Genomic DNA, 115,343 nt, shown 5'->3' on the forward strand with positions numbered 1-115,343 from the left:
TCACAGGGAACGAAAGTGCATGTGCCAAAGGAACTCAGTTCCGCCTCAGCCTTGGCGCCGGCCTCCTCGTCGACGTCGGCGAGTGCCACTGCATAACCACGCCGTGCGAACGCCTCGGCGGCGGCGCGTCCGATCCCCGAACCCGCGCCGGTGACGAAGACGACCTTTTGATACTGCGCTGTGGGCACTGTTCCTCATTCCTGGAGGTGACGCGTCGCTGCTATCGGCTCAGCACGCTGCTGAGTTCGGCATGCTGTCTCTCGACCGTGTTGTCGCCCAACCGATCGATCACCAGCACCCCGTCTCGGACGACGGCCCGCAGAGCTTCGCCGGGACGCGCGAGCAATGAGAGGTCCGCTACCGGATCGCCGTCGACGATGATCAGATCCGCCAGGGCACCGGGTTCGACCACCCCGACCCGTGCGGGCGGATCCACCAGCAGTTCACCGGCATTGGCGGTGCCCCAACTGAGCACCTCTACCGGCGAGAGACCGTCGATCTGGCCGTAGTAAGCGAATTCGCGTCCGTAGTTCCCGACCTGATGGTCCAGCGGGTCGTCGTCCAAGATGTCGCGAAACACCCCGCTGTAATCGTCGCCGATCAGGATGCGCACCCCGGCGGCCTGCGCCGCCGGAAGCATGGTGCGGACGTGTTCGTACTGCTCCCGTCGCACACCCATGCTCTCGCCATAGCCGAGCTCGAGCACGCTCCGGAGGAAGATGAGGCTCGGCACCCAGAAGGTTCCGGCCTCAACCATGGCGGCAATGACTTCGTCGTCGACCTCATCACCATGGTCGACGACATCGAGACCGAGTTCGATGCACTCCATGATCATCGCCTTGTCCGCAACGTGGGCGCGGACCTTAGCGCCCCGCTCGTGTGCGGTGCTGATGATCGCGGCGATCTCGGCGCGAGACATGTTGCGCGTCGTCCGATTCGGCTGACCGTGGCCGGCACTGGCGAAGATCTTGATGGTGTCGGCGCCGCGGTTGATCTCCTGACGGACTAGCGCGCGCAGGGCATCCGGCCCGTCAGCGCAGACATCGGTTCCCGGGGTCTCATACGCCTTCCACCAGCGACCGCCGTTGTTCATGTCGCCGGTGGTGCCGAGGTGATGCCCGCACGCACGGATACGGGGTCCCGGGATGATGTCCTCCTCGATGGCCATCTTCAGTTGCGCATCAATGTCATTGGAGCACGACGCGCCCGAGAAGCCGGTGAACCCGCTCTCCAGCAGCACCCGGCAGGTGCGGACGCCGATCGCCATCAGGACACCCGGTGGGCGTTCCTTGCCCAGCCGGTCGCTGTCGGCGATGTTGAACTTGTAGAAGTCCGAATGCAGATGACTACTTATCAGCCCGGGCATGAGCGTCATACCGCCGGCGTCGATGACCTCGCTCGGTAGCGCCGGCGATGTGTCGTCGACCGCCGCGATCGTGTTCCCGTCGAGCGTGACGCTGTGTCTGCCGGGCAACAGTTGTCGGCCGTCGAAGACCTTGGCGTTGGTGATCACCAGCATCGTCATGACCTCCGACTAGTTCGCGGCCCGTCCCCGCCGGCTCAGTCGCCAGTCGGGGGGAAATTGCCCGTCGTTGTCCTTGACGGTGTCGGTCAGGTTGTCCAGGGTGTCCTCGTCAAGTTCCATGCCCCGGGCATCGGGGTCGGGTCGAAGCTGGTCGAGGGTTGACTCCAGCAGTCCCGCGACGATGCTGCCCATGTACTCACCTTGATGCTGTTTGTAGATCTCGAAGAAGGTCTTCTGGGCGAACACGGTGTCAGTGGGCCGACTTCGTGAACAGGCCAGCGCGTACTTGTCCGTCATCGCCTCGAGTTCATCGAAGGGCACCACGGCGTTGACGAAGTTGCACTCATACATCTCCTTGGCGGTGAACGGCCGGCCGGTGAACACCATCTCCATGAACTTGCGCGCGCCCATCGTGTTGCACCACTGCCATTGCCGCGCAGCGAAACCCGCGTAGCGCCACGCCGCGTGACCGAACAGCGAGTCCTCGGAGGCCACGACGATGTCGGCATCGGCGGCCTGATAGAAGTGCCAGCCATAGCAGTAGCCGCGCACCTCCAGAATGCTGATCTTCTTGAAATCCTGCAGGCTGCGCATCCCGGCGCTCGGGTCGGTGTAGAACTGCACAGTAGACGCGCGACGGCGGTACGTGCCCACCGGCGGGTAGGTGACGTCGGCGTCATCGGGCACGCGCACAGCATGATTCATGCTGCCCTCACCGCGACCCGCCATGGTGTCGAGGAGTTCGGCCAGATCGGCGCCGCTGCCCAAGTTCGGACCGTTGGCCCGGATCACCAGCACCTTCACGTCGTCGTCGATGCTGGCGTAGTGCACCAGATCGGCGTAGCGGTGTTGGGCATCTATGGTCATCGCATTGAGCTCGTCGGCGCGATCGAGTGTGATCGTCGCGATCTTGGTCTTGGGGTCCTTCTCGTAGAGCACGATCTCCTCCGCCGAGGGGCGGTGGTCGTGCTCTGCGCGCTGCGCCTGTTCGGTCATGTGCCGAGCTCCTTGTCGGTGTTGCTCAACGTGTGCCAATGCCAATCGGTTTCAGCTCCGGCGTCAGGTGTGCCGTGACCATCTCGGTCAGTTCGAACAGTCGGACCTTGCCGGTCGGCGTCCTCGGAATGTGGTCATGGGTGATGAAGACGATCCGGCGGGGCACCTTAAAGCTGGACAGTGTCTCGCGCAGCGCCGTCCGCAGGCCGGCCTCGGTGGGGTTGCGCCCCGGCGCAGGTACGACGGCGGCCGCGACGAGTTCACCCATCTCGGCGTCCGGCAGGCCGGTGACGAGCGCGAGTTCCACCTCGGGAAGTGCGTTGAGTGCTGCCTCAACCTCCAGGCGAGACACGTTGGCGGAGTTGGTCTTGATCATGTCGCTGATCCGGCCGACGAAGAACGCGTAGCCATCCGAATCGATGCGCACCAGATCCTTGGTTGGCAAGAAGCCGTCCGCGGTGAACACCTCGTGCCGGCGCACCTTGTAGAGGCCTGTCATCAACGCCCCACCCCGCAGTTGCAGCTCGCCGAGCTCACCGGCGGCCACCTCGATGCCGGTCTCCGGATCGACCACCCGGCGCTCGATGCCGTTCACGGCACGACCGGCGGCGCCTGCCTTCGACTCGGGTAGCCGCCGGGTCACCGGCTCGGCGCTGTGTGGTGCGAAGCTCTCCGACATCCCGAGCATCCGGGTCTGCAGGTGCCGCGGGATGGACTCGCCGTTCTCGTCGCGCGTCGGGCCGGTGGTGATCTTGATGTCCTCGAGGCTGACGCCGCGAGCCTCGGCGGCCGCCTGCAGCCTTGCCAGCATGTGCCAGATGACGATGTTGGTGATGCCGTGCCGCTCGATGGTATCGAGCACGACTTCGACGTCGGGACTGGTCGGATACACCAATGTGCTTCCGGTGCTGAGCACCTGCAGCGCCGCCGATATGCCGCCCATCCAGAAGGCCGGTAGCAGGGACAGGGTCCGATCACCCGGCTGCACGTCGAAGTAGGTCGCCAGCACCGGGGGCTGGCGGGCGACCGCCCACTGGCCGTGCACGACGGCCTTGGGTGCGGCCGTGCTGCCCGAGGTGTACACCACGAACGCGTCGTCACCGGGCACCACCTCGTCCTCGACGGCGGCCAGCAGCGCGGTATCCGGTGCGTCGGGGTCGTCGGCGCGCGCCAGCAGGTCCACTGTCGAGCGCGCCCAGGGCAGACCGGAGCAGTCGTCGAGCCACACCGACCGCAGATGGGGCGCCGCGGGCAGGCGCAACGCCGCCGGGTTGGCGCTGCCAAGGCCCGGCAGTGCTGCCTCGATGTTCCGTCCGAAATCACGGCCCAGGAAGCGACGCTGACCGATCAGGATCTGCGCATCACTGTTGCGCACGATGTGCGTCAATTCGGCAGGCGTGGTCAGGGTGCTGATCGGGGTGACAAGCGCACCGATGCGCAGCGCTGCGTAGAACGTGGCGAGCAGCAGCGCGCTGTCCGGAGCCAGAATGGCGATCCGGCTACCCTTTCCCGCACCGATCGCCAGGAGAGCGCGCGCCGTTCGGGCCGAGTGCTGGTCGAGTTCCCGGTAGGTGAGTGTCTCACCGGCGTGGACGAGCGCGTCGTGGTCGGGGCGAGCGGCGACGATCTCGGCCAGGAGCCTCGGAAACGTCGAAGCCGGTTTAGTGTCGTCCATGTCGTCCATCAAGACGGCTTCCCCTCAGAACCGCGTGATGGACTCGGCGCCGTCCCACGACGCTGCGGCGGCGTGCATAGCGGCGAATCCCGCCTCGCGCGCCGGGCTCGGTTCGAGCAACTCGACCATGAAACCGAGCGTGGGCGTGGTGTCGACCCAACAGGTGCGACTGTTGCCGATGCGACCCTCGAACGCGAGATCCGCTCCCCCATCGACGTAGGCGTCGCGCTCGGACTCGTAGTCGGCACAGACCAGCGCCATGTGGTGCAGGCCCGACTGTCCCGTGTCGAAGACGTCGCGGAACACGCCCGGCTGGTCGTTGTCCTGGCAGACCAGCTCGATCTGCAGATCTCCCGCATAGGCGATGGCGGCCGCGACCGCCGGGAACTCGGCGGGCACCCCTCGATGTCGGCCGTCCACGCAGTCCACGCCGTCGAACCAGAAGAAGGGCCCGACACCCGCGCTGCGGGACCAGGACTCGATGGCGATACGAAGGTCGGGAACCACCCAGCACACCTGCATGAAGTTCCGGTTGGGGAATCGCAACCCTTTCGTCAAGGAAGTGGCCCCGCGCCGATCAGGGGGAAGCGCTCGTCGTTAAGCGCCGCCCACGGCGCCATCTCGGTGGTGTCGAAGTTCGGGCACGGCGATCCGTTCCAGCAGACGTCTTCGGGCTGAACGACCAGCAGATAACCCCAGCGCGGTCGGTCCATCATGTTCGCACCGGCGCCGTGGATGGTGAGATGCGTGTGCACCGTGACGTCACCCAGCTCGTAGGTCATCTGCTCGCTGGTCTGCAGCTCACGCAGCTCCGGAAACACGCCGAGAGCATCGCTGCCACCGTAGGTGGTGTAGTCGCCGAGGACACCGAGGCGGTGCGACCCGCTGACGAACGACATCGTCCCGGCCTCTGGACCGTACGGCTCCAACGGTATCCAGAACGTCATACCGCCAGTCCGGTCGACCGCGAACGTTATGTAGTCCTGGTGGAACGCGGTGGCACCGTTGCCGCCGTGCCGAGAGGACTTGTTGGACGGCAGTTTTGGTACGAAGAAGTCGTTGTAGTACCTGGTTCCGACAGGTGTTCCACCATTGGTGCGCCGGTTGAGCAGCTTCGTCGCACTCTTGCCGATCTCGTCGATCAGCGGCCGCAGCACCGGACTGGACAGGCCACCACTTCGCTCGGCATTGAAGTACGCGAGCGCTCCCTTGGCCTCACCGCCGGCTGCGGCAGTCATGCCTGCCTTCAATGGATTGCTGTCCGCGTCCTCACCCATCTTGGCCTGGGCCACTTCCAGCATTCTGTCCAGCACATCGGGGTCGACGAAGCGCCGCAACTTGACCCAGCCGTGCTCGTGGAGATGTTCGACCTCCTCGGCGGTGACCAGGCGACATGGCGTCTTCAGACCGGTGGCATCATCCATGGTGGACGGTGATCTCCTCGCAGACAGGGTGTTTCACAGATTGTTCCGATCCGAGCCGGCGTTGGGTCAGACGAAGATGCCGGGCCCGGTACGGAAGGCGTAGAGACCGACCACGGCGTCCTCGGGCAGTGCGTAGGGCGTGGCGACCTCGGCGACGGTGGGGCCGATCCGATCGGCGATAGTGGTCAACTTGTCGCGGTCGAGGCCATACAGGTCGATGGCGGTCTCGCCAAGGAACTTCTGGGTGTACTTCGTGTCGATGTCGGAGAAGGTGAACCGCATCGCCTCGCGCGTGTCCGGGAAGGTTCCCTCGGCATGCGGGTAGTCATCGCCCCACATGACATTGTCGATCAGATCGTGTTCGACGGACACTTTGGCCTCACTGTTGGACATGAAACTCGCCCCGATGTAACAGTTCTGACGGAAGTACTCCGACGGCGGCTTGGGCAGCTTGGCGCGAATGGCGGCACCCGTGGGACCGTGATAGAGCCCGTCCATATCGGCCATGGCGGCCGGCGCCCAGTCCACCCACTGCTCGGTGAGTACCAGCTTGAGGTTCGGATAGCGCTCGAAGACGCCGCTGAAGATCATCACCCATAGTCCGCGGCGGGTGCGGAACGGCGTCTCCATCATGTACATCATCTGTGCGCCCTGCCCCTCGTAGGGGTAGTGCTCACCGCCGCCACCATGCGTGTTGACAGACATTCCAGTCTCGTTGCAGGCCGCCCAAAGCGGCTCCCACGCAGGGTCGTTGAGCATTGGGAAGTCACCACGCGGCGCGGGCAGATTGATCCCCTTCAGGCCAGCCTCAGCCGCCCACTCGACCTCCTCGGCGCACGCGCTCAAGTCGGAGATCGGGATGTGCGCGATACCGGCGTGCCGCTCCGGGGCCAGCGACACGAAGTCCGCCAGCCACCGGTTGTAGATGCGGACCCCGACCCGTTCGAGATAGTCATATGCGGTGTCGCCCCAGCTGATCAGCCCGGTGGTCGAGAACGGGATCGACTGGCCGTTGAGGCCACCGTGGAAGATGACGTCCGCTGCCACACCCTGCTCGTCCATATCGGCGATACGGGCGTCATGGTCCTGCAGTCCCGGCGCCAGGCTGTGCTCGTAACTGCGTTGCAGGAACCGCGCACCGACCTGATCCGCATTGCGAATACCTGCCTGCTTGCCGAACTTCTCCGCCTCGGCCTCTCCGAGCTTCTTGGCTTGGGCCTTACCCCGCTCAGCTTGGGACTTGCCCAGTGACCAGCTCTGTCTCTCACCGGATTTGGCCTCCGATGACCGCCAGCTCAACAGCCCCTGGCTTTCCATTTCCGCCACGAAGCGATCGAAGTCGTCGAGGTATTTGGCGTCGCAGTACGGGCGCAGCTGGTCCTTCACGGACGGGCCGACGTGGCTGTCGATCGACATCACAACGTAGCGCTGATCATCGGCTTCCCTGCCGACGGAGCCGGACTGGACTTGCGACATCTCTTCCCCTTGATCTCACGCTTCGGGAGGTTCGTTGCAGAAATGTTAAACACGTTCAACCCATTTTTGCAACAGTGTTGTACTTTTGCTCCGATGTGGCAAAACCAGCCCGAAGGCAACGCAGTAAGCCCATTGACTAGGGTTTTCGCCATGGGATCTCGGGTCCAGGAGCGGACGAGTCGACATGTGCTCGACGCTGCGCGGACCTTCATCGAGGCTCACGGCGTGGAGCAGCTCTCCATGCGTCGACTAGCCAGCGAGGCGGGAGTCAGCGTCCGCACGCTCTACAACCACTTCGGCGACAAGGACGGCCTGCTCACCGCGCTGGTCCAACGTTCACTGGACTCCATCGACGTGGCCGTTCACCACCTGACCGCCACCGATCCGATCGAACGGATCTGGGAGGCAATCGCCGTCTCGATCGACAAGACCGTGGCCGAGGTACCCAAGGCCGTGGTGCGAGCCGTCGTCATGGACGACCGCCTGGTCGACCTGGTGAATGTCCGCTGGACGGGGTGGGACCTGATCGTCGCCGAGATCGGCGCCGCAACCAAGGCGGGCGCGCTCCGCGCCGACATCGAACCGGCTCTACTGGCCGAACATGCGGCGATGGTGTTGTTTCACCTGCAGCGTCGGTGGACAGGCGGCGATCTCGACGACGCCGAACTACGCGCCGGCGCGTTGCACGCCTTCGACATCTGCCTGCTCGCCGTGGCGAAACCGAAGGCGCGGGCGCGGATCCTCGAGCACGCCCAATCGCTCAGCGCCGAACGCCCGCGGCTCGCCGGGCCATAATCGCCTGCGCTGAATCACCTTTACCGGCCGTCACTTTGAGCGCAGCGCACTGAACTTGTCGTCAGTCGAGGGAACCTCGGACCCATCGATGTCGAGCACTGCCTCGATGTTCTCCGCAATGCTCTCCGCCGTGAGCGAGGCCTGACGCAGACCCCTCGCCGCGACGAAGGCCAGTCGCGCTACCCCACCCATCCCGACCTGCAGCACCTCGCCGTTCAGTCGGCACGCCTCATGGGCCAGGTACGCGACAGCCGGGGCACACAACTCGGGCGGCATACTGGCGTTGACCTGCGCGATCCTCTCTTCCGACATCCCGTACAGGGTCGAGAGGTTGTCGCAGTGGTCGGCGGACAAGCGCGTGTAGGCGCGGGGTGCGACGGCATTGACCCGGATTCCCTTGCTCAGACCTTCGGTGGCGAGGTTTCGGGTCAGTCCGTATACGGCGCCCTTGGCCGATGCGTAGCTGGTCAGACCGGATACCCCGCCCAGCATGGCCTCGGAGACGGTGTTGACGATCCGGCCGTACCCAGCCGACCGGAAGTGCGGCCAGGCCGCCCTGATCACGAAGAGCGTTCCGAAGAAGTGCACGTCCAGCATGCTGCGGAACTGGCCGAGCGACAGTGCCTCGAAGTCCGCAGGGTCGTGAATACCCGCATTATTGACCACGATGTCGAGTCGGCCGAATGCGTCGAGTGCCGTGTCGACGATGGACGTCGCCTCCCGCTCGTCGGCCACCGACGTGCAGCACGCGATGGCGTCGCCGCCGAGATCCCTGATCTCCCGCGCCACTTCGTCCGCAGGGAGCGACGACGTACCGTTGCCATCGGGGTCGACGCCGTAGTCTGCGACGACGATGCGCGCACCTTTCTGCGCCAACAACAGGGCGTGGCCGCGGCCGATACCGCGTCCGGCGCCGGTGACAATCGCAACCCTGCCGTCAAAACGTAACTCAGACACGCCTTTTCCCTTCGACACATAGCAGACTGGTTCGCGACCATACTCCCTCTGAGACCTCGAGATTCTGGTGATGCGCGAACACCGCACGGAATACGTTGTGCACCAGTCGGATTTGTGGCTCATTTCGTCAACGTCCTTGACCGGGCATCCGCTGGTCTGCTAAGCAGATGCCCAGCCGCGTCAAATCCCCTCAGGAGATCATCCGTGCCCACATCCAGTCCCGCCGCGTCCGGTTTCACCACCGGCCCGACGCATCGCGCACAGCAAACACACACTCCGGCGGGGTCCCCATGACCGCGCCGACCGAAGCCGAGCTGTACTACGACCCCTACGACATCGACCTCAACATGAACCCCTACCCGGCGTTCGCCCGGTTCCGGGAAGAGGCCCCGCTCTACTACAACGAGCAGCACGACTTCTATGCACTGAGCCGCTACGACGATGTCAACAAGGCGACCATTGACCACGACACGTTCATCTCCGGGCGTGGAGCACTCCTGGAGATCATCAAGTCCGGCATGGAGATCCCGCCAGGGACCCTGATCTTCGAGGATCCGCCGATCCACAACATCCACCGCAATCTGCTGTCGCGGGTGTTCACGCCGCGCAAGGTGCTGGCGCTGGAACCCCAGATCCGGGAGTTCACGACACGCTGCCTGGATCCACTGGTCGGGTCCGATCGATTCGACTTCGTCAACGATCTCGGTGAGCAGATGCCTATGCGCGTCATCGGCATGCTGCTGGGTATCCCCGAAGATCGGCAGCAGCAGATCACCGACCACGGCGAGGAGACCCTCAACAAGGACAAAGTCGACTCGCTGGCCACCGGTGAGGTGTTCGCGGAGTTCGTCGACTGGCGGACCGAGCACCCGTCCGACGACATCATGACCGACCTGCTCAACGCCGAGTTCGAAGACGAGACCGGCACAGTGCGCAAGCTGCGCCGCGACGAGTTGCTGCTGTACTTGACGGTAATCGCGACGGCCGGTTCCGAGACCACCACCCGGATGCTCGGCTGGGCAGGCAAGACCCTGGCCGAAGTTCCGGATCAGCGGCGCGACCTGGTGGCCGACCACAGCCTGATCCCCCAGGCGATCGAGGAGATCCTGCGCTGGGAGCCGCCGGCGCTGCAACTCGCCCGCTATGTCGCCCGCGATGTCGAGTACTACGGCAAAACCGTGCCGGAAGGTTCGGCGATGCTCCTGCTGGTTGGTGCAGCCAACCGCGATCGCCGCCGGTTCGCGCCGGACGGTGACGTCTTCGATATTCACCGGGAGCACCGTTCGCACCTCACTTTCGGCGCGGGCACCCATTTCTGCATGGGCAACGCCTTGGCCCGGCTGGAACTTCGCATCGCGCTGGAGGAGATCCTGAAACGCTTCCCCGAGTGGGAGGTCGATTGGCCCAATGCCGTGCCGTCGGAGACCGCCGCGGTCCGCGGCTGGGCCGCCATGCCCACCTTGCTACCCTGACCCGGAATATCCTGGCGCCATTGAGGACTCGCAGTGCATCGAATATTGCTCAACACGTTGATCATCGACGCCCCGGCGGACGTCCACGAAGAGACAGCTCGATTCTGGGCGGGCGCACTCGATGCTGACGTGTTGCGTCCTAGAGGCGGCCGCGACTACCGCATCCTCGAAGGCGCTTCCGACGATTTCCGAGTAGTGGTTCAGAATGTGCACTCCGACCGGCCGGGAGTGCACATCGACATCCACACCGATGATCTCCCGGCCGAGATCGAAAGGCTGGTGGGGCTCGGCGCGACGGTGGTCGACGATTCGTTCCTCACCCACCCCGGGCAGTGGGTCATCATGGCGGACCCGACAGGCAAGCAGTTCTGCGTGGTCTACGCCCTCAACCCGTTGCGTCCGCAGGCGGACCGCGACGCGTTCGAACGAAAGGCAAAGCCGGTCAACTGATCTTGTTTGTCAGTCACCGCGACGCCGGGGCGTCGTCCGCGCGTGATTCTCCATCGTTGCCAGACCGCTCGGGGTGGGGCTGACCAGGGAGAGGATGCCACCAGCGAGGGCATCATGCTCGCCGGTGAACTCGATGACGCCGACCTATTTCAGACCGCCCTGAGGATGTACACGTCGGTCTTCACGCCGACTCCGTAGGCGAAACCGTCGGCAGGCTATTCCTTGAGGTCCAGCGTGGGTGTCGGGCGGGAGAATCCGCGCGTCACACCCAGCAGCCAGATGAAACCGACTGCCAGCCAGCATAACCCGACGATCAACGTCTCCGACGACAAGCTGGTCCACAACCAGACCGTCAACGCGAAACCGATGAACGGCAACACCAGACTGTTCAAGATCTGGCCACCCGAGCGCTGCCGCAGGTCCACGAAGTAGTGCTTGATCACCGACAGATTGACCACCGAGAATGCCACCAGCGCACCGAAACTTATCAGTGATGCCAACGTCGCCAGGTCGATGACCACAGCCAGCAGCGACACCGCCGACACCACCAGGATCGCGTACACCGGGGTGGCGAATCTGGCTGACAACCGACCGAACACCTGCCGCGGCAGAATCCCGTCGCGACCCATGGCGAAGAGGATGCGGGCCACCGAGGCCTGCGAGGTGATGGCCGACCCGAGCGCGCCGGCAACGTAGGCGGCAGTGAAGAACGTCTTGGCGAAATCCCCGCCGACGGCGGCCATCACGTCCAGCGCACCCGAGTCGACATCGGCGAACTCGTTCGACGGGAACACCACCTGCGACAGGTAGGACAGCCCGATGAAGATCAATCCGGCCACCAGCGTGGCGATCATGATTGCCTGCGGCACCGTCCGTTTCGGGTCCTTCGCCTCCTCAGACAGGGTGGACACCGCGTCGAAGCCCAGGAATGACAGACACAGGATCGCCGCGCCGGCGAACACCGGGGCCAAGCCCGACGTCGTACCGTCACCGCTGAATGGAGCTGCCGGATCCACCGAGCCGCCGCCGAACAACGTCACGCACGAGAGCACCACGAACATCACAATGAAGATGGCCTGGATCGCGATGATGAGGAAGTTGGCGCGGGCCACCGACACGATGCCGATGATGTTGAGCACGGTGACGATGGCGATCGTCACCACGATGATGATCCAGGCCGGGATCGCCGGGAAGGCGGCCTCCAGGTAGATTCCGATGACCAAGTAATTGATCATCGGCAGGAACAGGTAGTCCAGCAGCAGCGACCATCCGGCCAGGAAGCCGATCGGGGCACCGAAGGTCTTCTGCGTGTAGGTATAGGCCGACCCCGCCACCGGGAACGCCCCGGCCATCCGGGCGTAGGACCGGGCGGTGAAAACCATGGCGACCAACGTCACCACATACGCGAACGGCAGTCTCCCACCGGTCACTTCGGTGACGATGCCGTAGGTGGTGAACACCGTGAGCGGCACCATGTAGACCAGGCCGAACAGCACCAGGGACGGGAGACCGAGAACGCGGCGCAGGCGGCCTTCCGTGTCGGGGGAGGTAACGGTCATGGCATCGCCTTTCACTGTTCGGCCGAGTACAGCGGCTGACCCTGCAGATACGTTGTGCGGACCCGCAGCGCCGGAAGGTCCAGCGCGGCAGTCCGAGTGGGATCACCCTCGAGCCAGACCAGGTCGGCACTGGCGCCGGGCACCAGGCGGCCCCAGCCGGATTCGGCGAACGCCTGGTATGCCACACCGGCCGTGTACGAGGACAGCGCCTGCTCGATCGGGATGATCTCCTCGGGTGTCCAGCCACCCTCCGGGGCACCCTCGGCGGTCTGCCGGGACACCGCGACTGCGATTCCGTCCAGCGGCGCGCCCGATGACACCGGCCAGTCCGAGCCGAATGCCACTGTCGCCCCGGAGGATTCCAGTGAACGTATCCGGTACTGCTTGTCGGCGCGTTCGGCACCGAGCCGCGGAATGGTCAGCACCGTCATCAACGCGTCCATCTGAGCCCACAGCGGCTGCACGTTCGGGATGACGCCGAGTTCGGCGAACCGGCCGATGTCGGCGTCGTCGACGAGCTGAGCGTGGGCGATCACCGGGCGCCGGTCACGGGGTCCGTTCCGCCGAACGACGTACTCGATGGCGTCGAGGGCCTGGCGCACCGCGGCGTCGCCGATGGCGTGGATGTGGATCTGGAGGCCGAGGTCATCGACGCGGCGGGCGGCCTCGGCCAGCGAGTCGCCCTCCCACAGCGTCATTCCGTGGCTGTGCAGACCCGAGCAATACGGCGCCAGCAGTGCTCCGGTCTCATTCTCCACCACCCCGTCGGCGAAGAACTTCACGGTGTTCGCCGTCAGAAGGGGTGACTTCGCCGCCTCGACACGATCGTGGGCCGAGGCGAACTGCGTAATCTGAGTGTCGAAATGGCGCGGGTCGGCGTAGAACGCGAGGTTGAAGCGCATCCGCAACGCACCCTGCGCAGCGGCCGCTAGGTAGGTGTCGACATCGGCCGGCTCAACCCAGGCGTCCTGCACCCACGTGACGCCGCGGGCCAGGAAGTAGTCGGCGGCGGCCGATAGCGCCGCGATGCGCACTGACTCGTCACGCGGGGGCATGACGGCGGAAACCAGGTCGGTGGCACCCCATTCCCGCAGCGTGCCGAGCGCCGATCCGTCCGACCGCCGCGGGATCTCGCCCAGCACCGGGTCAGGAGTGTCGTCGGTGATCCCCGCTCGTTGCAGCGCAACGGAATTGACCCAGAAGGTGTGGTAGTCCCACGCCCGCAGCACCACGGGCCGGTCTGGTACGGCAGCATCGAGCCAGCGTGCGTCGAACAGGCCGTCGGGAACCAGGCTGCCGTCGTAGGACGCGCCGACGATCCAGTCCTCGTGAGGATTGGCGGCCGCGAATTCCCCAACTGTCGACACGATTTCGTCCACCGAGGAACATGCCCGCACCGCCGGCCCGGCGGATTCCAGCCCGCCGTAGAGCGGGTGGGCATGGCCGTCACCGAAGGACGGCATCAGAAAACCACCGGCTAGGTCGACCTGCGCATCGCAGGGTTGCGCACGGGCCTGCTCCCCCACGGCGAGCACCACGCCGTCAGCAATCAGCAGCGCATCGGTGGTCTCGGTGCCGGTCCAGATCACGCCGCCGTGAAACAACGTCGCCACGGTCGGGACATTACGCGCGGTCACACGCGCTCCGCGGGGTTTATCGGCGATGGTTGCTGCTGCGTGATGCAGTGGATTCCGCCGCCACGTTCGAACAGCGGCCGGGCGTCGACCGATACCACGGTGCGGCCCGGGTACTGCTCGGCGAGGATCGCCGCGGCATCGGCGTCCCGCGGGTCATCGAAGCTGCAGGCGATCACCCCGCCGTTGACCACCAGGTGGTTGATGTAGCTGTAGTCGACGTATCCGTCGCCGTCGGCGAGGATGGTCGGGGCCGGCATCTCCACAATTTCGAAATCGTACGCACCATCCAGAGCTGAACGAATCTCCTTGCACACCAGGGTGTCCGGGTGTGCGTCGGCGGTTTGGGTGTGCAGTAGCAGCCGCCCGGGAGCGGTGATCGCCGCGACGATGTCGACGTGGCCGCGGGTGCCGAAGCGCTGCGAGTCGCGGGTCAGCCCGCGCGGCAACCAGACCACCTTTGTGGCGCCAATGGTGCGGGCGAGTTCGGCCTCGACATCGGCTCTGGACAGACCGGGGTTGCGGCCGGGGTCCAGTTGGACGGTCTCGGTGACCAGCACGGTACCCTCTCCGTCGACCTGAATACCACCGCCCTCGTTGACAAGTGGCGACGCCACCACTGGCACGCCGGCGAGCTCGGCCACCGTTACGCCTACCTTGGCATCGCGGTCCCAGCGCGCCCAGTCCTGGGCGCCCCAACCGTTGAACACCCAGTCGACCGCGGCCACCGACCCGTCGTCAGCGTGCACGAACGTCGGCCCGATATCCCGCATCCAGGCGTCGTTCAGCGGTGTCTCCACTATCTCGATGTCCTGGGACACATAGCGTTTCGCGGCCCCGATCTCGTCCGGATCGACGAGCATGGTGACCGGCTCGAACTGCGCGATGGCGTGGGCCACCGCCGCCCAGGTGGACCGCGCCTGATGTCGGGCTTCTTCGGTATCTCCGAGCGAGTAGCCCGCACTGGGAAAGGCCATCCACACCCGATCCTGCGGGGCGCCCTCGGCGGGCATGAGGTACCGGGTCACTTGACGACCGCCGTGGCGTCATGGCCTTCGCCGTAGGGCCTGGCCGCGTCCACCGGTGCGTGCAGCGCACCATAACTGTCGGGCCGGCGGGTCAGCAGGAACGGGAACAACTCCAGCCAGTCGCGGCGCTGGTCCAGGTCGAGGTCGGCGACCAGCACGGCCTCCTCGTCGCGCGGCGCCTGCACTAGCACCCGGCCGTACGGGTCGGAGATGAACGACGAACCGTAGAACGACAGCGCGCCCTCGTCGCCGGTGCGGTTAGGCACGACCATGAACAATCCGCTGTTGATGCCGTTGGCGACGATCACCTGCTGCCACAGCGGCTGGGTGTCGAAGGCGGGGAACACCGGCTCGGACCCGATCGCCGTCGGATAGACCACGATCTCGGCGCCGCCCAGCGAGTAGTTGCGGGCCACCTCGGGGAACCATTCGTCCCAGCAGGTCGGCATGCCGATCCGGGCGTCCAGGCCGTCCGGTTTGTACACCGGGTAGGGATCGCCGTCCGCGGGACCGGCCCGGAAGTAGGTGTCCTCGTAATAGCCGGCCGAGATCGGGATGTGCATCTTGCGGGTTCGGGCCACCAGGTCGCCGGCCGGGGACACCAGGATCGCGGTGTTGTAGCCCAGGCCGTCGGCTGCCTGCGCCTTCTCGTACAGCGATGCGTGCACGAAGACCCCGTTGGCCCTGGCCGCCTCGGCCGCGAGCGCGAACGTCGGGCCACCGGTCAGGTCCTCGGCGTGATCCCCCGGGTTCGGCGCGGCTGGAGTGTCCGCCGGATAGCGCAGCAGGGTGATCTCCGGCAGGAACACCGCGCGCGCACCTGCACCGGCGGCCCGGTCGATGCCTTCGCGCAGGACCCTGGCCAGCTCGGCGGCATCGTCGCGCCAGCGGTGCTGCACCAGCCCGACCCGCAGCGGTGGCCGCTCAGACGCGGTCGAGCGGGACAGCGGTTCGGCGGCCGCGGCAGACAACATGAGCATGTCGGTACTCCTAAAACGAATCAATTTCGTTTATTGTGTGATGGAGGACACGCTGTTGTAAAGAGCTTGGGGAGAACTCATATGGGACGCCCATCGGTGCCGATCCTGTCCACGGACAGGATTACTTGCGCGGCAATGGATCTCGTGAATTCCGGCGGCGGGTTCACGATTCCGGAGCTGGCCCGCAAGCTCAACGTCAGCCCGTCGTCGCTGTACAACCACGTTTCCGGACGCGAGCAGATCATCGAACTGCTGCGCGAGAAGGCCATGAGCGATGTCGCGCTGCCCGACAGCGAACCCGACCTGCCCTGGGCCGATGTCGTCGCCGAGGTCATGCGCTGTTACCGGCGCAGCTACGCCCGTTTTCCGCGGCTGATTCCGCTGCTCACGGCTTATCCGGTCAACAGCCACCAAGCCGTCACCATGTACAACCTGCTGGCTGTCACGCTGGCCCGGGCCGGGTTCGGCGCCGACGACACGCTGCGCATCATCACCATGATCGACTGCTTCGTGCTCGGCTCGGCGCTCGACGTGGCCGCCCCGGAGGCCCCCTGGACGTCCGGACCCGACGTGGGGCCTGAGCTCACCGCCGCGCTGGCCACCGGATCCGCCAGAGCCGACCGCGCCGACGACGCCTTCGAGTTCGGTCTCGCCGTGCTGCTGCGGGGGTTGACGCCCTACACCGCCGCAGCCAGTCGGGAACCGGCGTAAACGTCCTTCCACATGCGGGTGGTCGGGTCCGACGCATCCAGCGCGTGTCGGCTGCTCCCCAGGAGCCGATCGGCCGCGTCACACGCTCGGGCAACAGCTTGCCGATGGGCCCACAACGCGGCATCGCCCAGCATGTGCAGGGACGTGGTGACCTGAATTTTGGCGGCATCGATGTCGGACGCCGCCCGGGCCACCTGCGTGGCAGCCTCATTGGTCATCTCGTCACCGCTGTACGAGGCGGCGAGTCGCGCGCGCACCTGGTCGACGTGCTGGCGCCACACGCCATCGGCCGATCCCACGACGGCGGCCGCCGCACCTGCTCCCGCGACCACCGACACCACGTCGCGAGGACTTCTGAAGATGTGTCGATCGTCAACCGGCAAATCGGTGACCGTCACGTCACAGACACCCGCCGCGTTCAGACCCGTCTGGCTGATCACCGGATCGATTCCGACCGCGTCACGCGGCACCAGCACCCGATAGTTCTCTGCGGTCAGCAACAGCCAATCAGCCTGTTCGGCACCGATGACCGACGTCCACCGACCGGTCAGCCTTCGATCGTGAAGACAACCCTCCGCGGCTCGATGGCTGGTGGTGATCAGCGCATGAGGGTCCGAGTTCCACACCTCGTCGGCCACATGCGCCGGCAGATCCGCCACCTCGTGGGCGGCAACGTTGAACACAGAGGCAAGCCAGCCGAGCGATCCGTCGAGTGCTGCGCACTCGAGAACCACCGCGACGAACTCATCGGTGCCCAGCGCAAATCCGCCGTACCGAGCCGGTTGCAGTACCCTACCTACCGCCGAACCATGGAGTGCCCCAATAGATTCAGCTGTCACCGAGTCGAGAATCTCGCGTACCGCGCCATTCGACTCGGCCATAAACGCCTCCTCGGGCCGGCAACGGATGATATGCATGATCGTGACACGGGATAGACAGCTATGACGGAGACTACGTCGCAATCCGTGCTGGCCGCGGTTCGCTCACTACTGCCCTCGATCGCCGCCGCCGCGGCCGATGTCGATCGCCGCGGCGCAGTCGATCCGCAGGTTATCGCGAGCCTGCACGACGCGGGTTACTTCGCTATGCTGCAGCCCAAGCCGTTCGGCGGCCTGGAGGCTGAGCCCGAGGACTACTTGACTGCTACCCGCGAACTGTCGGCAGCCTGCATGTCCACCGGCTGGTTGGCCGGATGGCTCGGGGTGAACAGTTGGGGCCTGTCCGTGCGTGATCAGCGCGCACTACAGGAGATCTGGGGTGCAGACCCCCGGGCTCTGCTGTGTTCGTCCTACGCGCCGACCGGACGACTCGAGCGCACGGACGGTGGTTACTGGCTGTCCGGTCGGTGGAGTCGCTGCACAGGCGCCAACCACGCCTCGTGGATGAGCGCGGCAGCATTGCGCGTCGGACCGGACGGCGCCGCCCAGGACTTCATGGCGGTCCTCGTGCCGCGCACCGACTATGTCGTCGAACCGATCTGGAATGGGCTGGGACTGCGCGGAATCGGTGCCGACGACGTCGTCGTCTCCGGAGCCTTTGTGCCCGAACACCGCACGTTCAGCTGGCTCAACCTGACCCTGGACGCCCACGTACCTGCACTGGACCGACTTCCGCAACCGACGCTGTACACGCTGGCCGGGACCATGCCGCTGCTCGGCGCGGCGCAACGGATGCTGGCCTCGCGGCTGCCTGCAGCATCGACGCCGCTGAGCGCGCTGGCCATGGCCCACACCGACGTCGAACTGTCGCTGCAACAGATCCGGCGCAACGTGGGTGATCTCATGGACTGCGTTCGCGGAGGTGGCTATCCGGACGCCGAGCTGATGCTGCGAACTCGTCGGGACCAGGTGATGGCCTCTGAACGCGCCGTGCGGGCCATCAGCGTGGTCATGCAGAGCCTGGGCCAGGAGGCCGACGAGGTGCTGATGGAACGTGTGTGGCGCGATGTGGCGACGGCCCGCATGCACGTCTCCAGCAATGTTGAGCAGGTGCTGTCAGTGGTGGGCCGGTTCGCGTTCGGCCTCACTGTCGACGATCTCATCTGGTGAGCGTCCGGCTACACCCAGTCGTCGGAGGACAACGTGCGAAGCACCCGGGACAACATGTCGTCGGTGACTGTCACGGAGTCGGTTTGATTGCGCGCCAAGGCGAATTCGGTGCTGCCGATGCGCTCCGATATGCCCCTCGCTGCGCGCGTGAGGAAGGGCGCCATTCGTTGTAGACGGTGGATGGGTACCGCGCCGGTGAGCGAGAGGCCCGCCAACTCGCCGTCCGCCATTGCGATCGGGGCCGCGACGCTGGACAGGCCGACGGCGAGTTCCTGGTCGTCGTATGCGAGTCCGTGGCGGGATCTGATCCGGGCCAGCTCCTGATGCAATGTGGGGAGGTCGGCGATCGTTGCCGGAGTGCACTTGCGAAGCGGGTCACCGACTATCGAGTCCACCTCCTCGGCGGCAAGCAGCGCCAGCATCGCCTTGCCCAACGCGCTGGCGTGCGCCGGTGTGTGCCCGGCGACGCGTGTCGGCACCACGGTGCCACTGCCCCCCGACACCTTGTCGAGGTAGACGACATCGGCCCCGAGTAGCACGCCGAGGTGAACCACGAGCCCGGTGTCGGCCTGGAGCCGGTCGAGCACGCGGGATGCCACGCCACGCAACTGGGAATGGTCCACCATGCGGGTCACCGGCAGGGACGGGGCCGCGAGGCGGTATCCGTCCGCGCGGTGCTGCAGCAGCCCGGACGCATGCAACTGGGTGAGGATGCGATGGACCGACGAGCGGGGCAGCCCGGTGCGGATGACGACCTGGTCCAGTCGGAGCAGCTGACCGGGATCGTCGAACGAATTCATGATCAGTGCGACCCGAGCCACCATCGACGTCGCCGCGTCTGATGCGCTGCCGTTCGCGGACCGCTGCAAGACCGCCTCCAGGTAGATGTCGACTCCACCGAAACGATCTCATCACGCGAGCGGCAACACAATCGGCCCCTTCCATCTGATGGAAGGGGCCGACTGTGCTCACGCGGCTAGCAGCGTGTCGCTACATCACGCGGCGTCGCTCTGGCTGCCGCTATCCGCTCCGCCGGTGGCGTCAGACGTCCCCGCGCCGCCCGAAGTGCCGGTGTTGCCGGCCTTGGCCTTGGCGACGAACTTCTTGGCCGCCTCCTGGAGCTTCTTGACCGAGGTCGCGACCGGGTCGCTGACATCCGTCACGCCGTCCTGCGCACCCTGGACGGGGGTATCGGAGCCGGTTACGGGCACACCCGGTACGACCTTGTTGCCGTTGGTCAGATCGGTCTTGCCGTTGGACACCACATCTTTCGTCTCGACAACCTCAGTCTCGACAACCTCGGTGTTGACGTCCTGCGTCTCGACCTTGGCCGGCGTTGCCTCAGGCTCGGCGACTGCGTTCGACTTCCGAGCGGTGCTCGGTTCGGGGTCCGCCACGACCTTCAGCGACGCCGCGGACTCGGCGGTCGACTTGGCCGTCAGAGCCTCGACTGCTGCCGGCGCGGGTGCGGGAGCCGGTGCGGGGAAGACCCGCTTGATCACCTGGTCCACCTCGTGGATGACTTTGGCGGTCACCGCGCGCTGGAACTTGATCATCGAGAACTTCGCCTCGGCGACGCCCCGGTTGATCGCCGTCGCAATCGTTGCGAAATCCCTCGTGGCGAACGCGGCGGAGATCTTCTGCGCGGTCGCGGCGAGCTGTCGGGTCAGCGTGCGCACCTGAAGCTGCACCTCGTTGCCGAGTGTGGGCTCGGGGGCGAACTCCTTGCCGTTCCAGTTCACCAGGGTCCAACCGTCCTCGTTGTTGCCCTCGATGACGACGTAATCGGTGTTGCCCAACTGAGCCGTCTGCAGCAGCTGGAGCTTCTCCATCACGGTGAGGTTCTTAACGTTCATCATGGTCCAGAACATGATGGTCCCGCCGTGCGCGAAGACGACGGCGTTCCGGTCGCCGTTGTCGTAGATGGTCTGCAGCGCACCGTCGACCCTGGCGTCGAACGAGTACCCGTTCTCGGTGGTGCCGGGCATGAACGTGCCCTTGTTGAACATGTCGACCGGGATCTGGGGGATGACGCCCGGGAACGTCCATCCGATCGGGTACAGGCCGTACCCGCCCTGGGCGTTGGCCTCCGGGGTGCCCTCGAAGACACCGGCCGGGATCTCCTGCAGGCCGTCGAGCACATTGATGGGCAGGCCCAGGTACTGCGACATCGGCGTGGCCGTGAGCTGCGTCCGCACCATTGTCGACGCGTAGATGCCGTCGTAGTTGTTATCGCCCAGCTTGGCGGCGATATCCCGTGCCTGCTGCTGGCCCAGCGCGGTCAGCACCGGACCGGGTGTCGTCGTGTCGATCAGGCCCGAGGCGTTGCCGGCTGACTCGCCGTGCCGCACGAACGTCACCCTCATCAGCTCGGCTGCGGTGGCGGGGATGGCGGCCCCGAAGAGGAGCGCGAACGAGGCCAGGGCGATACCGAAGACTTTCCACACCGCGGATCGACGCCGGCGGGCGACGTCGAGGCCTCTCGATCGAGCCGGCGGACCCGCTGTTGCGTCGGGATGAGAAGGATCGTTCATTGAAGACTTCCTGTTCGTTCGTGCGGACTGTGTGACGGTGGTCTCACAGGGGGTCCGCAGACAAGCCGTAGTCCCGTTCACTGAGACTTGTGTTTGCTGGCGACACCGAATCCAGTGCGCGGAAATAGCGCGGCGCCGCGCGCTGTTGCGGGGTAGATGACTGAGCCAACCGAACTGAGCCCCACCGACTGGGTCCGCGAGCAGACCGAACGCATCCTGGCCCAAGGCACCACCGACGGGGTCGAGGTTCTAGACCGCCCCATCGTCCTATTCACCACGACCGGCGCGAAGTCCGGGAAGAAGCGCTACGTACCCCTTATGCGCGTCGAGGAGAACGGCCGCTACGCCATGGTCGCGTCCAAGGGTGGCGATCCGGCGCATCCGTCCTGGTACCACAACGTGCAGGCCCATCCCTCGGTGACGGTGCAGGACGGCGACAAGGTGGCCACGCTCACCGCCCGTGAACTCGAGGGCGCCGAGCGCGAGCACTGGTGGGAGCTGGCGGTCGCGGCCTATCCGCCATACGCCGACTATCAGGTGAAGACCACGCGGTTGATTCCGGTGTTCGTCCTGGAGTGATCAGCCGGTTTCCCACCCGGGTTCACTGCGGGGCTCCTCGAGGACGGTGAGCGCGGGGTCAATGGCCGTACGCGTCTGATTGCCACCGGCGCGACGCGCTTCGAACATGGCCGTCTGCGCAATGGTGAGGAGTTCCTCCATGACGTCATGGGAGGGCAGGGCGGCCAGCGGAGCCAGTGGCGTACACACCACCCCGACGCTGGCCGTGACACCCGTGTGCGCGCCGGCGACTCCCCCACGAATCCGCTCTGCCAGTGGGTGCGGATCGGCCTGGGTGAACAGATCGGCGACCCAGAACTCGGAATCGCTGGGATGGGCTATGACAGCGCCGCGGCGAGCCGTCTCGCGCAGGGACCGGGCGATCGCCACCCGCACATGGATAGCTCGGGCAGCACCGTGCATATCGGCCAACAGCGCGTGGTTGTCGAGGTTGACGACGACCACGACGAGGCGCCGGTCATCGTTGCGACTGCGGGCACCGATGAGAGTGGCGACCTGCTCGTAGAAGCCGTCGCGAGTGAACAGTCCGGTGACCGTTTCCAGGTCGCCGTGGATGGTGTCGTTGGCGATGAGGCGGATGACCAACCGGCTCGCGAACACGGCAAAACCGTTGACGAGCACGACCAGCAGAGCCGTGGCCAGTGCCACCGACACGTCGTCCTCGGCCAACTGCACCGCCAGGTACACGATGACACCGGCGCCGACGGCCCAGATGAACGCCAGCAGCCTCATCGAATGGAGGAGGGCGACGAGCGACCCGAGCGCCGCGTACGCCGTGGCCCCCAATATCCCCACCAAAGGCGACGACACCATGACGCATGACACCGCGATACACACGGTCCCCACAACCGCGGTTGCCTGTGAGACGCGACGACTCGGCCAACTGGGTCGCAGCCACACCCATGCCATCACGACACAGCAGCCCGCCACGACGACCTGGGCGACGCGGCCACCCACACTGTGCGGCCCCAAGACTCCGAACGACAGAATCACGCTGATCACGCCGAGTCCGAAGATGCTGCCGGCAATCGCCCGACTAGTGCGGCGCTGCAGATCGTGTGACGCCAGGTAGGCGGTTAGCCAGTAGTAGTGATCGCCCCCGCGCCGCCAATCCCGCGCGCCCATCACGCGCCGCTACCTCCAGACATTGGTGAAACAGTACAAGTCAACCGCCGCCTGCCACGGCCGACTGGCCGATGTCCGGCTGTCTCTGGCATTTGTCGTTTCAGAACAACGTGCAGGCGATGCCCGCGCTAGGAGACGCTTTCGATCATCCCGCCGTCGATACGTAGGATTGCGCCGTTGATATAGGCGGCGCGATCGCTGGCGAGAAACGCCACTGCGTCGCCGTATTCACGCGGGGTGCCATAGCGTCGCGCGGGTATCCGGCCCAGGTAGTCCTGCTGGACATCGTCGACGGTCCGGTGCTGCTGTTCGGCACGAAGCACGTCACGGTCGAGTGCAGCCTGGCTGGCGATACGACCGGGCACGACGACATTCGAGGTGACACCGTCGGGCCCCACCTCCCGCGCAACGGTTTTCGACCATCCCAGTAAGGCAGACCGCAGCGTGTTCGATATGCCGAGCATCGGAATCGGCACCACCACGCCCGACGACGAGCTGGTGACCACCCGGCCCCAGCCGCGTTCCCGCATCCCCGGCAGCACCAGGTCGGCGAGGTTGATGACCGAGGCCACCATCGATTCGAAGTAGTTGCTCCAGGTGTCCATCGGCACTGCGGTGGCCGTGGTGCTAGGCGGTCCTCCGGTGTTGTTGACGAGGATGTCGACCGACCCGAGGCTCTCCTGCACCTGACCAACCAGATCCCGTTCAGCCTGCCGATCCCCGAGTTCCACGGCGAACGCACGGACCAAGGCGCTATCGCCGCCGACGGCTTCGACGGTGGCTTGGGCGGCTTCCAGCCTGCGGTCCGCACACGCGACGTGTGCGCCCTCGGCGGCCAACGCCTCCGCGATTCCGCGGCCAATCCCACCCCCTGCGCCCAACACCAGCGCGGTACGTCTGGTCAGGCCGAGATCCATTGGGCCATATCCTCTCCGCCGAGTCGGCAGGGTCTGCGCACCAGCCTCACGACGGAGGCGCAGGTTGGTGGTGTCGACGCAGCACGGTCCCGGATCGGGCGTCGGTCTGGACTCCGGCACGGACAGCCGGCGTACCCGCGACGAATACCTCGTCGACGCCGGCTGCGAACTGATGCGGGTCGACAAACGTCGCCCGCTCGGTGACCCGATCCGGGTCCAGCACCACAAGGTCGGCCACCGCACCGGGTGCGATGCGGCCCCGATCGCGCAGGCCGAGGCGGTCGGCGGGCAGCGACGTCATCCGGCGCACCGCCTCCGGCAGTGACAGCAGGTGCTGTTCGCGCACATAGCGTTGCAGCACTCTGGCGAAGGTGCCGTAACTGCGGGGGTGCGGGGTACCGCCTTCGTCGGGATGCATGGTCCATCCGTCGCTGGCGACCGCCACTTGTGGGTGTCGCATCACCCGTTCGATGTCCTCGTCACCGATGGCGAAGATGACCACCTCCACCGCGCCGTCGCGCCGCAGTAGGTCGAGCATGAGGTCGACGGGTTCGCGGTGCGCTTCGCGTGCGATCTCGTCAAGCCGACGGCCGACGAACGCTGCGTGCTCGTCGAGGCCCACTGAGGAGATCATGACGGTGTCGGGTTCGAAGTCGCGTTTGGGCCGTCCGTCGGTCGGTCCGTCGAGTACCTCGGTGCGGATCGTCGCCCTCGTCTCGGGATCCCGCAGTCGCGCTGCCAACGCGTCCGCACCACCCTCAGCAGCCCAGCCCGGCACCAGCGCCAGCATGGTTGTCGACGACGCGGGATACGGATACTGATCCAGCGCGATGTCGGCACCCGCCGCGATTGCCGCATCCACCCGCTGCAGCGAGGTCTCGGTGAGGCCCCAGTTACGCCGCCCCAGCACCTTGTGGTGGCTCAGTTGCAGACGGACGCCGGAGCGTCGTGCGATCTCGAGCGCCTCGTCGAGCGCGACGAGCAACTGCTCGCCCTCGTTGCGCATGTGGGTGCTGTACACCCCACCGTGGGCGGCGACGACCCGGCACAGCGCCACCAGCTCATCGCGGCCCGCGAAACTGCCGGGCGGATAGATCAGACCGGACGACATTCCGAATGCGCCTGCGGCCAGGGCCTCCTCGGCCAGGCGGCACATGTCGGCGAGTTCGCGGTGGGTGGCGTCGCGCCGCTCGTAGCCCATCACGGCGATCCGCAGCGAGCCGTGTCCCACCAACGGTGCGACGTTGACCGCGGTGCCCACCTGGCGGAGGTGGGCCGCATAACCGGGCAGGTCGGTCCACTGCCAGTTCAGATTTCGACCGAATATCGCCGTTGCCTGATGGAGTTGTGCTGCGTACTCGCCGGGGCCCACCGGGAAGGGCGAGAACCCACAGTTGCCGACAACCAGCGTGGTGACACCCTGGCGGATCATGGATGCCGCGGACGGATGGGTGGGCAGAGAGAAGTCGGCGTGGGTGTGGATGTCGACGAAACCGGGCAGGATCGCCCGCCCGGCCGCGTCGACGATCTCCTCGCCACCGTCGGTGGCGAGGGAGTTCGGATGTGCGACCTCGGCGATGCGTCCGTCACGCAGCCGGATGTCGGCGGCCACGGCTGGCCCGCCGGTGCCGTCGATCACCACACCGCCGGTCAGGACGTAGCCGACCGGCTGCGTCACACCGTTTCCCGCTTGGCAACAGTCATCTTCAGGTTCCACTGAACGTTGCGCATGAACTGAACCGACAGCATGGGATGGATGCCACGCGCGACCAGACCGTCGTAGTCGAACGTCGTCATCAGCTTTCGCGCCTCCTCGTCCAGCGCGTAGCCTCCGACGAACTCCTCTGGGTTCGCCATGAAGTCGGTGAAGAGTTGGTCACTCTCCTGGATGTCGTGGATCAACCTGGCCAGCTCATAGTCCTCGGGTCGCGGCCGGGGATAGTAGAGTCCGTCTAACATTTGGTTTCCTCTCCGCTGCAGTATGTTTCAGAACTCGATGACGGCGTATCCGCAGTGATCATTGGGCACGTAGGTAACGTGCTGGGCCTTCGGCGCGCTGCCGCGAGCGCCGATGGCAACCACCCAGTTGCGCAGCTCGGTCATACCGTGGGTATCCAGCGCCTTGGCGCTCATCGAAGCGAGCTTGTTGACCTCGCCGTTCCTCAGCCAGCCCAGGATCTCCTGGTCGTACTCCAGGTCGGGGTCGTGGTAGCGCGAGGTACCCGGAAAATGCGACATCCCACCGGTTCCCAGAGTCCCGATGCGGAGGCCGGCATTGTCAGCCCAACGGGCAATCTCGCGTCCGAGTTTGAAGCACCGCGAGATCTCCGGCTGCGGAGGTACGTAGGTGTTCAGGATGATTGGGATGACGGGTAGGTCCAGCCCGCCCTGCATGCCGAAGTGCAACGGCACCATGAACGAGTGGTCGAGCACCTGCTTCTGGCTCCACGCCGGGTCGAAGTCATTGGTCAGCAGGTGATCCAGCAATGCGTTGGCCAGATCTGGGCGTGCCGGGAGTTCGACGGTCTCTTGGTTGAGCGCCGCGACGACCGGCGAGCCGGTGTAGACGGTCATTGCCGGGACCAGGTTGAAGAAGTGATTGTGGATGTGATCCAGGGCAATCACGACAAGTGCGTCCAGGTTTGACTCCTGGATGCGCTCGCCCATCCGCCGCATCCCGGCTTGGGTCTCGGCCAGCACCTCCGGAGAATCCTGGCGCTCGAGGAAGATCTGGGGGGCATGCGAGCTGACGAACGCGATCTCGACACCCGGTTCTTCACTTGTTGACATCAGCTACTCCTCTCGGTGACAAAGTCACAACATCGTTGTCGTGGTTAGTTGTTGTTGCGCCGGACCTGTGTCTCCGACGTCGTCAGCGAGGAGGTCCTGGAGGAACTCCAGCTGGGCCTCGGCCATGGACACCGGCGCTCGCAGACCGCCGAGGCCACGCACCCAGTTCACGTCGAGGCCCATACCGACAAGCGCCTGATGATCCATACCGCCTGGGGGCGAGGCGATATCGAAGATCCGCGCGGTGATGCGACTACCCGCCACCGACAGCGGAACGGCGTCAACTGCCGGCACGGTGTTGATGACGATATCGGCGGTCTCCATCACATCGACGCGGTCGACATAGGCGACGGGACGAGCCCCCAGTTGGCGGGCGCGTTCTCGATCACGCCGTGATCGAGCCGCGACCACGACCTCACATCGCATGGCCAGCAGCAGCTGTGTGATGGCCAGACCGGTCGAGCCGAATCCCAGTACGACGAAGAGGTGTTCGCGCAGCAGCCGGTAGGTGCTCTCGACGAGAACCGAGACGAGGGCCTCCGAAACGGCCGTTGCGGTCTTGACGACCAGCCCCGAGTCCGCCTTTGTCTCGTGAACGGCGATTCCGAGGTCAGCGCACAGCGCTCGCACCCTCTCGCTCGCCCGGCCGAGCACCAGGCCGCCTCGTTGCGCCGCCGATGCGCCCAGCAGTTCACGATCCAGTCGGATCGGCACATCACCTGCCGGAGAATAGACTTCGTCGTTGACGGTCAAGCCCGGATAGGGGCACAGCACCCAGTTGGAACCAGTCACCGCGTCGGCCGCGCTTCTGGCCCTGCGGTACCTGGCAAGTGGATCGTGGACGGCGCCACCGAACACTCGTACGTCGAATTCGTTCTCGCCGAGTGCGTTGGCGATGTGGTGCTCGCGCTCGTCACCACCCAGCACGGCCACGGCCAGGAGCCCGGTCATGTGCCGACCGCCGCGAGCAGATCATCGGTCTCGGCGAGCGCGGACGCCAACTGCCCGGTCTCGGCCTCGTCGAGGGGAATGTAGGGCGCGCGTACCCGCGCGGTGCCGGCGTAGCCCCGCAGCACCATCGCCGCCTTGACGACACGCGGCTGCCCGAGGGAGCGCACCAGGGTGGCGTAAGGCCGCAAGGCCGCCACGACCGCTGCCTTCGATGCCGGCGGGACCGCCGGATCGGCAAGTGTGATGAAGGCCTCGGGAAACACCCAGACATTCGTCGAGGTCACTCCCCCGACCCCGGCACCGACCGCTGCGGCGCACACCAGGTCCGCCGCAGCCAGAACCTGTCCCTGCCCTGTCGACTGCACCCTGGTGATGGTGTCGACCATCGCCGCCAGCGCCTTGGTGCCCTGTTTGACGCCCGTGTAGGCGGGCATTCGAGTGACTCGCTCGAGGAGCGCCGGCGACACATCGGTCCCGAAAACCGGGTTGTTGTACACGATCAGGTCGTGCTTCAATGCATCGCCGATGCGCTCGAAGTGCACGAGGAGGTCGGCGTCGGTGAGTTCAGCGGCGAAGGGTGCCGACACCATTACCTGGTGCGCACCGACCTCGAGAAGCCTTACGCCGATGCCGATCGCGTCGTCACCGTTGAGTGCCGCCGCCCCCGACATCACCACCGCGGCGGGATTGGCACGCACCACCGCGTCGGTCACGCTGATGCGCTCCTCGGGTCGTAGCACCTGGAACTCACCGTAGGAGCCGGTCAGCAGGACCCCGGTCACGCCGTGAGCGACGATCCGAGCGACATTGTCGGCGACCGCGGCACCATCTACGCCGCCCGCGCCGTCGAAGGTCGTTGGGGCGATCGCATAGAAGTGTGTGACTCGCATCGACTCCCTCTCACAGCGGCAACTTTAGCGCTTTTGCTAAAGCGCTTTAGAAGCATAAGGTCTGACGAGCGGGACTGACAAGTCCCTTGGAGATGTTGGGGGTTAACGCGTATGCCACAGGGGCGCCAGACTCCGGCACGTCTGATTGACGTCGCCGAGAAAGCCGGTGTGTCGCTGACGACGGCCTCGTTTGCGATGTCCGGGCGTCCCGGCGTCAGCGAGGCGGTCGCAGAGCGTGTTCGCGCCATCGCTGCCGAACTCGGATACGTGCCCAATATGCAGGCCCGTTCGTTGGCCAGCGGTGCGAGTTCGATAGTGGGCCTGCTGGTGCACGACATCGCGGACCCATACTTCGCCGAGTTGGCCTCAGCTGTGGTGGCCTCGGCCGCCGACCTCGGCCTCACCGTGCAGATCTGTCAGAGTTCACGCGACCCCAAGCAGGAGATCACCCAGGTTCGCACCTTGGTGGCCAGCCGGGTACGCGCGCTCATCATGGCCGGATCCGGCCGGACCGGCACCTCCGATGCACGCGCCACCTATGACGAACTCGAACGATTCCAGGCGACGGGCGGTCGCGTCGCGATGATCGGACGTCACCGCACGCCGCTGGATGCCGTCGTGCCCGACAACACGTCCGGTGGCGCACTGGTCGGCGCGCATCTGCGAGAACTCGGCCACACCCGGATCGGCATCGTCGCTGGGCCTGACGACCTTGCCTCAGCCGCGGACCGGTTGCGGGGTGTCACAGAGGCACTCACCGCCGACAGCGAACGGGTGGAACTGTACGTCGAGCACTCAGCGTTCGATCATGCCGGCGGCGAGGCGGCCGCCGAACGTCTGTTGACCGATCATCCGGACATCACTGCGCTTGTCGCGCTTAATGACTCGATGGCGGCGGGCGTGCTGGCCACCACTCGTCGCCGCGGCCTCGACGTACCGGGAGATATGTCTGTCACTGGATTCGATGATGTCCGGGTCGCCGCCGACCTCGGCCCGGGTCTGACGACGGTGCGTCTGCCTCTGCACCAGATGGGAACCTCGGCGGTGGCGTTGGCGATGAAACCGCCAGCCACACGCGCCCGGCGGGTCCAGGTCCCCGTCGAACTCGTGGTGCGGGGTTCCACCGGGCTCAGACGGCGTTGATGTAGCCTCCGTCAATCCTGAACACCGACCCGGTCAGATACGACGCCCTCTCGGAGGCGAGGAACGCCACGACATCTCCGTACTCGCTGGGCCGGCCGTAGCGACCGAGCGGTATCGAGTCAGTACTCTGCTGCACCACGTCCTCGAATGCCAGACCCTCACGCTCGGCGCGCTTCTCGTCGAGGAACCGGATCCGATCGGTCGCGATGCGCCCGGGAAGCACGATGTTGCTCGTCACTCCGGCACGGCCGACCTCCGCGGCAAGTGTCTTCGACCAGCCGACCAGCGCCGAGCGGAGAGTGTTCGACAACCCGAGATTCGGAATCGGCGCGATCACGCCCGATGAGGTCGATGTGATCACGCGGCCCCAACCGCGCTCGGCCATGGCTGGCAACACCAGATCGGTGACACCAATGACGGCCAGCACCATCGAGTTGAAGTGCGACTGCCATGCGTCGGCCGGTTGTCCCGCCACGGGCGATGGCGGCGGTCCGCCGGTGTTGTTGACGAGGATATCCACCTGGCCCAGCGCCGACTGCACACGCGCCAACCGCGCGGCGGCGCCATCGATGTCGCTGAGGTCCCACTCGATCGAGTGCGTCTCGGCTCCCGACTCACGCAGCCGAGCCTCAGTGCGCGCCAACGCGTCACCGTTGATGTCCGCGAGGCCGACGCGCGCGCCCTCTCGTGCCAGTGCCGCCGCGATGGCCCCACCCAGGCCGCCACCCGCGCCGAAGACCAGTGCGGTCCGTCCTGCAATCCCAAGGTCCATTGCGGATGTGCCTCCATCTGAGTTCTGAAATTCGTAGAGCACATTCAGCTTAAGCGCTTTGGTAATCTGAGTTCAAGTGCTCGCCCACTAGAGGACTGAGAGGGGTGTGCCGTGACCGGCGATCGGAAACCCACACCGGCACAAGGGTCGGACAGATGACCGCTCCCAGCAGTCGAGTGCTCACGCTTGGGGTCTCCCATGCGGCGACCGACTTCTATCAGGGCAGTGTCGCCGTGCTGGTGCCAATCCTGGTGCTTCAAGCCGGATTCACCGCGGCGCAGGCCACCACCGTCGTGCTGGCCGCCACGCTGGGCTCGGCCCTCGTCCAGCCCCTGTTCGGCATACTCACGGACAGGTTCCAGACCTTCTGGTTACTGCCGGGCAGCATGCTGCTCGCGGGGGCGGGCATCGGACTGCTCGGACTGACGAGTTCCTTCAGCGCGACGCTGGCCGCGGCCGCGGTGTCTGGCATCGGCGTGGCCGCCTACCACCCGATCGCGGCCAGCCTCGCGCGCGGAGTCGGCAGCACCGCCCGCTCGATGAGCTGGTTCATCGCGGGTGGAAACATCGGGCTCGCACTCGCACCCGCCATCGCGGCGCCGATTCTGCTTGCATGGGGGCCGCAGGCGTCACCGCTTCTTGCCGTTCCCGGCGTTCTCGGCGGCCTGGCCGTCATCGCGGTGCGACGCTGGCTGCTGGCAGGTGCCTCCCGCGGCCAGGACGGCGGATCCCCGGCCGTCGACGGCGCCGACGACTGGCGCACTTTCGGTTGGCTCACCGTGGTCGCGATACTGCGCTCCGGTGTGTACTTCGGCATCTCGACGCTCGTCGGCCTGCTGGTGGTCGAGGAACTCGAACTCAGCGCGGGTGTCGGTGCGACGCTGCTGGGCGCGTTTCTGGCTGTCGGTGTACTCGCCACGCTCGCTGGCGGCGTGATCGCCGACCGGTGGCGCCGTGTCACCTGTGTTCGACTCGGTTTCGCGATCAGCCTGCCGGGCCTGATCACCCTGGCGCTCGCACCCAACGCCGTGGTGGCCACGATTGGAGTCGTCGTCGCGGGTGTCGGTGTGTTCCTTCCGTTCTCGGTGCAGACAACGCTCGGCCATGAGTACCTGCCGCATCACATCGGCACGGCATCCGGTGTCACCATCGGACTGTCGGTCTCGGCGGGCGGCGCATTCGCGCCGATCCTCGGACTGATCGCGGACGGCCACGGACATCGCCATGCGCTGCTGGCGCTGGCGACGCTTCCGGTCCTCGCGCTGCTGATAAGCCTGCGCCTGCGCGAGGGTGGCCGCGGTGTCAGCACGCACCCCAGCCAGATCGATCAGGTGTGCGCCGCCGCACCGCCGAGGTAGAGGTCGGCCAGCTTGGGATCTGCGAGCAGATCAGCTGCGGGCCCGCTGATGTGGACGCATCCGAGGTCGAGCACACATCCGAGGTCGGCGGTCTGCAGCGCCCGGCGTGCGTTCTGCTCGACGAGGAGCACCGCGGTACCGGCATCACGCATGCGCACGATCTGCTCGAACACGGTGGTCGTGGTCTTCGGATCCAAGCCCATCGAGGGTTCGTCGAGGAGGACGACCTTCGGCGTGACCATCAACGAGCGCGCGAACTCCACCTGCTTCTGCTGACCACCAGAAAGCAATCCTGCCAACTGGTTCCAGCGTTCTCCGACGATCGGGAACAGCTCCTGCACGTGCTGAATCCGCTCGGCGATAACCGCGGGATCCTTCACTGTGAACGCCCCAAGCTGGACGTTCTCCTCGACAGTCATCTCGCGGAACACGCTGTGGCCCTGGAGCACATGGGACAGCCCTGAGCACAGCATTGCCTGCGGGCCCTGCCCCGTCACATCGTCCCCGTCCACACGGATGGTGCCTGAGCGAGGTTTGAGCAGCCCGCTGGCCACCTTGAGGACGGTCGACTTGCCTGCGCCATTGGGCCCCACCAGGCACACGATCTTGCCCGCGGGCACCCGCACGGTCAGTCCGCGCAGCACCATGGCCGCTCGGCCGTAACCGGCCTGGATGTCATCGAGTTCGAGCAGATATTCGGATGCTGTTTCAGATGCCAAGGTAAGCCTCCAGGACTCGCGGGTCGGATTGCACCTCTTGCGGGGTACCGGTGGATATCGGACGTCCACGGTCGAACACGATGACGTGATCGCTCAGGCTCATCACGAGATCCATGTTGTGCTCGACGATCAGGAACGTCTTGCCTTCTTTGTTCAGTTCCACGATCAGTGTCATGATGCGCTCTATCAGTGCCGGGTTCACGCCGCCTGCAGGCTCGTCGAGCATGATCGTGTCGGGGTCGCTCATCAGCACACCAGCCAGCTCCAACAACTTCTGCTGGCCGTAGGAGATGTTGCGCGCCTCAGCGCGTTCCAAGTGATCGATGCCGACTCGCCGCAGCAGCGCACGGGCCCGCTCCACCGCCTGCTTGTTCCTCGAGCTACGCATCATGGTCAGCTTCGGTCCGCTGACCCCCACCAGCATGTTCTCCATCACCGTCATCTGCGGGAAGGTGCGGCACAGCTGGAAGCTGCGGCCGATCCCCGCGCTGGCGATCCGGTTGGCGGGCCGACCGGTGATGTCCCTGCCGCGATACGACACCGAGCCGCTGTCCGGCTTGATCATCCCGGTGACGCAGTTGAAGAAGGTGGTCTTCCCGGATCCATTGGGACCGATCAGCGCGTTCACCACACCGTGGCGGAACTCAACAGTCGCCCCGTCAACGGCGGTCACGCCGCCGAACCGTTTGGTCAGATCGACCGTCGAGAGGTTGGCCAGCTCGGTCGTGGTCATCTGCGTGCTCCGTTCACCGTGGGCTCGAGGTCGGACTCGGAGTCCTCAGTCCGCTCGCGCTGAGAGTCCAGCAGGTCCTCGGCCGTCTGTTCGCGGATTGACGTCTCGCCGCGGCGTAGGCGCCGGTTCATTAGGTCACGCACCCCGGGGATCACGCCATCCGGCATGAACAGCACCACCAGCACTAACAGCAGACCTGTCGCGGTGAGGTGAATCTGGGTGTCGCCGTAGTTGAGCTTGAAGTACTCCAGCGCAAACCCCACCAGGACCGCTCCCAGGAGTGGACCGAAGAGACTGCGGATGCCGCCGACCAGTGCCATGAGCACCATGTAGGCGCCCAGCAGGATGGAGAACTGGAACACCGGGTCCAGGTCGCCGAACCACAGCGCATAGAACCCGCCTGCCGCCGCGGTGAAGGCCGCTGACAATACGAACGCCACCAGTTTGTACTCGGTGGTGGGCACACCGAGCGCGCGCGCCTTGTCCTCGTCCTCCCGGATGGCCTTGAGCCGCATGCCGAACTGCGATCGGTCGATCAGCCACCACAGCAGCAGCGCGACGGCCAGCAGACCGAGATACAGATAGTAGAACCGCAGGTGGTGTTCGGGACGTAGGAGTCCTGGGAACGGCCGCGGCGCCTCCATACCCGACGAGCCGCCGGTGAGCGAACTCCAACTCTGGGCCACCAGGAGCACGATCAGTACGAAGGCGATGGTGGCGATCACGAACGACGCCCCGCGTAGTCGCAGCGCGGCGAATCCCACCGGTATGGCGGTCAGCGAGACGATCACCACCGCCGCCGCCACCGCCAGGAAGCTCGCCATCTCCAGCCGGTTGATCAGCAGCGCCGTGCCGTAGGCGCCAAGACCGAAGTAGGCGGCGTGACCGAAGGAGATGTATCCGGTGAATCCGCCCATGAAGTTCCATCCGGTGGCGCACACGGCGTAGTTGAGGATCACCACCGCCGCCGCCAGCAGGTAGGCGTTCCCCAGCGTGGAGGGAATGGTCAGTCCGACGACGACAAGAACGATGACGCCCAGGATCTTCAGCGCCGGAACGAGCTTCGCCGTCCGGAGGGTGACTCCCGGGTCAGAAGCGCTGTGCAAGACGACCTCCAAAGAATCCCTGCGGCCGGAACAGCAGAGTGGCGAAAAGTGCGATGTAGAAGACGGTCTGGGCCCAGGTCGCGCCCATCGGAATCTGCAGCATGCTGGTCGCGATGCCCAGGACCATCGCGGCGATGGCCGCGCCGGGCACCGAGCCCAGCCCGCCCACGACGATGATCGCCATCAGCGGACCGATCCAATACCAGTGCAGGGACGGAAAGATCGTGGCGTCCAACGAGAGTGCCGTCCCACCGACGGCCGCTGTCGCCAGACCGAGGCCGAAGCCGTAACTAGCCACCCGATCGGTGTTGATGCCGACCAGCCGCGCGGCATCCGGGTGCTGGATGGTGGCTCGCAACGAACGGCCGAATGAACTCCTCATCAGCACGAAGTACAGTGCCCCCAGGCCGGCCACGGCGAGCCCGAAGGAGACCAGCTTGACCACGGGGATCGACGCTCCGAAGAAGTCGATCTGCGCCGAGCCGTAGTCGAGTTGGACACGCCGCTGCACGCCGGTGAACGCGAATCCGAGCATGCCCTCGATGATCAAGGCGAAGGCCAGCGTGAGCAGACACGACATCATCGTCAGGGTGGCAGGCCGTAGCCGGGTGAGCAGAGCTCGTTGCAGGACTACACCGAGCCCGAAGAACAGCGGCACCGTCAGCGCCAGGGACAACATGGGGTCAAGCCCGGTCACCGAGGTGAAGAACCAGGCCAGGTAGGCGGCGAGCACCAGGAAGGCCGCATGCGCGAGCATGACGACCCGCATGACCCCGAAGTAGAGGGTGAGCCCCGAAGCCAGCAGCGCGTACTGTCCGCCCAGGAGCACACCAAGGATCAGGGTCTGAAAGACGACTGCCAAATCCATGGTCACCAGCCTGGTTTCGGGACGATGATCTCAGCCTCGGCGACATCCTCGGGCAGCACGATCTTGGTCTCGCCGTCCTGCCACTGCAACACCATGCTCGCGCCCTTGGGGCGGCCGTCCTCATCCCAGGACAACGAGCCGACGACTGTCGGCACCTCGGCAGAACGCAGATAGTCGATCAACTGCTGCTGGCACTCGCCCTGTTCCGCGCAGCCGACGTTCTCCACGGCGGCCTGAACGACCTGACCCGTGGCGAACGCCGCCGCCTCGTCCTCATTGGGCTGGTGGTTGTACTTCGCCTCGTAAGCGGCGACGAACTCGGGGTTGGTCGGTGTGGTCGAATCCGGTGAGTAGGAGGTGGGCGCGAGGATGCCTGCGGTCCGCGGCCCGAGTGCACTGGCGAACTCGGGGTGCGTCGGGGCGGTGGTGAAGCCAGCGATCTTGGGCTCGTAGTTCAGCTGCTGCAACGCGATGATCAGATTCACAGCGTCCTGATAGGCGGCCCCGCCGATGACCACGTCGGCCTTGGTCGGCGCAATCTTGGCGGCCAGCGTCGAGAAATCGGTCTGGTTCGGCGGATAGAGCTCGTCGACGACCACTTTGAGACCGCCCTCCACCAAGCGGTCCCGGACGCCGTGCGCAGTGGCCTTCGGGAACGGATCATCCATGGACGCCACCGCCAGCGTCTTGGGACGCTGGTCCTCCGGCATGGCCAGGATGTAGTCGACGAGGTAGTCGAAGCTGTTGTCTGCCACCGACGGTCCGGAGTAGAAGAGGTTGTCGAAGCCCTGCTCGAACACCTCGGCTGCGTTGCCGGCCGGCTCCACGAACAACATGCCGTACTCCTGGGCGACCCGGGCGGCCGGGACGACCAGGCGGCTCGAGTACGGCCCGAAGATGAGGTTGGCCTCGTCCTGGGCGATGAGCGCCTCATAGTCGGAGACGACCGCCTCGGCCTGCGACTTGTCGTCGAGGATCTTCAGTTCAACCTGGCGCCCCATTAGGCCGCCGTTGGCATTGACAGTTTCAGCCCACAGTCGGTAGCCCCGCTCGACACCCTTCCCCGGCTCGGCGAAGTCACCCGTCAGAGGAATCGAGACTCCGATCAGGATGCGGTCGTCGTCGCCACCGTCACCGCCGCTGCTGCAACTGACAGCACCCAGCACCAACGCCGTTGCCGCCGCTACCGTCAGGCTCTTCCGTACCCACATCCGCGCACTCCTCACAGCTGCCCTGAGCACTCAACTAAAGCGCTTCACTAGGACACCCTGCACTGAACACGAGGCGAGCGCAAGAGGAAATAGTGAATTAACGCACAGTTGACGGAAGCGCTTTAGTATTTACGTCTAGCCGGGGTTCCGGACAGCACCGAACCCCGCGCCTCAGGGCGCTGGATAGGTGTTCCTCGTACGCGGCGGGGCCAGCAAAGAGGTCAGCCCAACGCGCTTCTCCCAGGACGCAAACCGATGAATGAGGACAACTACCACCAGTCGCGCCGTGGGCTAGTAGCCACTGCTCGGCTAGGCGTCAACACTGCGGCAGAACACGCATTTCGCGCGATGGCCGCCGACGCGGGGCACGCGACGCTGCCGGCCCCTGACGCCCCCGCTCAAGGCCGTGCTGAATCGGAAGAGCGCCTTCGGCCTGGCCGGTACCGCGAGGGCGAATCGGCCAGTTGGACCGATCCCTAGGGGGGTGTTAGCCGCAGGCCGGAGAACGTCATTTACAGCTATGCCTCAACCTATCAGCCCGAATACCAATATTTTTCAATGCCAAGCGCTTGCATAGGAGGTGCTAGCACTCTCAATGACGCGCGTGAAGCTTATAGCTCCGATCTGGCCGCATTGCTCAATGCGACGTGTCGCGAGCTGTCTCGACCGGTCGAGCACTTCGAAATCGCGACGGCGGGCGTGTGGTTACGCAGCGAGATGACGACGAGTACGCACGCACGTTCACAGGCTCGACGGCTGGCCGAAACCGCCCTACTGCAGGATCAGATCGCATCGGGTGTGCCCGTAGCATTGCGCTCCGTTCAGGGCGCCAGCGGAATGCCGGTTGTCGTAGTGACCGATCCACACGACAGCCTGGCTTCGGTGCTCAATCAGATGACCACCTTCGACACACTCTGGATTTTCTATGCGGCAGACGATGACCAGCTCAGGTGGGTAGCTCTTTGCGGCCCGAAGCCGACGATGTCCCATTGGCGGCCGCCGCGGTGGACGCAAACAAGGTGGCCGGAATACCGATCGCAACGTTCGCCGCCGAATACTCCACGGCAGGCAATCAGCATGTTCGACTCATCGACTCAGACCGGCGATAACGGGTATTCCCTGCGGAGGCTTCCAAAGAACCTCGCCGCTGCGGCTTCGTGGCAATCGAGGGATGACACACTCCTGGACATTAGTTTCTCTAATGCATCGTGAAAATCATTAGCTGTACTTGTCCAACGACCAGACCTAGCGTCAACGCCATGGACTCGCCCCTGCTCGTTGGCTTCTTTGCGTCGTTCGCGTTGATCGCCGCCATCGGCGCGCAGAACGCGTTCGTGCTGCGTCAGGGCATCCGCCGCGAGCACGTGCTTCCGGTGGTGGCGATGTGCACGGTGTCCGACATCGTGCTGATCGCGGCGGGTATCGCGGGCGTCGGCGCCCTGATCACTGCTCACCCGAACGCGGTCAACGTCGCCAAGTTCGGCGGTGCGGCATTCCTGATCGGCTACGGCCTACTCGCGGCGAAGCGCGCCTGGCGGCCGTCGGCACTCACCCCGTCGGACGCGGCGCCGGCCCGGCTCGGCGCCGTGCTGATCACCTGCGCGGCACTGACGTTCCTCAACCCGCACGTCTACCTCGACACCGTCGTGCTCCTCGGCACGCTGGCCAACGAAAGTGGTGACGGGCGTTGGCTGTTCGGCGTCGGTGCGGTCACCGCCAGCGCCGTCTGGTTCACCAGCCTCGGGCTCGGAGCGCGCCGCCTGGCCGGTTTGTTCGCAACGCCGTCGACGTGGCGCATCCTTGACGGCATCATCGCCGTGATGATGCTCGTCCTTGGTATCTCGCTGGCGGTGTCCTAGATCCCTGAGGCTCGTCGTTGTTCGAGGCTGGATGCATTCTGATCCGGCCTGGGTCTGGCGCCCAGGTAGACCACCACTGCAGCCGCGGCCAAGGACAGTGCCCCGACCACCCACATCGCGGCCTTGGCATCGCCGGTCAGATCGGTCAGCCACCCGGTGATGTAGGGACCTCCGAATCCGCTGAGGTTCCCCAGCGAGTTAATCAGTGCGATTCCGCCGGCCGCGGCGACACCGGTGAGGAATGTCGAGGGCAGCGCCCAGAACACGGGTAGGGCGCACATGATCGCGCAGGTGGACAGGGTAACGGCGATCATCGCCAGATAGGGGTCGGTCATATAGAGCGCGGCTGGTATCGACACTGCCCCGACGATCGCCGGGATCGCGACGTGCCATACCCGTTCGCCGGTTCGGTCGGCGTGGCGCGCCCAGGGCACCATCACGATGGCGGCGATGACGTAGGGGACAGAGGTCACCAGGCCGCGCTCGATAACGCTCAGATGGGTGCCGTACTGCTCCTGGAACCCGGCGACGATGGTCGGGAGAAAGAACCCGACCGCGTAGAGGCCGTAGGCGATTCCGAAGTAGACAAACGCCAGCGCCAGGATCCTCGGATGACTAAGCGCCTTCTTGAGCGGCCAGTGCTGGCCGGTCTGGGCACTCAGTCGTTCGTCGTCCAGTGTTTCCTCCAACCAACGCTTTTCATCAGCCTCGAGCCACGCGGCCTCAGCTGGTCGGTCCGTCAGGTAGAACCAGCAGACGAACGCGAGAACGACGGCGGGCATGCCCTCGACTAAGAACAGAAGGCGCCAGCCGTCGAGGCCGAAAACCCCGTGTCCCCAATCGATGATCAGCGACGACATGGTCGATCCGATGGCTGTGGACACTGGCACCGCCACCATGAACAACGAGATCGCCTTGGAGCGATGCCTTTCCGGGAACCAGAAGGTGAGGTAGAGAATGATCCCGGGGAAGAATCCCGCTTCCGCCACACCGAGCAGGAACCGTAGGACGATAAGGGTTTCGGTGTTGGGCACGAATGCGATCGCACTGCTGATGACGCCCCACGTCAGCATGATGCGTGCAATCCACCGGCGCCCGCCGAACTTGTTGAGCGCGATATTGCTCGGCACTTCCAGCAACAAGTACCCGATGAAGAAGATGCCCGAGGCGAATCCGAACGCCTTGGCGCTCATCCCAAGGTCCTCGTTCATGCCGTTCGGACCGGCGAAGCCGATGTTGACGCGATCGAGGTAGTTGACGAAGTAGAGGAGTACCAGGAACGGGATCAACCGGCGGGTCACCTTGGCCATCGTCTTGATTCCGACGGCCGAATCAGCGAGTTGCGTGCTCACGCTGACATTCTGTATCGCTGGGTGTCAGCCCGAGAGCAAGACGCGAAACCTAGTGACGGGGACCGATTCCGCCGCCACCGCCACCGCCCCCGGGACGCCACGGATGGTCTGGATGCCAGTCGGGCGGGCCCAGTTCGATCGACAGGCCAGCGTCACACAGGTAGTCGTACTCACACGGGTACGGCGTGTAGGGCCCAGGACCCGGCCCGGTTCCGCCGTCCGGCCCACGGACGTCGCCCTGAGCGCAGACGCTGACGCCGTTCGACACGGTGCAGTCCGCGGAGGCCAGCGGCGCAGCGGCCAGGACGAACGGCGCGGCGCCCACTGCCAAAGCCATAAACGGGTACAACCGCCGAACCGGCACGGCCGACTCCAATCGCTGATCGAGGTCTTGTATCGCGTGACCTTAACGCCTGCGGACATCGGGAGCAGCGGTGATTAGGCCGGCGACACGCGGGTAGCCCTACTGCAACACCCACAGCAAACCGAGGAGGTACGACGATGAAGACCACACGCATACGCACCGCGGGCCTGGTCACCGGACTGGTAGCGGCGACCATCGCCGCCCCGATCGCTTCGGCGGCACCCGATCCATGCAGTGCAGACAACATTTCCGGGACGGTGAATACGGTCACCGGCCAGGCCCAGGACTACCTGAACGCACACCCGGGCGCCAATCAGGTGGTGTCGGCTGCGCGCACGCAACCGCGGCCGGAGGCGGAGGCCAACATTCGTGGCTACTTCACCAACAATCCGCAGGAGTACCACGAACTGCGTGGGATCCTGACGCCGATCGGTGACACGCAGCGCCAATGCAACGTCTCGGTGCTCCCACCGGATCTGGCGTCGGCATACGACACGTTCATGGCGGGCTGACACCGGTTCGGAACTTCTCCCGCCGTCCGCCCAGCCGTCACCTCGGTGACGGCTGGGTGACGACCGCGCCCTGTGCAATGGCGGCCATCCGCACTCGACCCGGAAGGACCGTCGTCATGCCAGACACCGACACCACCCTCGAAGGTGACGAAATGATCGTCCGCGACGAACCCGTCGAGGTCACCGCATCGGTGGTGCCCACCGATGACGCGGCACCCACCGAGGATCGGCCGACCCGCAATCTGGTCATCCGCCAGGTTCTCGAACGACAGCTCGTCGCCGGGCAGGGATTGAGCACCGACCTGGTCGAGGCCGCGATCGACGCCACAGTGGCCCTGGCACACTCCCCCGCCATCGTGGTGAATGAAATCCGCAGCGGCGCAGACCTTCCCAGCGCCCTGACCCGCACCGGTGCCGGTGTACGCGAGGCCGTGGCCGAGGCTGGCGGGCGTGTCCGCGCCGTCGTGGGTGGATACGTCGTCTCCCAGGCCACACTGCCGAACGCCGTGATCGCGGGCACCGCCGATGTCGCCGAGACCATCGTGCGGGCCCAGGGCATCGTCACGACCTCGGCTCTGCAAACCGCCTTCACGCTGGCCGCCGTGGCCGCGCAGGGTGGCGACGTCCGAGATGCCTTCGCCCGGGAGCGCACCGGCGTGCAGGACAGTATCGACGTAGGCCGCGATCGCATCACCGCGTCGGTGACGCGGGCCCGCGACGAGATCCGCTCGGCGATCAAGGACTACGACACCATCGCGGACGCCTTCGGCGACCGCTGACGTCCCAGTCAGGCCACCGGGGCCACCGCGACGGGGATGCCGTTGACCGCCGCATTCCCGCTCGGTACGTCCACGAACGCCACCGGCGACAGGATGTTGCTGTTCACGCCCGGGTGCGCGGAGGCGACGGCCGTGCGCAGGCCGGGGCGATCGTGACCCCAGCCGTGTGGCAGGCACACCACGCCGGGACGGATACCGGAATCCAATTCCACTGGCACATCCAGGGATCCGGACTCTGAGGTCACGGTGGCCAACTCGCCCTCGACGAGCCCGAAGCGAGTGGCGTCGTCGGGGTGGATCTGTAGGGTGCACCGATTGGACCCCTTCACCAGAGCCGGGACGTTGTGCATCCACGAGTTGTTGGACCGCAACTGCCTGCGGTTCACCAGAACCAGGTCGTCGGCGGGCCGGTTCAACCGCGTGGCCAGACGCGGCAGATCCGCGGTGATATGCGGTGGCACCAGCACGATCTTCCCGTCGGGAACGTTCAGCACCTCGGCGAGCCGAGGACGGTTGGCGCCCAGGTCAATTCCGTGCGGGTTCTCCAGCAGCAGGTCCAGAGACAGCCCGCCCTCCACCTCGCCGTACCGGTCGCCGAACGGTCCGGTGCGCAAGGTGAGGTCCAGCAGACGCTGCGGCCCACCAGCGCCGAACCGTCCTTCTTGCTCATACCGTGCGCGCAGCGCAGCACCATCGAATCCCTTGATGGAGGCCATGACGTCGAACAGCCCGTCGTCGATGACACTGACGTCGACCTCGTCGGCGGACTGGCCCTGGCACGCACACGCCAGGCGGATCAGGATCTCCCACTCCTCGGGCCGTCCGTCGGCGGGCGGGAAGATGGCGGGTGAGTAGTTCGCGCCGCTGCGCACCGCGAAATTCCAGATGAGGTCGTCGTGGTGAGGCTGCTCAAGCGGTGACAACCCGGGCAGGATGACGTGGGCGTGCCGGGTCGTTTCGTTGAGCCAGTTGTCGACGCTGATCATGCAGTCCAGGCCCGGCAGAGCCTGGTCGAGAAGCTCGCCCCCGGGTGCGGACAGCACGGGATTGCCCGCGACAGTGAACAGCGCCCGGATCTGCCCGTCGCCCGGGGCGGCGATCTCCTCGGCAAGGCAGGACACCGGCACATGGCCAAGGATCTCGGGAGCGCCCCGCACCCGGGTCTTCCATCGCCCGAAGTTCGGGGCGCCCTGTTCCAGCCCGGGCATCGGAAGTTCGGTGAACGACCAGGCCGACGGGACCGGAAACAGCAGTCCGCCTTCGGCGTCCATGTGCCCGGTGATGATGTTGACGATGTCCACCAACCAGGACGCGAGCGTGCCGAACTCCTGGTTGCAGGTGCCGATCCGCCCGTAGACGACGGCGCGCTCGGTGGTGGCCAGTTCGCGGGCCAGGGCACGGATCCGCCCGGCTGGGATGCCGGTGACCGTCTCCACCCGTTCGGGCGTCCAGTCGGCCAGGACCTCACGCAGCTCGTCGAGCCCGTCGACGAGCCCCTCGGCGGCACCGAGACGGACCAGGTTCTCGGAGAAGATCACCTGGCACATGGCAGCAAGGAATGCAGCATCGGTACCAGGTGTGATGGCCAGCCACTCGTCGGCTTTGGCCGCAGTGGCGGTGCGCCGCGGGTCGATCGCGACGACCTTCCCTCCGCGCTTGCGAATCGCGGTGATCTCGCCCATGACGTCCGAGCAGCTCAGTAGCGAACCCTGCGAGACCGCAGGGTTCGCACCCATCACGACAAGCATGTCGGTGCGCGGAATGTCCGGGACCGGGATCTTCCACATCCCGCCGTACATCAGGTGCGAACTGACGTTCTTGGGCCACTGGTCAACGGTTCCTGAGCTGTAAATCATTGGGATACCGGACATTCCGATGAGCACCCCGGCGTAGCGACTGAGGCTGAAGCCGTGTGCCAGCGGGTTGCCCACATAGGCGGTAACGGCCTCGATGCCGTGTTCGGCGATCACCGGGTTCAGCAGCTCCGAACAGCGCCGGAATGCCTCGGGCCAGCTCGCCTCTCGCCAGTCCTCCCCCTCGCGGATCATCGGCACCCGCAGCCGGTCGGGGTCGTGGTGCATCGCGCCCAGCGTGGTGCCCTTCGGACAGATATGGCCCTGACTCCACACGTCGAGCCGGTCGGGTTTGATCTGCATCACCTGATCGCCCTCGACGTGGATGTCGAGCCCGCACATGGCCTCACAGAGCGGACAGGTGCGGTGGTGGACAGTGCGTGCGGCAGGATCTAGCGCCGGAACTTGGTCGGTCATGGGACTCCTATGTCGATCTCAACCAACCGCCGGAATCTAACGCCGATACCTAGATCTGTAAAGAAGGGATGAGGCGGCGATACAGATACGCGCGTAAACCCTCATCGGTCCGGCAACGCGATCCATCGTCGACCATGAGGGAGACCACGAAGCGCATCACCGTCTCAGCGATCTCGTCGAGTTCATCCGCCAGTTGGGGTTCCCAGTTCAGCAGCGGCAGCAACGCAGCACGCGACACCTCGACCGCGGCGGCGTCCAGTATCTCGCCTGGACGGATCAGCCCCAGCAGTGAGGCCGCGGGATCACGGCGGTACCCCATGACCACGGTGACCACCGACTCCACGACGAACTCCGCCCCAGAGCTCGTCCCGGCTTCAGCGACCGACATCAGTTGCTCTGAAATACGCTGCGCCGCAGCGGAAGATACTGCAAATAGCAGGTCATCACGAGAGCTGAAATATGAGTAGACGGTCGGGCGACTCAGCCCCGCGCGTGCAGCGACCTCACTGACGGTGGTCTTCTCCCAACCCACCTCGATGAGGCATTCGACGGCGGCATCGACGATGCGCGCCACTGTCGAGGAACCGCCGGAGGGCACCTGCGCATCCAGTACCCGCTCAACGGCCGGACCAACGCCCTTCGCCGTGCCGTGCGCACCGTTCTCAACCAGGGAGAACTCCAGGTCAAGATCGCATAGCCGAATCAAGCGCAGCACGTCATCGAGTTTCATCGACGAATTGCCGTTCTCCCAGCGGGCAATGGACGGTTGCGCTGTGCCCGCGCGGCCGGCGAGTTCGGCCTGGGTGAGGCCGGCGCGAAGCCGCGCTTCGCGGATCAGAGCCCCTCCGGCGGACTGCACGACCAGAATATATACCAGTTTAGTTATATTTTGGCCGAGCGATTCTGAGGCCCCGTCGGCGACCTCCATTGCCCTCGCGGCCGACACCGGCCCTTTCATGAAGTCGGCTGGTCAGTTAGCCACTACGCTCGGCGACGTGCCATCGAACTGGTCTCGGCGGAGTTTCCTGGCAGCGACCGCCGGCCTCGTGGCGGGCACCGCCGCCGTGTCCGCTGCCTGCAGTTCGGAGCAGTCGGGCGAAGTCGCCAAGGACGGCTCGGTCACCATCAAGCACGCCTTCGGTGAGACCAGGATCCCCGGCCCGCCGCAACGCGTGGTCAGTGCGGGGTTCACCGAGCAGGACGACCTCCTGGCACTCGGCGTGGTCCCCGTCGCGGTGACGGATTGGTTTGGTGGCGAGCCGTTCAGCGTATGGCCATGGGCCCGACCGAAACTCGGCCCGGCACAGCCCGCCGTCCTGAGCCTCGCCGACGGCATACAGGTGGATCAGATCGCCGCCCTGAAACCCGATCTCATCGTCGCCGTCAACGCCGGACTCGACGCCGACACCTATGCCAAGCTGTCGGCGATCGCACCGACCATTGCCCAGTCCGGTCAAGACGCGTTCTTCGAGCCCTGGAAGACACAGGCGACCGTCATCGGTCAGGCCGTGTTCAAGGACGCGGACATGCGTGCCCTCATCACCGCGGTGGACGACCGATTCGTCAACGCAGGCAAGGAGAATGGGTCGTTCAGCGGTAAGCGGGCCTTGGTGGTGGGCGGCACGTTCTTCGAGGACCATGCCGTCGTCACCGCCGCCGGATGGCGCACCGACTACCTCACCCAGATGGGTCTGGTGATTCCCGATTCCATCGCTCAGTACGTGGACGGCGACCGCGCGCTGGTACCGCGCGACCGCATGGCCTCAGTCCTCGACGCCGCCGATGTCCTGATCTGGACCACCGAGAGTGACGACGAACGCAATGCCCTGCTCGCCGATCCCACCTTTGCCACGCTGAGGGCCACCCGCACCAACCACAATGTGCTGACCGACAAGGAACTCGCCGGCGCCATCTCGTTCGGCACGGTGCTGTCCTATCCGCTGGTCGCCGACCGACTGCCACCGCTGCTCGCCACCGCGCTCACCTGAGAGGATGGCCCGGTGCAGCCCCAGACACCCGACGTGACCGACCATCCAGGATTCGCACGGGTCGGATCGGCCTACTACCCGGGCCTGGTCGCGGTCTTCACCGCGCTGGTGATCATCTCCAACGTGACCGCCACCAAGGGCGTCGCCTTCGGCCCCATCATCACTGACGGCGGGTTCATCGTCTTCCCGTTGACCTACGTGATCGGCGACGTGCTGTCCGAGGTGTACGGCTTCAAGGCCGCGCGCAAGGCGATACTCCTGGGATTCGCAATGAATGCGCTGGCCGCCCTCGCGTTCTGGGTGACCATCTATCTACCTGCCGCCGACTTCTATGAGAACCAGGCGGCGTTCGAGACCGTCGTGCACGCCTACACCCAGCTGATCGTCGCGGGCCTGGCCGGTTTCCTCGTCGGGCAGACCATCAACGCCTGGGTGGTGGTCAAGATCAAGGAACGCACCAAGGAGAAGCACCTGTGGGCGCGCCTGATCGGCTCGACGTTCGCCGGCCAGCTCGGCGACACGCTGGTGTTCTGCGCCATCGCCGCCAGCGCCATCGGGATAACCACGTTCAAAGACTTCGCCGTATACACAGCGCTGGGCTGGTTCTACAAGACCGCGGTCGAGGTGGTCATGCTGCCCGTGACCTACCGCGTCATCGCCGTCATCAAGCGCCGCGAACCCACCTACCAACCCGCGTTATGAGCCTTCGCTAAGGCTCCTCTGGCGAGGTCCTAAACCTTGCTGCGAAACGTAGCTACTCGCGGGTAGCTTGAGTCAATGACAGTCACGGCGGAGATGAGCATGATCGGTGCCGTCCACGACTACGGGGATCAGGCGCTGCTCCTCGAGTTCGATGACACCGCCGAGGTACTTGCGTGGACGGACGCGTTGCGCGCGGCCGAGCTGATGGGCGTGCTGGACATCGTCCCCGCATCACGAACGGTGCTGGTGAAACTCGCCGCGCCCCGGCACCGGCAGGCCACCCGGGTGCGCCTGTCCAAAATGCGCATCGATCCGGCAGATGTCCAGATCGCCCCGGCGCCCGATCAGCGGCCCGATGTGGTGCTCGACGTCGTCTACGACGGCGAGGATCTGGATGACGTCGCCCGACTCACCGGCCTGACCCGCGACGAGGTGGTGGCCGCGCACACCGCGACGCCCGTCCGAGTCGGATTCGGCGGATTCGCCCCGGGTTTCGCCTACCTGATCGGCGGCGATCCCCGCCTGCACGTGCCACGACGGGCGGAGCCGCGGACCAGGGTGCCGGCCGGCTCCGTGGCGCTGGCCGGTGAGTTCGGGGGCGTCTACCCCCGCGAGTCTCCCGGCGGATGGCAGCTCATCGGCCACACCGACGCCGACCTGTGGGACATCGAACGCGAGCAACCCGCCCTGCTGATGCCGGGTATGTCCGTTCAATTCCGGGAGGCACGATGAGCGTCACGCTGGAAGTTCTGCGCACCGGCCCGTTGGCACTGATCGAGGACCTCGGGCGTCCCGGCCTTGCACACATGGGTGTCACGCGGTCCGGCGCCGCCGACCGGCGGGCCCACACGCTGGCCAATCGGCTCGTCGCCAATCCGGGTGAACGAGCCACCGTCGAGGTGACGTTCGGCGGGTTCTCCGCCCGCGTGCACGGCGGCGACGTGGCCATCGCGGTGACAGGAGCCGACACCGACCCGGCCGTCAATGGAAAACCCTTTGGCACCAACAGCATTCACTACGCCCACGATGGCCAGGTGATATCGCTCGGCGCGCCACACTCGGGTCTACGGAGCTACCTGGCAGTGCGGGGTGGCATCGACGTCGCCCCGGTCCTGGGGTCACGCAGCCACGACGTGATGTCCTCCATTGGCCCGGCACCTCTGCGAGCCGGTGACGTGCTGCCCGTCGGCGCGCACACCGCCGACTTCCCCGAGATCGACCAGGCCCCGGTGGCGGCCATCGAGTCCGAGGTCCTCGAACTCAAGGTGGTGCCTGGCCCCCGCGACGACTGGTTCATCGATCCCGACATCCTGATCCGCACCAACTGGCTGGTCACCAACCGCAGTGACCGCGTCGGCATGCGCCTGGTCGGGATGCCGCTGGAGTACCGGTGGCCGGACCGACAACTGCCCAGCGAGGGGGCCACTCGCGGCGCAATCCAGATACCGCCGAACGGATTTCCCGTGATCCTCGGCCCGGATCATCCGGTGACCGGCGGCTATCCGGTGATCGGGGTGGTGACCAACGACGACATCGACAAGCTCGGCCAGATCCGGCCCGGCCAGACGGTGCGGTTGCACTGGTCGCGTCCCCGCCATCCGTTCGAATCCGCCTGAGGAAGCCGCACGACAACCGCGGGCTCGCCCTGGTAGGAACGAGGGGTGCGGTCCCCCGATCCGTTTGACCCTCACGTCCGTGCCGAGTCCGGCGCTCCCAGCCTGCGCGGCATTCACACCGCCCGCCTGGTCCACACCGCTGACCTCGACACCGAGACCCGAGAGGGTGCCCGCGAGATGGTCATCGCGGCGTTCGACGACGGCGACTTCTCCGACGCCGACTGGGAACACTGCCTGGGCGGCATGCACGCGCTGGTCTGTCACCACGGCGCCCTGATCGCGCACGGCGCCGTCGTCCAGCGTCGCATGGTCCACCATGGCCACGCCCTGCGCTGCGGGTACCTGGAGGCCGTCGCGGTCCGCCACGATTGGCGCGGCCTGGGGCTGGCCACGGTCGTGTTGGACGCCCTCGAACAGGTCGTGCGTGGCGCCTACGACCTCGGCGCGCTCAGTTCGTCTGCTGCGGGTCGGTACATCTACTCCTCCCGCGGCTGGCAGCCCTGGCGCGGCACCACGTCAGTACTGGCCCCGACCGGCACGGTCCGCACCCCCGAGGATGACGACTCGGTGTTCGTATTGCCGGTCGCAATGCCTGCCGGCGTCGAACTCGACATCAGCGGGGACATCGCCTGCGATTGGCGCAACGGCGACGTGTGGTGAAGTTGTCGTGACTCCTCACCACCGGGCCACCCGGCCGGTGAGGCCGATGTCATGGACGAGTCATCGACATCGAGTCGCGACACTGCACGGCAATGGCCGGGAAACTGATTGGAAACATGAACTGCCTTCACTGGTGTCATGGTTGAGCCGGGCTGGGCGCCCCTAACGGGGTTCCGCATCGCCGTGACCTCGGCGCGTCGGTCCGAGGAGCTGGCGGCTCTGCTGACCCGTCGCGGGGCGACCGTGACCAGCGCCGCCGCCATCACGATGGTGCCGCTGCCCGACGACGATGAACTGCGCGAGTACACCGAGGCGCTCATCACCGCGCCACCCGACATCGTGATTGCGACGACGGGCATCGGGTTGCGGGGCTGGATCGCCGCGGCCGACGGGTGGGGCCTAGCCGCAGACCTGACCGAGGCGCTGGGCGCGGCGCGTGTCGTGTCTCGCGGCCCGAAGGCCACCGGCGCGCTCCGAGCCGCCGGCCTGCCTGAGGAGTGGTCTCCCGAGTCGGAGTCCTCCCGCGAGGTCGTGCAGTACCTCGTCGAGGGCGGTATCGCGGGTCTGCGCATCGCCGTCCAACTACACGGCGCGACCGACGAGTGGGACCCGTTCCCCGAGTTCCTCGACGAGCTTCGCGCCGCAGGCGCCGAGGTGGTGCCGATCCGCGTCTACCGATGGCATCCGCCTGCGCGCGACGGCGCCTTCGACCAGATGGTGCTCGACATCGCCGCCCGCAAGTTCGACGCCGTCAGCTTCACCTCGGCGCCCGCCGTGGCCTCGGTGTTGATGCGTGCCGCCGAACTCGGCGTCGAGGAGCAGTTGCTGTCCGCGCTGCGGACCGACGTCCACGCCATGTGTGTAGGCCCCGTGACGGCGCGGCCGCTGGTGCGTCTCGGCGTCCCGACGTCGGCACCGGAGCGGATGCGCCTCGGCGCGCTGGCTCGGCACATCACCGACGAGCTACCCGTGCTGCTGTCCCGCAGCCTTCGGGTCGCCGGTCACGAGATGGACATCCGTGGCACGTGCGTGCTGGTCGACGGGGTGGTGAAGGATCTGTCACCGGCGGGTATGGCTGCCATACGCGCCCTCGCCCTGCGGCCCGGCACCGTGGTGAGCCGCCACGATCTGCTCCGCGCGCTGCCCGGCGGCGGCACCGACACTCACGCCGTCGAGACAGCGGTACTGCGACTGCGAACTGCATTGGGCGACAAGCGAATGGTGTCGACCGTGGTGAAGCGCGGTTATCGACTCGCCGTCGACGACACTCCGCCAGGGACCGCGTGATCCCGATCCTGGTCGCACACGGCACCCGCAAGGCCGAGGGTGTCGCGATGGTGGGCGACCTCGCCGAGCGTGTCGGTCACACCCTCGGGCGCCACGTGCGCACCGCCTTCGTCGACGTCCTCGGACCGTCACCGGCCGAGGTCCTCGAGTCGGTCGCCGGCACCGCCGTGGTCGTGCCGGCATTTCTGGCGTGCGGCTACCACGTGCGCGTTGACATTCCGTCCTTCGTGACCGCGAGCGGACATACCGACGTCGTCGTCACCGATGCACTCGGACCGTCCCCCCAGATGGTGCGCGTGTTGACCGACCGGCTTGTCGAATGCGGCTGGCGGGTCGGTGATTCCGTCGTCATGGCTGCGGCCGGGACATCAGACCTCGGTGCGCAGCGGGACCTGCGGATCAACGCGGCGATGCTGTCGGCGGCCATCGGTGACCGTGTCGAGCTGGCGTTCGCTGCGACGGGGGAACCCAAGGTCGCCGATGCGGTCGCGGGATTGCGCGCCCGGGGTGCGCGTCGAGTGGTCGTCGCCACGTATCTGTTGGCCGAGGGTCTTTTTCAGGAACGTCTGCGCGCGTCGGGCGCCGACGCCGTGACCGCACCACTCGGCCTGCATCCTGGGGTGGTGCGGCTGGTGGCGAGCCGCTTTCGACGCGCGCGGCTGCCCATCGCGGCCTGATACGAGTCAGGCAGAAGTGCCTGGGGACCCGCTCGTTTGTGAATCTGACGACGCCACAGCCCATTTTCCGTCGTGACGTTCACATTCCGGGTACGACGGATACCCCTAGGCCGCGGCGACCTCGACTACGCCATCATCGGTGATGCGGGTGCGGTACACCGACAGTGCGACGTCGGGGGCGTCCAGACACTGACCGTCATCGAAGGCGAAGGCCTGCTTCTTGATCGGGGTCTGCACGCACGCCCGGCCGGCACGGTCACCGACGATGCCACGCGATATCACCGCCGCACCCGAGAACGGGTCGACGTTGCCGACAGCGTGCAGTGACCCGTCGTCGAGCCGGAACAGCGCCACCTGAGCGCCGTCGGGCAGCAGCACACCCACCCCGCGGCACGGGGTCAGCCACGCGTAGTCACACGCCGTCGTCCACACCGCAACGTCATTGCGGTCATCGATCACGGTCATGAGAACTCCTGTCAGAGGCCGATCTTGGGCATGCCGATGGACACGGTGGAGGGAACCTTGCGACCGGATCGCTGCTCGAACTCGACTGTGGGATCGGCGACGTCGGGTGCGTTGACGAACGAGACGAACCGCGACAGCTTGTTCGGGTCGTCCAACACGCCCTTCCACTCGCAGGCGTAACCGGTGACGTGCCGCTCGATGGCGGCCTCGAATTCCGCCGCCAGACCCAGCGAGTCGTTGCAGACGACATCGCGCAGATGGTCCAGGCCGCCATCGAGCGCCTCGACCCAGGGTGCGGTGCGCTGCAACCGATCTGCCGTGCGGATGTAGAACATCAGGAAGCGGTCGATGTAGCGGATCAGCGTCTCGTTGTCGAGGTCGCCCGCCAGCAGCTCGGCGTGCCGCGGCGTCATGCCGCCGTTGCCGCCCACGTAGAGGTTCCAGCCGTTCTCGGTCGCGATGACACCGACGTCCTTGCCGCGGGCCTCGGCGCACTCGCGGGCGCAGCCCGACACGCCCATCTTGATCTTGTGCGGAGCACGCAACCCTCGGTAGCGCAGTTCGAGGTCGATGGCCATCTGCACCGAGTCCTGCTGCCCGTAGCGGCACCAGTCACTGCCCACACAGCTCTTCACCGTGCGCAGTGACTTGCCGTAAGCATGCCCGGACTCCATGCCGCCCTCGACCAGCCGGCGCCAGATCTCCGGCAGCTGGTCCACCCGAGCCCCGAACATGTCGATGCGCTGACCGCCGGTGATCTTGGTGTACAGGTCGAAATCCCGTGCAATCTCCCCGATCAGGATCAGATGCTCGGGCGTGATGTCGCCTCCGGGCACCCGCGGCACCACCGAGTAGCTGCCGTTGCGCTGAATGTTGGCCAGGAAGTGATCGTTGGAGTCCTGCAGGGATGCCGTCTCATCCTCGAGCACGTGATCAGAACTGGTGGACGCCAGGATCGACGCGACGGTGGGCTTGCAGATGTCGCAGCCCTTGCCGGTGCCGAATCGCTCGATCAGCCCGGAGAAGGTGCGGATCTCGGTGGCGCTGATGATCTCGAACAGCTCGGCGCGCGACTGACCGAAGTGCTCGCACAGCGCCTTGCTCTGCTGGACGCCCTCGGCCTCGAGCAGCTGCTTGAGCAGCGGAACACACGACCCGCACGACGTGCCGGCCAGCGTGCACTTCTTCAGGCCAACGACATCGGTGCAGCCCCCGCAGATGGCCTCTCTCAGATCGCCCTTGGTCACGTTGTTGCACGAGCAGATCTGCGCGATGTCCGGCAGCGCACCGACCCCCAGACCCGGTGCACTTCCGTCCTGGACCGGTGCGATCAGCGACAGGGGGTCACCGGGCAGCTCGCTGGCGACCATCGGGCGCAGCACCCCGTAGGCAGACGCGTCGCCCACCAGAATGCCGCCGAGGAGCGTCTTGGCGTCGTCGGAGAGAACGAGCTTGGCGTAGGTCTGTTTCACCGGATCGTTGACGACGACATCCAGGCAGTTGGGTGTCCGCCCCTGGGCATCGCCGAAGCTGGCCACATCCACACCGAGCAGCTTGAGCTTGGTGGACATATCGGCCTCACCGAACTCGGCCTCACCACCGAGCAACCGGTCGGCGGCCACCTCGGCACTGGTGTAGCCAGGGCCGACCAGGCCGTAGCAACGACCCTCGATGGCCGCTACCTCGCCAATCGCGTAGATATTCGGATCGCTTGTGACACATGCCAAGTCGGTCAGCACACCACCACGCTGCGCGATATCAAGGCCGGCCTCGCGGGCCAGTTCGTCGCGCGGACGCACACCCGCCGCGAAGACCACCACACCGGCGTCGATGCTGGTGCCGTCATTGAGCGACAGCCGCACCGAGTCGTCGTTATCGGATTTCCGCAGCGGCTTGTTCTTCTGGGCCGGCTGGATTCTCTCGGTGCCGACTCCGGTGTGCACCTCGATGCCGAGACCCCGGATCATCCGGTTCAGCAGGGCGCCGCTGGCCCCGTCGAGCTGGGCAGCCATGAGATGCGGTGACATCTCCAGGACGTGGGTGCTCAACCCGAACGTGCGCAACGCGTTGGCGGCTTCCAGGCCGAGCAGACCGCCGCCGATCACCACGCCGACCGGCGTCTTCGAGTCGACCGCGGCCAGCGCGCCGGCGCGGATGGCGTCCAGATCATCGAGCGTGCGATAGACGTGACAGTGCGGCAGGTCGTGTCCCGGGACCGGCGGGACGAAGGCGTACGAGCCGGTGGCCAGCACGAGGGCGTCGTAGGGGATGCGACGGCCAAGTGTCGTCGTGACGTGCTTCGCGGTGCGGTCGATGTGGGTCACGCTGTCGCGAAGGATGAGTTCGACATTGTCGTCGCCGGCGTACTCGTTACCCGCCAGGGCCAACTGCTCGCGGTCCCAGTGCTCGGTGTAGCCGGTCAGCCCCACGCGGTCGTAGGCGGCGTCGGCCTCCTCCCCGAGGACCACCACGTACCAGGAGCCGTCGGCGTCGCGGGAGCGCAGCGCTTCGACGAAGCGGTGGCCGACCATGCCGTGTCCCACAACCACGACACGTTTCTGAGAGGACATGCGACGAAGGCTAGGGAGCCGATATTGCGGCTGTGTCGCGTCGTGTGAAGCGGTCATCACGGTGTTCTCACCGCCTCAGGGCGCGCCGTGTGAGCGCGTCTCCTGTAACAACGGTCACTGCGGAAACGATGACACCGTCAATAACATGAACATCATCTGTCTCTAGGCCACGGAGGACTCATGCGTTGGAGAACCGCTGTCGGGGCGGCGGCACTCGCCTTTGCGATGCTCTTCAGTGACGCCCTGCCGGCCGGCTGGACCTCGGTGGCTCACGCCGAGCCCGCGGTCGTCGGCAAGGACTTCACCAAACCTGCGATCGTGATCCTGGGCTACGGCCTGGAGCCGAGCGGCGCCATGCGTCCCATCCTGCGCCGCCGGGTGCTCACCGGACTCACCGTCGCGCAGTTCTACCCGCAATCCCCGATCATCGTCACCGGCGGCAACCCGCGCAACGGCCGGACCGAGGCCGCCGCGATGCGAAACATGCTGATGCTGCTCGGATTCCCGGCCAACAGGATCATCCTGGAGGACCGCGCCAACAGCACCGTTCAGAACGCCGCGTTCTCCGTGCCGCTGGCCAAGAAGGCCGGCACGACGGGCATCATCCTGGTGACATCCTCAACCCATCAGGACAGGGCCGACGGCAACTTCGCCGACGCCGGTGGCAATGTGCTGGCCACCATCAGCTTCCCCGACGGCGACCCGGCCACCAACATCGCGCAACTGGTGCGCGACGTGATGAGCCCGGTCACCAACATCGGCTAGGCGGCGATCAGCTTGACCGGCAGCGATGCGTGCCGGCGGATGATGTTGTTCAGTGCCCAGACCGGGGTCGCCGTCAGTTCGATGCGGTCCACCCGCTCGACGAGTGCGCGCAGCATCGCCTGCGTCTCCAGGCGCGCGAGCCCCTGCCCGGCACACGCATGGGCACCATTGCCGAAGCCGAGCTGACGGGTCGCGTCATTGCGGATGTCGAACACGTCCGGCTCATCCCATTCGAGCTCGTCGCGGTTCGCAGACGCGTAGATCACCAGCACCCTGGCTCCGCCCGGCACCACGACGCCGCCGACCTCGACGTCGCGGCGTGCCTTTCGTGTGAACGCGCGTAGCGGAGACGAGTACCGGATGATCTCGTTGACCGCGTTCGGGAGCAGCTCGGGCTGACGCTTGAGTAGCTCGAACTGTTCGGGATGGGTGGCAAACAGATGTACGCCGTTGGCGATCGCGCTGATGGTGGTGTCCAGCGACGGGACGATGTAGTCGATCATCAGCGACGCGCAGTCGGCGTCCGACAGTTCACCGTTGTCGGCAGCGAGCAGGACGTCGTGCCCCAGGCTGCCGTCGAGGACCGAGCGGTTCTTGACGACACGGCGAGCGAAGCGAAGCATCCGCGCGGAGTCCGGGAGAGCCCGAGCCGCACGCCGGTTGAAGGGCCCGAGTAGGTCGAAAGTGGCTCCTCCCCATGCCATCAGGTCGGCTCGCTGGGCCCGCGGCCAGCCAACCAGGTCGGGGACGACAGCCAGCGGCAATGCCGACGCGATGTCGTCGATGCCGTCCACCGATCCCTTGGCGACGGCCCGGTCAACGATCTCGTCGGCCAAGCGGTCGACGTCGTCGGCCATCGAGCGCAGGGCGCGTGGGAGCAGACGGTGGGCGACGAGCTTGCGGCGCTCGTCGTGGGCCACCCCGTCGCTGGTGAGGGTGGTGCCCTTCGAGAAGGTGTTCGGGATCGGGTTCAGCGCGACCCCGTCGCCCGAGATGAACGTCTTGTCATCGCGCAGGATCGACTTGCACTCGGCGTAGCGGGGGATTGCGTACGCCCGGTGCCGGGTGAGTCGCACGACGGGCCCGAGCGCGCGCAGCCGCGCGTAATGCGGGTAGGGATCGATGATCGCCGCGGCCGAGTAGATGTCGGAGCGGTAGTCGGGAATGCGGTGGCGCGTCTGCCTCATTGGGGAGTTTTCTCTTTCCGGAAGGTTCCGCCGCAAGACCTGGGGAGGGCGTCGAACAGGGTGGCTAGATCCCGGCCCGCGCGCATGACGGTGCGGTCGGGCCGGATGATGGCGGCGTCGGCGCGACCGCGGCGCAGCCAGCTCGCGAGTTCGGAACCCGGAGCGGCGAGGTGGACGACGGCGCCGCGCTCGTCGGCGATGGCGCGCTCGGCGGCAGTTGGCGCGGTGCGGGTGATGACGGCGAAGCCGTTCCCGAGTTCGGTGTCGAGACGTGCCCCGCTCGCCACTAACGGATTCGGGCAGAGTCTTCCGGCGAGTTGCCTGGGCACCCTGGTCTTGCGAACGAGCGCCGTGCGATGCAACGCCGGTGTTTCGCTGTCGACGAGATTGGTGCTCAGCCCCGGCAACCAGTGCAGTCGCGGCACCACCATCCGACGGATCAGGTTCCCGAACTCGCCGCCCGCCGTCATCGCTCGGCCGACCGCCAGGGCCAGCCGGATCATGTGCAGGGCATGCGGCTTCCGTTCCTGCTCATAGGTTTCCAGAACGTCGCTAGGCAAGGTCCCGGTCAGTACTCCGGCGAGTTTCCAGGCGAGGTTCATCGCGTCGCGCAGCCCGGCGCCCATGCCCTGTCCCACGAACGGCGGCGTGAGGTGGGCGGCGTCGCCGAGCAGGAAGATCCGGCCCCGCCGCCAACGGTCGGCGAGCTGTGCACGAAAGGTGTACTCGGTGACGCGCACCAGTTCCAGATCGGCACGCGAAACATGGTCAACCCAGGGACGAATCAGCGGCCCGAGTGCATCGAGAGTGGCGAAGTCGGCGGCGGTCTCGCCGGCCAGCAGTTGGAACTCCCACCGGTAGCGGGTCTCGCCGATCCGCATGTACGTGCCGGCCCGGTCCGGGTCGCAGACCTGGTCGACGCCCTCCCAGTGAGCCAGATCCGCCGCGGTGGCGACGTCGACGACGAGCCAGCGCTGCTCGAATCCGAGATCCTCCATCCGGGAATCGATCCGGGACCGCACGATACTGTTGGCGCCGTCGCAGCCGAGCACGTAGTCCGCCTCGACGATGTGTTCGCTGCCGTCGGTGCGGTCGGCGTAGGTGACGCAGACCCGGCCGCGCGCATCGTCGGCGAGGTCGGTGACCTCGACGTCGCCGCGTAGTTCCGCGTGCGACTGACGTGCCAGGTTGGTCCGTAGCACGGCCTCGAACTCGGGCTGGTCGAACATGTTTGCCCGGGGAAACCCGTTGCGGCTCAATGCGGTATCGCGCCTGAACTCGGCGAGCGTGTGCATCGATCGGTCGAGCAACCGCAGCCCCAGCGTGGGGCGCGACATCGCCGCGAACTCGTCGGCGATGCCGAGCCGGGCCACGATGCGGAAGATCTCGTCGTCCAGGTGCACGGCCCGTGGTTGCGGATACACCTGCGCCCAGCGGTCGAGAACCAGGCAGTCGACGCCGAACTGCGCGAGCAGGGTGGCCGCCGTCACCCCAGTTGGCCCCGCCCCGATGACGACGACGGGGACGTGCGACACCGCCGTCATGCGTAGCGGACCACCGCGCGTTGGGCGCCCAGATCCACCGCCTTGTCATCGGTTGCCACACTGGCCTCCACGACGTCGCCGTCCTGCAGGTACTTCGCGTTCTTGGCCTGGGCCTTGAAGAACGCCTTCCACTTCAACACGGGCGGCAGCAGCGCGCCGATGATCTCGATCGGCTTGGCCGGTGCACTCAATGCGGTCCCGACGGGGGTACCCGTCAGCAGCAGATCGCCGACGTCCATCCGCTGGAATCGCGTCAGCTCCTGCAGGGCACGCAGCGGAAGGTAGATCATGTCGCCGGCCACCTTGGCGTCCTGTCGAAGTTCGCCGTTGACCCGCAGCTGGAGGCGCAGCTCGCCGAAGCGCTTGAGTTCATCGGCGTCGAGCAGCACCAGCGCCGGCCCAATGGGCGTGAACGTTGGATACGACTTGGCTTCGTAGAACTGAGTTTTCGGCAGCTGGATGTCACGGGCCGACACGTCGTTGGTGACGACGAGCCCGGCGATGTAGGTGGGCAGGTCCGCCTCCGTGAGGATGGTGCCGACCGGGAGTTCGCGCCCGAAGACCAGGCCGATCTCCACCTCGTAGTCCAAGAGGTTGACGTGCTTGGGCTTGACGATGTCGTCGGTCGGCCCGTTGATCGACCCGGATGCCTTGCGGAAGAACGCTAGTGGGAGTGTCTTGGGGTTCAGTCCCGCGTCCTTGGCATGCGATGCGAAGTTCGCCATCTGGGCGACGATCCGGCACGGTGCGGTCACGGGTGAGACGAGGTCGAGGGTGTCGACCGGGACCGGGTCGACGCCTGTGGTGGCCGCGTCGACGGCGGTCCGGTCGCCGAGAAGTTCGGCGGTGGTGGTGGCCGCGGTGTCGATCCGCACTGCGCCACGGTCAGTTTGGACGTACCAGGCGTCGGCGGTGCGAAGGACGGTCGTGGTCATGAACTGGCTACTTTCAGCAGGCCGCGCAGGCGGGCGAGGGTGAATTCGTTGTCGTGGTCTCTGACGGCTGCGAGCATCGAGCGCAGCTCGTCGATCGACTCCCGGTTGGGGGCGATCCCGAGGAAGTCCTTGGTGACGGGCGGTCCCCACTGGGCCAGGCCGGACGCGGTGAACGGCGCCCAGCCGGGCTCGAGGGTGTTGTCGAACATGTCGCCGTCGGCGAAGTGCTCGACGAGGAAGCCGTCAGGATCGCGCCAGTAGTCGAAGAGTTGGCTGCCCTGGATGTGACGGCCGATACCCCACGATCGGCGGTAGCCGCGTTCGCGCAGGTACTCGCCGCCGGCGGCCAGCGCATCGAGATCGGCCACCTGGTACGCGGAGTGCACGTACCGATTGCGCGGGCCGAGTGTCATCGCCAGCGTGTGGTGGTCGGCGGGTACGTCGCCGCGGTCGCAGCGGATGAAGCTGACCGTCGGACCCCGGTCGCGCTGGCCGGGGAAGAACTGGAAGTCGCTGACGATCATGCCGAGGTTGTCCAGGTACCAGTTCAGCGCCTCGATGTACTTGCTGCTCTGCAGCACGACGTGACCCAGGCGTTGCACGCTGGCGGCAACCCGTGGCGGACGCTGGGTTGCGTTGGTGCGCAGCAGATCATGCCCACGGTTCACCACCAGCGGGGCCTGCGACGGCAGGGGCGCCAGGTCGTGGGTGCCGGCGATGACGTGAACCGGGACGCCGCTGGGGTCGATCAGGTCGACCGCGAGTCCACCGATGCTCTCGGGGAGCGCGCGGGTTGGTGTGCCCGTCACCTCGGCCAGGCGCAACACGTCGGCTTCGTCGGCGGCGGCGAAGGCGATGCCAGCGAATCTCGACTTGGGACGCCGGCGCACGATCAGACACGGGGCACCGGCGTCGGTGCCACGCAGTTGCAGCTCGTCGGACGTCCTTGCCACCGTGGCGAAGCCGAAGGCCGCCGCGAACGCCTCGGTGCGGATGAGATCCGGCTTCTCGAACTCCAGCCAGGCGATATCGCGCACCTTGATGACCGGATTTCGGGACCGGCCCGGGTGCTCACCCCGTCGTGCGCCCTGGTCACTGTGCAGGTCTTGATGCGCGCCTACGGCGTCGCTCATGGCCGACCTCCTCGATTTCTGACGAAATCGTCACATGCGCCGTTATCATCAGTCAAGCGCTTCTGACGAAACCCTCAGAATTGAGGCGCCGGTTAGAATCAACTGAATTCCGGAAGGATCCGCGGGCGAAGGGGCACCATCGCGATGACGACGCAGCCGCCCGAGCGGCATGGCGATCAGCCGAACCGATTGGCTCGGCGCAAACAGCGGACCCGGGCGGCACTGATCGCCGCGGCGCAATCCTTCATCGCGGCCGGCAAGCTCAACGCGCCGGTTCTCGAGATCACCCAGGCCGCCGACGTCGGGATGGGATCGTTCTACAACCACTTCGACAGCAAGGAAGAGCTGTTCGACGCGGCCCTCACCGACGCGCTCGACGTGCACGCGGATCTACTGGACGCCTACACCAAGTCGCTCGACGACCCAGCCGAGGCGTTTTCGTGCAGCTTCCGCTTGACCGGGCGGATGTTCCGTCGACGCCCCCAGGAAAGCCGGGTACTGCTGTCGACCGGACTGTCCCTCCTGTCCTCGGACAGGGGTCTGGCACCGCGGGCACGGCGCGACATCAGCGCCGCCGTCGAGGCCGGCAGATTCCACGTCACGGATGTCAGCCTGGCCCTCGCAATGGTCGGAGGGGCGCTGCTCGGTCTGGGTCAACTACTCCACGACGAACCGGATCGCGACGACTCCCAGGCCGCGGACACGGTGACGCAGAACGTTCTCACCCTGCTGGGCATGCCCGCCGACGAAGCCAGTCGCCTCTGCCAGCAGCCGCTGCCCGATCTCACCTTCATCGACCAACCGGGCCCGGCTGCCTGAGGATCTCGTTGTCTCGCTATCGCCATGGCGCGAGGAGCTCACCCGCCCGGGCCGACAAGGCGGACTGCAGGAACGGTCCGAAGCTGATCCGGCCGACGCCCAGCGGTCCGAACGATGCCGGGTCGTCCTGATCGGGCAGCGCGATGGCGTTGACCGGCAGCGGCAGCTCGGATGTCAGGCGGCGCAACGTGTCCGGATCGTGTCGACCCACGGGGTACAGGCTGTCAGCACCCGCGTCGGCGCACAGCTTGAGCCGAGACACCGCACGCTCGAAGCGATCCGCCTCGTCACCGTCCTGCCGGAGGAACAGGTCGGTCCGGGCATTGATCACGACGTGCACGTCGGCATCATCAGCGGCCCTGCGCAATTCACCCACCAGCGCGGCGTGCTCCTCGGCGGCGCGGATTCGCTTGCCCTCCTTGTGCACCGTGTCCTCGATGTTGAACCCGACCGCGCCCACCGACAGCAGTCCCTCGATGATCCGCTGCGGCGTCTCGCCGTAGCCCGATTCGATGTCCACCGAGATCGGCACGTCGACGGCGCCGGTGATCTGCGCAACGCGCGCGATCAGCTCGTCGAATGACATGCCCTCACCGTCGGGCTTGCCGACGGACTCGGCGACGGGATGGCTGCCAACGGTCAGCGCAGCAAATCCCGCATCGACCGCGAGCTTGGCCGACCACGCGTCCCAGACCGTCGGGAGCACCACCGGTGTGCCTGGCACGTGCAAGGCGAGCAGTGCGACGGCGCTTTTCTGAAGATCCTGCTTGGACAACTCTCCAACCTCCTGTTGAGAACGTGACCCGCGTCACGTCGATCCAGTGATGTGGCTAGCATCGTCTGTCGTAATGTGATTCGTGACACCCTTCAGCCCAAGGAGGTCGACTCGTTGTCCACTACTACTGAACTCGCCCAGCTACACGAACTGATCGGTGGCTTACGGCGTTGTGTGACCTCGCTGGCCTCACGCTACGGGGACACCCCGGAGATGCGGCGCATCGTCAACGACGCCGAACGCATCCTCAATGACATCGACCGTCTCGACATCGATGCCGAGGAACTGGAATTCAACCGCGGCGGAAGCCTGCACCACCACGTCGGGGAGAAGATCGGCATCCCAGACACCCAGTACGCCAGCGACTTCTGGCAGGACGTCGACGACGAAGGCCTTGGCGGAGTGCGGTGAGCTGGTGCCGCCGTGGGTCAACTGATCCACGGCGCTACCGCGCGCCGCACCACCGTCGCAACATTACGACCGAAGTGAGGAAATATCCGTGAGCGCACCCACCGCCGACCGCCCCGGCACAGGTGTCTTCTCCCCGACGCGAGCGCAGATCAGCCAGCGCACGCTGCGTACCGACAACTGGTGGCGCTCGCCGCTGATCGTCGACCTCGGCTTCGCCGCGTTCGTCATCTACGCCACGGTGCGGGCATTCCTCCAGAACAACTACTTCGTGGCCGAGTACCACTACCTCACGCCGTTCTACTCCCCCTGCATCAGCAAGGGCTGCACGCCTGAGGCGAGTGGATTCTGGCCGCAGATCCTGCCCGACGTGTGGTGGCTGCCGTACGCGGCCGCCTCACTGCCGTTCCTGCTCCTGTTCCGGCTGACCTGCTACTACTACCGCGGGGCGTACTACCGGTCGGTGTGGCAGTCGCCCACCGCCTGCGCCGTGGCCGAACCGCACGCGAAGTACACCGGCGAGACACGGTTGCCGCTGATCATCCAGAACACGCACCGGTACTTCTTCTACATCGCCGCCGCCATCTCCGCGATCAACACCTACGACGCGATCGTGGCGTTCCACTCGCCCACCGGGTTCGGTTTCGGCCTCGGCAACGTGATCCTCGTCGTCAACGTGACGATGTTGTGGGTCTACACGCTGTCGTGCCACTCCTGCCGCCACGTTGTCGGCGGCCGGCTCAAGCACTTCTCCAAGCACCCCATCCGGTACTGGATGTGGGGTCAGGTCAGCAAGCTCAACACCCGGCACAAGCAGTACGCCTGGATAACGCTCGGCACGCTGATGCTCACCGACTTCTACATCATGCTGGTGGCCAGCGGGACGATAAGCGACCTGCGATTCATCGGCTGATTCTGCCGGACTGCTGATTCTCTTGGACCGTCGATTTTGTTGGAAAAGCAGCACAATTCACGAACTAGCGAGGTTGAACGTAGATGGCTGAACTCGAACGGCACGAATACGACGTTGTCGTGATCGGAGCCGGCGGGGCTGGACTGCGCGCAGTGATCGAGGCCAGGGAACGCGGTCTGCGCGTCGCCGTGGTCACGAAGTCGCTGTTCGGCAAGGCCCACACGGTGATGGCCGAGGGTGGCTGCGCGGCGGCGATGCGCAACGTCAACACCAAGGACTCCTGGCAGGTGCACTTCGGTGACACCATGCGCGGCGGCAAGTTCCTGAACAACTGGCGGATGGCCGAACTGCATGCGCAGGAGGCCCCCGACCGGGTGTGGGAGCTGGAGACCTACGGTGCGCTGTTCGACCGCACCAAGGACGGCAAGATCAGCCAGCGCAACTTCGGCGGGCACACCTACCCGCGGCTTGCGCACGTCGGCGACCGCACCGGGCTGGAGATCATCCGCACCCTGCAGCAGAAGATCGTCTCGCTGCAGCAGGAGGACAAGAGGGAACTCGGCGACTACGAGGCGCGGATCAAGGTCTTCCACGAGTGCTCCATCACCGACCTGATCAAGGACGGCGACAGGATCGCGGGCGCCTTCGGCTACTGGCGCGAGACCGGCAACTTCATCCTGTTCGAGGCCCCGGCGGTCGTGCTCGCGACGGGCGGCATCGGCAAGTCGTTCAAGGTGTCGTCGAACTCGTGGGAGTACACCGGCGACGGCCACGCCCTGGCGCTGCGTGCGGGTTCCAACCTGATCAACATGGAGTTCATCCAGTTCCACCCGACCGGGATGGTCTGGCCGCTGTCGGTCAAGGGCATTCTCGTCACCGAGGGTGTGCGCGGTGACGGCGGAGTTCTGAAGAACTCCGAGGGCAAGCGGTTCATGTTCGACTACATCCCCGCGGTGTTCAAGGGGCAGTACGCCGAGACCGAGGAAGAGGCCGACCAGTGGCTCAAGGACAACGACTCGGCACGCCGCACACCTGACCTGCTGCCCCGCGATGAGGTCGCCAGGGCCATCGTCGCCGAGGTCAAGGCGGGCCGCGGCACCCCGCACGGCGGCGTCTACCTCGACATCGCCTCGCGGATGCCCACCGAGGAGATCAAGCGCCGCCTGCCCTCGATGTACCACCAGTTCATCGAGCTGGCCGAGGTCGACATCACCAAGGACGAGATGGAGGTCGGCCCGACCTGTCACTACGTGATGGGCGGTATCGAGGTCGATCCCGACACCGGCGGCGCTGCGACCCCGGGCCTGTTCGCGGCCGGCGAGTGCTCCGGCGGTATGCACGGCTCCAACCGACTGGGCGGCAACTCGCTGTCCGACCTGCTGGTGTTCGGCCGTCGCGCCGGACTCGGCGCCTCCGATTACGTACGGGCGCTGGCCGAACGGCCCAAGCCGCCGCAGGACGCCGTCGACGAGGCCACCAAGATGGCGTTGGCACCGTATGAGGCACATGAGAATCCCGAGAACCCGTACACGCTGCACGCCGAACTCCAGCAGTCGATGAACGACCTCGTCGGCATCATCCGCAAGGAAGACGAGATCGAGGAGGCGCTGGTAAAGCTCGACGAGCTCAGGGGCCGCCTGCAGAACGTCGCCGTCGAGGGTGGCCGGGTGTACAACCCGGGCTGGCATCTGGCGATCGATATGCGCAACATGCTGCTGGTCAGCGAGTGCGTCGCCAAGGCGGCGCTGCAGCGCACCGAGAGCCGCGGCGGGCACACCCGCGACGATCATCCGGATATGGATGCGAACTGGCGCAACACGCTGCTGGTCTGCAAGACCACCGAGGTCGCCACCAGCGAGGCGATGGTCCCGAGAGTCACCGTCGTCCCAGAGCGGCAGACGCAGATGCGGCCCGACCTACTGGAGTGCTTCGAACTCTCCGAACTCGAGAAGTACTACACCGATGAAGAACTGACCGAGCACCCCGAACGGAAGGCCTGACATGGCTGCCTACAACGCAAGTCTGCGGGTCTGGCGCGGAGACGACGACGGCGGCGAGCTGAAGGACTACACCGTCGAGGTCAATGACGGTGAGGTGGTGCTCGACATCATCCACCGGCTGCAGGCGACGCAGACCCCGGACCTCGCTGTGCGCTGGAACTGCAAGGCAGGCAAGTGCGGCTCGTGCTCGGCGGAGATCAACGGCAAGCCGAAGCTGCTGTGCATGACCCGGATGTCGACGTTCGATCCCGACGAGACGGTGACGGTCACCCCGCTGCGCACCTTCCCCGTCATGCGCGATCTCGTCACCGACGTGTCGTTCAACTACGAGAAGGCGCGTCAGATCCCGTCGTTCACCCCGCCGAAGGATCTGCAGCCGGGCGACTACCGGATGCAGCAGGAGGACGTCGAGCGCAGCCAGGAGTTTCGCAAGTGCATCGAGTGCTTCCTGTGCCAGAACGTCTGCCACGTGGTTCGTGATCACGAGGAGAACAAGGAGAACTTCGCCGGGCCGCGCTTCCACATGCGCATCGCCGAGCTGGACATGCATCCGCTCGACGTCGTGGACCGCAGGGACATGGCCCAGGACGACTTCGGGCTGGGCCTCTGCAACATCACCAAGTGCTGTACCGAGGTCTGCCCCGAGCACATCAAGATCACCGATAACGCCCTGATCCCGATGAAGGAACGTGTCGCCGGCCGCAAGTACGACCCGGTCGTGTGGTTGGGCAACAAGCTGTTCCGGCGATGAGCGCTTGCGCGAAGAGCAGACAACACCGATGAGCGCTTGCGCGAAGAGCAGACAACACCGATGAGCGCTTGCGCGAAGAGCAGACCAGGCAGCTAAACCGGAGACGTTCCAAAGACCTGCCAACGCGACGTGGCGGCGAGAATCCTCGAGATTCCCGTCGCCACGTCTCATTGGCCCCGTAGCGGGTACCCAAGGCGCGTACGCTCGAGGAAAATAGCCATCAACGAGGGAGGTCATCCTCATGAGCTACGGAGAAACGAAGAGCGTCAACGATATTCGCACTGCCATCCGCGAACTCACCACTCGCGCGGAGCTGGCCCGCAAAGAGGGCCGACCCGACGACGCAGCGGAGATCGACCGCCGCATCCAGGGCTACCGCGAGGCACTCAGCGCCAAGCCCTAGCGCCCCCGGTTAGGCGCCGAGGCGGCGGAACGCGCTGCGGTGGAACACGATGGGTGCGACGTCGTCGTGCACGGTGATCTCGTGCACCCGCAGGACGACGATGGTGTGATCGCCCGCCAGGACCTGCTGTTCGATGGCGCTCTCCAGCCACACGCTGGTCCCGTGGATGAACACCGCACCACCGTCGGTGGACTTGGTCTCCAGACCGGCGAAGCGATCGCCCGTCTTGGCCGCGAGCGCCTTGGCCACCTGATCATGAGCCTCACCCAGCACGCTGATGCCCAGCACCGGGAGATCCTTGAGCTTGGGCCACGTCGTCGATGAGTTCTGTACACAGAACGACACCAGCGGCGGGTCAAGCGACACCGGGACGAACGTGCTGGCCGCAAGCCCGACGAGGATGCCGTCGACCTCCGCGGCGATCGCGATCACGCCGGTGGGAAAGTGACCGAAGGCCTCGCGTAGGGAGGCTGGACTGAGATCAGTGCTGCTCATAGCAACTCCATCTTCACACAGAGGATCCGTAGCCGTGCGCGGCGGCCACATCGGGGTGTGCGCGCAGTCTGCTCTTCCATGCGTTTCGCCCGTACACCGAGAAGATCCTCTCGTTCGACGGATCAGCGGTGACACCGCGGGCGTCGGCCGCGAGGTCGGTGGGCAACCGCAAAACGGGAAGCTGCGCGTCGAGGCGTGGATTGAAGAAGTAGGGCACCGAGATCCGCTCGCGGGCGCTCAGGGTCACCCGATGCTCGGTGGCGCGCAGGTACCCGCCGCTGGCGATCTCGAGCATCTCGCCGATGTTCACGATGAACGCGCCGGGCAGTGGGTCCACGTCGATCCACTCGTTGCCGGACCCATTTCCCGTCGCTTCGCTCGCCCCGGACCCCCGCACCTGCAGACCCCGACTACCCGGCTCGGCGAGCAGCAGGGTCAGCACGCCGGCGTCGCGGTGGGCACCGACGCCCTGCGGGGTCTGCGCCCTGGCCGGGTAACGCACGATCTTGATCAGCGTGGCCGGGGTGTCGGCGAACGCCTCCTCGAAGACGTCCTCGGGGCTGCCCAACGACGCAGCCAGCTGCTGCAACAGCTTTCGACCGACGTTGGCCAGCACGGCGTCCCATTCGGCGATGATGTCGCGCAGCTCGGGCAGCCCGGCAGGCCACTGGTTGGGGCCCTGCAACCGCAGATAGGCCTCGGCGGGATCACTCAAGCTCAGCCGCTCGGGCCCGATGTCGATCTGCTCGCGCCAGTCCACCACGCCGCCGGTGAACTCCCCGCCCATGCGCGTGTACCCACGGAAGTGTGGGCTGTTGACCATCGCGACCGCGTCCTTGTCGGCCTGTGGCAGCGCGAACAGCCTGCGCGCTGCCACCAGCACCCGCTCGGGCAACTCGGCGGGCACGCCGTGGCCGATCAGGTGGAAGAACCCGACGTCGTGGGCGACCGTCCGGAGCCCGGTACGCAGCTCTGCGGGCTCGGCCCGGAGGTCGACGACCGGCAGGTCGGTACGCACGGAAGTCACCGGTCCATCATCGCCGGGCAGCGCAGCGTCGGCCAGGGTCTGGATCGCCGTGAATGCAAGCCCGGTAACGTGACGCCATCATGTGGATCCCGCTCCTGGTGATGGCCGTTGCGGTCAGTCTGGAGCCCTTCCGGATCGGTATGACGGTCCTGATAATCAACCGGCCCCGACCGGGCCTGCAGCTACTCGCCTTCCTCACTGGCGGTTTCGCGATGGGCACCGCGGTTGGCGTGATCGTGCTGTTCGTCCTGCGGCCAGCCCTGGGGTCTGCGCATTTCACTCTGCCGAGGGTGCAGATCGTGGTGGGCGCGGTGGTGCTGGCCAATGCCGCGCTGGTGGCCACCGGCCTGCTGGGAGGCAAGCGCGTCGACGGATCACCGGGCCTCATCGCGCGACGATTCGGAGCGCTGGCGACCCGCACACGGCAACTGCTCAACGGCCGCTCGCTGTGGGCGGCCGGTGTCGCGGGCCTCGGCATCGCGCTGCCGTCCATCGACTATGTCGCCGCGCTGGCACTCATCGTCGCCTCCGGCGCCGCAGCCACCACTCAGTTCGGCGCCTTGATGGCATTCAACGTCGTGGCGTTCGGGCTGGTGGAGATCCCGTTGCTCTGCTACCTAGTGGCACCGGAGCGCACCCGCGCTGCACTGTTGGCCCTGAATGACTGGCTGCGGCTGCGGGGCCGCCTTGGTGTTGCCGCCCTGTTGGCCGCGATCGGCTTCGTGTTGATCGGCGTGGGGTTCGCCGCCCTGTAGCCGCTACTAGGGTGCAGGCGGGTTGTTCAGCACGTACTGCGCCCCGGAGAGCAGCTGCGAGATCGGATCGGTGCCGCCGCTGCCCCCGAACGAGGCATCGGTGGACGGTGCGGTGACCTCCGCCGGGTCATAACCGTTCACCGGGTCCACTGTGATCGGCGCCGTCGCCGGATCGTTGTTGCGCGAGTAGCCCGCGTCCACCATGGGCATCAGCACCGCGTCGAGCTTGTTCAGCGTGGCCTCGTCGACGCCGAGGTACTTGAATCCCATCACGATCGGTAGATGCTGCTCGGGGATCATGTACGTCGTCGTCTTCGCGCCCTTGGAGTTGACCGTCGTCCGGATGTTCCGGGCGGGCACGTTGCTGGGGTCGGTGAACGCGACCGCGGTGTGGCCGGTCGCGAGACCCACCACAGCGTTGGCAACGCTCATCCAGCTGTTGTCCGCCTGGTCCGGCCAGTCGGCGATGCTGTCGTAGGGCGAGATGAATTGATAGGTGTCGTACTGGCTTTCGACCGGGGCCGGGATGCGGTAGTCGAGCGACGGCACGACAGCGCCGACGGGGAACATCTGAGTCAGGAAGCCCTCGCCGAACGCGTGCTTGCCCACCGGGTCGCCGAACATCGCGAAGCTCAACTGATCCGGTGGCGGCGCGGCCGGGTCGTACGCGAGCCGGGCCTGCACGTCGTTGAGCACCATCGCGCCCTCGGAGAGGCCCATCACGGTGCCGGGCCCGCCGGCCTTGATCGTCTCGATGGTGTGCGGTGCGCCCTCATCGACGGACTGGCCGACGCTGGGACCGTCGAGGCCCAGCCCCGGCAGGATCTGCTCCCCGATGGCGCCGATACCAGGAAAGAGGCGTTCGAGCGTGTGCCCCTGCACCTGACCGGCGGGATAGCGGACGATCTGCTTCTGTGCCTGGTTCTCGGGGAACCAGTACTTGCCGGTGTCGATGATGTACTGGTCGTAGGGAATGCCCAGCACATGCGCGCCACCGAGCGCGTACGCCCGGCCCGGCGTCCCCAGCGGTGGAGGCGTCCCGTTGGCCGAGGGGTTCGGTGGCGGCGGGGCCGGAGGATCATCGGCCACAGCGCTGCCGGCACCGAAACATCCTGCGGCGCCGACGGTTACCAACGCGGTGACCGATGCAACGAGTCTCCGCATTCACACTCCCCTTGCTCGACGCATCTGACCTGACCTCAAAGCCTACTAGGCGTCCAGCCGAGCAAACTGTTGCTGCTGGTACTGCTCGGCACACGCGGCACGCCGGATCTTGCCGCTCGTCGTGGTGGGAATCGACCCCGGCGGTACGAGCACGACGTCGCCGATGTTCAGTCCGTGCGCATTGGATATCGCGGAGGTGATATCGCTCTTGACCTCGGTGAGCCAGTGCATAGCGTCACCGTTGGCGTCGGTGCGCTTCTTGAGCTCGATGACGGTGACCAGCTCTTCAGTGCTGTTGACCGGAACCGCCAGCGCCGCGACGCGACCGCCTGTTATCCCCTGGACCGTCGCCTCGATGTCCTCGGGATAGTGATTGCGCCCGCGAACGATGAGCACGTCCTTGATGCGTCCGACAATGAACAACTCGCCCTCATGGATGAAGCCGAGGTCACCCGTGCGCAGCCACGGCCCGTCAGGTGTGCCGGGCGAGGGGTCGACGAGCGTGGCGCCGAAGCACTGCTGCTCCTCCGGTGTCCGACTCCAGTAGCCGGCTGACACGTTCTCACCATGCGCCCAGATCTCGCCCACGACGTCGTGCGCGCATTGCCGGTTCGTATCGACGTCCACGATCCGCACCAGGGGTGACGCCGGCAGTTCGTACTTGATCAGCGCGGTGCCCTTCCCCGCTGCGGGCGGCCGAACACGGCCTGCGCTCAGTTCGTCGACATCGAAGCGAGTCGACGGCGAGGATTCACTCCAGGTACTCCCGGCCAGGAAGACCACGGCCTCCGCCAAACCGTAGGAGGGGCGCAGCATGTGGTCCCGAAAATTGAAGTGAGCAAACCGATCCGCGAAGCGTTCCAAGGTGGCGGGCTCGACACGTTCGGCGCCGTTGATGATCCCGCGCACCCCGCCGAGGTCGAGCCCGGCAAGATCCTTGTCGGTGGTTTTGCGGGCAGCCAGGTCAAAGGCGAAATTGGGTGCCGCGGAGAAGGCGTGTGGATTCTCCGCCAACGCTCGCATCCATCTGGCCGGCCGCTCCAGGAACGCCATCGGGCTCGTCAACGCAACGGGATGGCCGCTGAGGATGGGCACACAGATGCCAAGCATCAAACCCATGTCGTGATAGAAGGGCAACCACGACACGAACGTGACATCTGACGAGGATTTGAGCTGCACACCCGCGAAGAAGGTGCGCATGATCTGCTCGAAATTCGACTGGAGGTTCTGATGCGAGATCATGACACCGGTCGGCAGACGCGTGGAGCCCGAGCTGTACTGCAGGTACGCGACGCTCGGCAGCTCAGCCTGCTGCGGGCCCGGTCCGTCCGGCCCGATGCACTCGCTGTCCAGCGGCAGCGAATCGATCTCGACGAACTTCGGTGCGGCGTCCAGACGTGACTGGTCGACGTAGTCGCCGACGTCTCCGGCGACGGCAGAGGTCGTCAGCACGACAGCTGGCGACGTGTCTTCGAAGACGCTGCTGACACGATCGTGGGCCGAGCCGCGGTGCGGCAGCGGGAGCGGAACCGCGATCAAGCCGGCCTGCATCGAGCCCAGGAAGGCCGTGACGTAGTCCAGGCTCTGCGGCGCCAGAATCACCGCTCTGTCACCGACCGCCGCGTGGTGGCTGAGTTCGCGCGCGACATTCATCGTCCGACGAGACAGCTGCGACCACGTGAGGCTCTCGACGACACCCGCCGGGTCGTGCGTGTAATCGGTGAAGGTCATCGCCACGTCATCGGGTCGCATACTGGCCCGCCCATGCAGCATGGACAGGACAGATGACCGAGCAGTAGATGTCATTGCTATATCCGCACTCACTCGTCGAATTTGTCGGCGCGGAGTCTCATCAACCTGCGCCGTGGAAGGGCGGCTTCATCGGAGCCCATGACCCCTCCGCTCCGTTCTCAGTGTCACATACATCACTTGGGCGTGCTCATCCCTGCGCGGTGACCGACGCCCGCGACGTCGACTTCCCAGGCCCCACACGTGAGGGCCACCAGTTTGCTCGGCCGACCAAGGTCGCGATCGCGGGCACCATGATGGTCCGCACCACGAAGGTGTCCAGCAAAATGCCCACACCGATCACGAAACCGCTCTGGATCACGAGGCCGATGCTGGAGAACATGAGACCGGCCATCGAGGCGGCGAAGATCAGGCCCGCCGCGGTGATGACGCCGCCCGTGGAACTCAGGGTACGGATGACGCCGTAACGCACGCTGTGCGCGGACTCGTCCCGCATTCGCGATGCGAAGAGCATGTTGTAGTCGGAGCCCACCGCGACGAGCACCACGAATGCCAAGGGCGGCACGCTCCAGTGAAGCTGCTGGCCGAGGATGAATTGGAACATCAGAACGCCGACGCCGATTGCCGCGAAGTACGAGATCACCACGGAGCCGACGAGATACAGCGGCGCGATCAACGATCGCAGGACCACCATCAATGTCAGCAGGACGACGATGAGGGTCGCCGCGATGATGAATCGGATGTCCTTCTCGTAATAGTCACGAGTGTCTCGCAGCGCGGCGGGGAAGCCGCCCATCGAGATCGTGGCATCGGACAGCGTGGTGTTCGGCTGGGCTCCCCGCGCTACGTCACCGATTTCGTTGACCTGATCCATCGCCTCTGAGCTGAACGGGCTCAGTTTGGTTTGCACCAGGTACCGCACCGAATGCCCGTCCGGCGAAATATATGCCGCGGAGGCCTTCTTGAAATCAGCAAGACCCAGCACTTCTGGCGGAATATTGAACCCCGCCATCGACGGGTCCGCGGCCTGGCTTCTCATGTTCAGCAGGAAACCCGACGCTTGGTTGAGTCCGTCGGCCATCACCTTGACCTGCTCGACGAGCTGGTCGACACCGCCGGCCACCTCTCGGCTGCCGCCGGCCAGGCGGTTGGCGCCCTGTTGCAGCTGAGTCAGGCTGCTCTGAGCGCCGCCGGGGCCCTCGAGCCCGGCGGCCTTCGCCGCCTTGGAGATGCTCGCCATCGCACCGTTGAGCTTGTTCACCGTCGCCGACAGCGTCTCCTTGTCGCCGGAACTCGACAACTGTTTCGCGGCGGCGTTGATCTCGTCCAGGGCTCCGGCGTCCCGCGCCGCGGCGAGCCGCTCGAACTGGTTGCGCGTGTCGCTACACGAGGGATCGGCGTTGCAGACCGGGTTGCCCTGCAGCGCCAGTAGGACCGGGCCGATCCAGGCGAACATGTCCCGAACCGTGGCGAAGTTGACGCCCATGGCGTTGCCGAGCCGGTTGGCGGCCTGCACCAGCCTGGCGGCGGCCTCCACGTCGCGCACCAGCTTGTCGCCGCCCTCCTCGGTCTTCATGGAGGAGGCCGCGTCGAGCAGACCTTGAATGCTGGGAGCCATCTGATTGACCTGGGCGCGTACGTCACTGAGGCTTTTGGCCAGCGTGTTGGCGCCGTCCGTCAGCCGGTTGAGGTCGCCGGTGCGCTGGCCGATCTCGGCTGAGCCACTGGCCAGCCGATCGCCCACGATGCCAGCCTGAAAGGTGGCCCTGAACTCCTGCGGGACCTCACCCACGGGCCGAGTGATGCCGCTGACCAGGCCGACGTTCGGCAGTTGAGCGACACGCGAGGCCATCTGCTCCAAATCCGCGAGGGCCTGCGGTGAGCGCAGATCGCGCGGTGACTGCACGAGGATGTACTCGGGGATGGCCTGACTGATCGGAAAGTGTCGATCCAGTGCGGCGTAGCCGACCGAACTCGGCGCCGACGACGCCACCACCTTGCGGTCGTCGTAGTTGAAGTGCGCGAAGGTCGCGAGGCTCGCCAGAATGCCTAACACGAGCGCGCTTGCCACCAGATTTGGCACCGGCCGGCGCACGATGCGAATCCCGGAGCGCCGCCAGAACCGAGCGGTCAGCTCGCGCCGCGGTTTGACCCAGCCGCGCGGGCCTGCGAGCACCAGAATCGCGGGCAGCAGGGTCACACCGGCGAGATAGGCGACGCCGATACCGATCGCCGATGAGACGCCGACGGTTCGGAACACTCCCATCTGGGCGAAGCTCAGACACACGAATGTGAGACCCACCGTGGCGGCGGACGCGGTGATCACCTTTCCGACCGAGATCATCGCCGACTTGATGGCCCGTTCGGAATCCGCGCCCGACCGCACGTAGTCGTGATAGCGGCTGATGAGGAACACCGCGTAGTCGGTTCCGGCCCCCGCCATGATCGCGCTCAGGAAGACGATGGACTGATTCGAGACACCTGAGCCCGTGAGATGGGAGTAGCCCGCAACGAGCGCCTGCGCGATCACCAGGGACGACCCGATCGTCATCAACGGCAGCAGCATCGTGACCGCGCTGCGGTAGACCAGCAGCAGCACGGCGAGGACCAGCAGCGCAATCGCCAGCTCGATCGGCAGCCGATCCTTCTCACCCGCGACGGTGAGGTCGGCGACCGTGGCCGCGGGACCGGTGATGTGCACGGTGAGCAGGCCGTCGCTTGCGGGGCTGTCGCTCGCGGGGATGTCTTTCGTGGGGGTGTTGTGCTTGACGATGTCGGCGACGCGGTTGAAGGACTCATAGGCACGCGGCGTGCCCAACTCACCCTCAAGGCTGACCGGCAAAACCCAGGTCGTCTTGTCGTCGCTAGTCAGGAACGTCCGCAGCTGCGGCGTGCTGACGAAGTCCTGCACCGACACGACATCTCTGTCGTCGTCGCGTATCGCGTCCACCAGCTTGCGGTAGGTCGCCTCGTCGGCGGGCTTGAGCCCTGTTTCGTTGATGAGGGCGATGACGAGGAGATTGTCCGAACCCGGCTCCTGGAACGCCTCCTTCATCTTCAGCGCGGTGACACTCGACGGCGCGTCCGCGGGCAGGATGACGAGCGGGTGCTTCGCGGCCATCTCGCCCAGCGACGGGAATGTCAGCGGGAGGGCGATCGCCATAGCGATCCAGACCCCTATCACCGCTAGGGGCCACCGCACCACAAGATCGGCTAGCCGTCGCATATCGCCCTCACCCTCGCACAGCGCCTGCCCTGTGCGGAAAAGCCCTTGCCATACATTCGCTCCAAGCTATGCGACGCGCCCCCAGTGCCCGCTGTCAGCGACCCGCACGGCGACGGAACTCATCGCCTCCATATAGCGAGTGGCCGACTTCTTGGCCACCGGGTTGTCGGGATGCATGATCGCCATGACCGTGCCCTCCCCGTACCGGAATATGTAGATCGTCAACTGATACGAGAACCGACCATCAGGGTAGATCCCGATGTTGTTCGCGAGCCCCATGGCGCCCGCCGCGAGGATGGCGTTCAGCGGCGCAGCGCCACCGTGCAGGAAGTTCGACACCGGAAAGTTCGGCTGCGGCCAGTTCAACCACGGCGCCAACTCCAGCACGCGGTAGTACGGCACCCGCACCATGTCCAGGCTCGAGTCGAAGCACCCCTGCGCCGCCGCGGCGGCCTCGCTGAAGGAGGTCGCCGCCACCGGGACGACGATAGGGATCAGACCTGTGAACCAGCCCTGTGTCATGAAGTTGTCGCCGGCTGTCCGGGAATCCCTTGGCGTCAGCCCGTAGTAGGTGAGAGCACCGGTGAACTCGTGTTCCACCAGGCCCAGGCACGCGAACAACCCGCCGACGAAGCGCGCGCCGGCATCCGAGCAGGCCGCTTCGAAGCGTTCCGTCTGCGCCGCGTCCATCAGAACGTACGAGGTCATGTCACTGCTGGTCGAATCGTTCGGGTTGCCGAGCGGGAGCGGGAACTCCGGAAAGCCATCCCCGTTGTTCTCGGCGAATTCGATCCACCTGCGTACACCCGGTGAGTCCTCCGTCAACGCCGACGTGTACTCGCCCTCTCGGATACAGAAGTCGTCGAAGCTACCGGCATCGGGCAGCGTGAGAGCGTCACCGCCTGCGCTCAGCGCCGAGTACATACCGTTGGCTTCCATCATCGTCGTGCCGATCAGCGTCGCATCCCCGTGAACGTGATCCATGGCGGCGAAGAACGTGAAGTGGTTCTCGTTCTGGACGATTCCGAACGTGAAGCAACCCCATTCCAACGGATTCGGTATAGCCACGGCGTGCGCACGGATCTCATCGGCCGTCATATGCCCCTGATCGACCGGCACGAACTCGATGTCGGCCGGATCGTCGAGGGCACGGCGGGTGAAATCGCCGTCATCGGTGCGTTCGAACCAACTCCGGAAGGTGTCATGTCGACGCAGGTAGGCGTTGACAGCGTGATCCATGGCCTCGATATCGCACTGCCCGGCCACCTCACAGCTGGCGATGATCTGCCGGGAGAAGTTCAGTCCCGCTTCCGTGCGCTCGCAGTAGTTGCGCAGGTGTTGGCTCTGCATATAGCTGACTGGCACCGAGCTGACCTCTGCTCGGCGGGCCTTCTCCTGCGCCTCCGCGGTCGGATGCCACGACGTCACCGCGCCCGCATTCATCGACCACTCATGAAGTGCGCCAATTGTAATTTCGCCGATGCGCAAGAAAAATCCTCCCAGGTCACCCGGCACCTGGTCCGGCCTCACACGTTGCGGCGATCAACTTACCCTCGCATCGGCCGCAATCGCATGGGCATCGCCGAACCTCTCAAGGCAACGCCACACATGGTGAAGGGCCCGTGCCATAGTGTGCGTCGAAGTTGGCGCCCGGGCGGTACAGATTGCGCGCCCGGTGGCATTGTGGCCACCGAGTACGTTGATCGGTCCGCCGATCGGGAGGGACATCGACATGGGATTTGCCGACGATTCAATGGAGCCGGCCCCGCGTTTTGCGATCGTCGGCTACGCCGCCCGTTTTCCGGGTGCCGCGGATGCAGATGAGTTCTGGGATGTGCTGCGCGATGGCCGCGAAGCGATCTCGGAAGTGCCGAACGACCGCTGGAATGCCGACGACTTCTTCGACCCCGAACCAGGGGCGCCCGGCAAGGTCGTCACCCGTCGCGCGGGGTTCGTCGATGACGTGACGGGGTTCGACGCGCCGTTCTTCGGCATGTCGACCCGCGAGGTCCGGCTGATGGACCCGCAGCATCGCATCCTGCTGGAGACGGCCTGGCGCGCGGTGGAGCATTCAGGCACGGCACCAACAGCTTTGGCCGGAACCAACACAGGAGTGTTCGTCGGTTTGGCCACGCACGACTACCTGGGAATGGCCTCCGACGAGCTGACCTACCCCGAGATCGAGGCCTATCTGGCCATCGGGACGTCGAGCGCCGCGGCAGCGGGCCGGATCAGCTATCGGTTGGGCCTCCAGGGCCCCTCGGTGGCGGTCGACACGGCGTGCAGCTCGTCCCTGGTGGCGATACATCAGGCCTGCCAGGCGCTTCGCCTGGGGGAATGCGACCTCGCGCTGGCCGGCGGGGCGAACGTCCTGCTGTCTCCGGCGACCATGATCACGTTCTCGAGCGCGCACATGCTCTCGCCCGATGGCCGGTGCAAGACATTCGACGCGGCCGCCGACGGCTATGTTCGCGGCGAGGGTTGCGGCGTCATCGTCATCAAGCGCCTCGAGGACGCGATTGCTGACGGCGACCAGATTCGAGCCGTGATACGTGGCAGCGCGATCAACCAGGACGGCGCATCAGGCGGCTTGACCGTGCCGAATGGTGTTGCCCAGCAACGGGTTATCACCGATGCGCTGAAGCGTGCCGACCTCGAACCCCGCGAGGTCAACTACCTGGAGGCACACGGCACTGGGACGTCGCTCGGCGACCCGATCGAGGCCCAGGCCGCAGGTGCCGTGCTCGGCGCTGGACGCGAAACCGACCAGCCGCTGTTGATCGGCTCGGCGAAGACGAACATCGGGCACCTGGAAGCCGCCGCGGGGATCGCGGGCGTCATCAAGGTCATCCTGTCGCTGGAGCACGAGGCTCTGCCGAAGCACCTCAACTTCGAGAACCCGTCGCCACACATTCCCTGGGACCGCCTCGCCGTCGAGGTGGTGCGGGAGACCATCCCATGGCAGCGCGGCGATCGGCCCCGCATCGCCGGGGTCAGCTCGTTCGGGTTCGCCGGCACCAACGCGCACGTCATCCTCGAGGAGGCACCGCTAGCCGCCGAACAGGCAGGTGAGCCCGCTGGCCAACCCGGTCCTGTCGAGCAGGCGAAGGACACGTTCAGCGTTCTTCCGATCTCGGCGCGGACACCCGCCGCGCTCATGCAGCTCGCCGACCAGTACCGCGCCTGGCTGAGTGCGCACCCGGAGGCCACCCTCGCCGACGTCTGCTTCACCGCAGGCACCGGACGAGCACACCTGGAGCACCGGGCCGCGCTGGTGGTCGATTCGAGAGAGTCCGCCATCGAGCTTCTCGGAGCGCTCGCGGACGACCGCCCGGCACCGGGATTGGTCCGCGGAGAATCTCATGACACTCCGAAGACGGCCTGGCTGTTCACCGGTCAAGGCAGCCAGTACGCCGGTATGGCCAGGGAGTTGTACGACACCGAACCGGTGTTCGCCGAGACCCTGAACCGGTGCGCGGCCACAGTCGCCGACGCTCTCGAAAAGCCGTTGCTCGACGTGATTTTCGATCTTGACTCGGGTGCCGAGGAGACGCTGCGGCAGACCTCCTACGCACAGCCCGCGCTGTTCGCGCTGGAGCTTGGCCTGGCCCGACTCTGGCAGTCGTGGGGTTTCGAACCGGACGTGGTGCTGGGCCACAGCGTCGGCCAGTACGCGGCGGCCTGCGTCGCGGGCGTGCTCACTCTTGAGGACGGCGCGCGGCTGATGGCCGAACGCGGTCGACTCTTCGGCAGCCTGCCAGCGGGTGGCCGGATGGTGGCTGTGTTCACCGCCGCCGAGCGCGTCGAGAGCCTCACCGACGACTTCCCCAGTCTGTCGGTCGCCGCCTACAACGGTGCCAACACCGTCCTGTCCGGACCCGCTGCTGAGTTGGAGCGGGCGGTCGCCGCGTTGACTGCCGACGGTGTCCGGTGCGACTGGCTGGAAACCAGCCACGCGTTCCACTCGGCACTGCTGGACCCGATCCTCGACGAGTTCGAGGCGTACGCACAGCAATTCGATTACGCTGCACCACAACGGGTTCTGATCGACAATCGGACCGGCGCCCAGCTCGGCTGGAGCGCGAAACTCGACGGCGCATACTGGCGTCGACACGCGCGCCAGCCGGTGGAGTTCGCCAAGAGCGTGCAGACGCTGGCCGATCTCAACTGCAAGGTGTTGCTCGAGATCGGCCCGCAACCGGTGCTCACCGCCACCGCCCTGCGAGCGTGGCCCGAGCCGGCCACCGCGCCTCGCGCGATCGCGACCCTGCGGCGAAACACCGCCGACCACAGGCAGATCACCGAAGCCGTTGCCGATGCCTACGTCCTGGGCCACCTGCCCGACTTCGGCGCATTTGCCCAAGCACACGCGCGAAAGCTTGACCTGCCCACCTATCCGTTCGAACACCGCCAGTACTCGTTCCGAGATGATCGGGAGCGCCCCGAGGCGCAGCAGCTCCTCAGCGGCCCGCGCACCAAGACCGTCGGCCTGCTCGAGGACGGCCGGATCGAGGAACTCGCGAACCTGCTCGGCGGTGCGGGCGACGATCCAGTGGCCCTGCAGATGCTGACCGAGCTTGCGGCACAACACAACCAACAACGTAGTACCCAGTCCATCGCCGATGACCGCTACGAGATCCGGTGGGCGAAATCCCCCACTCCGCTCGCCAGCGCGGGAGACGGCGCGGGGACCACCTGGCTTCTCGTCGGTGCGGACTCCCCATCGGTTGCCCCGTTGGTCGACGCGCTCGCCGCACGCGGGTACCAGCATCGGTTCATCGAGTTGCCGGCGTCCGACACCGACGAGGAGAAGCTCGCGGATGCGCTGCGCGCAGCGGCAGCCGACGCTTCGACGTTGCGCATCGTGAATATCGCGGCGGTGGATGCGGGCTCGACCACACCATCGATGCAGTCACTGTTGCGGATGCAACACCGGATCCTGAGTGGAACTCGGCGATTGTTCCGCGCTGCGAGCACCGCCGACCTGCGCACGCCCATCTGGGTCGTAACCCGTGGCGCACAGCGCGTCACCGACGCGGACACCGTGGCGCCTGAGCAGAGTTCGCTGTGGGGATTCGGTCGCGCCGCGGCGCTGGAGCTTCCGCAGGTATGGGGCGGCCTGGCGGATCTGAGTGAGGGCACTGCCGACGAATGGTCCGCGCTCCTCAACCGGATCATGACACCGTCCGACCAGGCCCTGCGAGAAGACCAGATCGCGCTGCGCGACAACACGGTCTACGTGCCCCGCCTGGTTCGACAGACTGAGCAGCCGAGCGGTAAGCCACTGGAACTGCGCAGCGACGCAACGTATCTGGTGACCGGCGGGCTGGGTTCGATAGGCCTGGAGATCAGCGGCTACCTAGCCGCGCACGGCGCAAGGCATCTGGTCCTGACCAGTCGACGCGCTCCCAGCGATGCCGCACAGCAGCGCATCGACGCGTTGATCGCACAGCACGGCTGCGAGATCCGCGTGGTCACCGCGGACGTGGCCGATGCGCACGACGTCGCACGCCTGCTGGCAGGTGTGCAGGCCGAACTACCGCCGTTGGCCGGCATCGTGCACGCTGCGGGCGAGATCGGCACCACCCCGCTGAGCAATCTCGACGACGCCGAGGTGGATCGCGTGTTCGCCGGCAAGGTCTGGGGTGCTTGGCATCTGAGTGAAGCAGCGAGCGATCTTGCGCTCGACTTCTTCATCAGCATCTCCTCGATCGCCTCGGTGTGGGGCGGATTCGGTCAGACCGCCTACGGCGCGGCCAACGCGTTCCTCGACGGCCTGGCCGCACGCCTCCGCGAGCGGGGCGTCGCCGCGACCAGTGTCAACTTCGGCCCCTGGTCGGCGGGCATGGCCGACGCGGAGTCCCGTGCGCGACTGGATCAGCGCGGAGTCAAGACACTGTCACCCGCCGATGCACTGGCGGGTCTAGTCGATGTCGTGACGGCCTCCTCGACACCGGGTCTCGCACAAGGGATCGTGGCCCGTATCGACTGGGCCCGGTTCCTGCCGCTCTACCAGCAGGCGGGCAGGCGGGCATTCCTGGCGGAGTTGGAGCGCGAGGTGCCGTCGGAGCTGACGGCCGTGGCGTCGACGGCGACAGCCTCCGGGCTGACCCCGTTGGTCGAGCGGCTCACAGGAGCTCCCGTGCAGCAGCGCAGGAGACTTCTGATCGATTACCTGCGTGACGCGGTGGCAGAGGTGACGCGCGTCGATACCTCCGAGATCCGCGAGGACGCCGGATTCTTCGACCTCGGCATGGATTCGCTGATGGCCGTGGAGATGCGGCGCCGCATCGAGGCGGGAGTCGGCAAGGAGGTACCCATCACCCTGGTGATGGATCACCCACGGCTCTCCGACGTGGCGGACTACCTGCTCGGCGAGGTGCTCGGGCTGAGCGAGGCACGCGCCGATTCAGGGCCTGCGCTGGCATCCGCGGCGACGACGCGCACGGACGAACCGATCGCCATCGTCGCGGTGTCGTGCCGCTTTCCCGGTGCGCCCAATCCGGAGGCATTCTGGGAGGTGCTGGCCGGCGGTGTCGACGCGATCCGTGAGGTCCCCGAGGACCGCTTCGACATCGACGAGTTCTACGACCCGGATCCGGACAGTCCAGGCAAGACGTACACGCGCTTCGGCGGATTCCTGGACGGGATCGACGGATTCGACCCAGAGTTCTTCGGCATCTCCCCGCGCGAGGCGGTCTGGATCGAGCCGCAGCAGCGCCTGACCCTCGAAACGGTGTGGGAGGGCTTGGAGCGGGCCGGGTACGCGCCGGCGACGCTGCGCGGTAGCCGCACCGGCATCTTCATGGGCGTGGCCGCCAACGAGTACGCGCATCTGCTGTCAGCGCAGTCGGTCGACAAGATCGAACCCCACTTCATCACCGGCAATGCGCTCAATGCCATCTCCGGTCGGGTCGCCTTCGCGCTGGGTCTCGAGGGACCGTCGGTGGCACTCGACACGGCATGCAGTTCGGCTCTCGTGGCGGTCCATCAGGCGTGCCAGGCATTGCGCTTCGGCGATTGCGATATGGCATTGGCCGGCGGCGTGAACGTCTTGCTGAGCCCGGTCACCATGATCGCCGCGTCCCGCGCGCGGATGCTCTCCCCCGTCGGGCGATGCAAGACCTTCGATGCCTCCGCCGACGGTTACGTGCGCAGCGAGGGCTGCGGCGTTCTCGTGCTCAAGAGGCTCAGCGACGCGGAGCGCGACGGGGATCGGATTTGCGCCGTCATCTCCAGCAGCGCGGTGAACCAGGATGGCGCCTCCAGTGGGTTGACTGTCCCCAATGGCGGTGCCCAGCAACGACTCATCGGGACAGTGCTGGCTCGCGCCGGTCTGAACGGCGGCGATGTCGACTACCTCGAGGCGCACGGTACGGGCACCCCGCTGGGGGATCCGATCGAGGTGCAGGCGGCGGCCGCCGCATACGGCGGCTCGCGTGACGCCGATCGACCGCTGTTGATGGGATCGGTGAAGACCAATATCGGTCACACCGAGTCCGCTTCCGGGGCAGCGGGTCTGATCAAGGTGGTGTTGTCACTACAGCACGACGAGCTACCGCAGAGCCTGCACTTCGATAACCCGTCGCCGCACATCCCGTGGGACTCCCTTCCTGTGCGGGTCGTGGACAAGGCGACTCCGTGGCACGCCAACGGCAGGCTGCGGCGCGCGGGTGTGAGTTCCTTTGGCTTCACCGGGACCAACGCCCACGTGCTGATCGAGGAGGCGCCGCCGCGGGCGGCACCGGCCGAGCCTGTGCCCGACGCACCGGCGACGCAGGTCAGCGTCCTCCCGCTGTCCGCCCGGTCACCGGAGGCGCTGGTGGCGTTGGCGCAGAGTTACGAGACCTGGTTGAGCGCCCACCCGGATGTCGACCTCGCCGAGGTGTGCCTCACCGCCGGGTCGGGTCGGTCGCATTTCGAGCATCGTGCCGCGCTGGTCGTGGATTCGGTCATGACCGCACGCGACGGTCTGGTCGCACTGGCTGATAACCGCCTGCGACCCGGTGTCGTGCGCGGTGAGCACACGAACCATCCAACGACCGCGTGGTTGTTCACCGGGCAGGGTAGCCAGCATCCGGGGATGGCGCGCGAGTTGTTCGAGACCGAACCGGTTTTCGCTGACACCGTGAGGCGCTGCGCGGATGCGGTCAAGGACATCGTGTCGCGTCCGTTGCTCGAGGTGATGTTCGCCACCGATCGTGAGACCGGCGGCAAGGCTGGAGAGGCCTTGCGGCACACGTCGTTCGCGCAGCCGGCACTCTTCGCCGTCGAGATGGGCCTGGCCCGGCTGTGGCAGTCGTGGGGTATCGAACCCGACGTGGTACTCGGGCACAGCGTGGGCCAGTACGCGGCGGCGTGCGTGGCCGGGGTGTTCAGCCTCGAGGACGGCGCACGACTGATCGCCCAGCGCGGCAGACTGTTCGGCAGCCTGCCCGAAGGCGGGCGAATGGTGGCGGTTTTCACCGACGCCAAGCGCGTCGAGGAGATCGCCGGCGAGTTCCCGCGGGTGTCGGTCGGCGCCTACAACGGGCCCAACACCGTGCTCTCGGGTCCCGTCGAGGATCTGGAACGGCTCGTCCCCCGATTCGAGGAGGACGGGATCCGCTGCACGTGGCTTGAGACGAGCCACGCCTTCCACTCCGAGCTGCTGGATCCGGTGCTCGATGAATTCGAGTCCTACGCAGCGCAGGTGGCATTCGCCGCCCCCACGTTGCCGCTGGTCTGCAACCGCACCGGTGCCGTGCTCACGGCCCAGACTCCTCTCGACGCGCAGTACTGGCGGCGGCATTCCCGCCAACCGGTGCAGTTCGCCGAGAGTGTGCGCACCGTCGCGGCACTGGGCTGCTCGGTGTTGATGGAGATCGGTCCGCAACCGGTGTTGACCGGTGCCGCGGTACAGGTCTGGCCGGAGCACCTGGCCGCACCGCGGGCTGTCGTCTCGCTACGCAAGGGCGTTGCCGACCGGCGTCAGATCGCCGACGCACTGGCTGCGGCCTACGTCGGTGGCCACCGACCCGACTTCGCGGCGCTGCATCATGGGCCCCGCCTGGGCGCACTCGAACTGCCCACCTATCCGTTCCAGCGCCGCCGGTTCTGGCCCAAGTCGTCGGGGCTCGCCGGTTCCGACGTCAACGGCGCCTCGGTATCCGGAATCCTGGGCAGTGCCAAGGATCTCGCGTCCGGAGACTCCGTCTACACCAGCAGACTGTCGGTGAAGTCGCAGCCGTGGCTATCCGACCACGTCATCTACGGCACCGTCGTCGTCCCCGGCGCGACGTACGCCGCGATGGCATTGGCCGCGGTGGGTACCCCGGCGCACGCCAAGGAGGTCTTCTTCTACGAGCCGATCATTTTGCCCGAGAAGGCTTCTCGCGAGGTACAGCTGACGTTGCACCCGCTGGAGCAGGACGGCGAGTCGCGTTTCCAGGTGCACAGTCGCGCCTACGGTGAGCGCGGTGCCGAATGGTCGTTGAACGCCGAGGGCATCGTGGTCTCCGGCGTCAGCGACACCGCCGGCGAGCCGGCCGACGAACAGTCGGAACCCGTCGACGAGGCGATCGAGCGCCTGGACCGCATGCGGCCCCAGGACCTGTTCGAGACCTTCGCCGACCTGGAGCTGGCGTGGGGGCCGACCTGGTCCGGTTCGCTGAAGTCGTTGTGGCTCGGTGAGGGCGAGGCGATCGGCGACATCCTCGTCGGCGAGGAACTCGCCGAACATCTCGGCACCGAGCCCATGCACCCGGTGCTGATGGACCTGTGCACCGGAGTCGCCTTCCCGGCATTCCCCGCGCTTTTGGCGGCCGAGCAGGGTATTAACGATCTGTTCCTGCCACTGCGGTACGGGCAGGTGACGCTGCGGGAGAAGATGCCGCGGCGGTTCTACTGCCGCGCAAGGTGGCACAACAGCGGTCTCGACAGCGAAACACAGGTCTTCGATCTCGACTTCCTAGATCGAGATGGTCGCCAGCTGGGCGGGATTCAAGATTTCACCGTGAAACGCGCACCCCGCGAGGCGCTGCTGCGCGGCCTCGGTGGCGATGCCACCCGGCTGCTCTACACCCTCGGCTGGCACGAGGTGCCGATGGCCAGCGGTGACAGTGAGAGCGTCGGAAGCACCAATGGCACATGGCTGATCGCCGGATTCGACGATCTGGCCGCCAAGGTGCCGGGCTGTGTTCCGTTCGATCGGAACACCAACTCCGAGCTCCTGGGGCAGGTGTTGGCGCAGGCGCACGAGCGCGGTGCCGGGTTCTCCGGCGTCGTCTGGCGCAGCGCGGCCCGCCCAGAGGGTTCGGGCACAGTCGAGTCGAGCGCCGAGGTTGCCGCGCGGATCGAGACCGAGATCGCCAACCTGCTCAGCGCCGTGCACACCGTGCAGGGCGGCTCAGAAAATGGCAGCGTGAAGCTGCCCGCGGGGCTGTGGATCGTCACCGAGCAGGCGATCGCAAGCGAATCCGGTGAGCCTGTCGACCCAGTACAGGCGGCGCTGTGGGGATTCGGACGCACCACGATCAACGAGGAACCGGTGCTGCGCGCCAGACTGGTCGACTGCGATGGCTCGGATCAGGCCGTGCAGACACTGGCGAGTTTGATGGCCAACCCGGTCGACGAGCCGGAACTGGCTCTGCGGCAGGGGAAGCTGCTGGCGTCGCGGCTGTTGCCGTGGGCGCGCAGCGGCCATCTCACGGTGCCGCGCGGGGGCGACTACGTCCTGGCACCCACCGAACGGGGTGCGATCGACAACCTGCGGTTGACGGAAAAGGACGTGCTGCCGCCGGACGAGGGCTACGTGCAGGTCCGAGTGGAGGCCGCAGGCCTCAACTTCCGCGATGTGCTCAATGTCCTCGGCCTCTATCCCGGTGATCCGGGAGCGATCGGCGGCGACTTCGCCGGCGTCGTCACGCAGTTGGGTGACGGTGTGACAGGTCTCGAGGTGGGCCAGCGCGTCTACGGCTCCATGCAGGGCGCGTTCGCCAGCCGGTTCAACGTGCCTTCCCAGTTCCTGGCGCCGATCCCCGACGGGGTGAGCGCGGTGGAGGCCGCGACGATTCCCGCCGCCGCGCTCACGGTGCGGTTGTCGTTCGACTGGGCACAGCTCAAGCCGGGGGACAAGGTCCTCATCCACGCCGCCAGCGGTGGCGTGGGGCTGGCGGCCGTCCAGATGGCCCAGCGCTTCGGTGCCGAGGTGTTCGCCACGGCCAGCACGTTCAAGCGTGCGACGCTGCGCAAGCTGGGCGTGAAGTACGTCTACGACTCGCGCACAACGGATTTCGCCGATCAGATATTGAACGACACCGGCGGCTCGGGTGTTGACGTAGTGCTCAACTCCCTGACCAGCGAGGGGTTCATCGAGGCAACGCTGCGTGCCACCGCCCGGAACGGCCGCTTCGCCGAGATCGCCAAGCGCGATATCTGGACACCGGAGAAGATGGCCGAGGCCCGATCCGACATCGCCTACGAGATCGTCGCGTTGGACACGGTGATGCTCACCGACCCCGATCGCATTCGCGACTTGCTCACCGAGGTGTCGCAGGGTCTGGCCAATGGCGAGTGGACACCACTGCCCGCCGAGATCTACCCGCTGACCGAGGCGAGGGCCGCATTCCGCCGGATGCAGCAGGCGCGCCACATCGGAAAGATCGTGTGCCAGATTCCGAATCCGCTCACACCACGCGCGGACCGGAGCTACCTGATCACGGGCGGACTCGGTGCGATCGGTCTGCACACGGCGTCGTACCTGGCCCAACTCGGCGCCGGTGACATCGTGCTGAGCAGCCGGCGCGCACCCGATGCGGACGCACAACGGACGATCGAGGAGATCGCCGAGCGCCACAAGTGCCGCGTCCACGTGTTCACGGCCGATGTGGGCGATGAGTCCGAGGTGGCGACGCTGCTGGAGCGCATCCGCGCGGAGTTGTCGCCCCTGGCCGGAGTGGTGCATCTGGCGGGCGTGCTCGACGATGCCCTGCTATCGCAGCAGAGCCTGGAGCGATTCCGAACGACCCTGGCACCCAAGGCGTTCGGCGCGTGCCACCTGGACCGGTTGACCAAGGGCGACGAGCTGGACTTCTTCATCGTGTCGTCCTCGGTGTCCAGCCTGTTCGGTTCACCGGGGCAGTCCAACTACGCGACTGCCAACGCACTGCTCGACGGCCTGGTCGCACAGCGCCGGGCGCAGGGCCTGCCCGCCACCGGCGTCAACTTTGGGCCCTGGGCGCAGGGCGGCATGGCCTCCTCGGAGGCCGCGAGCGCCAATATCGGTGCGCAGGGCCTGATTCCGCTCGACCCCTCGGCTGCACTGAGCGCGCTCGCCGAGGTCGTCGCCAACGGAACCGGCCAGGCCGCAGTCATCAAGGCCAACTGGGCGCGTGCCGCGAAGGTGCTGGGCAGCTCACGGCCACCGATTCTGGATCTCGTGTTGCCGAGTGCCGTGGGCGAGGTGACCGGTGACAGCGAGTTGCTCAAGCAGCTGCAGGAGATCCCGGTTTCGCAGCGCGCCGGTTTCGTCACCGAGTTCCTCGCGCGGGAGGTGCAGAACTTCCTGCGGTTGGCATCACCGCCCGCCGCAACCAGTCGGTTCCTGGACCTCGGCACGGACTCCCTGATGGCGATCGAACTCCGCAACCGGCTGCACAGTCAGTTCGGCGGCGCGTTCACGATCAATGCGACCGCGGTCTTCGACTATCCGACGATCGGTGGGCTCGCCGAGTATCTGGTGGGTCAGCTGCCCGACACGGAGCCGCCGGCGGAGAAGCCGCAGGGCTAGCCCCGCGCGGGAGATGTTCAGGCCCAGCGGGTGGCTTCGACCTCGTCGGGCAGCGGGGTGTGCAGCGGGACGTCGAGACCGTCGTAGATACCGGGCTTCTGGGTGGCCAGCCACTCGATGGCGCCGAGGAGGCGGTTGGCGGCAGTGGTGTTGCCGCCGTCGGCGCGCGTGCCACCGGGGACGTCGGCGCGGCTGAGGATCGTCAGCTGCGGGTCGCCGTCGATGATGACGCGGTGGTCGCCGACGCCCTCGTCGGGCTGCGGCCATTCCGGCGCACACGCCGGGTCGATGCGGGTGATGTGCTCGATGATGACGCGCTGCTTGCCGCCTGACCACCCGATGACCTTCAGGAAGAAGGCACCCTGGGTGCCCTTCTCGAAGTGGCCCATGACGTTGTCGACCGACTCCTCAAGGGGCAGCCGCTCGACCTCCTCGGTGATCTCGTCGATCTCCATGCCCAGGCCGCGTCCGATGAGGCGGACGTTGCCGCCCCACACCATGGTCGGGATGGACGGCAGCAGCATCATCGGCACCTCGTCCATGGAGCCGCCGAACCCGCACGACACGCGAACCGCGTAGGGCTGGTCGTAGGTGGAGTAGTCGAAGATCTCCTGGCAGCGGATGGTTTGGATCCGGGTGCACAGGCCCGCGGCCATCACAGCCAGCGCGTCATTGCCCCAGCCGGGGTCGACACCACTGACCAGCAGTGTGGACCCGCCCTCCTCGGCAGCGGCGGTGAGTCGGTCGACCCACTCCTGCGGCGCCGAGCGCGGATCGTAGAGCGAGTAGAGCGACGGCGTCACCACGAGTGCGCCTGCGCGCAGGCACCTCTCGATATCGGTGATCGCGTCATCGGGGCGGATGTCACCGGACGCCATGTAGGCGACGGCGTCAGCGTTGGCCAGTGCGGCGTCGACGTCGGTGGTGGCCGTGACTCCCGTTGGCGAGTCGAGGCCGGCGAATGTCGCGGCGTCCTTGCCCGCCTTGTCCGGCGACGAGGTGATGACACCCGTCAACTCCAGGCCCGGAAAGGCCACCGCCGACCGGATTGCAGTCGACCCCATATTGCCCGTACCCCACACCGCTACACGTCGCATTCGGCCACAGTAACGGGCGTGCCACGGGCCTTCGTGGCGGACATCACATTCCGGCAAGTTCGCAGCTCAGGGTGGTCATTTGGCGGTCCTGCCAGCCCCCATCAACCACTTGGTTAGTTAGCTGGCAGAAATTTGCTCGAGATCACTTTGCGCCGAAGTTACTCGGCGGTATAGTTGAGCACAGTTACTGGTGGGTAACTTAGCCCGAGTACCCAACCACATAAGGCATTCTCAACGAGGAGACAGAGTGAGCCACTACAAGAGCAACGTCCGTGACCAGGTATTCAACCTTTTCGAGGTCTTCGGCGTCGACAAGGCACTCGGCCAGGGCGAGTACACCGATCTGGACGCCGACACGGCCCGCGAGATGATCAACGAGATGGCCCGCCTCGCCGAGGGCCCGATCGCCGCGTCGTTCGCCGATGGTGACCGCAACCCGCCGATCTTCGACCCCGCCACGCACACCGTCAAGCTGCCCGAGTCATTCAAGAAGTCAGTACGCGCAGCGATCGACGGCGGCTGGGACAAGGTCGGGCTCGACGAGGAGCTCGGCGGCGTGCCCGCGCCCAAGGCGCTGCTGTGGGCGCTCAACGAGCACATCCTTGGTGCCAACCCCGCGGTCTGGATGTACGCCGGCGGCGCGGGCTTCGCGCAGATCTTCGCGCACAACGGAACCGAGGAGCAGAAGAAGTGGGCCGCCATCGCCGCGAACAGCGGTTGGGGCGCCACCATGGTGCTGACCGAGCCCGACGCGGGCTCCGACGTCGGCGCCGGGCGCACCAAGGCGATCAAGCAGGAGGACGGCTCCTGGCACATCGACGGCGTGAAGCGGTTCATCACCTCCGCCGAGGCCGACGACATGTTCGAGAACATCTTCCACCTCGTGCTCGCCCGCCCCGAGGGCGCTGGCCCGGGCACCAAGGGTCTGTCACTGTTCTTCGTGCCGAAGTTCCACTTCGACTTCGAGACCGGCGAACTCGGCGAGCGCAACGGCGTTTACGTGACCAACGTCGAGCACAAGATGGGCCTCAAGGTCTCGACCACGTGTGAGCTGACCTTTGGCCAGCACGACAAGCCCGCCAAGGGCTGGTTGGTCGGCGAGGTGCACAACGGTATCGCGCAGATGTTCGACGTCATCGAGCAGGCCCGAATGATGGTGGGCACCAAGGCTATCGCAACCCTGTCGACCGGTTACCTCAACGCGCTGGCGTACGCCAAGGAGCGCGTGCAGGGTGCCGATCTGACCCAGATGACCGACAAGGCCGCGCCGCGCGTGACCATCACGCACCACCCCGACGTGCGTCGTTCGCTGATGACCCAGAAGGCCTACGCCGAGGGACTGCGCGCGCTGTACCTCTACACCTCGACGTTCCAGGACGCGGCGGTTGCCAAGGCTGTCCACGACGTGGATCCCGAGCTGGCGGTCAAGGTCAACGACCTGCTGCTGCCGATCGTCAAGGGTGTTGGCTCCGAGCAGGCCTACGCCAAGCTCACCGAGAGCCTGCAGACCTTCGGCGGATCGGGCTTCCTGCAGGACTACCCGATCGAGCAGTACATCCGCGACGCCAAGATCGACTCGCTGTACGAGGGCACCACAGCCATCCAGGCGCAGGACTTCTTCTTCCGGAAGATCGTGCGCGACAAGGGTGTTGCGCTGGGCTACGTGGCGAACGAGATCGAGCAGTTCGTCAAGAGCGAGACGGGTAACGGCCGGCTCAAGGCCGAGCGCGAGCTGCTGGCCACTGCTCTGGCCGACGTCCAGGGCATGGCGGCGACGCTGACCGGCTACCTCATGGACGCGCAGACCAACCCCACCAGCATCTACAAGGTGGGCCTAGGCTCGGTGCGCTTCCTGATGAGCGTCGGTGACCTGATGCTCGGCTGGCTCCTGGCGAAGCAGGCCGCGGTTGCAATCACCGCCCTGGATGCCGGCGTCAGCGGTGACGACAAGGCCTTCTACGACGGCAAGGTCGCGGTCGCGTCGTTCTTCGCGAAGAACTTCCTGCCCCAGCTCACCAGCACCAAGCTGGTCCTGGAGAACCTCGACACCGAGGTCATGGAACTGGACGAGGCGAGCTTCTAAGCCTCAGCACCGCACGCAGGAGCCCTCGCCATTGGCGGGGGCTCCTTGCGTTGGCGGGGCGGCTCAGGTGGGTGCCTTGACCAGCACCGCGCGGGTGTAGAGCAGCTGAAAGCCCTTGCTCTGCACGTTCTTCTGAGAGGTCGAGCCGGGAGCGGTCGTCACGACCGTGACGTCACATCCCGCCTCCGCGGCGTCACGCAGCCGGGCCGTCAACAACGCGGAATGTACGCCGCGGCGTCGAAACGCCGGGGCCGTGGCGGCGGCGCTGAGCTGGGCGACGCCGTTGGTCATACACAGACCGCCACCGCCGGCGATGACCCCGTCGCACAGCGCCACGTATGCGGTGAGGCCCGCCGCCTCCAAGTCCCGTTCGACGCGGGCGACGATGTCCCGCGGAAAGTCCTCGTGGCTGGACACCCCCGCGCCGTCGGGATGGGCGAATCCCTCTACCAGCACCTCGACCCAGGCGTCGAGCTCGTCGTCGGAGCTCGTGCGCACCTCGATCGCGCTCCGCGCGGCCGCCTCCGTCGGCAGGGAACGACCCAGCACGTTGTCGAAGCCGGTCAGCTGGTAGCCACGGTCGGAGAGTAGCGCCGCCACATTCGGATCGGCGAGGTTGGACAGCTCCACCTGGACGGGGGCCCCGTGGTCGAACAGCACACGTTCTACCTCGTCCAACGTTGCGCCGGCGGGAACTCCGCCGAAGCCGACCCCCACGACCTTGTTCATCGGTGAGCCACTGTCGGCGAAACACGCGAAGCCACCGGCCACTGGCATCACAACCCCCGCGGCACCTCTGCGGCGCGCGCCCTCGGTCGCCGCGACGATGAGTTGGGCCTGAGCGGATTCGATACGCCGAGCCATGCTGGTACCGCAGAACAGGGGCGCTTCATTCACGCCGCGATACTGCACGATCGGCGGGCCGCGATGGAACTGATTATTTTGATGGCCCCACTGTGAACGTGACGACGCTTTCAGGCGTTCAGCGTCGTGAGATTCACAATCGGCGTCGGTCTGGGGTCTGGCGTCCTGGGCTAGGCGTCGAGCTGGCGCAGCAGCGCACGGGTACGGGCGCGGCCCTCGGGCGATGCGTCGAACGTCGCGCCGACGTACTCGTCCACGCCGGCCTCGCGAAGCTCGTTGAGCCGTCCCGTCACCTCTGCCTCATCGCCGATGATGGCGGCGTCCTCGGGGCCTGCGTAACCCTCGCGATCGAGCATCGCGCGGTACGACGGCAGGTACCCGTACATCGAGAACAGCTCGGCGGCCTGCTTGCGTGCGCCATCCACATCGTCGGTGACGCTGATCGGCAGGGCGGCGACGACCCGGACGGAGCCCTCGGGGCGACCCGCGTCGGCCGCCGCCTGGCGCAGCGCCGGAGAGACGTGCCCCGACAACGTCTTCGGCCCCGTCATCCAGGTGCAGGTGCCAGAGGTGCGCCTGCCCGCGATCTTGAGCAGTTGGGGACCCAGCGCCGCGATGTAGACGTCGACCGGCGGCGCGTCGATCATCAGCGCACCGCACGTGGTGACCGTCTCCCCCCTCGCCTCGGCGGGCTGACCGGCCAGCAGGGGCAGCAACCCGTCGAGGTACTCGTTGAGCCTGCGCACCGGCTTGTCCCACGGGATGCCCCACATCCCCTCGGTGACGGCCTGGTGCGTCATCCCGAGGCCGAGGACGAACCTGCCTCCCGACACCAGGCTGACGGTGAGTGCGCGCTGTGCCATCTGCATCGGGTGCTGGTTCTGGATCGGCACCACACCGCTGGCGACCTCGATGGTGTCGACCTCGCGTAGCGCGACGGCCAGAACCGTGAGAAGGTCTGGCTCGTAGGGCATTTGGCTCATCCACACCCGTTTGAAGCCCTCGTCCCGATACAGCGTGAGATTGGCAATAGTTGAGTCGATCGGCGATCCGATTCCCGCGCCGCTGAGTTGCCCGAACATACTGAACTGCATGATCCACACACTCCCACAAGTCGCCAACTGCCAAGCCCTGTTCGACATCGAACGATGACCACCGAGGTGGAGCGGTTGAGGCACTTCGGCCCGAACTGGTTCGCGTCGGTGATGGGCACGGGAATCGTGGCGACGGCGGGCGCGACGCTGCCGTTGCGCGTGCCCGGACTGCACGTCTTCTCCCTGGTTGTGTGGGTGGTCGCCGCGGTGCTGCTCGTCGTGCTGATCGTCGCGGTGACGGTCCAGTGGTCACGGCATCCGACGGTGGCCCGCGGCCACGCCCACAACCCGCAGATGGCGCACTTCTACGGCGCCGCGCCCATGGCGTTCATGACGGTCGGGACCGGCGCTCTGCTGGTGGGCAAGGATCTGATCGGTGAACGCCTGGCCGTCGACCTGGCCTGGATCCTGTGGACGACGGGCACAGTCGGTGGCCTGTTCACCGCGATGACCATCCCGTACCTGATGTTCACCCAGCTCAATGTCGGGCCCGACGCGGCGTTCGGCGGGTGGCTGATGCCCGTGGTGCCGCCGATGGTGTCGGCGGCCAGCGGTGCCCTGCTCATCCCGCATATGGCACCGGGCACGGGGCGCACCACCATGCTCTACGGCTGCTACGCCATGTTCGGGCTGTCACTGATCGCCGCGCTGATCATCATCTCCCTGATCTGGAGCCGGCTCGCGCACTACGGGACGTCGGGAACGGCGCGCGTTCCGACGCTGTGGATCGTGCTGGGCCCGTTGGGGCAGGGCATGACGGCCGCGGGTCTGCTCGGCACGCAGGCGGCCCTGGCCGTGTCACCCGACCTGGCGTCGGGCATGGCGATCTTCGCGATCCTCTTCGGGGTTCCGGTGTGGGGTTTCTCCGTGCTGTGGATCGCGCTGGCCACCGCGCTGACGGCCCGCACGATGCGCCGCGGCATGCCGTTCGCGCTGACGTGGTGGAGTCTGACGTTCCCGGTCGGCACCTTCGTCACCGGCACCACGCAGCTCGCGGTGCACACCGAGCTTCCCGCGTTCAAGGTCGCGGCCGTCGTCGCCTATGCCTGCCTGCTGTGTACGTGGGCCCTGGTGGCCGTGCGCACGACGGGCGGCAGCTTCGGCGGCAGCCTGTTCCAGCCACCGGCGGCCACCGGGCCGATCACCGCGTTCAAGGACCAGCCCGCCACCTAGCCGTTTGCCCTAGCCGTGTTGCCCCTCGAGCGCCTTCGCGCAGCCGGCGAGGACGGCCTCGAAGCTCATCCGGAGCAGCGGCGCACTGGCCTTCTCGAACGGCCTGCCGCCCGCGCGGGCCGGATGGGTGTAGGAGGTCACCCAGTCGACGTGGGTGCCGTCCCCGGTGGGGGTGAACGTGAGCGTGCCGCCGTCGTGATCGAAGGCGGGGAACGACCGCACGATCAGGTAGGAGTAACTGCGCGGCGCGTCATAGGCCGTGATCTCCTCGCGGAACCACATGCCGAGCCCGGTCACCTCCCGCAGCGCACCGGCTCCGGGTACCGCGCCCCTGGCCCACGCCGCCTTGAACACCAAGGGAGCGGCTTTGAGACTGGCTGGGTCGGCCAGCCACTCGAAGACCCGTTCCGGCGACGCTGCGATGGTGCGTTCCACATGAAGGTGGACCATGAGGACGAGCGTAACGCCGCGCGATGGGGGCCGGAAAAAGTTAGTGCCCCGTGTTGCCGTCGGGTCGGGGGGTCAGACGGCAACACGGAGCTAATGGATGTATCGCCGGGCCCTTCGGGAGCGTTACACCGCCCGCAGAAGTTTTTTCGCCCGAGCTTTCCTAGGCCTCCAGGATTGCCGTCACACCCTGCCCACCTGCGGCGCAGATGGAGATCAGGCCGCGTGCCGGCTGCCCAGTCGCAGCCTTCTTCTCGGCGAGCTGCTTGGCCAACTGGGCCACGATGCGCCCGCCGGTCGCGGCGAACGGATGTCCGGCGGCCAGCGAGGATCCGTTGACGTTGAGCTTGGTGCGGTCAATGGACCCGAGCGCAGCGTCCAGGCCGAGCCGTTCCTTGCAGTACTCGTCGGACTCCCATGCCGCCAGCGTCGCCAGCACCACCGAGGCGAATGCCTCGTGAATCTCGTAGAAGTCGAAGTCGCCCAGTGTCAGGCCGTTGCGGGCCAACAGCCGCGGCACGGCGTACGTCGGCGCCATCAACAGGCCGTCGTCACCGTTGACGTAGTCGACCGCCGCGGTCTCGCCGTCGACGAAGTAGGCCAGCACGGGCAGGTTGCGCTCGGCGGCCCACTCCTCGGTCGCCAGCAGCGACACCGACGCCCCGTCGGTGAGCGGCGTGGAGTTGCCTGCCGTCATGGTCGCGTCGCCCGATTTGGCGCCGAACACCGGCTTGAGCGTGGCCAGCTTCTCCGCCGACGAGTCCGGGCGCAGGTTGTTGTCGCGGTACAGGCCCAGGAACGGCGTGACCAGATCGTCGAAGAAGCCGCGGTCATAGGCGGCGGCCATGTTGCGGTGGCTGGCGGCGGCGAGCTCGTCCTGATCGACGCGCTTCACGCCCATCTTCTTGGCGGTGATCGCGGCGTGATCGCCCATCGACAGCCCGGTGCGGGGTTCGCCGTTGGTCGGAATCTCGACGCCGACCGCCGCTGGCAGCTTGCCGACGAGCTTGAGCCTGTCGAGGTTGGACTTGGACCGGCGCAGCCCAAGCAGCACGCGACGCAGATCGTCACCGAACGCGATCGGCGCATCCGATGTGGTGTCCACACCACCGGCGGCGCCGGAGTCGTACTGACCCAGCGCGATGGCGTTGGCCACCGCGATCGTCGACTGCAGACCCGTGCCGCAGGCCTGCTGAAGGTCGTAGGCAGGCGTGTATGGGGACAGCGCACTGCCGAGCACGCACTCACGCATCAGGTTGAAGTCGCGGCTGTGCTTGAGCACCGCGCCGCCCACCACCGCTCCGAGCCGCTCGCCCTCGAGGTGGAACCGCTCGATGAGCCCACCGAGCGCTGCGGTGAACATGTCCTGGTTCGACGCGTTGGCGTAGGCGCCGTCCGAGCGCGCGAAGGGGATCCTGTTGCCGCCGATGATGGCCACGCGGCGGGCCGTCCTGTTCTCAGCCACTTCTACCTCTTCGGTGTCTAGGGGTGTCGAGCGTCATACTACCCACCGTTCTTACTCTGGAGTAAGTTCGTGATGGACGCGACAGTGCGGGTACACAATCGCGGGTACACAAACGTCTGTACCCCCTGCTCGTAACGACACACCAGGTTCTTCTCCGAAAGGCAGCGACGTGGCTACCGATTTCCTGTCCCAAGTGGTCAACTCCGGGCCCGGCTCATTTCTGGCCAAGCAGCTCGGCATCCCCCAGCCCCAGGAACTGCGCCGGTATCGCGCGGGCGAGCCGCCCCTGGCCGGGTCGCTGCTGATAGGCGGTGACGGTCGCATCGCCGAGCCGCTGCGAAGCGCGCTGGCCGACGACTACGAACTGGTCCGCAACAACATCGGTGGACGCTGGGCCGACACGTTCGGCGGCCTGCTCTTCGACGCCACCGGCATCACCACACCCGAGGGCCTCAAGGCGCTGCACCAGTTCTTCACCCCGGTGCTGCGCAACCTCGGCGCCTCCGGTCGCGTGGTCGTGGTCGGCACCACCCCCGATGAGATCACCGACGTCGACGAGCGCATCGCCCAGCGGGCGCTGGAGGGTTTCACGCGCTCTCTCGGCAAGGAGTTGCAGCGCGGCGCGACGATCGGCCTGGTGTACGTCACCGCTGACGCCAAGCCCGCCGCGACCGGACTCGAGTCGACCGTGCGCTTCCTGCTGTCGGCGAAGTCGGCCTACGTCGACGGGCAGGTGTTCTACGTGGGATCCGCCGACTCGCAGCCGCCCGCCGACTGGGACAAACCACTCGACGGCAAGGTCGCCCTGGTCACCGGCGCTGCCCGTGGCATCGGCGCCAAGATCGCCGAGGTGTTCGCGCGGGACGGCGCGAAGGTCGTGGCGATTGACGTCGATCAGGCTGCCGAGGCGCTCGCCGAGACGGCGACCAAGGTCGGAGGCACCGCGCTGACACTCGACGTGACCGCCCCCGACGCCGTCGACCGCATCACCGAGCACCTGCGCGAGCACTACGGGGACTTCAACGGAGGCCACGCCGACGTCCTGGTCAACAACGCGGGCATAACCCGTGACAAGCTGCTGGCCAACATGGACGACGCCCGCTGGGACTCCGTCGTCGCCGTCAACCTCCTTGCCCCGCAACGTCTTGCCCAGGGCCTGGTGGACAACGGCACGATCGGCGCGGGCGGCCGGATCGTCGGGCTGTCGTCGATGGCGGGTATCGCGGGCAATCGCGGCCAGACCAACTACGCCGCCACCAAGGCAGGCATGATCGGCATGACACAGGCGCTGGCACCCGTGTTCGCCGAGAAGGACATCACCATCAACGCCGTCGCGCCGGGCTTCATCGAGACCAAGATGACCGACGCGATCCCGCTGGCCACGCGCGAGGTGGGCCGCCGGCTCAACTCGTTGTTCCAGGGCGGTAAGCCCGTCGACGTCGCCGAGGCCATCGCCTACTTCGCGAGCCCCGCGTCGAATGCCGTGACCGGCAACACGATCCGGGTGTGCGGCCAGGCGATGTTGGGCGCATGAGCAACACCAGCGAACAGCCCAATGGGCTCATGAACATGGTGCGGGCCGCCGCGGGCGCCGTGCCGTTCGTCTCGCGCGCCTTCGGCTCGCGTGGCAGCGGTGTGCCCGATCGCACCGTCACGGTTGAGGGTCTCGCGATCGATCCGGCCAACGTCGCCGAGTACGCCGCCGTGACCGGTCTGCGGTTCGGCGACACCGTGCCACTGACCTACCCGTTCGCACTGACCTTTCCGTCGGTGATGTCATTGGTCAGCGGATTCGACTTCCCGTTCGCCGCCATGGGTTCGGTGCACGTCGAGAACAAGATCACGCAGTACCGGCCGATCCGGGTCACCGACGTCGTCGACATCGAGGTGCACGCGGAGAATCTCCGCGAGCACCGCAAGGGCCTGCTGGTCGATGTGATCACCGAGGTGTCGGTGGGCAACGACCTCGTCTGGCAACAGGTCACCACCTTCCTGCATCAGCAGCGCACCAGCCTGTCCGACGAGCCCAAGCCCGAACCCAAGAGGCAGCCCAAGCTGGGACCGCCGAACTCGACTCTGAGGATCACGCCAAGCCAGATCCGGCACTATGCGTCAGTCGGTGGCGACCACAATCCCATCCACACCAACTCATTGGGCGCCAAGCTGTTCGGCTTCCCGACGGTTATCGCACACGGTATGTTCAGCGCCGCCGCGGTGCTGGCCAACATCGAGGGCCGGCTACCCGACGCGGTCGAGTACTCCGTGCGCTTCGGTAAGCCTGTGCTGCTACCCGCGCGCGCCGGCCTGTACGTCGAGCGCACCGGTGACGGATGGGATCTGGTGCTGCGCAACCTGTCGAAGGGCTACCCGCACCTGACGGCGACGCTGCGTCCGCTCTAACGCTGCCTCTGGGCCTCGTACAGACGCTTGTACAGCCCGCCCTCGGCCAACAGCGTGCGATGGTCACCCTGCTGCACGACGCGGCCGTCCTCGAGGACGAGGATCCGGTCCGCCACCGCGGCAACGAAGTCCATGTCGTGGCTGACCACGAGGCAGGTGCGATCCCGCGCGTAATCACGGATCACGCCGGTCAGTCGCGTCCGCTGGTCGGCGTCCAGGTTCTCCGTCGGCTCGTCGAGCAGTAACACCTCGGGCTGACGTAACAGGCAGCGCGCCAAGGCGATCAGCCGTTTCTGCCCACCCGACGGCACCTGAACGTCGATCACCGTGTCGTAACCGTCGTGCATCTTGGTCGGGTCGACGATGATCGAGTGGACGTGAGCGTGTTTGCACGCCGCCTCGACGTCGGCGTCGCTGGCCGTCGGCCGAGCCAACCGGACGTTCTCGCGGATGGTGTCCCTGACGAAGAACGGAAACTGGGCGAGCTTCGAGACGTTCTCGCGCAGCGAGGCACTCGTGACGTCGCCGATATCGTGACCGTCGAGCAGGATTCGGCCGCGCTGCGGATCGTAGAAGCGCAGCAGCAGGTTGAACACCGTCGACTTACCCGATCCGATACCGCCGACGAGCGCCACCGTCTCGCCCTCCGCGATGGAGAACGACAGCCCGTCGAGGACCTTCTGCCCGGGCGTGTAACCGAAGGTCACGTCGTCGAACACGAGGTTCCCGTGGACCTCACCGAGCACGACGGCGTTCGGTCGGTCCCGCACCGACGGCTGGGTGTCGAGCAGCTCGTACGTCGACACCACGGCCGGCGACACGGACTGATAGGTGGTGTAGGCACCCAGAATCCGTTGCGCCGCACCGAACATCGTGGGGACCATCCCGGCGAAGACCAGCAGCCCCGCGAACGTCAGGCCGAAGCTCGAGCTGAACCCGATGCCGACCAGCAGCACCACGACGGAGCTGATCGCCACGAACACCTGGGACACGTTCGCCGTGGCCTGCATCCACACCGCGCTCAAAGCCGAGTTCTTTGCGGCAGTGTCCGACACCTCGTGAAACCGACTGCTGCGCAGGGGCTGTGCGTTGAGCATCTGGATCTCGGCGATACCGCTCACCGTCTGCTCGAGTTCGGCACCCATCGCCCGATCAGCGATCAGCGTCCGCTGCATCACCCGCTGGACGTTGCGCCCGGCAAGCCTCAGCATCACCATGGCCAGCGGTGTGAGGATCAACGCGGCGACGGTCATCTGCCACGAGATCGCGATCAGATAGGCGACCGCGACGGCCACCACGACCACGTCTATGAGCGGCGGCAGCAGGCAGTCTGTGAGAAGCCTTTGCACACCGGCGGATTCGGACATCACCCGCTGCATCAGCGCACCGACGTGCGATGTGGAGAAGAAGTCCAGCGACAGCGTCTGGAGGTGATCGTGCACTCGCTGCCGAATGTCGGTGACGAGAACCCTTTCCACCTTCGCGCCCACAAGCGCGGTGACGAAGTACATCAGCTGAGCCAGCAGCACCGACGCGCCCCACGTCGCCAGGAGCACCGCGAACGGCACCGCGCCTGCCACTTCGGCGAGCAGTCCGTCGGATCGGGCGACCAGCGGGCCCCGCAAATCCCACACCTCAGCCAGGTTTCCGCTCGTCGCCGCATCGGCGACAACCTGCATCATGGGACCGAAGACCGCGACGGTGACATACGGCAGCGCCGACGCGATAACGCCGAGCACCAGCAGCGCCACGATGGGCCCGCGCACCGCCTTGAGCATGCTCACGCTGCGCACTATCAGCGCAGCGGCCGTCGGTTGCGCCGCCTTGACCTCGGCCACCCCGATCCCCCCGTTCGTCGCTAGCCCGCCGAGATCGAGGGCGAGTCCTTGTCCGTGGGCCGCCCCTTGAGGCCGCGCCAGAACAGGTTGATCATCAGCTCCGCGGCGTCGTTGACGTCGGTGTCACCCGTACTCACCCGATTGGCGACGGCCTCGCCCGCACCGACCAGCGCCACGGCCATCATGTCGAAGTCGGTGTCCGGTTCCGGGTTTCGCGTACCGGTCAGCAGGAGTCGGCCGACCAGGTCGACGATGCGCTCGCGACCCTCGCGAACGGTGTGGGCGAAGGCCTGCGAGCTGGTCGCCTGGGTGTAGAGCACTATCCACGACGACCGGTTCTCATCGATGTAGCTCAGGAACGACACCACCGCGGTGCGCAGCAGATCTCTTGGCGCCTGGGCGAAGTCGATGTTCGCGCGCACCGAGTCGACGAACCTGGCCAGCTCGCGGTCCAGGCAGGCGCCGAACAACTCCTCCTTGGAGCCGTAGTAGAGATACAGCATCGGCTTGGAGATCTCCGCCTGCGCGGCGATCGCGTCCATCGACGTCTCGTGGTAGCCGTTCACCGAGAACATCTGGACGGCGGCGTCGAGCATCTGCTGCTCGCGCACCGCGCGCGGCAACCGCTTCGTTCCACCTGCCATCAGTTCACTCCGCCTACTGTCCGCACCTCGGAGAGCGACCCTTCATGCCTGCCACCTTCAGCACCGAGCCATCCACCCGGCCCATGTCCAACTCGCCGCCCTCGACCGCGCTCTCGAGCCGATCGAGCACCGCGGAAACCTCACCGGTGCTCACCCACAGTGCGACGTCCGCACCGGCCTGCAGTGACCGCAGGACGGCCTCGGCCACGCCGTAGCGCTGGTTGATCGCACCCATGCTGGAGAGGTCGTCGGTGTACACCAGGCCACCGAACGGCGGGCCGCCGTAGCCGCCGGACCGAAGCAGACCGTAGGCCGCGGGGCTCAGGCTGGCCGGGTCCGAACCCGTCAGCCCGGGAACCTGCATGTGCCCGACCATCACCGCGACCGGGGCAGCAGTGGTGAGTGCGCCGTAGGGCACCAGATCGTTGGCCTTCAGATCGTCCAGGGGCGGTGTGACGACACCACCGTCGTGTGAGTCGCCCGAGGAGTTGCCGTGGCCGGGGAAGTGCTTGAGCACCGGAAGCAGACCCGCGTCACGCAGTCCCTGCGCGTAGGCGCCGGCGTACTCGATGACCTTGCCCGGGTCGGAGCCGAACGACCGGTCACCGATGACCTCGTCGTCGGACTCGCTGGTGACGTCCACGACGGGCGCGAAGTCGACGTTGATGCCGAGGTTGCGCATCGCCGCTCCGCGCTGCTGGGCGATGTCGTGGACCTCCTGCGGCGTGCGGGTCTGGGCCAGCACGCGCGGTGAGGGCTGCGACCCGATGAGACCCGACAACCGCTGCACGCGACCGCCCTCCTCATCGACGCTGACGGCGGGAGGCAGCGGCGCCGCGGTATCGGCCAGCTTGGGCACCGTGCCGTCGGACAGCATCGACAGGTCGGTCCAGCTCCCGATGAAGATGCCGCCGACGTGATGGTCGTTGACCACCGATCGGGCGTCGGCGGCGTCGGTCACCCCCACCATCAGCAGCTGCGCGAGCTTGTCACGCGTCGACAGCGCCGCGAGCAGCTCCTGTCCGGCACCGCACGCGGGCACACCCGGCGTCGGTGGAGTCGACGTCGACGTCGACAGCGGGGTTGCCGATGCCGTTGCCCCTGACGGCTCAGATTCGGGCGCCTGCGCCGAACGAACCTCCGACGAACACGCCGTCAGAGCCGACACGGCAACCAGTGCGAGTAATGCGCGGGTCCCTCCCAGTGACACAGCCATGGACACCGAGGTTAACGGTCACCGTGCTAGTTTGGCCGGGTGGATCGGTTCGTCTTGCCCGCAGCGGCCAGCATCGTGGTCGGCTTGCTTCTCGGGGCGGCGGCCATCTTCGGGTTGACCCTGATGGTCCAGCAGGACACCAAGCCCCCCGTGCAGGCAGGCGATCCCGCATCGTCGGTGCTCAACAGGGTCGAGTACGGCGAACGTACCTAGTACCCGGGTGGCGCAGCTCCTGCCCGCCCCATCTGACTCTCCGCCCCTAGCCCGTCGCTGGTTGTGGGCGGTCTGCGCCGTCGCGCTGACCCTGAGTTTCGCGCAGTCACCCGGACAGATATCACCCGACACCAAGCTCGACCTCACGGCCAATCCACTGCGTTTCCTGGCCCGCGCCGCGAACCTCTGGAACAGCGATCTGCCGTTCGGGCAGGCCCAGAACCAGGCCTACGGGTACCTGTTCCCGCACGGCGCGTTCTTCCTCGCCGGTGACGTGCTCGGCCTGCCCGGCTGGGTGACACAGCGGCTGTGGTGGGCGCTGCTCCTGGTCGTGGGCTTCTGGGGGCTGCTGCGGGTCGCCGAGGCGCTCGGCATCGGGACGACGAGCTCACGGGTCATCGCGGCCATCGCGTTCACCCTGTCTCCTCGGGTGCTGACGACGCTCGGGGCGATCTCATCGGAGGCACTGCCGATGATGCTCGCCCCGTGGGTGCTGCTTCCGGTGATCCTGGCCCTGCGCGGCTCGGGGGACGTCCGGGTACTCGCGGCCCGATCCGCCGTTGCGGTCGCTCTCATGGGCGCAGTCAATGCCGTCGCCACCCTGACCGGGTGCCTGGTCGCGGTGATCTGGTGGGCCGCACATCGCCCGAACCGGCTGTGGTGGCGCTTCACCGCATGGTGGGCGCTGTGCACCGCGCTCGCCGTGACGTGGTGGGTCATCGCCCTGTTCATGCTCGGCCGGATCAGCCCGCCGTTCCTCGACTTCATCGAGTCCTCCGGTGTCACCACCCAGTGGCTGTCATTGACCGAGATGCTGCGCGGCACCTTCAGCTGGACACCCTTCGTCGCGCCAAGCGCCACCGCAGGCGCCTCGCTGGTGACGGGATCCGTCGCGGTGCTCGCGACCACGCTGGTGGCCGCCGCCGGCCTGGCCGGGCTGGCGATGCGGTCCATGCCCGCGCGGGGCAGGCTCATCGCGATCCTGTTCGTCGGGCTGGTCGTGCTGGCGGCGGGTTACTCCGGCCAGTTGGGCTCACCGATCGCCGCCCAGGTGCAGGCGTTCCTCGACGGCTCCGGGACGCCGCTGCGCAATGTCGCCAAGCTGGAACCGCTGCTGCGCCTGCCGATAGCGCTTGGTCTCGCGCATCTCCTGGGCCGCATCCCGCTGCCGGGGAGCAGCCCTGTCAGCGTGTGGTTGCCCGCGTTCACCCACCCCGAGCGGGAAAAGCGGGTGGCCGTCGGCATAGTCGTGCTCGTCGCGCTGACGGCGGGCACGTCGCTGGCCTGGACGGGCCGCCTCGCCCCGCCCGGCGGGTTCACGGAGATCCCCGACCACTGGCATGCCGCCGCGGCGTGGCTGGACGACAACAACTTCCCCGATCCCGGCCGGGTGCTGGTGGTGCCCGGGGCGCCATTCGCCACCCAGGTGTGGGGCAACAGCCGTGACGAACCCCTGCAGGTTCTGGGCTCCAGCCCGTGGGGTGTGCGCGACTCCATCCCCCTGACCCCGCCGCAGACGATCCGTGCGCTGGACTCGGTCCAGCGACTGTTCGCCGCGGGCCGCCCATCCGACGGACTGGCCGAAACGCTGGCACGTCAAGGCATTTCGTACGTGGTCCTGCGCAACGATCTCGATCCCGACACATCGCGTTCGGCGCGGCCGCTGCTGGTGCACCGCGCCATCGACGGATCGCCGGGTCTGGAGCGAGTCGCCGAGTTCGGCGACCCCATCGGTCCGGGAACACTGGACGGGTTCATCACCGACAGCGGGCTGCGGCCGAGCTACCCCGCGGTGGAGATCTACCGCGTGACCGGATCGGTGCCCGTGCGGCCATACCTCGCCGACGTCGATGCGATGGCCCGCGTCGACGGCGCCCCGGAGTCGCTGCTGCGCCTCGACGAACGGCGGCGTCAACTCGGCCAGCCTCCGCTGGGCCCCATGCTGCTGACGTCCGACGCCGAGCGTGCCGGGCTGCCCGTTCCCTTGGTCACGGTCACCGACACCCCGGCCGCGCGGGAGACCGATTACGGCCGCGTCGATGACCACTCGTCGGCGATCCGCACGCCCGATGACGCCCGCCGCACCTTCAACCGCGTCCGGGACTACCCCGCACCCGGCACCGACGAGGTGTACGCGAAGTGGCCCGGCGGCCGGATCACGGTGTCGAGTTCGGCGGCGGACTCGACGGCGCTGCCCAACGTGGCACCCGCGACGGGGCCCGCCGCGGCGATCGACGGCGACACCTCGACGAGCTGGGTGTCGAACTCGCTGCAGTCGGCCCTGGGGCAGTGGCTCCAGGTCGACTTCGACCGCCCCATCGCCAACGCCACGGTCACCATCACGCCCAGCGCCACCGCCGTGGGAGCACAGGTCCGTCGCATCGAGGTGTCGACGGCCAACGGCACGAGCACGCTGCGGTTCGAGGAGCCGGGTAAACCGCTGGCCGCAGCCCTGCCGTACGGCGAGACGCCATGGGTGCGTTTCACCGCTGTCGGCACTGATGACGGCTCCGCGGGCGTCCAGTTCGGCATCACCGACTTCACGGTCACTCAGTACGACGCGTCGGGCTACGCGCAGCCGGTGAACCTGCGCCACACCGTCGAGGTGCCCGGCCCGCCAGCGGGATCCAAAGTGGCGCAATGGGATCTGGGGTCAGAGCTGCTTGGCCGCCCCGGCTGCGCCGACGGGCCCATCGGCGTGCTGTGCGCGGCCTCCATGGCGCTGTCACCGGAGGAGCCGGTGAACATGAGCCGGACACTGACGGTGCCCGAGCCGACGTCGGTGACACCGACGGTGTGGGTGCGGGCGCGACAGAGCCCCAACCTCGCCGACCTGATCCGTGAGCCGGGCACGACCCGCGCGGTGGGCGACGCCGACCCGATCGACGTGCTCGGCTCGGCGTACGCCGCCACCGACGGTGACCCGCGTACCTCCTGGACGGCGCCGCAGCACACGGTGCAGAACCGCAACGGCGCCAATCTCGAACTGCGCCTGCCGAAGCCGACCGATGTCACCGCGCTGCGCCTGACCCCGAGCGCCACTCCCCTGCCCGCGCATCCAACGCTGGTGGCCGTCGATCTCGGGGACGGCCCGCAGGTGCGCACGCTCGATCCCCGCGGCGGCACCCAGACGGTGCAGCTGCACCCGCGACGAACCGACGTGGTGAAACTGTCGATCCTCGGCTGGGACGACGTCATCGACCGCACCGCACTCGGATTCGATCAGGTGAAGCCGCCCGGCCTCGCCGAGGTCGCCGTCCTCGACGGCCGCGGTGCACCGGTCGCCGCGGCCGATGCCGCGCGCAACCGCGGCCGCGTGATCAGCCTGCCGTGCGGCAAGGGACCCATCATCGGCATGGCCGGACAGTTCCTTCAGACCTCGGTTGAGACACGCGTCGGTGATCTCCTCGACGGGCGCCCGATCGCCGCGAAGCCATGCCTGTCGGGACCCATCGAACTGCCCGCGGGGCAACAGGAACTGGTGGTCAGCCCTGGCCCGGCCTTCGTTGTCGACGGTGTCCAACTCGCCACACCCCTGGCTGCGGACGTGACCACTGCACCGACGACACCTGCCGATGTGACCCGCTGGAGTAACGACCGCCGCGAACTCAACATCACCGCAGCCGACTCCGAACGCGTGCTGGTGGTGCCCGAGAGCGTCAACCCGGGATGGATCGCGCGGGGACCCGACGGTAGCGCCCTGTCCCCGGTGACCGTGAACGGTTGGCAGCAGGGCTGGGTGCTGCCCTCGGGGACCTCGGGCGCGGTGACGCTCGAGTTCGCGTCGAACGCGCTCTACCGCGCCGGACTGTTCGGTGGACTCGCGCTGTTGCCGGTCCTGCTGTTGTTGGCGTTGCTGCCGGCACGCCGCGTACCTCGTAGCGGGGAACCCGAACCCGCCGCGCAGACCTGGCACCCGACGGCGCTGGTCGCCGGCGCGGCGGTGCTCGGCATCGGGGTCGTGATCGCCGGGATCTCCGGCGTGGCGGTGGCCGCCGCATGCGTTGGCGCCCGGTACGCGCTGCGCGGGTGGGCAGCCCTGGACCGGGCGACGGTTCTCGTCACAGCGGGTGGTCTGACCCTGGCGGGAGCGGTGCTGAGCCAGGACCCGTGGCGCTCCGTCGACGGTTACATCGGACACTGGTGGGGCGTGCAGTTGCTGGCCCTGATCAGTGTCTGCGCGTTGGCGGCGTCGACCATCCCGCTGCACAGAGACGATGAACTACCGCCCGAGGAAACGACTTTCGATGATGTCGGCTCCTCGGCAGACACCACCGGCGGCACGGAACCCGGTGGCGACCCGCCGCGCACCGCTGGTCAGTGACCGCGCCCGCACGATACTGGCCCTCAGTCGCGCAGGTGTGAGCCTGCGTGCCGGGAGCCGGGTGCCGCACCGTGCCACCTCGACGTGGCGGGCGACTTCGAACTGGTCACGACCAAAGGGAACGACACAGACGGGAACGCCGCGTGCCAGCGCCTTCTGGGTGGCGCCCATCCCGCCGTGCGTGACTGCGCAGACGGCGTGCTCCAACACCGCTGCGTGCGAGACGAACTCGACAGCGGTGGCGTTCGTAGGCAACGTGAGGGAATCCGGCACACCGCACGGGAACGTCGCGACAACGTGCACCGGCTCATCGGCCATGGCCTCGATCGCCGCGAGGCCGAGCACCGAGTCACCCTGTCGCTCTGACGATGTCGTCACCAGCACCAGGGGACGCTCGATCGCCTGCAGCCAGCCCGGTGGCGGCCCGGGGTCGTCGAGTTCGCACGGCCCGATCATGGCCAACCGCCCACCGTCGTCCGATCTCGGGTAGTCGAACGGCGGCGCGCTGGCGACCAGCGCCAGCGGCGCCCGGCGGAACAGCTCGTCAGTGGTTCCGACCGCCGGTAGCGACAGCGCCGTCCGGAGCGCTCCGACAGCCGGCATCATCGCCTTCGACACCGGCCGACCGACCACGGGATCGAGCAGTCGGTCGCGAAGCCTCCCCGGCCAGCCCGGCCAGGGTCGCAAGCCCGGCCCGAACGGAGGAATGCCGGGTGAGCGCGGGAACGGAAAGTACGGCCAGAAGGTCAACCACGGCAGGCCCGACGACTCGGCGGCCGCCGCGGCCCCCCAACAGTTGGCGTCGATGACGAGTGCGTCGGGATCGGTGTCGCCGATCGCGGCGCGTAGATCGTCGACCTCGAGCGGCGCCCGACGACCAAACACCTCGAGCGCAACCCGCAGTGCCGCGCGCTCAGAGGTCTGCATCCAGTCGGTCATCTCGATTGCCTCGATGCGGGCGTCCACCGGTGCCGCGGCCATACCGGCGCGACGAACCACGGGCACCCCACTCGCCGCCGTTCGCACCTCGACGCGGTGGCCACGACGTGCCAACTCGGCCAGGAGCGCGGACATCGGCAGTAGGTTTCCCAGTGCCGGTGACGTGTAGGCCAAAAACGTCGCCATCACACCGCTCCCCATGACGGTGCCAGGCCCGATCTGGCCTGTACAGGGCACATGATGCTCCTCGCGGAGCCCCGGTATCGGATTTCCGCTCGGTTGGCCTCACCACGTTCTAGTCTTGAACCGCTGGTCGCATACAGCAGGACATCGAAATGGCGCCGGGGCAGACTTCGTGTGCAACATGTGGAACCGAGCCTCGGCCCGGCGCTCGATTCTGCGACGCGTGCGGGGCGCCCATCTCGCGCCTGGCCGCCCCAACGGAGCACAAACAGGTCACCGTCCTGTTTGCCGACGTCGTGCGGTCAATGGACCTCGCCGCGACGCTCGACGCCGAAGTGCTCCGCGACGTGATGAGCGAGTTGTTCAGTCACTGCGGTGCGGTGGTCGAGCGGCTCGGCGGCACCGTCGACAAGTTCACCGGCGACGGGATCATGGCGCTCTTCGGTGCGCCGATCGCGATGGAGGATCACGCGGTGCGGGCCTGTCTGGCCGCATTGGAGGTGCAGCGGGAGGCTCGGCGGCTGTCCGAGGGCGTCCTGAATCGTGACGGTGTCGGCTACGACCTGCGGGTCGGGCTCAACTCTGGTGACGTCATAACCGGCCAGATCGGCTCCGGCCCAACCAGTTACACCGCCGTCGGGGTGCACGTCGGGATGGCGCAGCGGATGGAGTCGGCTGCGCAGCCGGGTGGCGTGATGATCAGCGAGTCGACGGCCCGGTTGGTCGAACGCATCGCCGACCTCGGCGAACCCGAGCTGGTCACGATCAAGGGCCAGCAGGCACCGGTGTTGGCCAGGCGGTTACTGGCCGTCGGTGTCAGGCACGAACCGTCCGATCGTCGGCCCTCCACGCTCATCGGACGTCAACGTGAGGCCGATGCGTTGGGGACGCTTCTCGACGGTGCCGCGGCGGGGTCGGGTTGCGTCGTCGGTATCGCCGGTCCGGCGGGTATGGGCAAGAGCCGCATCGCATCGGAGGTCACGTCCGCGGCAGTACGACGAGGAATCCGGACGGCCACGACGTTCTGCGAGTCACATGCCAGCGAGGTCCCGTTCTACGTCGTGGCACGCCTGCTGCGCAATGCGCTCGCCGTCGGGAACGGGCAGCGGCCGCACGCCGCTGAACCGGGAGACGTGGAGCTACTCGAGGAGCTGTTCGGTGTCCGGACCGGCCCTGCCAATCCGACCCTGTCGGCCGATGCCAGGCGTCGGCGTCTGGCTCAGATGCTGGCCGCGGAGCTGATCCATGCCGGCGCGCCCACGGTGTTCGTCATCGAGGACGCGCACTGGATCGACGCCGTCAGCGAGGCCCTGTTGGTCGAGGTGTGCGCCCTGGTTCCGGAGGCCTCGGCGATGGTTCTGGTGACCTATCGCCCGGAGTACCGCGGAGAACTCCTGAACACGCCTGCACTGCAGCTATTTCCGCTCGCGCCGCTGGACCGCGCACAGTCGCTGACACTCGCCGAGGAACTCATGGGTTCAGACCCCTCGCTGAGCGGGCTGATCCGGCAGGTGGTCTCCCGCGCGGCGGGCAACCCGTTCTTCGTCCACGAGATCGTCCGGGATCTCGCGGCTCGCGACGTTCTCGCCGGCGCTCCGGGTGCCTATGTCCTGCGGGGCGATCCGACCGACATCACCGTCCCCGCAACCCTTCAGGTCGCGATCGCGGCCCGCATCGACCGCCTTGAACCCGACGCCAAGCGGCTGCTCAACGCGGCGGCCCTGGCGGGCTCACAGTTCACCGCCGACCTGCTGGCCGACACCCTGACGGCCACCGAGAGCAGCATCCAATCCGGGCTCGACAAACTCGTCGCGGCCGAACTGATCCAGCCCGCCGCCACCGCGCCGACGGCTGAGTACGCGTTCGGCCACCCGCTGATTCGCGCCGTCGCGAGTGAGTCGCAGCTGCGTTCCGTGCGCGCCTCGGTGCACCGGCGGCTCGCCTCGACCATCGAGACCCGCAGCGGGCCCGATCCCGATCACAACGCCGCACTGATCGCGACACACCTGGAGTCGGCTGGCGACCTGCTCGACGCGTTCATGTGGCACTTGCGCGCGGGCGCGTGGTTCACCAATCGAGACATCAGCGCCGCGCGCACCAGCTGGCAGCAGGCCAGTGCGGTCGCCGATCGGATGCCGGCCGGCGAACCCTACCGGGACCTGATGCGCATCACGCCCCGATCGCTGCTGTGTGGCAGCTCGTGGCGTGCTGGCGGCAGCGTCGCCGATGCGGGTTTCGAGGAGTTGGATCGGCTGTGCCGCGACGCCGACGCACCGATTCCCCTGGCGATGGGCATGGCAGGCCACATGTCCGCGCTCTCGGTGCACGCCCGAGCACGGGAGTCCGCCGCACTCGCCCCGCAGTACGAGGCCCTCGTCGAGTCGATTGGCGACCCCAGCGTGACGACGGGGCTGCTCTTCGCCGCCATCTACGCCAACCACCTGACTGGTGACACGGCCGAGGCGCTGCGGCTGGCGCAGCGGGTGATCGACCTGTCGGCGGGGGATCCGATCAGGGGCAACTTCCTCACCGGATCGCCGTTGGCCTTCGCGACCGCGATGCGGGCCGCCGCGAAGTGCGGTCTCGGTCGCGATGGCTGGTTACAGGACTTCGACGACGCGAATCGCCTTGCGCGCGGCGCCGACCCGACCACGTACGTCTCGACGGTGATGTTCAAGTACTCGGTGGGCATCTCGGTCGGCGCACTGGTCGTCGACGACACCGCGCGATGCGAGACCGCCGAGGCGCTCGAGATTGCGCTGGCGTTCAGCGAGGACATGGCGCTCGGTCTCGCGCAGGTCGCTCGTGGCCTGGTGCTGGTGCACTCCGGTGACGACGCCGACCGCGCGCACGGTTTCGAACTGCTCGCCTCGGCACGCGCGCTGGCCGACGCCGACCGGTACTCGGCCAACGAGGTACGACTGATCGAGATCGAGGAGGCGGCCCAGTGCGCCCGGTCCGGTGACCTCGACCATGCGATCGAGACGGCAGCCCAGGTTGCGGTGACGCTGGTCGAGACCGGTATGCCGCTGTATCTGGGTCACGCCACGACGGTGCTCGTCACCGCGCTGCTTGGCCGCGCAGCGGACGGGGACGTGGCACAGGCCAGGTCGGCGGTGGACCGACTGGCGGATTTCACGGGGCCGTCCACCGTCGGCTTCCACGAACTGCCGTTGGTGCGGCTGCGCGCCCTGTTGACTCGCGCCGAGGGTGACGACACGGGCTACCAGCGATTGGCGAATCGCTATCGGCGCATGGCCCACGAACGGGGGTATGTGGGTCACGCGCTCATCGCGGACTCCATGGGTTGATTCGCAGCATCGATCAAAACCAGCCCGGGACAGGCGAATCCACCCGTAGCATCGCGAGGGTCGGCGATGGGAGCATCGGATGAGCGAGTTGACGCTGAACACGGCTCGGGGCGCGATTGACGCCTCGAGCCTCGGCGTGACCCTCATGCACGAGCACGTCTTCATCATGTCCACCGAGATCATGGCGAACTATCCGGAGGCCTGGGGTGACGGCGCCAAGCGCGAGGCCGACGCGATCGTGCGCCTCAACGAACTCAAGTCCCGTGGCGTCGACACCATCGTCGATCTCACCGTGCTCGGCCTGGGCCGCTACATTCCGAGGATCGCGCGGATCGCCGCGGCCACCGAGCTGAACATCGTGGTCGCCACCGGCCTCTACACCTACAACGACGTGCCGATGTACTTCCACTATCTGGGCCCGGGGGCGGCGCTGGGCGGACCCGAGATCATGACCGAGATGTTCGTCCGCGACATCGAGCACGGTATCGCCGACACCGGTGTCAAGGCCGCAATCCTCAAGTGCGCCACCGATGAGCCGGGTGTCACGCCGGGTGTCGAGCGCGTGCTGCGCGCGGTCGCGCAGGCGCATCGGCAGACCGGCGTGCCCATCTCCACCCACACTCACGCGGCGAGCCGGCGAGGCCTGCAACAGCAGGCCATCTTCGCCGAGGAGGGCGTCGACCTCACCCGCGTGGTGATCGGGCATTCCGGGGACACCACCGATATCGCCTACCTCGAGGAACTCATAGCGAATGGGTCCTATATCGGGATGGATCGGTTCGGCCTCGATGCCTACCTGTCCACCGCGGACCGAGTCGCGACCGTCGCGACCATGTGCGAGCGCGGCCACGCCGACAGGATGGTGCTATCGCACGACGCGTCCTGCTACTTCGACGCGCTGCCCGAGGCGACGCTGCCGATCGCGTTGCCGAATTGGCACTACCTGCACATCCACAACGACGTCATCCCGGCGCTGCGGGCGCGCGGTGTCACCGATGAACAGTTGACGACAATGCTGGTTGACAATCCCCGACGGATCTTCACCGCGCAGGGCGGTCACTAGCGCGCGACGGCAGGCCCCGGCTGGCCCCACTCACGAGACTGCACTCACGCAACGAAAGTGCGAGTGAGGCCTTGTGTGAATTCAATCGCGACGAGGTCATCTCGCGACAGCAGGCTCCACCTCATCGGTGACCGAGCTGTCCAGCGGTGAGGGACGGCGCCGCCTCTCCCAGCGCCGCAACGCCTCTCGACACGGCGACTCGACCAGCGCGTAGCTCACCGCGGCGATCGCGAAGCCGAACACCAGCGTCAGCGCCAACACCACCGGCATGTGGCCGCTGAAGGCGAACTCACCGATCACCGGGAACACCATCGCCAGCGCGGCCAGATGCCACACGAAAAGCCCATAGGACCAGCGCCCCAGCGTCACCATGCCCGCGCTGCCCAGGAATCGGTGCGGGGTACCGGGAGCGTCCAGCACCAGTGGCGCCAACAGCGTGGCGGCGACCACCGCGCCCATCGCCGTCTTGACCACGAACTGGCCGACGGTGCCCGGCGTCAGCCCCTCCGGGCCGGCGATCGGAGAGGCCGCGACCGCGAACGCCGCCAGTCCCAGGCCCACCATCAGGATTCGGCGCCGCGCCAGCCGGTGCATCCAGCCGACCGGGCTGACGCTCAGCTCGGCGATCACCATCCCCGCGGCGAACCAGGAGAAGAAGGCGGGCGGCCAGTTCATCGGGTTGACCCCGAACGGTGCGTCGAACGGGATGAGCCCCCACGCCAGGCTCGCAGCGGCCAGCACCACCAGCGCGGGCAGGCGGGCGGGCACCGGCAGCCTGCGGGCCAGCAGCGCGAGCAGTGGCAGCGCGAGGTAGAAGCTCACCTCGACTGAGAGGCTCCACATCTGGGTCAGGCCTGCCGTCAGCGTCAGCGGGACGTAGATCTGGGTGAGCGTCAGATTGGCCAGCCACACCGTGAGGTTCGCCGTCACGTCGGGCATGAGTGTGAGGATCACCACGACCGCCACCAGGTAGCCCGGCATGATGCGGACGATGCGCGACCGCAGGTAGTGCCCTGTGGGGGGGACCTGTCGCAGACCGCGCGCCGCGGCGGCGTGACCGCGCCACAGCAGGAAGCCCGATAGCGCGAAGAAGACGGCCACCGCCAGGTCGAATCGGCCAAGCACTCGCCCCGTGAACCCCGTGGTGTGCCCGGTCTGAAACGCCACGTGGGTGACGACGACACCGATGGCGGCGCACGCCCGCATCCCCTCGACGGCGGGCAGGAAGCCACGCGTGCCGCTGGTTCTCCCGTCCTGATCGGTACTCGCCACGGCGCCCAGTGTGCCCGAAGCACTTGTAGTAAGGATCTGCCTTAGCCCGGGCTGTTAGGGTCAAACGGGTCTTTCTTGAGGTCATCAAGTGAGAGTGGACGCCCGAAGGAGAAGGAGCACGGTTTGAACCGCGCTGTGGCGCTGCGTATCGCAGCGTGCGGGCTCATGGGATTGGGCGCCGCCCTTCTCATCGCCGCACTGTTGTTGTCCACGTACACGACGAGCAAGATCGCGAAGATCCCGCTCGACATCGACACCACGTTGGTCAGTGACGGGACCGGCACAGCCTTCAAGCCATCCTCGCTGACTGAGCCGAAGTTCGTCGTCGACGAGGACGTCCCGTTCGTCCTGCAGCAGCAGATCAGCGTGGAGTCACCGGCGAACGCCGACGTCGTCACGCTCCAGGTAGGCGACACTCTGCGCCGCGCCGACAAGCAGCAGGACAACGGTCTGCTGCTGGCGATGGTCGACACCGTCACACTCGACCGCAAGACCGCCCTGGCGGTGTCCAGTGACACCAACCCGGGTGGCGCCGTGCAGAAGCCGCGCAGCATCGAGGACAAGAACCCGCCGACCAACGTCGCGTTGCCGCACGAGGGGCTGACCTACCGGTTCCCGTTCGACACCGAGAAGAAGACCTACCCGTTCTTCGACCCGATCGCGCAGAAGCCGTACGACGCGAACTACGAGGGTGAAGAGGACGTCAACGGCCTGACCACCTACCGGTTCACCCAGAACGTCGGCTACGACGACGAGGGCAAGCTGGTCGAGCCGATCAAGTACGCCTCCCTGTACGAGAACGACGAGGACGCCCAGGTCACGGCGCGCGCCGAACTGTGGGGCCTGCCTGCTGACGATCCGATGGATCCCATCACGATGACGCGCTACTACGCCGCGCAGCGCAGCTTCTGGGTCGACCCGGTGTCGGGCACCATCGTGAAGTCCGAGGAGCACGGCTTCCACTACTACGCACGTGAGGCCCTGAAGCCCGAGGTCACGTTCGCCGACTACAAGATCACCTCCACCGATGAGACCGTCGAGTCGCAGGTGGCCAGCGCCCGTGACGAGGGCGACACCCTCGCCCTGTGGGGTCGCATCCTGCCCATCACCTTCATCGCGCTCGGACTCCTCACGCTTGTCGGCGGTGCGCTGCTGGGGACGTTCACCCTGCGCGCCGAGTCGGCGCTGATCGACCCGGGTCTCGACGATGCCGACCACGGTTTCTTCGGCAGACGCTCGACCGAGGACTCCGGTCCGATGCCCGCTGCGGAGGCGAAGACGGAGAAGCTGCCCACGCAGCGGCCGTCGGAACTGCCGCCCGACAGACCGGTCTGATCGCACCCAACCGATGGGCGGTGCCGGCGTACTCGCTGGCGCTCTCACTGCTGGTGACGGCGCCGCTGCTGGCGCCGGGTCATCTGCTGCTGCGCGACGCCGTCTCGACGCCGCGGTCCTACCTCTCCGATGCGGCGCTTGGCCTGTCGGGCGCCGCACCGCGGGCCCTGCCCCAGGACTTCGCGATCGCCGTGGCCTCCCACGTCCTCGACGGCGGGGTCGTGGTCAAGGCTCTGCTCATCGCGGGTCTGTGGCTTGCCGCCTGCGGTGCGGCTCGCCTGGCGGCGGTCGTGGTGCCCGATGCCGGGCTCCCCGGCCAGTTCGTCGCCGCGACGCTCGCGGTCTGGAACCCCTACGTCGCCGAACGTCTTCTGCAGGGCCACTGGAGCCTGTTGGTCGGTTACGGCTGCCTGCCGTGGGTGGCGGCGGCGATGCTCAGGCTGCGGTCCGGGGACGGCGCGTCGGGGCCTGCACTGATGTGGCCGGTGCTGTTCTGGACAGCGCTGGCTGGGCTGACACCCACAGGCCTGCTACTGGCGGGAATCGTCGCTCTGGTGTGCGCCTCGGCGCCGGGAACCGGCCGGGGCAGATGGATGTGCGCCGCGGTGGCGCTGGGCTCGTCGACCCTGGGCGCGCTGCCCTGGCTGGTGGCGTCGGTGGGTGCAGGCTCGCTGTCGTCGAGCCAGGCCGTCGGTATCCATGAATTCGCGGCACGTGCCGAGCCCGGCCTCGGCACGCTCGGCAGCCTCGCCGGGCTGGGCGGCATATGGAACAGCCAGGCGATACCGGACTCTCGGACAACGCTTTTCGCGGTGATCGCGACGGTGACGCTGCTCACTGTCGTCGCGCTTGGGCTGCCGACCGTGCTGCGCGTGCCGCAGGCGATGCCGCTGCTGGTGTTGTCGGCGGTGGCCGTGGCACTACCCGCTCTCGCGGCGACCGGGCCGGGTCTGGCCGCTCTGCAGGCGACGGTGCAGGCGGTGCCCGGACTCGGCGTGCTGCGCGACACGCAGAAGTGGGTGGCCCTCGCGATGCCGGGGTACGCGGTGGCGGCGGCCGCGGCTGTCGTCACGCTGCGACCGCGGATCCCCGCCGCGGCGACGGGCGTGGTGTGCTGCCTCGCGTTGATCGCGGTGCTGCCCGACCTGGCGTGGGGAGTGGGCGGGAAGGTCACGGCCGTGCGCTATCCCGCGGGGTGGTCGACGGTCGCAGCGATGATCAACGCCGACCCGCGACCGGTCGCGGTGCTGCCACCCGACAGCATGCGGATGTTCACGTGGGCAGGGGACGCCCCCGTGCTCGACCCGCTGCCGCGGTGGGTGTCGGCCGATGTGCTGACCACCGGCGACCTGCTCATCGGCGGTCAGCGGGTGCCCGGTGAGGGAAATCGGGCCCGCGATATCGAAGCGCTCGTGCTCTCCGGGACGGGCGCAGACGAACTGGCCCGGGCCGGGGTGGGCTGGGTGGTGGTTGAGAGTTCCGGCGCGTCAACAGCTTCGGAGGCCTCGGGACCTGACCTGGACCTCCCCGTCGCCTACGCGGACGACGATCTGACGCTGTACCGAGTCGGCGGCGACCACCCGGGTTCGCAGATTCGCGGCATTCTCGTCGCCGCGCATCTGGGCTGGCTCGCCGCGCTCGTCATCGGGGGTATCGGGACAGTGCTGACCCTGCGCCGTCGGCGAGTGGCGAGCTAGACGAGCCCGCCGATTCGGCGGCCGTCGACAGTCGCGTCGAGCACAGTGCGCATGGCGTCAGCGCTTTGACGCCAGGAGAACTCACCGCTGCGCACCTGGGCCTTGGCGCCCAACTCGGCGCGCAGCACCCCGTCGAGCAGCAGTCGTTCGGTCGCCGACACGAGATCGTCGAGGTCGTCGACGAGCAGTCCGGTGACCCCGTCGACGACGGAGTCGGTCAGGCCACCAGAGGACCGGTAGCCGATGGTGGGCACCGCATGCTGGGCGGCCTCGATGACGGCCAGCCCCCAACCCTCCTTGCGCGATGGCAGCAGATGCACCCAACTGCGCTGCAGCACCA

93 protein-coding genes and 1 pseudogene (2 of these 94 only partly in view) are annotated in these 115,343 nt (G+C 66.7%); 38 read left to right on the plus strand and 56 right to left on the minus strand.

What is annotated here, in order from left to right; translation table 11 throughout:
* The 7 genes from ACZY0X_RS04865 to ACZY0X_RS04895 all read right to left on the minus strand — a co-directional run.
* Window positions 1-188, minus strand: partial view of an SDR family oxidoreductase gene (locus ACZY0X_RS04865; protein ID WP_463768463.1) — the 5' portion only. Its footprint begins 565 nt before the window's first position; only the first 188 of its 753 coding nucleotides appear in the window; it begins with the start codon at window positions 186-188; its stop codon lies beyond the left edge, outside the window.
* A 32-nt stretch (window positions 189-220) separates the two neighbouring features.
* Window positions 221-1,525: an amidohydrolase family protein gene (locus ACZY0X_RS04870; RefSeq protein WP_463768464.1), complete on the minus strand. Its 1,305-nt coding sequence runs from the start codon at window positions 1,523-1,525 to the stop codon at window positions 221-223.
* A gap of 9 nt (window positions 1,526-1,534) precedes the next feature.
* Complete coding sequence (locus ACZY0X_RS04875; protein WP_463768465.1) at window positions 1,535-2,521, minus strand: enoyl-CoA hydratase/isomerase family protein; 987 nt, start codon at window positions 2,519-2,521, stop codon at window positions 1,535-1,537.
* Between the two features lie 25 nt (window positions 2,522-2,546).
* Complete coding sequence (locus ACZY0X_RS04880; RefSeq protein WP_463768466.1) at window positions 2,547-4,196, minus strand: class I adenylate-forming enzyme family protein; 1,650 nt, start codon at window positions 4,194-4,196, stop codon at window positions 2,547-2,549.
* Between the two features lie 24 nt (window positions 4,197-4,220).
* The gene (locus ACZY0X_RS04885; protein WP_463768776.1) at window positions 4,221-4,718 is read right to left on the minus strand and encodes a VOC family protein; all 498 of its coding nucleotides are present in this window, start codon (window positions 4,716-4,718) and stop codon (window positions 4,221-4,223) included.
* A 32-nt stretch (window positions 4,719-4,750) separates the two neighbouring features.
* Window positions 4,751-5,620: a phytanoyl-CoA dioxygenase family protein gene (locus ACZY0X_RS04890; protein WP_463768467.1), complete on the minus strand. Its 870-nt coding sequence runs from the start codon at window positions 5,618-5,620 to the stop codon at window positions 4,751-4,753.
* Window positions 5,621-5,686: 66 nt separating this feature from the next.
* Complete coding sequence (locus tag ACZY0X_RS04895; RefSeq protein ID WP_463768468.1) at window positions 5,687-7,096, minus strand: amidohydrolase family protein; 1,410 nt, start codon at window positions 7,094-7,096, stop codon at window positions 5,687-5,689.
* 150 nt (window positions 7,097-7,246) lie between these two features.
* On the opposite strand from ACZY0X_RS04895, the gene ACZY0X_RS04900 reads away from it, so the two are divergent.
* A complete protein-coding gene (locus ACZY0X_RS04900) occupies window positions 7,247-7,891 on the plus strand; it encodes a TetR/AcrR family transcriptional regulator (RefSeq protein WP_463768469.1) in 645 nt (214 codons plus the stop codon).
* Window positions 7,892-7,921: 30 nt separating this feature from the next.
* Here the strand turns inward: ACZY0X_RS04900 and ACZY0X_RS04905 are convergent, their stop codons facing one another.
* Entirely contained in the window at window positions 7,922-8,848 is a 927-nt protein-coding gene (locus ACZY0X_RS04905) for an SDR family NAD(P)-dependent oxidoreductase (protein WP_463768470.1), read from the minus strand.
* A 290-nt stretch (window positions 8,849-9,138) separates the two neighbouring features.
* Between ACZY0X_RS04905 and ACZY0X_RS04910 the strand changes: the two genes are divergently transcribed.
* The 3 genes from ACZY0X_RS04910 to ACZY0X_RS04920 are packed head-to-tail and all read left to right on the plus strand — an operon-like array spanning window position 9,139 to window position 10,968.
* The gene (locus ACZY0X_RS04910; protein WP_463768471.1) at window positions 9,139-10,320 is read left to right on the plus strand and encodes a cytochrome P450; all 1,182 of its coding nucleotides are present in this window, start codon (window positions 9,139-9,141) and stop codon (window positions 10,318-10,320) included.
* A gap of 57 nt (window positions 10,321-10,377) precedes the next feature.
* The gene (locus ACZY0X_RS04915; protein WP_463768472.1) at window positions 10,378-10,770 is read left to right on the plus strand and encodes a VOC family protein; all 393 of its coding nucleotides are present in this window, start codon (window positions 10,378-10,380) and stop codon (window positions 10,768-10,770) included.
* Window positions 10,771-10,812: 42 nt separating this feature from the next.
* Complete coding sequence (locus ACZY0X_RS04920; RefSeq protein ID WP_463768473.1) at window positions 10,813-10,968, plus strand: hypothetical protein; 156 nt, start codon at window positions 10,813-10,815, stop codon at window positions 10,966-10,968.
* 17 nt (window positions 10,969-10,985) lie between these two features.
* Here ACZY0X_RS04920 and ACZY0X_RS04925 read toward each other — a convergent pair whose 3' ends face one another.
* From ACZY0X_RS04925 to ACZY0X_RS04940, 4 genes are read right to left on the minus strand one after another with little or no spacing between them, the layout of a single operon-like run.
* Entirely contained in the window at window positions 10,986-12,329 is a 1,344-nt protein-coding gene (locus ACZY0X_RS04925; RefSeq protein WP_463768474.1) for an APC family permease, read from the minus strand.
* An 11-nt stretch (window positions 12,330-12,340) separates the two neighbouring features.
* On the minus strand, window positions 12,341-13,966 hold the full coding sequence (locus tag ACZY0X_RS04930; protein WP_463768475.1) for an amidohydrolase: 1,626 nt from the start codon (window positions 13,964-13,966) through the stop codon (window positions 12,341-12,343).
* Window positions 13,963-14,976, minus strand: coding sequence for an agmatine deiminase family protein (locus ACZY0X_RS04935; protein WP_463768777.1), 1,014 nt, complete (start codon window positions 14,974-14,976; stop codon window positions 13,963-13,965). The genes ACZY0X_RS04930 and ACZY0X_RS04935 overlap by 4 nt, the downstream gene beginning before the upstream one ends.
* Before the next feature lie 11 nt (window positions 14,977-14,987).
* Entirely contained in the window at window positions 14,988-15,971 is a 984-nt protein-coding gene (locus ACZY0X_RS04940; protein ID WP_463768476.1) for a nitrilase-related carbon-nitrogen hydrolase, read from the minus strand.
* A gap of 81 nt (window positions 15,972-16,052) precedes the next feature.
* Here ACZY0X_RS04940 and ACZY0X_RS04945 point away from each other — a divergent pair, with 81 nt between their 5' ends.
* Entirely contained in the window at window positions 16,053-16,682 is a 630-nt protein-coding gene (locus ACZY0X_RS04945) for a TetR/AcrR family transcriptional regulator C-terminal domain-containing protein (RefSeq protein WP_463768477.1), read from the plus strand.
* Here the strand turns inward: ACZY0X_RS04945 and ACZY0X_RS04950 are convergent.
* On the minus strand, window positions 16,649-17,563 hold the full coding sequence (locus ACZY0X_RS04950; RefSeq protein ID WP_463768478.1) for an acyl-CoA dehydrogenase family protein: 915 nt from the start codon (window positions 17,561-17,563) through the stop codon (window positions 16,649-16,651). The genes ACZY0X_RS04945 and ACZY0X_RS04950 overlap by 34 nt on opposite strands.
* 60 nt (window positions 17,564-17,623) lie before the next feature.
* On the opposite strand from ACZY0X_RS04950, the gene ACZY0X_RS04955 reads away from it, so the two are divergent.
* Window positions 17,624-18,730: an acyl-CoA dehydrogenase family protein gene (locus ACZY0X_RS04955; RefSeq protein ID WP_463768480.1), complete on the plus strand. Its 1,107-nt coding sequence runs from the start codon at window positions 17,624-17,626 to the stop codon at window positions 18,728-18,730.
* Window positions 18,731-18,738: 8 nt separating this feature from the next.
* Here ACZY0X_RS04955 and ACZY0X_RS04960 read toward each other — a convergent pair whose 3' ends face one another.
* Window positions 18,739-19,599: an IclR family transcriptional regulator gene (locus tag ACZY0X_RS04960; RefSeq protein ID WP_463768481.1), complete on the minus strand. Its 861-nt coding sequence runs from the start codon at window positions 19,597-19,599 to the stop codon at window positions 18,739-18,741.
* A 126-nt stretch (window positions 19,600-19,725) separates the two neighbouring features.
* The gene (locus ACZY0X_RS04965; protein WP_463768482.1) at window positions 19,726-21,264 is read right to left on the minus strand and encodes a histidine phosphatase family protein; all 1,539 of its coding nucleotides are present in this window, start codon (window positions 21,262-21,264) and stop codon (window positions 19,726-19,728) included.
* A 156-nt stretch (window positions 21,265-21,420) separates the two neighbouring features.
* On the opposite strand from ACZY0X_RS04965, the gene ACZY0X_RS04970 reads away from it, so the two are divergent.
* The gene (locus ACZY0X_RS04970) at window positions 21,421-21,843 is read left to right on the plus strand and encodes a nitroreductase family deazaflavin-dependent oxidoreductase (protein WP_463768483.1); all 423 of its coding nucleotides are present in this window, start codon (window positions 21,421-21,423) and stop codon (window positions 21,841-21,843) included.
* On the opposite strand, the gene ACZY0X_RS04975 is transcribed toward ACZY0X_RS04970, so the two are convergent.
* The 7 genes from ACZY0X_RS04975 to ACZY0X_RS05005 form a co-directional block, all read right to left on the minus strand.
* On the minus strand, window positions 21,844-22,968 hold the full coding sequence (locus tag ACZY0X_RS04975) for a GGDEF domain-containing protein (protein ID WP_463768484.1): 1,125 nt from the start codon (window positions 22,966-22,968) through the stop codon (window positions 21,844-21,846).
* Window positions 22,969-23,096: 128 nt separating this feature from the next.
* The gene (locus tag ACZY0X_RS04980) at window positions 23,097-23,885 is read right to left on the minus strand and encodes an SDR family oxidoreductase (RefSeq protein WP_463768485.1); all 789 of its coding nucleotides are present in this window, start codon (window positions 23,883-23,885) and stop codon (window positions 23,097-23,099) included.
* A gap of 46 nt (window positions 23,886-23,931) precedes the next feature.
* Window positions 23,932-25,563: an N-acyl-D-amino-acid deacylase family protein gene (locus ACZY0X_RS04985; protein ID WP_463768486.1), complete on the minus strand. Its 1,632-nt coding sequence runs from the start codon at window positions 25,561-25,563 to the stop codon at window positions 23,932-23,934.
* On the minus strand, window positions 25,560-25,844 hold the full coding sequence (locus ACZY0X_RS04990; protein WP_463768487.1) for a hypothetical protein: 285 nt from the start codon (window positions 25,842-25,844) through the stop codon (window positions 25,560-25,562). Before ACZY0X_RS04990 ends, ACZY0X_RS04985 begins: the two co-directional genes overlap by 4 nt.
* Before the next feature lie 27 nt (window positions 25,845-25,871).
* Window positions 25,872-26,675, minus strand: a complete 804-nt coding sequence (locus ACZY0X_RS04995; RefSeq protein ID WP_463768488.1) for a DODA-type extradiol aromatic ring-opening family dioxygenase — start codon at window positions 26,673-26,675, stop codon at window positions 25,872-25,874.
* Between the two features lie 24 nt (window positions 26,676-26,699).
* A complete protein-coding gene (locus tag ACZY0X_RS05000; protein ID WP_463768489.1) occupies window positions 26,700-27,626 on the minus strand; it encodes a dipicolinate synthase subunit DpsA in 927 nt (308 codons plus the stop codon).
* Complete coding sequence (locus ACZY0X_RS05005) at window positions 27,623-28,516, minus strand: dihydrodipicolinate synthase family protein (RefSeq protein WP_463768490.1); 894 nt, start codon at window positions 28,514-28,516, stop codon at window positions 27,623-27,625. The genes ACZY0X_RS05000 and ACZY0X_RS05005 overlap by 4 nt, the downstream gene beginning before the upstream one ends.
* Window positions 28,517-28,627: 111 nt before the next feature.
* On the opposite strand from ACZY0X_RS05005, the gene ACZY0X_RS05010 reads away from it, so the two are divergent.
* Window positions 28,628-29,659 carry a LacI family DNA-binding transcriptional regulator gene (locus tag ACZY0X_RS05010; protein WP_463768491.1) on the plus strand — a complete coding sequence of 344 codons (1,032 nt, stop codon included), beginning with the start codon at window positions 28,628-28,630 and terminating at the stop codon, window positions 29,657-29,659.
* Here the strand turns inward: ACZY0X_RS05010 and ACZY0X_RS05015 are convergent.
* Complete coding sequence (locus ACZY0X_RS05015) at window positions 29,646-30,431, minus strand: SDR family oxidoreductase (RefSeq protein ID WP_463768492.1); 786 nt, start codon at window positions 30,429-30,431, stop codon at window positions 29,646-29,648. The genes ACZY0X_RS05010 and ACZY0X_RS05015 overlap by 14 nt on opposite strands.
* A 155-nt stretch (window positions 30,432-30,586) precedes the next feature.
* Between ACZY0X_RS05015 and ACZY0X_RS05020 the strand changes: the two genes are divergently transcribed.
* Complete coding sequence (locus ACZY0X_RS05020) at window positions 30,587-31,789, plus strand: MFS transporter (protein WP_463768494.1); 1,203 nt, start codon at window positions 30,587-30,589, stop codon at window positions 31,787-31,789.
* Here ACZY0X_RS05020 and ACZY0X_RS05025 read toward each other — a convergent pair.
* From ACZY0X_RS05025 to ACZY0X_RS05045, 5 genes are read right to left on the minus strand one after another with little or no spacing between them, the layout of a single operon-like run.
* Window positions 31,759-32,508, minus strand: coding sequence for an ABC transporter ATP-binding protein (locus tag ACZY0X_RS05025; RefSeq protein WP_463768495.1), 750 nt, complete (start codon window positions 32,506-32,508; stop codon window positions 31,759-31,761). The genes ACZY0X_RS05020 and ACZY0X_RS05025 overlap by 31 nt on opposite strands.
* Window positions 32,498-33,241 carry an ABC transporter ATP-binding protein gene (locus tag ACZY0X_RS05030; RefSeq protein ID WP_463768496.1) on the minus strand — a complete coding sequence of 248 codons (744 nt, stop codon included), beginning with the start codon at window positions 33,239-33,241 and terminating at the stop codon, window positions 32,498-32,500. The genes ACZY0X_RS05025 and ACZY0X_RS05030 overlap by 11 nt, the downstream gene beginning before the upstream one ends.
* Entirely contained in the window at window positions 33,238-34,347 is a 1,110-nt protein-coding gene (locus ACZY0X_RS05035; protein WP_463768497.1) for a branched-chain amino acid ABC transporter permease, read from the minus strand. Before ACZY0X_RS05035 ends, ACZY0X_RS05030 begins: the two co-directional genes overlap by 4 nt.
* The gene (locus tag ACZY0X_RS05040) at window positions 34,331-35,215 is read right to left on the minus strand and encodes a branched-chain amino acid ABC transporter permease (RefSeq protein ID WP_463768498.1); all 885 of its coding nucleotides are present in this window, start codon (window positions 35,213-35,215) and stop codon (window positions 34,331-34,333) included. Before ACZY0X_RS05040 ends, ACZY0X_RS05035 begins: the two co-directional genes overlap by 17 nt.
* A 2-nt stretch (window positions 35,216-35,217) precedes the next feature.
* Window positions 35,218-36,426 (minus strand): amino acid ABC transporter substrate-binding protein, encoded by a 1,209-nt coding sequence (locus ACZY0X_RS05045; protein ID WP_463768499.1) that lies wholly within the window; start codon window positions 36,424-36,426, stop codon window positions 35,218-35,220.
* 1,259 nt (window positions 36,427-37,685) lie between these two features.
* On the opposite strand from ACZY0X_RS05045, the gene lysE reads away from it, so the two are divergent.
* Complete coding sequence (lysE, locus tag ACZY0X_RS05050) at window positions 37,686-38,285, plus strand: L-lysine exporter (RefSeq protein WP_463768501.1); 600 nt, start codon at window positions 37,686-37,688, stop codon at window positions 38,283-38,285.
* On the opposite strand, the gene ACZY0X_RS05055 is transcribed toward lysE, so the two are convergent.
* Window positions 38,282-39,637: an MFS transporter gene (locus ACZY0X_RS05055; protein ID WP_463768502.1), complete on the minus strand. Its 1,356-nt coding sequence runs from the start codon at window positions 39,635-39,637 to the stop codon at window positions 38,282-38,284. The genes lysE and ACZY0X_RS05055 overlap by 4 nt on opposite strands.
* A gap of 49 nt (window positions 39,638-39,686) precedes the next feature.
* Window positions 39,687-39,974, minus strand: coding sequence for a hypothetical protein (locus ACZY0X_RS05060; protein ID WP_463768503.1), 288 nt, complete (start codon window positions 39,972-39,974; stop codon window positions 39,687-39,689).
* Between the two features lie 164 nt (window positions 39,975-40,138).
* Between ACZY0X_RS05060 and ACZY0X_RS05065 the strand changes: the two genes are divergently transcribed.
* Both ACZY0X_RS05065 and ACZY0X_RS05070 read left to right on the plus strand, forming a co-directional pair.
* The gene (locus ACZY0X_RS05065; RefSeq protein WP_463768504.1) at window positions 40,139-40,513 is read left to right on the plus strand and encodes a heme-binding protein; all 375 of its coding nucleotides are present in this window, start codon (window positions 40,139-40,141) and stop codon (window positions 40,511-40,513) included.
* 116 nt (window positions 40,514-40,629) lie between these two features.
* Window positions 40,630-41,292, plus strand: a complete 663-nt coding sequence (locus ACZY0X_RS05070) for a hypothetical protein (protein ID WP_463768506.1) — start codon at window positions 40,630-40,632, stop codon at window positions 41,290-41,292.
* A gap of 8 nt (window positions 41,293-41,300) precedes the next feature.
* Here the strand turns inward: ACZY0X_RS05070 and ACZY0X_RS05075 are convergent, their stop codons facing one another.
* Window positions 41,301-43,562, minus strand: a complete 2,262-nt coding sequence (locus tag ACZY0X_RS05075) for a molybdopterin-dependent oxidoreductase (RefSeq protein WP_463768507.1) — start codon at window positions 43,560-43,562, stop codon at window positions 41,301-41,303.
* A gap of 49 nt (window positions 43,563-43,611) precedes the next feature.
* Window positions 43,612-44,490: a TetR family transcriptional regulator gene (locus ACZY0X_RS05080; RefSeq protein WP_463768508.1), complete on the minus strand. Its 879-nt coding sequence runs from the start codon at window positions 44,488-44,490 to the stop codon at window positions 43,612-43,614.
* A 67-nt stretch (window positions 44,491-44,557) separates the two neighbouring features.
* Here ACZY0X_RS05080 and ACZY0X_RS05085 point away from each other — a divergent pair, with 67 nt between their 5' ends.
* From ACZY0X_RS05085 to ACZY0X_RS05115, 7 genes are all read left to right on the plus strand, one after another.
* A complete protein-coding gene (locus tag ACZY0X_RS05085) occupies window positions 44,558-45,550 on the plus strand; it encodes an ABC transporter substrate-binding protein (protein ID WP_463768509.1) in 993 nt (330 codons plus the stop codon).
* A 12-nt stretch (window positions 45,551-45,562) separates the two neighbouring features.
* Window positions 45,563-46,252: a queuosine precursor transporter gene (locus ACZY0X_RS05090; protein ID WP_463768511.1), complete on the plus strand. Its 690-nt coding sequence runs from the start codon at window positions 45,563-45,565 to the stop codon at window positions 46,250-46,252.
* Between the two features lie 75 nt (window positions 46,253-46,327).
* Complete coding sequence (locus ACZY0X_RS05095) at window positions 46,328-46,984, plus strand: 5-oxoprolinase subunit B family protein (RefSeq protein WP_463768512.1); 657 nt, start codon at window positions 46,328-46,330, stop codon at window positions 46,982-46,984.
* Window positions 46,981-47,868: a 5-oxoprolinase/urea amidolyase family protein gene (locus tag ACZY0X_RS05100; RefSeq protein ID WP_241401647.1), complete on the plus strand. Its 888-nt coding sequence runs from the start codon at window positions 46,981-46,983 to the stop codon at window positions 47,866-47,868. Before ACZY0X_RS05095 ends, ACZY0X_RS05100 begins: the two co-directional genes overlap by 4 nt.
* Window positions 47,869-47,970: 102 nt before the next feature.
* Window positions 47,971-48,528: a GNAT family N-acetyltransferase gene (locus tag ACZY0X_RS05105; protein ID WP_463768778.1), complete on the plus strand. Its 558-nt coding sequence runs from the start codon at window positions 47,971-47,973 to the stop codon at window positions 48,526-48,528.
* Window positions 48,529-48,666: 138 nt separating this feature from the next.
* The gene (locus ACZY0X_RS05110) at window positions 48,667-49,815 is read left to right on the plus strand and encodes a uroporphyrinogen-III synthase (RefSeq protein WP_463768513.1); all 1,149 of its coding nucleotides are present in this window, start codon (window positions 48,667-48,669) and stop codon (window positions 49,813-49,815) included.
* The gene (locus tag ACZY0X_RS05115; RefSeq protein ID WP_463768515.1) at window positions 49,812-50,492 is read left to right on the plus strand and encodes a sirohydrochlorin chelatase; all 681 of its coding nucleotides are present in this window, start codon (window positions 49,812-49,814) and stop codon (window positions 50,490-50,492) included. The genes ACZY0X_RS05110 and ACZY0X_RS05115 overlap by 4 nt, the downstream gene beginning before the upstream one ends.
* A gap of 105 nt (window positions 50,493-50,597) precedes the next feature.
* Here ACZY0X_RS05115 and nirD read toward each other — a convergent pair whose 3' ends face one another.
* Both nirD and nirB read right to left on the minus strand, forming a co-directional pair.
* Window positions 50,598-50,957 (minus strand): nitrite reductase small subunit NirD, encoded by a 360-nt coding sequence (gene nirD, locus ACZY0X_RS05120; RefSeq protein WP_463768516.1) that lies wholly within the window; start codon window positions 50,955-50,957, stop codon window positions 50,598-50,600.
* Between the two features lie 11 nt (window positions 50,958-50,968).
* The gene (gene nirB / locus ACZY0X_RS05125; protein WP_463768517.1) at window positions 50,969-53,527 is read right to left on the minus strand and encodes a nitrite reductase large subunit NirB; all 2,559 of its coding nucleotides are present in this window, start codon (window positions 53,525-53,527) and stop codon (window positions 50,969-50,971) included.
* A gap of 225 nt (window positions 53,528-53,752) precedes the next feature.
* Between nirB and ACZY0X_RS05130 the strand changes: the two genes are divergently transcribed.
* Entirely contained in the window at window positions 53,753-54,292 is a 540-nt protein-coding gene (locus ACZY0X_RS05130; RefSeq protein WP_463768779.1) for a YdcF family protein, read from the plus strand.
* On the opposite strand, the gene ACZY0X_RS05135 is transcribed toward ACZY0X_RS05130, so the two are convergent.
* From ACZY0X_RS05135 to ACZY0X_RS05150, 4 genes are read right to left on the minus strand one after another with little or no spacing between them, the layout of a single operon-like run.
* Window positions 54,289-55,479, minus strand: coding sequence for a cytochrome P450 (locus ACZY0X_RS05135; protein ID WP_463768518.1), 1,191 nt, complete (start codon window positions 55,477-55,479; stop codon window positions 54,289-54,291). The genes ACZY0X_RS05130 and ACZY0X_RS05135 overlap by 4 nt on opposite strands.
* Window positions 55,476-57,023 (minus strand): bifunctional 3-(3-hydroxy-phenyl)propionate/3-hydroxycinnamic acid hydroxylase MhpA, encoded by a 1,548-nt coding sequence (gene mhpA / locus ACZY0X_RS05140; RefSeq protein ID WP_463768519.1) that lies wholly within the window; start codon window positions 57,021-57,023, stop codon window positions 55,476-55,478. Before mhpA ends, ACZY0X_RS05135 begins: the two co-directional genes overlap by 4 nt.
* The gene (locus tag ACZY0X_RS05145) at window positions 57,020-57,958 is read right to left on the minus strand and encodes a fumarylacetoacetate hydrolase family protein (protein ID WP_463768521.1); all 939 of its coding nucleotides are present in this window, start codon (window positions 57,956-57,958) and stop codon (window positions 57,020-57,022) included. The genes mhpA and ACZY0X_RS05145 overlap by 4 nt, the downstream gene beginning before the upstream one ends.
* The gene (locus tag ACZY0X_RS05150; RefSeq protein ID WP_463768522.1) at window positions 57,955-59,091 is read right to left on the minus strand and encodes a VOC family protein; all 1,137 of its coding nucleotides are present in this window, start codon (window positions 59,089-59,091) and stop codon (window positions 57,955-57,957) included. Before ACZY0X_RS05150 ends, ACZY0X_RS05145 begins: the two co-directional genes overlap by 4 nt.
* 144 nt (window positions 59,092-59,235) lie before the next feature.
* On the opposite strand from ACZY0X_RS05150, the gene ACZY0X_RS05155 reads away from it, so the two are divergent.
* Entirely contained in the window at window positions 59,236-59,910 is a 675-nt protein-coding gene (locus ACZY0X_RS05155; protein WP_463768523.1) for a TetR/AcrR family transcriptional regulator, read from the plus strand.
* A gap of 16 nt (window positions 59,911-59,926) precedes the next feature.
* Here the strand turns inward: ACZY0X_RS05155 and ACZY0X_RS05160 are convergent, their stop codons facing one another.
* Complete coding sequence (locus tag ACZY0X_RS05160; protein ID WP_463768524.1) at window positions 59,927-60,685, minus strand: isocitrate lyase/PEP mutase family protein; 759 nt, start codon at window positions 60,683-60,685, stop codon at window positions 59,927-59,929.
* A 114-nt stretch (window positions 60,686-60,799) separates the two neighbouring features.
* Here ACZY0X_RS05160 and ACZY0X_RS05165 point away from each other — a divergent pair, with 114 nt between their 5' ends.
* The 5 genes from ACZY0X_RS05165 to ACZY0X_RS05185 all read left to right on the plus strand — a co-directional run bounded on the left by ACZY0X_RS05165 (window position 60,800) and on the right by ACZY0X_RS05185 (window position 65,160).
* Entirely contained in the window at window positions 60,800-61,096 is a 297-nt protein-coding gene (locus ACZY0X_RS05165; RefSeq protein ID WP_241405896.1) for a hypothetical protein, read from the plus strand.
* 88 nt (window positions 61,097-61,184) lie between these two features.
* Window positions 61,185-62,006 carry a hypothetical protein gene (locus ACZY0X_RS05170; RefSeq protein ID WP_241401659.1) on the plus strand — a complete coding sequence of 274 codons (822 nt, stop codon included), beginning with the start codon at window positions 61,185-61,187 and terminating at the stop codon, window positions 62,004-62,006.
* Window positions 62,007-62,089: 83 nt separating this feature from the next.
* Window positions 62,090-64,006 carry a fumarate reductase/succinate dehydrogenase flavoprotein subunit gene (locus ACZY0X_RS05175; protein WP_463768525.1) on the plus strand — a complete coding sequence of 639 codons (1,917 nt, stop codon included), beginning with the start codon at window positions 62,090-62,092 and terminating at the stop codon, window positions 64,004-64,006.
* Between the two features lies 1 nt (window position 64,007).
* The gene (locus tag ACZY0X_RS05180; RefSeq protein ID WP_463768526.1) at window positions 64,008-64,757 is read left to right on the plus strand and encodes a succinate dehydrogenase/fumarate reductase iron-sulfur subunit; all 750 of its coding nucleotides are present in this window, start codon (window positions 64,008-64,010) and stop codon (window positions 64,755-64,757) included.
* 241 nt (window positions 64,758-64,998) lie between these two features.
* Window positions 64,999-65,160, plus strand: a complete 162-nt coding sequence (locus tag ACZY0X_RS05185) for a hypothetical protein (protein WP_463768527.1) — start codon at window positions 64,999-65,001, stop codon at window positions 65,158-65,160.
* A gap of 9 nt (window positions 65,161-65,169) precedes the next feature.
* Here ACZY0X_RS05185 and ACZY0X_RS05190 read toward each other — a convergent pair whose 3' ends face one another.
* Both ACZY0X_RS05190 and ACZY0X_RS05195 read right to left on the minus strand, forming a co-directional pair.
* The gene (locus ACZY0X_RS05190; protein WP_463768528.1) at window positions 65,170-65,655 is read right to left on the minus strand and encodes a flavin reductase family protein; all 486 of its coding nucleotides are present in this window, start codon (window positions 65,653-65,655) and stop codon (window positions 65,170-65,172) included.
* Window positions 65,656-65,668: 13 nt separating this feature from the next.
* Window positions 65,669-66,703 (minus strand): isopenicillin N synthase family dioxygenase, encoded by a 1,035-nt coding sequence (locus ACZY0X_RS05195; RefSeq protein WP_463768780.1) that lies wholly within the window; start codon window positions 66,701-66,703, stop codon window positions 65,669-65,671.
* A 59-nt stretch (window positions 66,704-66,762) separates the two neighbouring features.
* Here ACZY0X_RS05195 and ACZY0X_RS05200 point away from each other — a divergent pair, with 59 nt between their 5' ends.
* Entirely contained in the window at window positions 66,763-67,437 is a 675-nt protein-coding gene (locus ACZY0X_RS05200; RefSeq protein WP_463768529.1) for a GAP family protein, read from the plus strand.
* Between the two features lie 6 nt (window positions 67,438-67,443).
* Here the strand turns inward: ACZY0X_RS05200 and pe are convergent, their stop codons facing one another.
* The 4 genes from pe to ACZY0X_RS05220 form a co-directional block, all read right to left on the minus strand.
* On the minus strand, window positions 67,444-68,601 hold the full coding sequence (pe, locus tag ACZY0X_RS05205) for an acyltransferase PE (protein WP_463768530.1): 1,158 nt from the start codon (window positions 68,599-68,601) through the stop codon (window positions 67,444-67,446).
* A 45-nt stretch (window positions 68,602-68,646) separates the two neighbouring features.
* Window positions 68,647-70,407 carry an AMP-binding protein gene (locus ACZY0X_RS05210; protein WP_463768531.1) on the minus strand — a complete coding sequence of 587 codons (1,761 nt, stop codon included), beginning with the start codon at window positions 70,405-70,407 and terminating at the stop codon, window positions 68,647-68,649.
* Between the two features lie 133 nt (window positions 70,408-70,540).
* Window positions 70,541-73,576, minus strand: a complete 3,036-nt coding sequence (locus ACZY0X_RS05215) for an MMPL/RND family transporter (RefSeq protein WP_463768532.1) — start codon at window positions 73,574-73,576, stop codon at window positions 70,541-70,543.
* A gap of 66 nt (window positions 73,577-73,642) precedes the next feature.
* Window positions 73,643-75,064 (minus strand): condensation domain-containing protein, encoded by a 1,422-nt coding sequence (locus tag ACZY0X_RS05220; RefSeq protein ID WP_463768534.1) that lies wholly within the window; start codon window positions 75,062-75,064, stop codon window positions 73,643-73,645.
* 244 nt (window positions 75,065-75,308) lie between these two features.
* On the opposite strand from ACZY0X_RS05220, the pseudogene ACZY0X_RS05225 reads away from it, so the two are divergent.
* Window positions 75,309-86,327 (plus strand): annotated as a pseudogene (locus ACZY0X_RS05225) (type I polyketide synthase); the annotation flags it as partial.
* Between the two features lie 35 nt (window positions 86,328-86,362).
* Here ACZY0X_RS05225 and ACZY0X_RS05230 read toward each other — a convergent pair.
* Window positions 86,363-87,442, minus strand: coding sequence for an NAD(P)H-dependent amine dehydrogenase family protein (locus ACZY0X_RS05230; protein ID WP_463768535.1), 1,080 nt, complete (start codon window positions 87,440-87,442; stop codon window positions 86,363-86,365).
* A 247-nt stretch (window positions 87,443-87,689) separates the two neighbouring features.
* Between ACZY0X_RS05230 and ACZY0X_RS05235 the strand changes: the two genes are divergently transcribed.
* Window positions 87,690-89,525, plus strand: a complete 1,836-nt coding sequence (locus tag ACZY0X_RS05235) for an acyl-CoA dehydrogenase (RefSeq protein ID WP_241401672.1) — start codon at window positions 87,690-87,692, stop codon at window positions 89,523-89,525.
* A gap of 63 nt (window positions 89,526-89,588) precedes the next feature.
* Here ACZY0X_RS05235 and ACZY0X_RS05240 read toward each other — a convergent pair whose 3' ends face one another.
* Complete coding sequence (locus tag ACZY0X_RS05240) at window positions 89,589-90,422, minus strand: GNAT family N-acetyltransferase (protein ID WP_463768536.1); 834 nt, start codon at window positions 90,420-90,422, stop codon at window positions 89,589-89,591.
* 137 nt (window positions 90,423-90,559) lie between these two features.
* Complete coding sequence (locus ACZY0X_RS05245) at window positions 90,560-91,483, minus strand: TIGR03564 family F420-dependent LLM class oxidoreductase (RefSeq protein ID WP_463768537.1); 924 nt, start codon at window positions 91,481-91,483, stop codon at window positions 90,560-90,562.
* 54 nt (window positions 91,484-91,537) lie between these two features.
* On the opposite strand from ACZY0X_RS05245, the gene ACZY0X_RS05250 reads away from it, so the two are divergent.
* On the plus strand, window positions 91,538-92,656 hold the full coding sequence (locus ACZY0X_RS05250) for a TDT family transporter (RefSeq protein WP_463768538.1): 1,119 nt from the start codon (window positions 91,538-91,540) through the stop codon (window positions 92,654-92,656).
* Window positions 92,657-92,665: 9 nt separating this feature from the next.
* On the opposite strand, the gene ACZY0X_RS05255 is transcribed toward ACZY0X_RS05250, so the two are convergent.
* Both ACZY0X_RS05255 and ACZY0X_RS05260 read right to left on the minus strand, forming a co-directional pair.
* Complete coding sequence (locus tag ACZY0X_RS05255; RefSeq protein WP_463768539.1) at window positions 92,666-93,106, minus strand: SRPBCC family protein; 441 nt, start codon at window positions 93,104-93,106, stop codon at window positions 92,666-92,668.
* A gap of 160 nt (window positions 93,107-93,266) precedes the next feature.
* Complete coding sequence (locus ACZY0X_RS05260; protein ID WP_241401676.1) at window positions 93,267-94,568, minus strand: acetyl-CoA C-acetyltransferase; 1,302 nt, start codon at window positions 94,566-94,568, stop codon at window positions 93,267-93,269.
* A 169-nt stretch (window positions 94,569-94,737) separates the two neighbouring features.
* On the opposite strand from ACZY0X_RS05260, the gene ACZY0X_RS05265 reads away from it, so the two are divergent.
* Both ACZY0X_RS05265 and ACZY0X_RS05270 read left to right on the plus strand, forming a co-directional pair.
* Window positions 94,738-96,102 (plus strand): 3-oxoacyl-ACP reductase, encoded by a 1,365-nt coding sequence (locus ACZY0X_RS05265; protein WP_463768540.1) that lies wholly within the window; start codon window positions 94,738-94,740, stop codon window positions 96,100-96,102.
* Entirely contained in the window at window positions 96,099-96,968 is an 870-nt protein-coding gene (locus tag ACZY0X_RS05270; protein WP_463768541.1) for a MaoC/PaaZ C-terminal domain-containing protein, read from the plus strand. Before ACZY0X_RS05265 ends, ACZY0X_RS05270 begins: the two co-directional genes overlap by 4 nt.
* Here the strand turns inward: ACZY0X_RS05270 and ACZY0X_RS05275 are convergent.
* The 3 genes from ACZY0X_RS05275 to ACZY0X_RS05285 are packed head-to-tail and all read right to left on the minus strand — an operon-like array spanning window position 96,965 to window position 100,654.
* The gene (locus tag ACZY0X_RS05275) at window positions 96,965-98,806 is read right to left on the minus strand and encodes an ABC transporter ATP-binding protein (RefSeq protein ID WP_463768542.1); all 1,842 of its coding nucleotides are present in this window, start codon (window positions 98,804-98,806) and stop codon (window positions 96,965-96,967) included. The two genes, ACZY0X_RS05270 and ACZY0X_RS05275, sit on opposite strands and share 4 nt — an antisense overlap.
* Window positions 98,807-98,826: 20 nt before the next feature.
* Window positions 98,827-99,450: a TetR/AcrR family transcriptional regulator gene (locus ACZY0X_RS05280; RefSeq protein WP_241401680.1), complete on the minus strand. Its 624-nt coding sequence runs from the start codon at window positions 99,448-99,450 to the stop codon at window positions 98,827-98,829.
* 13 nt (window positions 99,451-99,463) lie between these two features.
* Entirely contained in the window at window positions 99,464-100,654 is a 1,191-nt protein-coding gene (locus ACZY0X_RS05285) for a glycoside hydrolase family 3 N-terminal domain-containing protein (protein ID WP_463768781.1), read from the minus strand.
* 51 nt (window positions 100,655-100,705) lie between these two features.
* Here ACZY0X_RS05285 and ACZY0X_RS05290 point away from each other — a divergent pair, with 51 nt between their 5' ends.
* Window positions 100,706-100,879: a DUF2613 domain-containing protein gene (locus ACZY0X_RS05290; protein WP_241401682.1), complete on the plus strand. Its 174-nt coding sequence runs from the start codon at window positions 100,706-100,708 to the stop codon at window positions 100,877-100,879.
* Between the two features lie 7 nt (window positions 100,880-100,886).
* Window positions 100,887-105,203 carry an alpha-(1->3)-arabinofuranosyltransferase gene (locus tag ACZY0X_RS05295; RefSeq protein WP_463768543.1) on the plus strand — a complete coding sequence of 1,439 codons (4,317 nt, stop codon included), beginning with the start codon at window positions 100,887-100,889 and terminating at the stop codon, window positions 105,201-105,203.
* On the opposite strand, the gene ACZY0X_RS05300 is transcribed toward ACZY0X_RS05295, so the two are convergent.
* Window positions 105,102-106,328 carry a nucleotide disphospho-sugar-binding domain-containing protein gene (locus ACZY0X_RS05300; RefSeq protein WP_463768544.1) on the minus strand — a complete coding sequence of 409 codons (1,227 nt, stop codon included), beginning with the start codon at window positions 106,326-106,328 and terminating at the stop codon, window positions 105,102-105,104. The two genes, ACZY0X_RS05295 and ACZY0X_RS05300, sit on opposite strands and share 102 nt — an antisense overlap.
* Before the next feature lie 149 nt (window positions 106,329-106,477).
* Between ACZY0X_RS05300 and ACZY0X_RS05305 the strand changes: the two genes are divergently transcribed.
* Window positions 106,478-109,636, plus strand: a complete 3,159-nt coding sequence (locus ACZY0X_RS05305) for an ATP-binding protein (RefSeq protein ID WP_463768545.1) — start codon at window positions 106,478-106,480, stop codon at window positions 109,634-109,636.
* Window positions 109,637-109,715: 79 nt separating this feature from the next.
* A complete protein-coding gene (locus ACZY0X_RS05310) occupies window positions 109,716-110,699 on the plus strand; it encodes a phosphotriesterase family protein (protein ID WP_463768546.1) in 984 nt (327 codons plus the stop codon).
* A gap of 96 nt (window positions 110,700-110,795) precedes the next feature.
* Here the strand turns inward: ACZY0X_RS05310 and ACZY0X_RS05315 are convergent, their stop codons facing one another.
* Entirely contained in the window at window positions 110,796-111,905 is a 1,110-nt protein-coding gene (locus ACZY0X_RS05315; RefSeq protein ID WP_463768782.1) for an acyltransferase family protein, read from the minus strand.
* A gap of 189 nt (window positions 111,906-112,094) precedes the next feature.
* Between ACZY0X_RS05315 and pgfA the strand changes: the two genes are divergently transcribed.
* Window positions 112,095-113,306, plus strand: a complete 1,212-nt coding sequence (pgfA, locus tag ACZY0X_RS05320; RefSeq protein ID WP_463768547.1) for a cell envelope lipid trafficking protein PgfA — start codon at window positions 112,095-112,097, stop codon at window positions 113,304-113,306.
* Window positions 113,307-113,326: 20 nt separating this feature from the next.
* Complete coding sequence (locus ACZY0X_RS05325; RefSeq protein ID WP_463768548.1) at window positions 113,327-115,003, plus strand: MmpA family trehalose lipid delivery protein; 1,677 nt, start codon at window positions 113,327-113,329, stop codon at window positions 115,001-115,003.
* Here ACZY0X_RS05325 and ACZY0X_RS05330 read toward each other — a convergent pair.
* On the minus strand, window positions 115,000-115,343 hold the final stretch of the coding sequence (locus ACZY0X_RS05330) for a glycosyltransferase family 4 protein (RefSeq protein WP_463768549.1). 853 nt of this gene lie beyond the right edge of the window; 344 of the gene's 1,197 nt are visible here — the last part of the coding sequence; its start codon lies beyond the right edge, outside the window; the stop codon is at window positions 115,000-115,002. The genes ACZY0X_RS05325 and ACZY0X_RS05330 overlap by 4 nt on opposite strands.

The sequence above is a fragment of the Mycobacterium sp. IDUB_39 genome, assembly GCF_055419205.1.

Bases quoted from the DNA above. Each gene is read 5' to 3' on its own strand.
- ACZY0X_RS05200 (WP_463768529.1), top strand. From the start codon at position 66,763: ATGTGGATCCCGCTCCTGGTGATGGCCGTTGCGGTCAGTCTGGAGCCC.
- ACZY0X_RS04955 (WP_463768480.1), top strand. From the start codon at position 17,624: ATGACGGAGACTACGTCGCAATCCGTGCTGGCCGCGGTTCGCTCACTA.
- ACZY0X_RS05075 (WP_463768507.1), bottom strand. From the start codon at position 43,562: ATGACCGACCAAGTTCCGGCGCTAGATCCTGCCGCACGCACTGTCCAC.
- ACZY0X_RS04910 (WP_463768471.1), top strand. From the start codon at position 9,139: ATGACCGCGCCGACCGAAGCCGAGCTGTACTACGACCCCTACGACATC.
- ACZY0X_RS05245 (WP_463768537.1), bottom strand. From the start codon at position 91,483: ATGCAGTTCAGTATGTTCGGGCAACTCAGCGGCGCGGGAATCGGATCG.
- ACZY0X_RS04950 (WP_463768478.1), bottom strand. From the start codon at position 17,563: ATGGCCGAGTCGAATGGCGCGGTACGCGAGATTCTCGACTCGGTGACA.
- ACZY0X_RS04935 (WP_463768777.1), bottom strand. From the start codon at position 14,976: ATGCCCGCCGAGGGCGCCCCGCAGGATCGGGTGTGGATGGCCTTTCCC.
- lysE (WP_463768501.1), top strand. From the start codon at position 37,686: ATGGACTCGCCCCTGCTCGTTGGCTTCTTTGCGTCGTTCGCGTTGATC.
- ACZY0X_RS05010 (WP_463768491.1), top strand. From the start codon at position 28,628: ATGCCACAGGGGCGCCAGACTCCGGCACGTCTGATTGACGTCGCCGAG.
- ACZY0X_RS05110 (WP_463768513.1), top strand. From the start codon at position 48,667: ATGGTTGAGCCGGGCTGGGCGCCCCTAACGGGGTTCCGCATCGCCGTG.
- ACZY0X_RS05300 (WP_463768544.1), bottom strand. From the start codon at position 106,328: ATGGCGACGTTTTTGGCCTACACGTCACCGGCACTGGGAAACCTACTG.
- ACZY0X_RS05315 (WP_463768782.1), bottom strand. From the start codon at position 111,905: ATGCGGGCGTGCGCCGCCATCGGTGTCGTCGTCACCCACGTGGCGTTT.
- ACZY0X_RS05040 (WP_463768498.1), bottom strand. From the start codon at position 35,215: ATGGATTTGGCAGTCGTCTTTCAGACCCTGATCCTTGGTGTGCTCCTG.
- ACZY0X_RS04965 (WP_463768482.1), bottom strand. From the start codon at position 21,264: ATGAACGATCCTTCTCATCCCGACGCAACAGCGGGTCCGCCGGCTCGA.
- ACZY0X_RS04940 (WP_463768476.1), bottom strand. From the start codon at position 15,971: ATGCTCATGTTGTCTGCCGCGGCCGCCGAACCGCTGTCCCGCTCGACC.
- ACZY0X_RS05080 (WP_463768508.1), bottom strand. From the start codon at position 44,490: ATGGAGGTCGCCGACGGGGCCTCAGAATCGCTCGGCCAAAATATAACT.
- ACZY0X_RS04925 (WP_463768474.1), bottom strand. From the start codon at position 12,329: ATGACCGTTACCTCCCCCGACACGGAAGGCCGCCTGCGCCGCGTTCTC.
- nirB (WP_463768517.1), bottom strand. From the start codon at position 53,527: ATGTCCTCTCAGAAACGTGTCGTGGTTGTGGGACACGGCATGGTCGGC.
- ACZY0X_RS05250 (WP_463768538.1), top strand. From the start codon at position 91,538: ATGACCACCGAGGTGGAGCGGTTGAGGCACTTCGGCCCGAACTGGTTC.
- nirD (WP_463768516.1), bottom strand. From the start codon at position 50,957: ATGACCGTGATCGATGACCGCAATGACGTTGCGGTGTGGACGACGGCG.
- ACZY0X_RS05000 (WP_463768489.1), bottom strand. From the start codon at position 27,626: ATGACCGGGCTCCTGGCCGTGGCCGTGCTGGGTGGTGACGAGCGCGAG.
- ACZY0X_RS05310 (WP_463768546.1), top strand. From the start codon at position 109,716: ATGAGCGAGTTGACGCTGAACACGGCTCGGGGCGCGATTGACGCCTCG.
- ACZY0X_RS04995 (WP_463768488.1), bottom strand. From the start codon at position 26,675: ATGTCAACAAGTGAAGAACCGGGTGTCGAGATCGCGTTCGTCAGCTCG.
- ACZY0X_RS05095 (WP_463768512.1), top strand. From the start codon at position 46,328: ATGACAGTCACGGCGGAGATGAGCATGATCGGTGCCGTCCACGACTAC.
- ACZY0X_RS05180 (WP_463768526.1), top strand. From the start codon at position 64,008: ATGGCTGCCTACAACGCAAGTCTGCGGGTCTGGCGCGGAGACGACGAC.
- ACZY0X_RS05215 (WP_463768532.1), bottom strand. From the start codon at position 73,576: ATGCGACGGCTAGCCGATCTTGTGGTGCGGTGGCCCCTAGCGGTGATA.
- ACZY0X_RS05270 (WP_463768541.1), top strand. From the start codon at position 96,099: ATGAGCAACACCAGCGAACAGCCCAATGGGCTCATGAACATGGTGCGG.
- ACZY0X_RS04870 (WP_463768464.1), bottom strand. From the start codon at position 1,525: ATGACGATGCTGGTGATCACCAACGCCAAGGTCTTCGACGGCCGACAA.
- ACZY0X_RS05185 (WP_463768527.1), top strand. From the start codon at position 64,999: ATGAGCTACGGAGAAACGAAGAGCGTCAACGATATTCGCACTGCCATC.
- ACZY0X_RS04890 (WP_463768467.1), bottom strand. From the start codon at position 5,620: ATGGATGATGCCACCGGTCTGAAGACGCCATGTCGCCTGGTCACCGCC.
- ACZY0X_RS05020 (WP_463768494.1), top strand. From the start codon at position 30,587: ATGACCGCTCCCAGCAGTCGAGTGCTCACGCTTGGGGTCTCCCATGCG.
- ACZY0X_RS04875 (WP_463768465.1), bottom strand. From the start codon at position 2,521: ATGACCGAACAGGCGCAGCGCGCAGAGCACGACCACCGCCCCTCGGCG.
- ACZY0X_RS04980 (WP_463768485.1), bottom strand. From the start codon at position 23,885: ATGGATCTCGGCCTGACCAGACGTACCGCGCTGGTGTTGGGCGCAGGG.
- ACZY0X_RS04990 (WP_463768487.1), bottom strand. From the start codon at position 25,844: ATGTTAGACGGACTCTACTATCCCCGGCCGCGACCCGAGGACTATGAG.
- ACZY0X_RS05280 (WP_241401680.1), bottom strand. From the start codon at position 99,450: ATGGCAGGTGGAACGAAGCGGTTGCCGCGCGCGGTGCGCGAGCAGCAG.
- ACZY0X_RS04945 (WP_463768477.1), top strand. From the start codon at position 16,053: ATGGGACGCCCATCGGTGCCGATCCTGTCCACGGACAGGATTACTTGC.
- ACZY0X_RS05005 (WP_463768490.1), bottom strand. From the start codon at position 28,516: ATGCGAGTCACACACTTCTATGCGATCGCCCCAACGACCTTCGACGGC.
- ACZY0X_RS05045 (WP_463768499.1), bottom strand. From the start codon at position 36,426: ATGTGGGTACGGAAGAGCCTGACGGTAGCGGCGGCAACGGCGTTGGTG.
- ACZY0X_RS05070 (WP_463768506.1), top strand. From the start codon at position 40,630: ATGCCAGACACCGACACCACCCTCGAAGGTGACGAAATGATCGTCCGC.
- ACZY0X_RS05175 (WP_463768525.1), top strand. From the start codon at position 62,090: ATGGCTGAACTCGAACGGCACGAATACGACGTTGTCGTGATCGGAGCC.
- ACZY0X_RS05060 (WP_463768503.1), bottom strand. From the start codon at position 39,974: ATGGCTTTGGCAGTGGGCGCCGCGCCGTTCGTCCTGGCCGCTGCGCCG.
- ACZY0X_RS04895 (WP_463768468.1), bottom strand. From the start codon at position 7,096: ATGTCGCAAGTCCAGTCCGGCTCCGTCGGCAGGGAAGCCGATGATCAG.
- ACZY0X_RS05210 (WP_463768531.1), bottom strand. From the start codon at position 70,407: ATGACATCTACTGCTCGGTCATCTGTCCTGTCCATGCTGCATGGGCGG.
- ACZY0X_RS04880 (WP_463768466.1), bottom strand. From the start codon at position 4,196: ATGGACGACACTAAACCGGCTTCGACGTTTCCGAGGCTCCTGGCCGAG.
- ACZY0X_RS05135 (WP_463768518.1), bottom strand. From the start codon at position 55,479: ATGAGGCAGACGCGCCACCGCATTCCCGACTACCGCTCCGACATCTAC.
- ACZY0X_RS04970 (WP_463768483.1), top strand. From the start codon at position 21,421: ATGACTGAGCCAACCGAACTGAGCCCCACCGACTGGGTCCGCGAGCAG.
- ACZY0X_RS05255 (WP_463768539.1), bottom strand. From the start codon at position 93,106: ATGGTCCACCTTCATGTGGAACGCACCATCGCAGCGTCGCCGGAACGG.
- ACZY0X_RS05030 (WP_463768496.1), bottom strand. From the start codon at position 33,241: ATGACCACGACCGAGCTGGCCAACCTCTCGACGGTCGATCTGACCAAA.
- ACZY0X_RS05130 (WP_463768779.1), top strand. From the start codon at position 53,753: ATGCTCTTCAGTGACGCCCTGCCGGCCGGCTGGACCTCGGTGGCTCAC.
- ACZY0X_RS05145 (WP_463768521.1), bottom strand. From the start codon at position 57,958: ATGACCACGACCGTCCTTCGCACCGCCGACGCCTGGTACGTCCAAACT.
- ACZY0X_RS05155 (WP_463768523.1), top strand. From the start codon at position 59,236: ATGACGACGCAGCCGCCCGAGCGGCATGGCGATCAGCCGAACCGATTG.
- ACZY0X_RS04900 (WP_463768469.1), top strand. From the start codon at position 7,247: ATGGGATCTCGGGTCCAGGAGCGGACGAGTCGACATGTGCTCGACGCT.
- ACZY0X_RS05065 (WP_463768504.1), top strand. From the start codon at position 40,139: ATGAAGACCACACGCATACGCACCGCGGGCCTGGTCACCGGACTGGTA.
- ACZY0X_RS04975 (WP_463768484.1), bottom strand. From the start codon at position 22,968: ATGGGCGCGCGGGATTGGCGGCGCGGGGGCGATCACTACTACTGGCTA.
- ACZY0X_RS05190 (WP_463768528.1), bottom strand. From the start codon at position 65,655: ATGAGCAGCACTGATCTCAGTCCAGCCTCCCTACGCGAGGCCTTCGGT.
- ACZY0X_RS05100 (WP_241401647.1), top strand. From the start codon at position 46,981: ATGAGCGTCACGCTGGAAGTTCTGCGCACCGGCCCGTTGGCACTGATC.
- ACZY0X_RS05150 (WP_463768522.1), bottom strand. From the start codon at position 59,091: ATGAGCGACGCCGTAGGCGCGCATCAAGACCTGCACAGTGACCAGGGC.
- ACZY0X_RS05230 (WP_463768535.1), bottom strand. From the start codon at position 87,442: ATGCGACGTGTAGCGGTGTGGGGTACGGGCAATATGGGGTCGACTGCA.
- mhpA (WP_463768519.1), bottom strand. From the start codon at position 57,023: ATGACGGCGGTGTCGCACGTCCCCGTCGTCGTCATCGGGGCGGGGCCA.
- ACZY0X_RS04885 (WP_463768776.1), bottom strand. From the start codon at position 4,718: ATGCAGGTGTGCTGGGTGGTTCCCGACCTTCGTATCGCCATCGAGTCC.
- pe (WP_463768530.1), bottom strand. From the start codon at position 68,601: ATGCGGAGACTCGTTGCATCGGTCACCGCGTTGGTAACCGTCGGCGCC.
- ACZY0X_RS05305 (WP_463768545.1), top strand. From the start codon at position 106,478: ATGGCGCCGGGGCAGACTTCGTGTGCAACATGTGGAACCGAGCCTCGG.
- ACZY0X_RS05015 (WP_463768492.1), bottom strand. From the start codon at position 30,431: ATGGACCTTGGGATTGCAGGACGGACCGCACTGGTCTTCGGCGCGGGT.